Here is a 114479-nt window from a genome sequence, read left to right on the forward strand (position 1 = left end):
ACCTTGCCGACATGGTTCTGCAGCACGACCTCGCTGCCCCACACGTCCCAGCCCTTGGTCATGAAGATATCGTTGGGGCAGGACACGTCGGCATCGGCTGCGAAGCCCGACATGCCGCGGCGGGTGGAAAGCGTGACCTTGCAGGTCTTCTGCCCCTCGTCCCAGGCGAAATTCCAGGTGCCCGCGAGCTGGGTGCGCGCCGCGCCGGGCTCGGCATAGGCGACGCCGCCCGGGGCGGTCGCAGCCGGCGGGGCGAGTGCCACCGAGGCGTCGGTCGGGCGTGGGGTCACCGCGTCGCTGGCGGTTGCCGCTGCTGCGCCATAGGCCGGCGCGGCGGGCGGGGGAACCGGGGAGCTTTCGATCGCACCGGTGGGGGCGGGGGTGATCTGGCTGGTTTCGACCGTAGCGGCGGAAGGCTGGCCGAATCCGTCAAGCACCGTGCTACACCCGCCAAGGGCGAGGGCGGTCATGGCTGTGACGGAAATGGCAATGATACGCATGTCAACAAAGCTCCTCACGCGGATGTCCCCTTCCGCGCTTGCCCCTGCAGTCGCTATGCCACGCCGCGGCGCTGCGATGCACACGGCCTGTTTCGCCAAGGATCGTGGCGTGAGCGTGACCCGGAAGCCCCATTGCCGGCCACAGTCACGAGTTTGCGCAGCCTTGTGCCGATATGGTCAATGCCCGGTTAATGTGGCGGCAGAGACGTTCGTGCGTGCGGGAGGATTTCATCCGGGCGAAAAAGGCTCTATGTGCGTTGCAGCAAGAGGAGCTCGCTCATGTATCGGATGCTGGATCCCGCCACCCTCACCGTGCTCATCACCGGCGCCACGTCCGGCATCGGTGCCGCGACCGCCCGGCGCTTCGCGCTCGCCGGTGCGCGCGTCATCGCGACCGGCCGGCGCGCCGACCGGCTGATCGCGCTGCGCGACGAGCTTGGCCCGCGCCTGCACCCGCTGGAAGTGGATGTGCGCGACAACGCCGCGCTGACCGCCGCGCTGGCGGCACTGCCGGCGGAATTCGCCGCCATCAACATCGTGTTCGCCAATGCCGGCCTCGCTTTGGGCCTGGAGCCCGCCCACAAGGCGGAACTCTCGGACTGGGACGACATGATCGACACCAATATCAAGGGCCTGCTCTACACGGTGCGCGCCACGCTGCCCGGCATGGTCGAGCGCGGCGAGGGCCATGTGGTGTTCACGGGCTCGATCGCCGGTGACTATGCCTATCCCGGCGGCAATGCCTATGGCGCCACCAAGGCCTTCGTAAAGCAGTTCTCGCTGAACCTGATCGCCGATCTTGCCGGCACGGGGGTGCGCGTGACCAATATCGAGCCGGGCATGGTGGAGACCGAGTTCTCGCTGGTGCGTTTCCACGGCGATGCCTCGAAGTCGGAGCGGGTCTATGCCGGCACCGACTCTCTCACCAGTGAGGACATCGCCGAGCAGATCTTCTTCTGCTGCACCGCCCCGCGCCATGTGAACATCAACCGGCTTCAGGTGTTCCCGACCTGCCAGACCTTCGCGGGCTTCAAGGTCGAGCGGGACTGACCGGCATCGCTTACAGGAGCGCGGCGCCCGCGAGCGCCGCGCCGGCCACCACCGCCCAAGGCGGCACCCGCCATAGCACGAGCGCCAGATAGGCCATCAGAGCCAGCGCGAAGGCGCGCGGCGAGCCGATGGCCGAGGTCACGACCGGGTCCCAGAACGCCGCGCCCAGCAGTCCGACCACGGCGGCATTCATGCCGGCCAGCGCGTTGCGCACATCCGCCCGCGCCGCGATCAGGCCCCAGTAGCGCAGCGCGCCCAGCACCAGCAGCATCGAGGGCAGGAACATCGCGACAAGCGCGATGGCGGCACCCGCGAGCCCGTTGGGGGCGGTCGGCATCGCCGCCCCGACATAGGCGGCGAAGGTGAACAATGGTCCGGGCACCGCCTGCACCGCGCCATATCCGGCGAGGAAGGCCTCTCGCGTCAGCCCGCCCGGATGCACAACCTCGGCCTCGATCAGCGGCAGCACGACATGCCCGCCGCCGAACACCAGCGAGCCGGCGCGGTAGAACGTATCGAACAGCGCGATCCCGCCATCGCCGCTCGCCGCCGCCAGCGGCAGGCCGATCAGCAGCGCGGCAAACAATCCCAGGGACCCGAGCGCCAGACCGCGCCCCGGCCGATATTGCGCTGGCATCAGCCCCGGTGCGGAGGTGACCGGCAGGCGCAGCAGCAGATAGCCGATCAGCCCGCCGCCCGCGATGACCGCAATCTGCCCGAGCGCGCCCGGAAAACTCGCGACCAGCGCCGCGGCGACCAGCGCGAGGCTGCGCCGCGAGCGGTCCGGGGTCAGGCTGCGCGCCATGGTGAGCACGGCGTCGGCGACGATGGCGGCGGCGGCGATCTTGAGCCCGGCGAGCCAGCCTCCGGCCAGCCCCGCCTCATGGGCGCCGCTCATGCCATAGGCGAAGATCACCATGGCGATCGCGGAGGGCAGGGTGAAGCCGAGCCACGCCGCCAGCATGCCGGCCGGGCCGGCGCGCATCAGCCCGATGGCCATACCGACCTGGCTGGAACTCGGGCCGGGCAGGAACTGGCACAGCGCCACCACCCCGGCATAGGCATCGTCGGTCAGCCAGCGGCGACGCTCGACGATCTCGGCATGGAAATAGCCCAGATGCGCCACTGGCCCGCCGAAGGAGGTCAGCCCGAGCCGCAGGAACACCCGCAATACCTCCAGCGCGCCGGAGGCCGGGGCGGTGGATGCGGTGGCGGAACCGTGGGTATCGGGCGTCATGGCGCAGCTTTAGCGCGCGCTGGCGCAGGTTACATGTGAATTTTTGATGACGTCAGGCGGCTTCCACCGCCGCCGGCATGGCAAGCGCGGTGCGCAGCGTGTCGGCGAGGCGCCGGGCGGCGGCGGAGGCATTCGGCGCGATGAGCAGGCCAATCTCCAGCTCGGGGAGCGGGGGCAGGCCGTCGGCCGCGCCAAGGCGGCGCCATTCAGGCGGGGCGGCGCATTCCGCCATGGCGGTGATGCAAAGCCCGGTCTCCACCGCCGAATGGATGCCGCCCTGCGAGGAGGAGGTGCAGGCCACGCGCCAGTTGCGACCGGAGGCATCCAGCGCGGCGGCGATATGCGGGCGGGCGCGGCAGCCGGTGGGGAACAGGGCGAGAGGCAGGGGATCGTTGCGCTCCGGCCGGTGGCCGCGCGCGGCGAGCCAGAGCAGCTTCTCGCGCTTGAGCAGTTCCCCGGTCGGGCGCGACAGGTCGCGGGTCACCAGCGCGACGTCGATCTGCCCGCGCTCGACCTCCGGCTCCAGCGCCTTGGAGAGGTCGCAGCGAATGGAAATCTCAACGCGCGGATAGGCGGCGGCGAAGCGGGCGATGGTCGGGGTGAAATAGGCGTCGACATAATCATCCGGCATGCCGAGGCGCACGCTGCCTTCCGGCGTGCCGCCCTTGAGATCGGCCAGCGCCTCGCTCTCGAAGGCGAGCAGGCGCCGGGCATGGGCCACCAGCCGCTCGCCGGTCTCGGTCAGGGAGATGCCGCGCCGGGAACGCTCCAGCAGCCGCACGCCGAGACTTTCCTCGAGCTGGGCGATGCGGGCGGAGACCGCGGACTGGGTGCGCCCCACGCGCTCGGCGGCGGCGGTGAAGCCCCCGCAATCGACAATGGCGATCAGCATGCCCAGAGATTCGGTGTCGAGGTGGCGCATCGAGGCCCTCACGCTGCGTTCGTCATGGTCGCACCAGTACTATCACTTTTGCGAATGAAACGACAAAATAAATTCGCTTTGACGATTTACCGGGGCGGGTGTAGAGCACGATTCATCGTGTTCGTGACCTGCATCAAGGCCCGCTGAAGCTGCCGGTTCCGGCGCGGCGGCGCCAATAGCGGGACGTGCGCGGCCCCTTCATCGACCCGCCGACTGTACCACCTCATTCCATCGAGACCGGCAATGGCCCCGCCGCCCCCTTCTTCCGCTACGTTATCTCCGATGGGCGGCGACGTCGCCGGGGCGTTGTCCGCGCTCGGCGCGGCGGCGGAGGAGGCGCGGCTGCGCCGTCAGGCCTTCTTCGCGGTCGTTCTCGCGGCGTGTTGCATCGGTTTCTCGCCGATCTTTGTGCGGCTGGCCGATGCCGGGCCGGCGGCCATCGGCTTCTGGCGGCTGTTCTTCGCGCTCGGCCCCACTGCGCTCTGGGCCTATGCCGAGCAGCGCGCGGCCCGGCAGCGGGCGCGGGTGGCGGCGCTGGTCGCCACGGAGGCCGGCCGCCCGGTCGTGCCGTACCGGCTGGTGACGCCGCGCCAGCTCATGCTGTCCGGTCTGGCCGGCCTGTTCTTTGCCGCCGATCTCATCATGTACCATGCGGGCCTCGCCATCACGACGACGGCGAACGGCGTGCTGCTGGGCAATCTCGGCGTGGTGTTCACGCTGCTGCTGGGCTGGCTCATTCTCGGGGAGCGGCCCTCGCGCGGGCTGTTCGTCGCTCTCTTCCTCGCCCTGTCGGGCACGGTGATCATCATTTCCCGCAGCCTCGCGGAGGCCGGAGCGGCCGCCCCGATGGTGACCGGCAGCGCACTCGGCGACCTGCTCTGCGTGGCGGCGGCGGCGTGCTATGCCGGATTCATGCTGTTCGTGCGCGTGCTGCGCCGGGGCGATTCACGGGCGCCGTCCGGTCTCGGCACATCGGGTCTGGGCGGTGGCATGGTCGCGCTGCTGTCCAGCGCCTCCGGCATGGTGATCTGCCTGATCTGGGCGATCGCCGCCGGCGAGACCTTGCTGCCGCAGAGCGTTCAGGGACTGCTGGCGGTGGTGGGGCTGGGCATCGTGGCGCATGTCGGCGGGCAGGGGCTGACCACCTTCGCGCTCGGCCGGCTGCCGGCCGGGCTGATCTCGGTGGTGCAATTGCTGCAGATCGTGTTCGGCGTCGGCCTTGCCGCGCTGCTGTTCGGCGAAATCCCCACGCCGGCGATCCTGTTCGGCGGCGCCCTGCTGATCGCCGGCGTCCTGACGGTGCGCCCGCGCTCCTGAGCGTGCCGTCTTTCAACGCGTGTGTCCCACTTGCGGACGCGCCGTCGCGGGTCTACCTCCAGACGACATCGTTTTGAGGGGAACAGCCATGGCGCAGGAAGCCAATCCGTTCGGCGGCACCATCGAACATCTGTCGGTCGAGGAGGTGAAGGCCGGGCTTGAGGCCGGCACGATCCTGCTGGTCGATGTGCGCGAGCCCAACGAGACCGATGCCGAGAGCATTCCCGGCGCGGTGGCATTCCCGCTTTCCACCTTCGATGCCGCGGCGCTGCCCGATCCCGGCGACAAGACGCTGGTGTTTTCCTGCCGCTCCGGCCAGCGCTCGCAGAGGGCGTCGGCCGCCGCGCAGGCCGCCGGGCTCGACCTGCACCGCCACATGGCGGGCGGCATCCTGGCCTGGAAGGCCGCCGGCTTCCCGACCGAGACGCCGTAAGCGGCGTCAGTCCGCCAGCCGCGCCACGACCTCGGCCGTCGCCCCGATCAGCGTCTCGACCTGTTCGTCGCTGGTCGCGGGTGAAGCCAGCATCATGTCGTGGAACGGCGAGATGAGTACGCCGCGCACCAGCAGCGCCAGATGCACGACCGCCTCCAGCGCGGGGTGATGGGCCGCTCTGGCCGCCCGCCCGTCGCTCACGGGCTCGGGCGTGCGCACCACCTCCACCCGCGCGCCGCAGCGCGCGACATGCCACGGCAGCCGCGCCTGCGTTATGACCTGCGCGAGCCCGGCCTCCATGCGGTCGGCGAGGCGGTTCATGTGCGCATAGGCCTGCTCCGTCGCCACATGCTCCAGCGTGGCGCGCAGCGCCGCGAGCTGGAGCGGGCTGCCCGAAAGCGTGGTGCCCATGCCGGAATGGCCATCCGGCTTGTCGGCCAGCACGCGCTGGAACCGCGCGGCCACCTCCTCGCTCATGCCCCAGACCGACGCGGGAATGCCGCCGGCAATGGCCTTGCCGACCACGAACAGGTCCGGCTGCAGTCCATAGCGCTTCGTATAGCCGCCCGGGCCGCTGGAGAGGGTGTGAGTCTCGTCGATCAGCAGCAGCGTGCCGTGACGGCGGGTGATTTCGCGCAGGCCGGCATGGAAGCCGGGTGCGGGCAGCACCATGGCGCAGTTGGTCATCGCCGGCTCGGTGATGACGCAGGCCACCGTCTCGTCGGCCAGCGCCGCCTCCAGCGCGTCGAGGTCGTTGAAGGGAACGACGCGGGTGAGCACGGAAAGGTCGCGCGGTTCGCCGATCAGTCCCGGCCGGTTCGCCACGCGGCCATTCCCGGTGATCTCCACGAAGGTCTCGTCCACCGCGCCGTGATAGGCGCCGTCGAACACGAGGATGCGCGGGCGTCCCGTCACCGCACGCGCGGCGCGCAGGGCGAAGCGATTGGCGTCGGTCGCGGTGGTCGCGACCTGCCAGCGGGCAAGGCCGAAGCGCTGTGCGAGCAGGTCGCCGACAACGCCGGCATCCGGGCTCGGCAGCATGGTGGCGAGCCCGCGGCTCGCCTGCCGCATCAGCGCCTGCGCCACCGGCGCCGGGCCGTGTCCGAACAGCGAGGCGGTGTCGCCAAGGCAGAAATCATCATAACCGTGGCCGTCAATGTCGGTGAGCCGGGCACCCGTCGCCTGCGCCACCACCAGCGGCACCGGGGTCGACCAGTCGACCATCCAGTGCATCGGCACGCCCTCGAACAGATGCGCCGCCGCCCCGGCGGCCGCGCGGGTGCGCGGGCGCATGCCGAGATAGAGCGCCTCGGTCTCGGTGCGCAGGGCCGCGATGCGGGAATGGGACACGCCGGCGGCGCTGTCGTTCATTTTGACGTTCATCAGCGGCTGGCCCCTGCCGTGGCTCATTGGGCGGCGCGCAATCCTAGCGCGATAAACGGTGCCGGAGAAACGGGTGCACCGGCTCAGGGCCGGTAATTGTCCGGCCGCAGGATTTCCATGAAGCGCCAGGGATTGCCGATCTCCTCGAAGCCGAACTGCCGGTAGAGGCCATGGGCATCCGAGGTCAGCAGCAGCAACCGGCGCAGGCCCTGCAGGTCCTCATGATCGATCACGCGTTGCATCAACGCCTTGGAGAGGCCCTTGCCGCGATGCTCCTTGAGCACGAAGACGTCGGCGAGCAGGGCGAAGGACGCGGTGTCCGTCACCACCCGCGCCAGCCCGACCTGTGCGTCGCCATGATAGAGGCCGAAGCACAGCGAATGGGCGAGCGCCCGCGCCACGACGGAGCGGGGAATGCCGGGCGACCAGTAGGCTTCCTGCGACAGGAAGCCATGGATCACGTCGACATTCAGCCGCGCGGGATCGGTGGAAATCTCATAGCCCTCGGGCAGTGACGGCGCGTCCATCGATCCCTTCCCGGCGCTCGGCGCTCAGCTTACCCAGCCCCAGCGCTTGAGCTCCGCATAGGTCTCGTCCAGCGTCCTGCGGGCGCGGGCGATCAGTTCGTCCATCTCGCCATGGGAAATTGTCAGCGGCGGTGCGATGATCAGTCGGTCGCGCACCGCGCGCATGACCAGGCCGTTGCGGAACGAGAAGTCGCGGGCCAGCGTGCCGACCTTGCCGACATCGGGGAATTTGGTGCGCCCGAGCTTGTCCGGCGTCAGCTCCAGCGCGCCGACGAGGCCGACCATCGGCGCCTCGCCGACGAGGGGATGCTCGGCCAGCGCCCGCCAGCGCGCGGCGAGATACGGGCCGGCATCATTGGCGACGCGCTCGACCAGTTGCTCGCGCACGATGATGTCGAGATTGGCCAGCGCGGCGGCGCAGGCGGCCGGGTGGCCGGAATAGGTGTAGCCGTGGTTGAAGTCGCCGCCTTCCAGCAGCACCTCGACCACGCGGTCGGCCACCATCACCCCGCCGAGCGGCATGTAGCCGGAGGTGATGCCCTTCGCCATGACCAGCATGTCGGGATGGGTGCCGAAGGTCTGGCAGCCGAACCACTGGCCGGTACGCCCGAAGCCGCAGATCACCTCGTCGGAAATGAACAGGATGTCGCGCTCGCGGCAGATGCGGGCGATCTCCGGCCAATAGGTGGCCGGCGGCACGATCACGCCGCCCGCGCCCTGCACCGGCTCGGCGATGAAGGCGGCGATACGGTCCTCGCCCAATGCGTCGATGGTCGCTTCCAGCGCGCGGGCCGTGCGGATGCCGAATTCCTCCGGCGTCTCGCCCTGGCGCGCCTCGCCCCACCAATAGGGCTGGGCGATGTGCACGACATCGGCGATCGGCGCGCTCTGCTCATGCATCGGCGCCATGCCACCCAGACTGCCGGCGGCCACCGTCGAGCCGTGATAGGCGTTGCGGCGCGAGATGATGATGCGCTTCTCCGGCTTCTCCTTGATCTGGTAGTAGCGGCGGACCAGCTTGATCACGGTGTCGTTGGATTCCGACCCCGAGCCGGTGAAGAACACCCGGTTGAACTGCGGCGGCGTCAGTTCGGCGAGCTTGGTGGCGAGGTCGATCGCCGGCTGGTGGGTGGTCTTGAAGAAGGTGTTGTAATAGGGCAGCTCGCGCATCTGCGCGGCCACCGCGTCGACGATCTCGTCGCGGCCATAGCCGACATTCACGCACCACAGGCCGGACATGCCGTCGAGGATGCGGTTGCCGTCGGAATCGGTCAGCCACACGCCTTCCGCCTTCACGATGACGCGCGTGCCTTCCACGCCCAGCGCCTTGTTGTCGCTGAACGGGTGGAGGTGATGGGCGGCGTCGAGCGCCCGCAGTTCGGCGGTGGAGCGGGGAAGCGTCATGATGGACCTTGCAAGGCTGTCTCGTTAAGCGTCGCCAGAGAATGTGATCACATTTTGCGTGCGTCAAGCGGTCCGGCATGGCACAAGAGTAGGGTGCGTGTCTGGCGCGTGGCTTGACCAGAGCCCGGCCGGCATGCCCAAAATCGTGCCGAGGCATGTTCCGCAAAAGTTGAATGACTTTTGCGATCAGAACAGGCCCCAGACTATCGAAACCGGAACCTTTTCCATCGAGCAGGCGATTTCACCTGATGGATGGAAAGGGTTCCGGGTCTCTTTCCAGGTGGATCATGCCATTGCCCGATGCCGCGAATTTGACCGCGGCCGCTGCCAGCGAAACTGCCCCCGCCGACGAGTTCGGCTCCTATATCGCCGCGCATGGCGCGCCCGATATCGTCGAGGTGCTGCTGCCCGACACCCACGGCGTGCTGCGCGGCAAATGGATTCCCGGCACGGCGGGCGGCAAGATCTGGGGCGACGGCGTCGCCATTCCACTGTCCATCTTCGGGCTGGATATCTGGGGCCGCGAGGTTGAGGAAACCGGGATCCACATCGAGACCGGCGACCGCGACGGCATCTGCCGCCCGGTGCCCGGCACGCTGACCCCGGTGCCATGGTCGCCGCGCCCGGCCGCGCAGGTCATGCTGTCCATGTACGAGCCCGATGCGCGCGGCGGCGAAAGGCCGTGGGATCTCGACCCGCGCCACAAGCTCGCCCGCCAGGTGGCGCGCCTTGCCGCGCTCGGCCTGCACCCGTGCGTTGCCTTCGAGCTGGAATTCTACCTAATGAAGCCGGCGGCCGGGCACGATGGCGTGCCGCAGCCGGTTTTCGCCGCCTCCTCGACCGGGCCGGCGCGGCAGAACATGTATTCCATGTCCGACCTCGACGCCTATGCGCCGCTGCTGCACGACATTCGCGAGGCCGCGCGCATTCAGGGCCTGCCGGCGGACACCGTGATCTCGGAGGCCGCGCCCGGCCAGTACGAGGTCAATCTCTATCACCGCCGCGACGCCATGGCGGCGGCGGACGACGCGATCCTGCTGCGCCGGCTGATCGATGGCGTCGCCCGCAAGCACGGGCTGCGCGCCAGCTTCATGGCCAAGCCCTTCCTCGAATTCGCCGGCTCGGGCATGCATGTCCATGTCAGCCTCACCGACGCGGCCGGGGGCAATGCCTTCGGCGCGGGAGAGGCGGGCGAGACCCTGCTGAAGAACTGCGCCGCCGGGCTGCTGGAAACCATGGCCGACACCGCCGTGCTCTATGTGCCGAGCTACAACGGCTTCCGCCGGCTGGTGCCGGGCAGCTATGCCCCGACCGGCATTTCCTGGGGATATGACAATCGCTCGGTGGCGGTGCGCGTGCCCAACGGTCCGCCCAAGGCGCGCCGGCTGGAACACCGCATCGCCGGTGCCGACGCCCATCCTCACCTCGTGCTGGCGGCGATCCTCGCCGGCATGCTGGAGGGCATCGATAAGAAGATGGTGCCGCCGGCGCCGCTGGTCGGCAATGCCTATGAGGCGCAGGCCCCGCTGCTGACCTACGATATGGGCGAGGCGATCCGCGGCTTCGCCGGTTCCGATTTCGTCGCCCGTGCCTTCGGGCCGGAATATCGGCGGGTGTTCGCCATCATGAAGGAAGCAGAACTGGCTGCCTTCGAGCGGCGTATCAACCCTCTCGAGTATGAGACGTATTTGTGAGCGTGCATAAGGCTTGAGCAGGCTGGCGCGAGCCTCTAGTCTGCAATGACGTGTTTTCCTATCCAGAACACTGCAACCTTCCTTCAAGGAGAACAGGATGTCCCGCCTCCTCTCGACAATCGCGGCAGGCTTCCTCGGCGTGCTGGCGATCTCGCCGGCGTCCGCCCAGGATAAGGTCGTGAACGTCTACAACTGGTCCGACTATATCGATGAGTCGGTACTGGAGGAGTTCACCAAGGAAACCGGCATCAAGGTACGTTACGACGTCTTCGACAGTAACGAGGTGCTGGAGACCAAGCTGCTCGGGGGCAAGACCGGGTACGACGTCGTCGTGCCGACCGGCTCCTTCCTGCAGCGGCAGATTCAGGCGGGCGTGTTCGCCAAGCTCGACAAGTCCAAGTTGCCGAACCTCGAATATCAGTGGCCGCTGATTTCCGACCGCCTCGCGGTGTACGATCCCGGCAATGACTACGCCGTGAACTACATGTGGGGCACCACCGGCATCGGCATCAATGTCGACAAGGTGAAGGAGCGCCTCGGCGACATCCCGCTCAACAGCTGGGACATCGTGTTCAAGCCGGAAATCCTCGGCAAGCTGAAGGATTGCGGCGTCTACATGCTGGATGGCCCGGAAGAGATCATCCCGACCGCGCTGCGCTATCTCGGCCTCGATCCGAACTCCAAGGATCCCAAGGACATCGAGGCCGCCGGCAAGCTGCTGGCGCCGATCCGCAAATTCATCAAGAAGTTCGATTCGTCGGGCTACATCAACGCCCTGGCGGGCGGCGACATCTGCATCGCGACCGGCTGGTCGGGCGACGTGCTGCAGGCCAAGGCCCGCGCCGAAGAGGCGGCGGAGAAGACCGGCAAGCCGCCGGTCAACATCGAATACATCATCCCCAAGGAAGGCGCGCTGATGTGGTTCGACAACTTCGCGATCCCGAAGGATGCCCCGCATCCGGAAGAGGCGCTGGCTTTCATCAACTACATGATGAAGCCTGAAGTCGCGGCGAAGAACTCCGACTATATCGCCTATGCCAGCGGCAGCCTCGGCGCGCAGAAGTTCATCAGCAAGGACGTTCTGGAGAACCCGTCGATCTACCCGGACAAGGAGACGCAGGACAAGCTCTTCACCGTCACCACCTATCCGCAGAAGGTGCAGCGCGTCGTCACCCGCACCTGGGGCGACTTCAAGCGCGGCAAGTGACCCTTCGATTGGCGAGCGTGCAGCGTCCCCGCGGGACGTGACAGGATGAGGGCGCCCCAGCGGGCGCCCTTTTTCGTGAGAGAGGCCATCGGAGAGAGGCGCGATGTTTTCCCATATCCATGTCGGCGTCGGCGATTTCGGCCGGGCCATGGCCTTCTATGCGCCGCTGCTGCAAGCGCTGGGGCTGGAGCTGAAATTCGTCGAGCCGGAGCATCCGTGGGCGGGATGGAAGATGCCAGGCGTCGACCGCCCGCTCTTCATCATCGGCGCGCCCCATGACGGCGCGCCGCAACATCCCGGTAATGGCCAGATGACGGCGTTTCAGGTCGCGCGCCGCGCCGATGTCGACCGGTTGCATGCTCTGGCGCTGGAACTTGGCGGCGCGGACGAGGGCGCGCCGGGGCTGCGGCCGCAGTACCACGCCGATTATTACGGCGCCTATTTCCGTGACACGGAAGGCAACAAGCTCTGCCTGTGCTGTCACGCGGCCGAGCCGGCGCGCTAGTTCCGCCAGCGGCGATAGAACCAGGTCCATTGCTCGGGATGCTCGCGCACCCAGCCCTCGACCACCGAGGTGATGGCCTGCATCGACCCGTCGACGTCGATCTTGCCGTCCTTGTCGCGCGGCAGGTTGAGCGGAGGTGTGCAGGTGATGCGGAACCGCCCGCCGGGCAGACGGATCACGCGGACCCCGTGCACCGGGCATTCATAGAGCCGGGCGAGGCGCGCAATGGTCGGGTTCGATGAACAGGGCTGGCCGAAGAAATTCACCGTTGGCCCGCCGCGCCGGCTCTGGTCGACGAGGATGCCCAGATGCTTGCCCTGATCGAGCACCGCGGCCAGTTCGAACACCGCGACATGGGAGGCGGCGACGAGATTGCCCATCACGCTGGCGCGGGCGTTGAACAGCAGGTCGGCGAAGAACTGGTTGTCGGGCGCGCGGAACAGCACCGCGCTGTCCAGCCCCTGCGCGGCAGCGGCGATGGCGGGCAGTTCCCAGTTCGCCAGATGCGCGGTGAAGACGAGCGCGGGCTTGCCGTCGGTGCGCATGGCGACGAAGTTCGAGACACCCGTGGTCTCGATTCGGCTCTTCGACGGCTCCCACATATTGTATTGCCAGATGCGGTCGAGATGTACGAACTCACCGGCCATCCGGCCGAGATTGTCCCACATGCCGACAGCGATGGCGCGCCGCTCGGCTTCGGTCTTTTCCGGGTAGGCGAGGGCCAGGTTCTTCAGCGCCGTGCGGTTGATCGAGGTGAGCGGCCCGATCCTGCGCGCCCAGAAGCCGCCGACCCAGGAGGCGAATTGCGGCGGCTGCAGGCGCATCACGCGGATCAGCGTCCACACGGCCGCTGATAGCGCCTTGTCGCGCAGCCTCTTGTGCCAGGGCAGGGCCGTGGTCAATGCGCGAATTCTCCGGGCGTCAGAAGGTGATGACGACCTTGCCGAACACCCGGCGGGTCTCCAGGCGCTCCAGTCCTTTCTCGAACTCTTCGAGCGGGAACTGACTGTCGATCACCGGCTTCACCCCGCGCGCCATACGCACCAGCCCGTCCGAAATGGCGCGGATCGGCGCGCCGAACGAGCCGATGATGCGGTACTGGCGCTGGAACAGCTGCATCAGGTTCATGTTCACCGAGACGCCCGAGGTCGAGCCGCAGGTGACGAGGCGGGCGCCCGGCCGCATGGAGAGCAGCGAGCCATTCCAGGTCTCCGCCCCGACATGCTCGAACACGACGTCGACGCCCTTCTTCTTGGTGATCTTGCGGACCTCGTGCTCGAAGCGCTCGGTCTTGTAGTTGATGACGTGATCGGCGCCGAGCGCCAGCGCCTTGGCGCATTTCTCGTCGTCGCCGGCGGTGGTGATGACGGTGCAGCCAATCTCCTTGGCCATGCGGATCGCCACCGTGCCGATGCCGGAGCCCGCCGCGTGGACCAGAATGGTCTCGCCGGGCTCGAGCCTGGCGTTGTCGAACAGCATGTGCTCGACCGTGGAAAAGGTGACGGGCGCGGTCGCGGCATCCACCCAGTCGATGCCCTCGGGAATCGGCACGCAGAGCCGATCCTTGATGTTCAGCTGATCGCGGGCGAAGCCGTCGACATGGAAGCCCATGACGCCGGCGACCTCCTCGCACAGATTGTCACGGCCGGCCTTGCACATGCGGCACTGGCCGCAGGTGAGCGCGCCATACATGGCGACGCGCGAGCCCGGCTTGAAGCGGGTCACACCCTCGCCGACCGCCGTCACCTCGCCCACCGCCTCGGCACCGACCACGAGCGGCATCTTGCGCTTGGCGAAGGCCATGCCGCGCCAGCCCCAGACGTCGATATGGTTGAGTGCGAGCGCCTTGACGGCGACCTGAACCTCGCCGGGCGCCGGGGCGTCGGGGGCGGGGAGGTCGACCAGGGAAAGCTGGCGGTCGGAGACGAGTTGAAGCGCGCGCATGGCGTGGCTCACTCCTGAAACAGAGTACGAGAAAACATCAGCGCTGGATGGCTAGTGCAGCGGTAAGCCCGCCGTCAACCGGAAGTGTCGCTCCGGTCACATAAGCCGCGCCAGGTGAGAGCAGAAAATCCACCACGCCGGCCACATCCGCCGGCCGCGCGAAGCGCCCGGCCGGTATCTGCTTCTCGACATTGGCGCGATAGGCGGCGTAAGGCTCCAGCATCGCGGTATCCACGAAACCGGGCGCGACCACGTTGACGGTCACGCCGCGCCGCGCGCTCTCGATGGCGAGGGTGCGGCAATAGCCGGCCAGCGCGGCCTTGGAGCCGGCATAGATGGCGTTGCCCGCATTGGCGACATCGGCCGCGATCGAACCGATGGCGACGATACGCCCGGCGCGGGCGCGGGTCATCGGGCGCACCAGCGCGCCGGCAAGGCGCACGAAGGACCAGTAGTTCACCTGCATAAGCTCTTCCGCCTTCGTCTGGTCGACGAGCGCGGCGAGCGTGTCATAGCTGGTGCCGGCATTGTGGACGAAGCCGAAATAGGCGGGCTCCTCGGCGACCTCGGCCGCGAAGGCGCCGACCGCCGCTTTGTCGGCGAGGTCGAGGCTGCGGGGCGTGAGGATTGCGTCGGGCTTTTCGGCCTTGATCGCCTCGATCAGTGCCTGCGCTTCCGCGGTCGCGGTGCGCACGGTGAACACCACCTCGAAGCCGGCGAGTGCCAGCGCCCGCACGATCGCGGCGCCCACGCCGCGACCGCCGCCGGTAACCAGAACACGCGATGAGGTCACGCCGGCTCGCCCGTCATGATCAGGCAGACATTCTGGCCGCCGAAGCCGAAGGAGTTCGACATCACCCGCTTCACCTGCGCGTCGCGCGCGACATTCGGCACCACGTCGAGCGGGATCGCCGGGTCCGGCGTCTCGTAATTGATGGTCGGCGGAATGCGGCCGTTCAGAATGGTCAGCAGCGAGGCCACGGCCTCGATGGCGCCGGCGGCGGTCAGCGTGTGGCCGATCATCGACTTGTTGGACGACAGCGGGATCGAGCCGATGCGCTCGCCGAACACCGCCGACATGCCGGTGAACTCCATGCGGTCGTTCTCGGGCGTCGAGGTGCCGTGAGCGTTGATGTAGTCGATGTCTTCGGGCGCGACGCCGGCATCGGCCAGCGCGGCGCGCATGCAGCCGATCACGGGCTTCGCATCCGGGGAGGAGCGGGTGCGGTGGAAGCTGTCGGCCATCTCGCCCACGCCTTCCAGCACGCCGAGGATCTTTGCCCCGCGCGCCACGGCGTGTTCGAGGCTCTCCAGCACCAGCGCCCCGGCACCTTCCGCGATGATGAAGCCGTCACGGTTCTTGGCGAAGGGACGCGAGGCCGCTTCCGGGACGTCGTTATTGGTGGAGAGCGCGGACAGCAGCGAGAAGCGGATCAGCGCTTCGGCCGTCACCGAGCCGTCGGTGGCGATGGAAAGCGCCGCGTCGCAATCGCCGCGCCGGATCGCCTCGACCGCGAGCTGGATCGAGGTGTTGCCGGACGCGCAGGCGGTGGACAGCGAAATCGGCTGGCCGCGCGTGCCGAAGCGGTCGGCCAGATGGTCGGCGATCGAGCCGTAGAGGAAGCGCTCGTGCCAGGCGTCGTGCCCGCCGGTCTCGGCGGCGCGCAGCAGGTCGTCATAGGAGATCGGGCCGTTCGCGGCCGATTCCTGCGCGAGAATGCGGCGCTGCGGCCATTCCAGTTCGATCGGCGGCACGGCGCAGAACAGCGGACCGGGGAAGTTGCCCTTGGAGCCGATGCCGGATTCGGCGATCGCCTCTTCCGCCGCGAGCTGGGCCAGTTCCTCGGAGAGGTCCGGCGCGGTGCGCCCGCTCTCGGGCAGGAAATCGACCGTGCCGGCGATGGTGGTCTTCATCGTCTCGATCGGGAAGCGGGTGATGCGGTGAATGCCGGACTTGCCGGCGGTCAACTTCGCCCAATTATCCTGCTTGCCCTGGCCGAGCGAGGTCACCATGCCCATGCCGGTCACGACGACGATCGGCCGGCCGGCCTTGTCGGTATAGGACGCCATTATTTCATCCTCAGGAGCCAGTGGCTCCCTCATATAAGCGGTTCAGTCGACGCTCTCCACGAGCGCCACGCCTTCACCGCGCCAATGCCCCACTCCGGTGACGATGGCACGCTTCAGCGTTCCATCGAAAGGCTTTTCCAGCGGCTCGCCCTCCAGCGGGGGGAACAGGCCGCCCTTGGAGACCGCGAGCGCGGCGATGGCGAGCGCCACCGGCATCTGCGCTTCAAGTCCGTGGCCCACGCGATCGGTGACCGAGCGGACCGGCAGGCCGGAGCGCGCCAGAACCGCGGCTTCCGCCGCGGTCGGCTCGGGAGCGCCGCAGGCGGCGGACAGCACCGCGGTGGCCTCGTCGCTGCCGCCGCGCGCCACGGTCACCAGTTCCTCGATCATGGCTTCCACAGCGCCCGCCTCGGTGCGGCGCGCGCGCTCGGACCACACGCCGGAGAGCTTGGCGATCGGGGTCGCCCCGCGCGCCATGGCGTGCTCGGGCGATTCCAGAACCAGGAAGGCGCCGGCCGAGCCGGTGGGAATGCCCTTGGCTGCCGCCAGAACCGGCGACCAGGGAGCCATCATGGCGAGGCGCTTGAGCGCGAACAGCAGCAGCATGTCGCGCCGCTCGGCATTGTAGGCGCCGCCGACCAGGGCGATTTCGCTGGTGCCGGCCGCGATGCGCGACCAGCCGATGCGCACCGCATCGGTACCCGAACTCTCTTCGCCCATGAAGGTGCGCGAGGAGCCGGTGACACCGTGCACGATCGAGATGTTGCCCGCCAGCAGATTGGAGAGCTGGGCGAGGAACAGGGTCGGGCGCAGGTTGGACTGGAGCTGCTCGTTCAGGAAGACGTCGGGCTTGGCCTGCTTCTCGATGTCGGTGAGGATGGCGCCGTCGACCGACTGGTCGCGCTCGCCGCCGCCCGCCGCCACCACCATGTCGGTGCGGCCGAGAATCTCCTTGTCGCCCTTGATGCCGGCGGAATCGAGCGCGAGGCCGGCGGCATAGGTGCCGATCCGCTGCCACGGCTCCATCTGGCGCTGGTCACCCCTCTTGGGGATCTGCTTGTCGAACTCGACCTTGGCCAGCGGGTGCACCACGTAAGGCGCGAAGCCGGTCTCGTCGACCACCGGGCGCGTGCCGGCTTTGAGGGCATCCCAATGGGCTTCAAGTCCTTCACCGAGCGACGAGACAAGCCCGATGCCGGTGATCCAGACGTCGCGACGTTCAGACATGCGAGAGATTTCCTGCGCAGGAGCGCGCGTCGGGGGCCTGCGGCTCACCCATCGGCATGCCGATGCGCTCGGCCGTGGTGAGCAGATAGCCCCTCAGTTCCGGTGCCGGGAATGGCATCGTCTTGAGTGTGATGTCGGCGCTGCACACCGGCTTCCCGTCGACCAGGCCCTTGGCCTTGAGGCGGGCGAAGCCGGAGCCGTCATGCTCCATGCTCGCATGAACCTCGATCACCTGGCCCGGCGTCACGAAGGTGCGCAGCTTGCCCTTGTCGACCGAGGCGAGGAACGCCATGCGGTCGTAATTGTGCAGGCGCAGCAGGAGCATGCCGCAGCTCTGCGCCATGATCTCGAACAGCAGGACACCCGGCAGCAGCGGGTGCCCGGGGAAATGGCCCTCGAAGATCGGGCTCTGCTCGGGCACGATATTCGCTGTCTTCAAGGTTCGTGCTTCGAGATCGAGCTCGAGCACCTTGTCGACCATCTGGAAATATTCGAGCCGCATCGTCTGCCCTGCTGCCATGATCCTCCGGCCAAAACGGCCGGCGGCGTCACGCGGAATGCGTCACGCCCGAAGCTTCGAACCGGAAGCCTCGCGCCGAACGCTCACGCCGACTTGGCGGCAATGAGCTCGTCGATTCGCGCGCAAAGGTTCTTGAGCACGAAATACTGCTCGGTCGTCGCCTTGCCTTCGTTGACTTCCTGCGTCCACTGCTCGAGCGGCAGCTTGATGCCGAACGCCTTGTCGATGGCGAAAGCGATGTCGAGGAAGTCCAGGCTGTCGATGCCGAGATCGTCGATGGCGTGGCTTTCCGGCGTGATGTTCTCGCGCGGAATGTCGCACGTTTCGGCAATGATGTTGGCAACGGTCTCGAACGTGGACGACATGGAATGCCTCTGGTCTTTGGGCCGCGTCCGGCCCGATTGCGAGTGGAGCACTTCTAACCCGCGCTTGCGCGCAGGGAAGCCTCCTCATGGATGACGGCCCGTATACCTAAGCGCGAACGGCTATTCAATGGCACCGGTGTGCCAATCCTCGGCTGTGTGACATCTGCGCGTCTACCGGACCTCTCGCAGGGTGATGGCCGTTGTCACGATTCCGGCCTATCGTCGGCGCCGACGCCCGGTTTGGTCCGTCGTCGGGGTGAGTGTCATGGTCAGGTCCGCTTCGCTTTCCGCAGGTTCACTCCTGCGCAATGTTCTTGTCGCGCTTATGCTCGTGGCGCTGCCCGCGGCGGCACTGGCGCAGGTGCCGCAGCCCGCGCCGAGGCCCGCTCCGGCCAAACAGGCGCCCGCCAAGCCGCCGGTGCCGCCGATCGCGGCGGAAGCGGCGCTGCCCAAGACCTTTGCCCGCCCCGATCTTGTCGAATCCGCGCGCCGGCTCCAGGCGCTGCTGGACCGGGACCGTTCTCCGCTCGGCAAGCCGGCCGCGCAACTCTCGCGTGACGCCGCTGCCGCGTTGCAGGCCGGCGATGCCCGCAGCGCGGCCGACATCTATGGCCGTCTCGCGCGCGCAGCAGGCCGCGACACGGCGGGCGGGGACCCGGCGCTGTGGCTGCGGCTGTCGCGCGCGCTGGCCGCCATCAAGCCCAATGACGACGAATCCGGCGACACCTTCCTGGAACGCGCCAGCGCGGCCGCCTTCCTCTCCTATCGCGCGGCGAAGACCAAGGTGCAGGAGGCCGACGCGCTGTTTTGGCTCGGCCACCTCTATGCCGAGCGCCAGCTTTCCCGCGCGGCGCTCGACACGCTGAACCTCGCGCTCGGCTATCGCGACGTGCCCGAGCAGCGCGCCTTCTACGACAAGCTGCGCGAGGAGAAGGGCTTTCGCCTTCTCGACTACAGTGTCGATTCGGAAGCGGCCAATCCGCGGCTGTGCGTGCAGTTTTCCGAGAACCTCTCGTCCGGGCCGGTGGATTTCGCCGCCTTCGTAACGCTGGCAGGTCCGCAGGGGCCGATCGACAAGCCGGCGGTGAGCGTGGAGAACAGCCAGCTCTGCGTCGAGGGGCTGCGCCATGGCGACAGCTACGACCTCACCATCCGTCAGGGGCTGCCCTCGGTGGTTGCGGCCGAGCCGCTGGCAGCGAGCATCGATCTCACCGTCTATGTGCGCGACCGCAAGCCGGGCGTGCGCTTCACCGGCCGCAACTACGTGCTGCCGCGTACCGGGCCGCGCGGCATTCCGGTGGTCACGGTCAATACCAGCCTCGTCGGGCTCGAACTCTACCGCATCGGCGACCGCAGCCTGATACCGACCGCGATCGACGGCGATTTCCGCCGCGATCTCGGCGCGTTCGATCTGGAGCGGCTCAAGAACGGCCGCGCCGAGCAGGTGTTCTCCGGCACGCTGGAGACGGCGGCGCCGCTGAACGAAGACACGGTGACCTCTTTTCCGGTCGACGAGGCGATCGGTGCTCTGGAGCCGGGCGTTTATGTGCTCGCCGCCCGCCCGGCCGGCGGCGCGGCCGATCCGAACGACGATTACTCCACCCGTTCCACCCAGTGGTTCGTGGTGTCCGATCTCGGCCTCACTGCGCTCTCGGGCACGGACGGGCTGAGCGTGTTCGTGCGCGCGCTCGGTTCGGCCCAGCCGCTGGCCGGCGTCGAGTTGAGCCTGCTGGCGAAGTCCAACGAAGTGCTGGGCACCGCGACCACCGACATGTCGGGCGCCGCCGCCTTCGAGGCCGGGCTGATGCGCGGACGCGAGGGCTTCGCGCCGGCCGTGATCGTGGCGCGGTCGGGCGAGGGCGATTACGCCTTCCTCTCGCTTGACGATCAGGCCTTCGACCTCACCGATCGCGGCGTCGGTGGACGCGCCGCGCCCGAGCGCATGGACGCCTTCGTGACCACTGAGCGCGGGGTTTACCGTTCCGGCGAGAGCGTGCATGTCACCGCACTGCTGCGCGATCCGCAGGTGCGCGCCGTCTCCGGCGTGCCGCTGACGCTGATGCTGAAGCGGCCCGATGGCGTCGAGGAGACGCGAGTGCTTGCGGCGGATGAGGGGGCGGGCGGCCGGGCGGTGGCCTTCCCGCTTGGCGGCGGCGCGATGACCGGGACCTGGCGCGTCGAGGCCTATGTCGATCCGCGTGGCGCGCCGGTCGGGTCCACCACCTTCCTTCTGGAAGACTACGTGCCCGAGCGGCTCGCGCTGGAACTGAGCACCGATGCCAAGTCCATCGCGCCGTCCATGACGGTCGATGTCGCCGCGCAGGGGCGGTGGCTGTTCGGCCCGCCGGCGCGCTCGCTCGATGTCGAGGGCGAAGTCGAGGTTCGGGTCGCGCCGGAGCGGCCCGGTTTCCCCGGCTGGCGCTTCGGGCGGCCTGATGATGGCTTCACCCCGGTGCGCGCCCCGCTTGCCGAGGCGCCGGTGACGGATGCCGAGGGCAAGGCCATGCTGAAGGTCGCGCTGCCGGAATTCCCGGCGAGCGGGCGGCCGCTGGAGGCGGAAATCTTCGTCAGCCTGCAGGAAGGCGGCGGGCGCGCGGTGCGTCGCTCGCTGGTGCTGCCGGTGCGTCCCGCCGGGCCGGCTTTCGGCGTCAAGCCGCTGTTTGGCGGCGAGGGGCCGGGCGAGAACGCGCCGGCCGGCTTCGAGGTGCAGATGATCGGCGCAAACGGCGTGCCGATGGCCAAAACCGGCGTCGGCTGGGCGCTCTATCGCGTCGAGACCCGCTATCAATGGTACCGCGTCGGCTCGAACTGGGATTTCGAGCCGGTACAGTCGACCGCCAAGGTCGCGGACGGCAAGCTCGACTTGTCCGGGCAGGCGCCCGCGCGGGTCGAAGTGCCGGTGCAATGGGGCAATTATCGCTTCGAGGTCACCGATGCCGGCGTCTCGACGGCGGTCCCGTTCCAGGCCGGCTGGGGCGGCGGCGCCACGGCGGACGCGCCCGACCGGCTCGATGTGGCGCTCGACAAGGCGCAATACGCGGCGGGCGACACGCTGCGGGTGAACCTTGCCAGCCGCAGCGCCGGTTCCGCGACGGTGGTGATCGTGGGTGATGGTGTCCTGGCCTCGCAGACGCAGGAGGTGCCGGCTGGCGCGTCGTCCTTCGAATTCAAGGTCGATGCCGGCTGGGGGCCGGGCGCCTATGCGCTTGCCTTCCTGCACCGGCCGATGGAGGTCGCGGCCGGGCGCAATCCCGGTCGCGCCATCGGGCTCGCCTGGTTCGGCGTCGACCGAGCGGCGCGCGAACTCAAGGTGACGCTGGAGCCGCCGGCGCTGGTGCGCCCGGATACCACGCTGTCGGTGCCGGTCAGCGTCGCCGGGGCCGGGGCGGGCGAGGCCTATGTCACGCTGGCCCTGGTCGATGTCGGTATTCTCAACCTCACCGGCTTCAAAACGCCGGACCCGGAGGCGTTCTATCTCGGCCAGCGGGCGCTGGGCACGCAGGTCCGCGACTTCTACGGGCAGTTGATCGACGGCATGTCCGGCGCGCGCGGCCGGTTGCGTGCCGGCGGTGACGCCATGGACGGCGGCCTGCAGGCCGAGCCGCCGACGCAGCCGCCTCTCGCGCTGTTCTCCGGGCCGGTGAAGCTCGACGCCAATGGCAGGGGCGTTATCGATTTCGCCGTCCCGCCCTTCGATGGCACCGGCCGGCTGATGGCGGTGGCGTGGTCGGCGGCGGGGGTGGGGCACGCGGCAGCCGAGGTCACGATCCGCGATCCCGTGGTGATCACCGCGACGCTGCCGCGCTTCCTCGCCAATGGCGACCGCTCGACGCTCAATCTCGACATCGCCAATGTCGACGGCAAGCCGGGTGATTACGCGCTCGACCTCGTGGCCGACGGCCCGCTGGGCCTTAGCGCGGGACCGAAGACACTCACCCTTGCCGAGGGCGGGCGCCAAGGGTTCGCCGTGCCGGTGGAGGGCACAGGGCTGGGCGAGGCCAAGGTTTCGGTGCGGCTGTCGGGGCCGGAGGGGCTGAGCGTCGTGCGCGACTATCGCCTCAATGTCCGCCCGGCCTATCCCTCGATCTCCCGCCGCAGCGTGCAGGCACTGGCCCCCGGCAAGAGCCTGACGCTGAGCGCCGATCTCGTGGCCGACCTGGTGCCGGGGCGCGGCGATGTCGCGGTCAGCGCCGGGGGGGACCCGGTGCTCGACGTGCCGGCGCTGCTGATGGCGTTGGACCGCTATCCCTATGCCTGCTCGGAACAGCTCACCAGCCGCGCCCTGCCCATGCTCTATCTTAACGAACTGGCCGGCGCCTCAAAGCTGCGGCTCGGCACCGATCCGCAGGAGATGGTGAACAAGGCCATCGCCCGGCTGATCGCGCGGCAGGGGGCGGACGGCTCCTTCGGCCTGTGGGAGGCGGGGGGCAATGATCTGTGGCTCGATTCCTACGTCATGGACTTCCTCACCCGCGCCCGCGAACGCGGCTTCGAGGTGCCGCAGCAGCCCTTAACCATGGCGCTGGACCAGTTGCGCAATTCGGTCGCTTATGCCGGTGAGGACCCCGGTAATAGCGGGCTGGCCTATGCCGCCTATGTGTTGGCGCGCAACGGAAGGGCGCCGCTGGGGGATCTGCGCTATGTCGCCGATGCCCGTCTCGCCGACGTGGCCTCGCCTCTGGCGCGCGGCCAGATCGCTGCCGCGCTCGGCATGCTGGGCGACAAGGGCCGGGCCGAGCGGGTGTTCGCCAGCGCGCTTGAGCTGATTCCCGAGGTGCCGGAAAGCGAACGGGTGGGCCGTGCCGATTTCGGCTCCATGCTGCGCGACGCGGCCGCCGTGGCGACGCTTGCCGCCGAGGCGGGGTTCCCCGGCATGGCACGCGAGGCCCGCGGCCGACTGAACGCGGCCGCGGCCGATCTCGGCCCGACCTCGACGCAGGAAGATGCCTGGCTGCTGCTCGCCGCCCGCGCGGCGCGCGAGGGGCAGGGCGTGCGGCTCGATGTCGACGGCACGGCGCAGGACGGGCTCTATGAGCGGGTGCTGTCGCCCGAGGAACTGAAGGCGGCGCCGGTGGTGCTGACCAATCGCGGCACCGCACCGGTCGATGTCGTCGTCTCCATCGATGGCCCGCCGGCGCAGCCCGAGCCGGCGGCGGCCAACGGCTTCGCGCTGACCCGCCGCTATTTCGACCTCTCCGGCACTCCGGTCGATCCGGCCAGGGTGGCTCAGAACCAGAGGCTGGTGGTGGTGCTGGAAGCGGCGGAGGACCAGCCGGCGCCGAGCCGAGTGCTGATGGTCGATCACCTGCCCGCCGGCTTCGAGATCGACAATCCGAACCTTGCCGTGGGCGCGGAGGCCGGCGTGCTGTCCTGGCTCGGCGAAACCACGGATGTCGCCCATGCCGAATTCCGCGACGCGTATTTCCTCGCGGCTTTCGACCTGACGCAGGATGCCGAGGAGGCGGGCGTGCTGCGCGTCGCCTATATCGTGCGCGCGGTCTCGCCCGGCAGCTACGCCCACCCCCCTGCGACGGTCGAGGACATGTACCGTCCCGGCCGCTTCGCGCGGACGGGTGCAGGGCGGGTCGAGGTGACGGGCCCCGGCAGGTGAGGGGGGCGAGGTGAAGCGCCCGCTCTGGCAGCGCGTGCTGGCGCTCGGCGCGGTTGCCGGCGCGCTGGCCGTGGGCGGTGCTCACGCCTGGCTCGCCGGGGTGCGCGCCGGCGCGCCACCCGTCCCCGCCGTCGCGCTGTCGCCCGAGGTGCTGGACCGCGAAGGCCGGCTTCTGCGCGCCTTCGCGCTCACTGACGGACGCTGGCGGCTCGATCCCGGCCGGGTCGAGGTGGACCGGCGTTATGTCGAGATGCTGATCGCCTATGAGGACCGTCGCTTCTACCAGCATGGCGGTGTCGATCCGCTGGCGCTGGCCCGCGCCGGCTGGCAGATGCTCACCCATGGCCACATCGTCTCCGGCGGCTCGACGCTGACCATGCAGGTGGCGCGGCTGATGGAGCCGCGCGAGGGGCGGACCTTCGCCGCCAAGTTCAAGGAGATGCGCCGGGCGATCGAACTGGAGGCGCGGCTCTCCAAGGCGGAGATCCTCGACCTCTATCTCAAGCTGGCTCCGTTCGGCGGCAATCTGGAAGGCGTGCGCGCGGCGAGCCTCGCCTGGTTCGGCAAGGAGCCGCGCCGGCTCAGCCTCGCCGAGGCCGCGCTGCTGGTCGCCCTGCCGCAGGCGCCGGAGGCCCGCCGTCCGGATCGTCACCCGCAGGCCGCCGCGCGCGCCCGCGACACGGTGATCTCGCGCGTCGCGAGCCGGGGACTGTTCGGCGCCGCCGAGGAGGAGTTCGCCCGCCGTGCGAGCATCCCCACCCGGCGCACCGACATGCCGATGGTCGCCGCCCATGCCACGGGGACGGCCCGGCGCGAGCGGCCCGGCGCGCCCAGCCAGAGGCTGGCCATTGATCTATCGATGCAGGCGCCGCTGGAGGCGCTGGCGCGCGAGCGGGTGCGCGATCTCGGCAAGGGGGTCTCGCTCGCCTTCGTGATGGTGGACAATGCCAGCGGGCAGGTGCTGGCGCGCGTGAGCGGGGCCGATCCGCTCGATGCGACGCGGGCGGGGGCGGTGGACCTGACGCGCGCGCTGCGCTCGCCGGGCTCGACGCTCAAGCCCTTCATTTACGGCATGGCTTTCGAGGACGGCCTCGCCCACCCGGAAACGCTGATCGAGGACCGGCCGGTGCGCTTCGGCGCCTATCGCCCGCGCAATTTCGACCGTGACTATCAGGGCACGGTCTCGGTGCGGCAGGCGTTGCAATTGTCGCTGAACGTGCCGGCGGTGGTGCTGCTGCAGGCGGTCGGCCCGCAGCGGCTTGCCAGCCGGCTCGACGGGGGAGGCTTCGCGCTGCGCCTGCCGCCAGGCGAGGTGCCGGGGCTGGCGGTCGGGCTGGGCGGCGTGGGGGTGACGCTGGAAGGGTTGGCGGGAATTTATGCCGGCGTTGCCAATGGCGGTATGGCGCATCGGATCGAGACGCAGGCGGAGGGCGCGACCAGCACGGATGAGGGGCGCCGGCTGCTGAGCCCGGTGGCGGCGTGGTATCTCGCTCAGGCACTGGCGGGTACGCCGCCGCCGCACAATGCGCGGGGCGGGCGGATCGCCTTCAAGACCGGTACGTCCTATGGCTACCGCGATGCCTGGGCGGTGGGATTCGACGGCAAGCGCACGCTGGCTGTGTGGGTGGGGCGGCCGGATGGCCAGCCGGTGCCGGGCATGATCGGCCGCGAGGCGGCCGCGCCCTTGCTGTTCGAGGCGTTCGAACGGCTGGCTCTGCGCCCGGTGCCGCTCGGTCCCGCGCCACGCGGAGCACTCGCCGGACGCCAGGCAGACCTGCCTCCGCCGCTGCGCCGTTTCGGCGCGGGCGCGGGGCAGGGGATGGAACAGGCTGGACCAAGAATCGTCTTTCCGCCGGACGGGGCGGATCTGGAGCGCATCGCGGACGAGCCGCTGGCGCTGAAGGTCGATGGCGGGGTCGGCCCCTTCACCGTGCTGGTGGACGGTTTGCCGTCCAGCACCGGTTTCGGGGGCACCCAGCTATCCTGGCAACCGCGGGGCGCGGGTTTCACGCGCCTTACGGTCATGGACGCCGCCGGCTATAGCGACAGCGTCAACCTGCGTATCCGCTAGCGCGCATCCTCGACGAGGACGCCGCGCAACGGCTCAGCGGCCGTTGACGGCAGCGGCAGCGATGTCCTGACGGGTCAGGCCGCGGCTGGCGAGAGCAGCGTCGGACAGGCGGGACAGGGCTTCATAGCGCGCAGCGATGCGACGACCTTCACCGAGAGCGTCGAAGAACGCGACGATGGTGTCGAGGACACGCGAAGAGAAGTCCGGGGAAGTGCGGTTGGTGAGAGAAATGGTGCTCATCGGAGGCTCCTTGCATTCAGTATGCCAGCAATATAGCGAGCCTGACGCAGTGCAAAAGACGGAATGCTGCATGGCAGCAATGAATCTGACGCATGGTTATCCCGCCGCCGGCGACCTGTGCCGAGGTTTCTAGATACCATCAGCGGATTTCGATTAACATAAATGGCATAAAGATACCATTTTGGTAACCTATGGCTGCATTTCTGAGGGGAGGGCGTGCGATTTAGGCATGTCTCCAGCGCGTGCGCGTTTCGACGGCATGCCGGACATAAAGGCGGTCTCATCGACGGCCAGGGCCGGCCGGCTTGCGGCGCGGCATTCGCGGGTTTCCCACAGTTGGGGACGCGATCGTCGGGCCGTGAGCGGAAGGGGCTTGATCTCCCGCCCGTAGATCGCTAGAGGAACGCCCCACGAACACCTTTTGGTGTCGCGCCGGCCCTCGGAGCCTCTGCCTCCCGCCGCGTCGACCCGATTGGGGGATAGTTTAACGGTAGAACTGCGGACTCTGACTCCGTTAGTCCTGGTTCGAATCCAGGTCCCCCAGCCACTCTCTCCACTTTTTCCAGCGACATGTGCCCCGGGCGTCGGCGTCCGGGGTTGATGCTGGCCATGGCCATCCTCCACCCCCTGGGTTATCTCTGGCGTGTGTCGAGTAACGCCCTGCCGGGCCCTTGCCGGAGATGCCGCGCCATGCGCACCGCCCTTCTCGTTCTCCCGCTCGCCCTGATGGCGGCGCCCGCGATGGCGCAGTCGATGCCAAATTCGCTGAACATGACCTGCGCCAGCGCGCGCGAATTGGTGCGGCGGGAAGGGGCGGTGGTGATCGGCACCGGGCCGGTGATCTATGAGCGCTACGTGGCGAACCGGGGCTACTGCACGGTCGGCCAGCAGACCGAGCCGGCCTGGGTTCAGACCGCCGATCAGGAGCAGTGCTACATCGGCAGCCGCTGCCGCGAGCACACGATCAAGAAGAAGCGCTGAAACCGTTGCCGTTCAGAACAGTCGCTGCGCCATCAGCAGCAACTGCTGGGCCTGCTGAGAGCCGCCGGTCAGGCCGGCGCCGGGGGCTATGCCACCCTGAGCCTCGATGACGTTGTAATCATATTGCAGGATCAGCGAGAAGGCGGGCAGCGGCGACCACACGATATTGCCGCCGACATTGTAATTGATGCCGTGTGACGCGCTGTCGCCGAGCGGTGTCGCCGCGTCGTTCAGGTCGTAGCGCGCATAGCCGCCGAACAGCGTGCTCTGCCAGGTGTCGCTCCAGTTGTGCAGCAACTGGGCGGTGACGTTCCAGCCGCTCACCCGCGACAGCGCGCCGTCGGCACCGATATAGGCGTCAGGTGGCGCGAACGCGCCGCTGGGATCGATCAGGCCGAGATAGGATGTCGCGCCGTCCGTGTAGGCGGTCTGCAGATAGAGCGTGTCTCCGGCCCCGAGCGCGGGCAGGTTGAACATGATCCCGGCCTGAAGCGCATAGCCCCAGTCTTCCGAGGTGCCGGCGCGCACCGGCGAACCCTCCAATGCCGTGACCGACGCACGGATCTGGTGCAGCGCGCCGGAAAGCTGGAACTGGCCCCAGTCGCCTGACTGACTGATGGCGGCGACCAGCTCCGGCAGATCGCTGGATTGGGTCACGCCGGCGCCGAGGCGCGGATCACCCTCGCTCACGCCGGCCGCGCGCAGGGCGGCATCTTCCAGCGACAGCGTCGCCGCCCAGCCGTTCGCGAGGTTCCAGCGATAGGCGCCGATGGTGGTCTGCTGCTGGTCGCCAATGGTCGCGGGATCGGTGCCGAGTACGTTCTGGTTGGCGTAGAAATCGAAGATGGACTGCGTCTTGCCGAAGGTGAAGCCGGCGAATTCGACATGGGCATCCCAGATGTCGACCTCGGTGGCGGGCGGGCCGCTGCCCCATTCCTCCGCGCCGCGATATTGCAGGCGGATCTCCATGTAGGAGCGCAGCGTGCCGTAGTCGGTCGCGTCGCGGGCATCCAGCACCAGCCCGTAGGTCGCGATTGAATAGGTCTCGGCGTCGGCCGGCGGATAGTCGGTGTAGCTGTTGTAATAGCCTTCGGCCCAGACATAGCCGCCGAGCCGCAGGCAGGTATCGGTGCCGGGCACGACATAGAAGCCCGAGCCCGAGGTGGTGCATTTGCGGAGCGTGCCGGCCGGCCGCTCCTGTCCGGGAACATCGCCTGCGAGGGCTGCGCCGGGCAGGGCGGCGATTGCGAGCAGAAGGAGAGGGCTGCGAACCGGAACCACCAACCTCATCGACCTCTCAACCCCGCCATGCCGGCCCTTTCCCGATCCGCCAGCGCGCCCGCGCCGGCCCTGTTGCGAGCGCGCTGTGCCCGCCGCTCTTGTGCTTTAATGGACAACCGAACCCCGTGGTGGCCTTTTTGACAATGCACTATTCCGCCTATCTGCCCTGGATCCTCGCGCTCGGTCAGCTCGCGCTGCAGGCGATTTATGTCATGCGGGCGCTGTTGCGGCCACATCGCGAGCCGGCCTCCCGGCTCGCCTGGGTGGTGGTAATCCTGGTGGCGCCGTTCATCGGCGTGGTGGCCTATGTGCTGTTCGGCGAGACCAATGTCGGCCGGCGGCGTATCGCCCGGCTGCGCGCGGCGCTGAGGCGCCTGCCACCGCTGGGCAGCCTCACCGCCGGCATGGTGGAGGCGCAGGTACCCGAGCATTATGCCGGGGTGTTCCGCGTCGGTCATTCCATCAGCGGACATCCGCCGGTGGGGGGCAACACGGCGGCGCTGATGGCCGATTCGGCCGCGGGCATCGATTCGATCGTCGCCGATATCGATGGCGCGAAGGAAAGCGTGCACCTGCTGTTCTACATCTGGCTGGCCGACGGCAGCGGGGTCAAGGTCGCCGAGGCGGTGAAGCGCGCGGCCGCGCGGGGCGTCGCCTGCCGGATCATGGCGGACGATCTCGGCTCGCGGGCCTTCATCCGCTCGGTGCACTGGAAGGAGATGGAGCAGGCCGGGGCGAAGATGGCGCGCGCGCTGCCGATCGGCTTCCCGCTGTCGCGTCCGTTCAAGGGGCGCATCGATATGCGCAACCATCGCAAGATCGTGGTGATCGACAATCGCGTCACCTATTGCGGCAGCCAGAACTGCGCGGATGCCGCCTTCGCCATCAAGGCGAAGTTCGCGCCCTGGGTCGACATTCTGGTGCGGCTGGAAGGGCCGGTGGTGCGGCAGAACCAGCATCTGTTCGCCAGCGACTGGATGGCGCATGTGAACGAAGATCTGAGCGGCCTGCTGCGCCAGCCGCTCGACGTGCCGTCCGCCGGCTTCCCCGCGCAGGTGATCGGCACCGGGGCGGCGGTGCGCTATTCGGCCATGCCGGAAATCTTCGTCTCGCTGATGAACGCGGCGCGGCGCGAACTGGTGATCACGACCCCCTATTACGTGCCGGACGAACCGATCCAGGCCGCGCTCTGCTCGGCCGCGCGTCGCGGCGTCGCCACCACCGTCATTTTTCCCAAGCGCAATGATTCGTGGATCGTGGCGGCGGCGAGCCATTCCTATTATCGGGAACTGCTCGATGCCGGCGTGCGCATCCACGAATATGTTGGCGGGCTGCTGCACACGAAGTCGCTCACGGTGGATGGCGAGACCGCGCTGTTCGGCTCGGCCAACATGGACCGGCGTTCCTTCGAGCTGAACTCGGAGAACAATATCCTGTGCTACGACGAGGCCTTCACCTGCGTGCTTCGCGAGCGCCAGCAACGCTATCTCGACAGTTCCGAGGAAGTTCGGGCGGCGCATGTCGACGGCTGGAACCGCCGGCGGCGGCTGTGGAACAATACCATCGCGATGCTCGGGCCGGTGCTGTGAGAGGGCGGCCTGCCTGTGTCGCCGGGCGGGCCTGCGCCAAAGCCGATTGCGCCGACGCTGGCGAATGCTACATTTCATGTTGAGTGTTGAATAATTTGAACCCGGAATCGCCTCGGCGGCCGGGTGGACGGCTTCGGCCGGGGATTTCAGAAATGGTCGACGAGGCCGATACGCCGCCGGGACGTCCGGCGGCCGGGGAGCGGGTGGCTTCACCGCCGCCGCGCGACGAGCGCGCGCATGTACAGGGGCCGCCGGGCCATGGTCGCGGGCGTCCGTGGCGCGGACGGCGCGGCCAGCCCTATCCCGCCGGCGGCGGGCGGACGCATGTCGATGACGGCTGCTACGCGGCGCTCGATCTCGGCACCAATAATTGCCGCCTGCTGATTGCCCGGCCCACCGCCACCGGCTTTCGCGTGGTGGACGCGTTCTCGCGCATCGTGCGGCTCGGCGAGGGGCTGATCGGCTCCGGCCGGCTGGGCGACGCCGCGATGACGCGGGCCATCGACGCCCTGAATGTCTGCTCGGCCAAGATCGGTGCCCGGCGCATCGCCGACGGCCGGCTGATCGCCACGGAAGCCTGCCGTTCCGCGGCCAATGGCGACGCGTTCATCGCCCGCGTCGAGCGCGAGACCGGGCTGAAGCTGGAAATCGTGGACCGCGAGACCGAGGCGCGGCTGGCGGCTGCGGGCTGTACACCTCTGGTGGACCCGACCTCCGACGGCGCGGTGCTGTTCGATATCGGTGGCGGCTCGACCGAAGTGGTGTGGCTCGACCGGGTGGAAACCTGCGATGTCGGCCCGCCCGCCGCGGTGATCCGTGCCTGGGTCTCGGTGCCGCTGGGCGTCGTCACGGTGGCCGAGCGGCATGGCGGCGTGCAGGTGACGCGCGCCAATTTCGAGGCGATGGTCAATGAGTTCCGGCCGCATCTCGACAGTTTCGTCGCGGCGGTGGGGCCGCATAATTGCGGCAGGCTGCATCTTCTCGGCACCTCGGGAACGGTGACGACCATTGCCGGCGTGCATCTCGACCTGCCGCGCTATGATCGCTCGCAGGTCGACGGCACCTGGCTCGATGCCGAGCAGGTGCGCGTGGTGGTCGACCGGCTGCTGGCCATGCCGTTCTCCGAGCGCGCGGCCAATCCCTGCATCGGCGCCGAGCGCGCCGATCTGGTACTGGCGGGCTGCGCGATACTGGAAGCGGTGCGCCGCGCCTTTCCCTGCGACCGGCTGCGTGTGGCCGACCGGGGCTTGCGCGAGGGCATATTGGTGGAACTGATGCGCGCGGACGGCGTGTGGCGAGAGACGGCCGAGGCGGGATCGTGAACGAGAAGAAGACACCCGGCAAGCAGCAGGGCGCCGCCGCCACCACGGAGGCGCGCCCGCTGAAGGTGCGTCTCAAGAAGGCCCGCTCGCTGTCCAATTCCTCGCAGAAATGGCTGCAGCGCCAGCTCAACGACCCTTATGTCGCTCGGGCGAAGCGCGAGGGCTGGCGCTCGCGCGCGGCCTTCAAGCTGATCGAGATCGACGACAAGGTAAAGATCCTCAAGCCCGGTCTTCGGGTGGTGGATCTGGGTGCGGCGCCGGGCGGCTGGAGCCAGGTCGCGGCGCAGCGCGTGAAATCCGAGGACGGCAACGGCAAGGTGGTCGCCATCGATCTTCTCGAGGTCGAGCCGATTTCCGGCGTGCAGTTCGAGCAGCTCGACTTCCTCAAGGACGACGCGCCGGCGCGGTTGATGGAGATGCTCGGCGGGCCGGCCGATGTGGTGATGAGCGACATGGCGGCGAACACCACCGGCCACAAGGCGACCGACCATCTGCGCATCGTCGGGCTGGTGGAACTGGCGATCGACTTCGCGCGGCAGGTGCTGGCGCCGGGCGGCGCCTTCGTCGCCAAGGTGTTCCAGGGCGGCACCGAGGGCACGCTGCTGGCGGACATGAAGCGCGACTTCACCACGGTGAAACATGTGAAGCCGCAGGCCAGCCGTCAGGATTCCGCCGAACTCTATGTGGTGGCGACCGGGTTCAGGGGCCGCGCCGAATAGGCCACCCTCCTTACGCCGCCGAGCCCATTTCGCCGGGCGGTTCGGCCGGGGCGGCCGGCTTCTCGCGGCGGCGGGACAGGGCTGCGCCCGCATCTTCGGGCAGGCGCAGGAAGAAGAACACCGAGCACACCGCGATCAGCGCCACCACGATGAAGGCGACGTTGAAATCCGAGAGGTGGATGGTGCCGTCGCCACGCCAGCTCCGCAGACCGTCCAGCACCAGCGCCGCCACCGCAACGCCCGTGGAGATCGAGACCTGCTGCGCCACGCTGGCGAAGCTGGTGGCCCGGCTCATCGCCTCGTTGGAAATGTCCGCATAGGACAGCGCGTTGGTGGAGGTGAACTGCAACGAACGGAAAAAGCCGCCGAGCAGCAGGATGCCGACCATCACCAGATACGGCATGCCCGGCTGGAAGATGGCGCCGGCGGCGATGAAAGCGGAGGCGATGACGCAGTTCACCACCAGAACGCGGCGGAAGCCGAAGGTACGGATGATCGGCGCGGCGGTGAACTTCATGGTCATCGCGCCGGCGGCGGCGGCGAAGGTGATCATGCCTGAGGCAAACGGCGAGAGCCCGAAGCCGAGCTGGAGCATCAGCGGCAGCAGGAACGGCAGCGCGCCGATGCCGATGCGGAACAGCGAGGCGCCGACCACACCCGCGAAGAAGGTCGGTATCTTCAACAGCGCGAGGTCGAGAATCGGCCGGTCGGTGATGCGGGCATGGCCGATATAGAAATACATGGCGACCGCGCCCACCGCGATCACGGCGAAGGCGATCCAACTCGCCACCGCATGCTGGCCCAGCAACGCGAAGCCGAAGACGAGCCCCGCCAGCCCGACGCCGGACAGTGCCATTCCCTTGAAATCGAAAGGCGGGAGGTTCTCCTCCCGTATGTCCGGAATGAAGCGGGTGGCGAGGAGCACGCCGATCAGCCCGATCGGTATGTTGAGGAAGAAAATGTAGCGCCAGTCGAAATAGGTGGTGATGAAGCCGCCCAGCGGTGGCCCGATCACCGGGCCCATCAGCGCGGGTATGGTCAGCCAGGCCAGGGCCGAAACGAGGTCGGCCTTCGGCACGGTCCGCAGGATGACGAGGCGCCCGACCGGCACCATCATCGCCCCGCCCATGCCCTGCAGGATTCGGTAGAGCACGAAGTCCGGCAGGGAATGGGCGAGGCCGCACAGCAATGAGCCGGCGGTGAAGATGATGATCGCGGCACGGAACACGGTGCGCGAGCCGAAACGGTCGGCGAACCAGCCGCTGGCGGGGATGAAGACCGCAAGGCTCAGCAGATAGGAGGTCAGCGCCAGCTTGAGCGAGATCGGATCTTCGTGAAGATCGGCGGCAATCGCCGGTAACGAGGTGGCGATTACGGTTGAATCGAGCTGTTCCATGAACAGCGCGCAAGCGACGATGAGAGGGACAAGACGTTCTGTGCGCACGGCGTGATCCGTTCCGGCCGAATCCTTGGCGGCATACTGCCGGCGAGGTCGCGACGTCTATAACCCGTTCGGCAGGAAACCGGCGAGAGGGCAGAATCACAAGATTTCGTAATCGCCCCCTGCTTTCCCAACGTCGGCTACAAGCCGCGCGCGACGCACAGCGGCATTGCGTGCAACACAGCACGAGACGCCTAGGAAAGCGCGTGGGGCCATGGTATGAGCCCTCGCCAACTCGAAGAGAGCGGGCGACATCTTGGTCCCCTTCGCTTCGTCCATCCATCCATTGGGCTTTAGCGGGGCTGCCAGCTCCGCCGCCCTCAAATCGGGAGTTGGCGATGCCGGTGCTCGACGGCCTCGCGCGGGAAGCGCTCACCTTCGACGACGTTCTCCTCAAGCCTGGCCTTTCCGACACGATGCCGGGTCAGGCGGATATCCGCTCGCGCGTCACACGCTCGATCCTGCTCAACCTGCCGATCCTGTCGTCGGCGATGGACACGGTGACCGAGGCCCCCATGGCGATCGCCATGGCGCAGGCCGGCGGCCTCGGTGTCATCCACCGCAACCTCGAACCTGACGTCCAGGCCGAGCATGTGCGGCAGGTCAAGAAGTTCGAGAGCGGCATGGTGGTCAACCCGGTCACCATCCATCCCGACCAGACGCTGGCCGACGCGCTGGCGCTGATGAAGCTGCATTCCATCTCCGGCATTCCGGTGGTCGAGCGCGGCCCGAACGGCCGTGGCGGCAAGCTGGTGGGCATTCTCACCAACCGCGATGTGCGCTTCGCCACCAATCCGGGCCAGCCAGTCTCCGAGCTGATGACCAAGGACCGCCTCGTCACGGTGCAGGAGGGCGTCGCCCAGCCCGAGGCGAAGCGGCTGCTGCATCAATACCGCATCGAGAAACTGCTCGTTGTGGACGAGAATTACCGCTGTGTCGGCCTGATCACCGTCAAGGACATGGAAAAGGCCGTCACCCACCCCCACGCGACCAAGGATGAACAGGGCCGTCTGCGCGTCGCCGCCGCCACCACGGTCGGCGAGGACGGTTTCCGCCGCGCCGAGCTGCTGGTCGATGCCGGCGTCGACCTCGTGGTGGTCGACACCGCTCACGGCCATTCCCGCAAGGTGCTGGATCAGGTCAGCCGCATCAAGCAGCTGTCCAACAAGGTGCAGATCCTCGCGGGCAATGTCGCGACCGGCGAGGGCGCTCGTGCGCTGATCGATTCCGGCGCCGATGCGGTGAAGGTGGGTATCGGGCCGGGCTCGATCTGCACCACGCGCATCGTGGCGGGCGTGGGCGTTCCCCAGCTCACCGCGATTCTCGACGCGGTGGAGGAAGCGCAGAAGGCTGACACGCCGGTGATCGCCGACGGCGGCATCAAGTTCTCCGGCGACCTAGCCAAGGCGCTGGCGGCGGGCGCGGAATGCGCCATGATCGGCTCGCTGCTGGCCGGCACCGACGAGAGCCCGGGCGAGGTCTACCTGTATCAGGGCCGCTCCTATAAGTCGTATCGCGGCATGGGCTCGGTGGGCGCCATGGCGCGCGGTTCGGCCGACCGCTATTTCCAGGCCGAGGTCAAGGACACGCTGAAGCTGGTGCCCGAAGGCATTGAGGGGCAGGTGCCCTATAAGGGGCCGGCCTCGGGTGTGCTGCACCAGCTCGCCGGCGGCCTGCGCGCCGCCATGGGCTATGTAGGCGGCGCCACGCTGGAGGAGTTCCGCGACAAGGCGCAGTTCGTGCGCATTTCCGGCGCCGGCCTGCGCGAGAGCCATGTCCATGACGTGATCATCACCCGCGAGAGCCCGAACTATCCCTCGCGGACCTGAGCCGCTTCATCGTCCCGCCGGCGCCGGATTTCCCGGTGCCGGCGGGTTTCGCGTTCCGGGTTGATCGGGGAGACCGTGCCGTGAGCGTCGCTGCCATTCTGCTGCCGGTCTTCGTGCTGGTGTTTCTGGCCTTCGCGCTGCTCCTCCTGCTCGGCGGGCGGCGCAAGGCCGCGCTCGCGGCCGGCGAGGTGGACCTCGAACAGGCACCGCTGGACGACCGCGCATGGCCGGCCAGCGTGCGGCAGGCGAGCAACGCCTTCCGCAACCAGTTCGAGCTGCCGGTGCTGTTCTATGCGGTGGTGACGCTGGCGCTGGTGACCCGCAAGGCCGACATCGGTTTTGTGGTCCTGTCCTGGATTTTTGTTCTGTCGCGGTTCGGCCAGGCTTTCGTGCATGTCACCTCGAATGACGTGCGCTGGCGGTTCCTGTCTTTTGTCATCGGTTTCGGCGCGCTTGTGCTGATGTGGGTGCTGTTCGCGCTCGCCATCCTGCTCGCGCCGGTGATCCCGTGAAGGTGCTTGAATGACCCCCGCCGCCCGGCTGTCCGCCGCCATCGATGTGATCGCCACGCTTGTCACTGAGCGCCGCCCGGCTGCGGACGTGCTGAAGGACTGGGGACGCAGCCACCGCTTTGCCGGCTCGGGCGACCGTGCGGCCGTTTCCTCGCTGGTCTATGACGTGCTGCGCCGCCGCGCCTCCGCCGGCTGGCTGATGGGCTCGGAGGAGGCGCGCGCTCTGGCGCTGGGCACGCTCAAGCTGGCGCGCGGCATGGACGCCGACGCGATCGCCGCCCTGTGCGACGGTTCGCGCTTCGCGCCCGAACCGTTGAGCGAGCGCGAGGCCGAGCGTCTTGCCGCCGGTTCGCTGGAAGGCGCGCCCGCTTATGTCGAGGGCGATTACCCGGAATGGCTCGACGCCTCGCTGGCGGCGGTGTTCGGCGAGGAGCGCGCGCTGGAAGGCGTGGCGCTGGCCGAACGCGCGCCGCTCGATTTGCGCGTCAACACGCTGAAGGCCGACCGGGACAAGGCGGCGCAGGCGCTCGCCCATCTCGGTGTGACGCCGGGTGCGTGGTCGCCGCTCGCCCTGCGCATCGTGCTGGAGGCCGACGGCAAGGCCCCCGCGCTGACCGCCGAGCCGGCCTATGTGAAGGGCCAGGTGGAAATCCAGGACGAGGGCTCGCAGATCGCCGCCATCCTCGCCGCCCCGCCCCGCGGCGGGCAGGTGCTGGACCTGTGCGCCGGCGGTGGCGGCAAGACGCTGGAATTCGCCAGCCTGATGGACAATGCCGGCCAGCTCTACGCCTATGATGACGACATCCGCCGCCTCGCCCCGATCCATGAGCGGCTCCAGCGCGCCGGCGCCCGCAATGTGCAGGTGCGCAGCCCGCGCGGGCCGGCCGACGTGCTTGCCGACCTTGAGGCCCGCATGGACCTCGTTCTGGTCGATGCGCCCTGCACCGGCACCGGCACATGGCGCCGAAACCCGGACGCCAAGTGGCGCATGCGCCCCGGTGCGCTTGTCGAGCGCATCAAGGACCAGACTGAAATCCTCGACACCGCCGCCCGTTATGTGAAGCCCGGCGGGCGGCTGGCCTATGTCACCTGCTCGCTGCTCGACGAGGAGAATGGCGCGCAGATCCGCGATTTTCTCACCCGCCATTCTGAGTTCCGCATCATTCCGCCCGCGGAGACGGTGCTGGCGCTCGGCGAGCGCGGCATCCTGCTGCGGCAGGCGGCGCTGGCGCGCGAGGAGGGGCTGCTGCTCACCCCGCGCCGCACCGGAACGGACGGCTTCTTCATCGCCATGCTGGCGCGCTCATGAGCGGGCGGGCGACATTCGCGACAGCGATGGCCGCCGCGCCGGCCGGCATTACTGCGCATGAGCCGCACCTCTCCGCCATCCGTGGGCGCTATTCATCGCCTTCGAGCCTTGCGCGCGCTGCGTCGCTTTACCCGTCCGCCGCCTCTCACTAGAAGATCTCGCCATGACACATCCCGCCATGACTGACACCGCCGAGACCGTCGACGCCGCCGAGCACGACACCATCCTCATCATCGACTTCGGCAGCCAGGTGACGCAGCTCATCGCGCGCCGTGTGCGCGAGGAGGGGGTCTATTCGGAGATCGTGCCGTTCCAGAGTGCGGCGGAGGCGGTGCGGCGGCTCAAGCCTGTCGGCATCATCTTTTCCGGCGGTCCGGCCTCGGTGCTCGATGCCGGCAGCCCGCGCGCGCCGCAGGAGGCCTTCGATGCCGGCGTGCCGATCCTCGCCATCTGCTACGGCCAGCAGACCTGCGCGCTGCAGCTCGGCGGCGAGGTCGAGGGCGGCCATGCCGCGGAGTTCGGCCGCGCCGAGGTGACGATCCACAAGGCGAGCGCGCTCTATGACGGTGTGTGGGAAGTTGGCAGCCACTACCCGGTGTGGATGAGCCATGGCGACCGCGTGACCCGCCTGCCGGAAGGCTTCGAAGTCGTGGCGACGTCCGAGAACGCGCCCTTCGCCATTGCGGTGAATGAGGGCCGGCGCATCTACACCACCATGTTCCACCCGGAAGTGGTGCACACCCCGCATGGCGCGGCGCTGCTGCGCAACTTCGTGCGCAGGATTTCAGGTGCCAGCGGCGATTGGGGCATGAAGGCCTATCGCGACGAATCGATCCGCCGCATCCGCGAGCAGGTGGGCTCGGAGCGTGTGATCTGCGGGCTTTCCGGCGGCGTGGATTCCTCGGTGGCGGCGGTGCTGATCCATGAGGCGATAGGCGATCAGCTCACCTGCGTGTTCGTCGACCACGGCCTGCTGCGCCTCGGCGAGGCGGAACGCGTGGTGACGCTGTTCCGTGATGCCTACAACATTCCGCTCGTCCATGTGGATGCCTCCGAGATGTTCCTCGGCGCGCTGGAAGGCGTGACCGACCCGGAGGTGAAGCGCAAGACCATCGGCAAGCTGTTCATCGACGTGTTCGAGGACGAGGCCAGGAAGATCGGCGGCGCGAAGTTCCTCGCCCAGGGCACGCTCTACCCCGACGTGATCGAAAGCGTGAGCTTCACCGGCGGGCCTTCGGTGACGATCAAGAGCCACCACAATGTCGGTGGCCTGCCCGAGCGCATGAACATGAAGCTCGTCGAGCCGCTGCGCGAATTGTTCAAGGACGAGGTGCGCGCGCTCGGCCGCGAGCTGGGGTTGCCGGAAGTGTTCGTCGGTCGCCACCCGTTCCCTGGACCGGGCCTCGCCATCCGCTGCCCGGGCGAGATCACCCGCGAGAAGCTGGATATCCTGCGCCTCGCCGACGAGATCTACCTCGAGGAAATCCGCCGCGGTGGGCTCTATGACGAAATCTGGCAGGCTTTCGCGGTGATCCTTCCGGTGAAGACCGTCGGCGTGATGGGTGACTACCGCACCTATGACTATGTGGTGGGCCTGCGCGCGGTGACCTCGGTCGACGGCATGACGGCGGATTTCTACCCCTTCGACATGTCCTTCCTCGGCCGCGTGGCGACGCGGATCGTCAACGAGGTGAAGGGCGTGAACCGCGTGGTCTACGACGTGACCAGCAAGCCGCCGGGGACGATCGAGTGGGAGTGAACTAGGGTGGTTTCAGACCATCCCGCGTCGTGCCAGAAATCGCAGCAACCCTCTGTCTAGCAACGATTTTTCTTCCTACCCCGTATCACTGCATGTCACCCCAGCCGGACCACTTTGTTGGTACTGATGGTGGTATAGCGCAGGATGGTCGAGAAACGGGCTTCCGGTACCAACAGCGCCTGTTGATGGTATCCGTTCGCCCCTCGATCGGATGCGGATTTATGAGCGAACTCACTGATAAAGAACTGAAAAATCTCAAGCCGAGGGCCAAGCTCTACAAGGTGACGGACCGCGATGGGATGTACGCGGCCGTCACCCCGACCGGCGTGGTCTCGTTCCGGTATCAGTACCGGGTGAACGGGCGGCAGGAGGTCTTGACCATCGGCCGATATAGGGCCGAGGCGACGCGCAAGCTGACACGGGCTCCCGACGCCCTGGAATACGGAATGGAGGTGTCGCTTGCGGAGGCGAGGGCACTTCTGGCGCGCGCTCGGCGTCAAGTCGAGCGGGGCGAGTCGCCGTCGAAGGCCAAGGTCGAAAAGCGGACAGCGTCGGCGGAAGCGTTCACGTTCGGTGCGTGGGCAGAGGCCTATTTCAAGCACAAAGCCGATCCCAAGTCCGGGGCCGAGAAGCTGGCTGACAGCACCCTGGCAATGCGCCGATCCGTCTATGATCGCGCCATCGCGGGAGAGTTATCGAAGCTCAAATTGGGGGAGGTGACGCCGCAACGCCTTAAACATCTGTGCGACAAGGTTAAGGAGAAGCGCGGGCCGGCCGTCGCCGTGCATGTCCGCGAGGTCGTGTTGCTGGTGTTCCGCCATGCCCAGGGAAGCGGGCTGGACGTGAGTAACCCGGCCGAGTCGATCCGCACCAGCGCCATCGCCACTTTCGAGCCGCGCGAGCGCGCCCTTTCGCCCTCCGAGGTTCGCGCGGTCCTGGCGGCCTTGGATCATGTGTCGGCGGCGCCCACGCTGCGCTTGGCGGTGAAGTTCGTCCTGCTGACCGGCGTCCGCAAGTCGGAGTTCATCGACGCCACATGGAAGGAAATCGACTTCGCCGCCGCGCGCTGGACGATCCCGGCCGAGCGCATGAAGGCCGGCAAGTCGCATGTAGTTCCGCTGAGCGATCAGGCTCTCGACATTCTGACGGTGTTTCGCACCATGTTCGGAGCCAGCCGATACCTGCACCCCGGCCGATACGACAGCGATACGCCGATCAGCAATGCCACCCTCAACCGCGTGATCGACACGGTGGTGGAGCGAATCCGGGAAACTGATCCTGATTTTCAGAGCTTCGGCGTTCACGATCTCCGTCGCACATTCTCGACCGGCCTGAACCGCGCCAAGTTCGATGATCGCTGGATCGAGATGAGCTTGGCCCACGCGCCCCGGAACCGGATCGCGGCCGTCTACAATGTGAACCGCTACCTCGCCGAGCGGAAGATCATGCTCCAGTGCTGGGCTGACATGCTCGACGCTTGGGTAGACGGGCGATCCGCAAAGGAGCTGATCGCTGACGCGAAGCGACGATCCGCCGAGGTTCATGATGACGCATTGGATGATGATCTCTGAACGAGGTGCTTCCCCCGCCCATTTCGTCAGTTGTTGCCATTGGTGATCCGCCACCTCGGCGGATCAGCAACCCATTGGTTGATGTCGGATTCCCGCCATCCGGCGCCGTTGGTGCTGATCCTGAGCTGGGCGGGGAAGGTACCCTCGGCAATCTTGCGGTAGATGGTGGACCGTGACAGCCCGGTACGGGCAAGGACGGTCTTCAGGCGGATGATACGCTCTGGTGTCTGCATGGCGGTGCTGCCTCGTGCTGAATGCGCCTGATGGCGCCTGCTCCAGACAAGGCATGGGATCGCCGACCGGCAAGAGGATGAACGGCGCCGGTGTGGCGTGGCGAACCGGTGGCGGTAGATCGGACGGGTCTAGAGACCGAGGCCTCGGCTGCGGTCGAAGTCGATGCCGTGGCTGCGGGCAAGCTCACGGCCCAGACTGCGTCCGGTTTCAAAGCTGATGCCGAGTTCCTTCTTGCGAGCGGCAAGCAGGGATTCGAGCTGCGGATCGCGCTCTAGGCTCCGCGCCATGTCGCCCATCTGGATGCGGGTCGCCTTGTAGCCGGAGTAGTCGCCGTCGCTGTACTGGTGCTGACGCTGTCGGTCGAGCTTCTGCCAGCGCTCGACGAAGCGATCGGCACGGCGCTCCGGATCGGTGCGGATTTCGGTTTCAAGCTGGAGGGCGCGGATGGTGCGATTGAGCTTGCCGTCGGCCGCCTCGTGCACCAGCTCCGGGTTCTTCTCATAGGCGGCTTCCGCATCGCGCCAGCCATGGGGCCGCACCTCGTCGAAGGCCTTGCGGGCGTCGGCCAGCTCACGCAGCTGTTCGGGCGTGCCCTGTCCGGTTGCGTCGGCGGTGGTGAGGATCGCGTCCCACGCCCGGGCATGCCGGATGAGCGCGCGGGTTCTCGCCCGGCGCAGTACCGCCTCCGGATCCTCGGGAGCCTCCTGCGCGAGCGGCCGGGCTTTGTTTCCGAGCTCTTCGCGTAGGGCTGGCGCTTCCCGTCCCGCGGCCACCGACGGCCTGAGCGTGTCGACGAGGTCGCGCAGCTTCTCCGGAACCTTGTGCACGATCTCCACGACCCGCTGGCGGAAAGTGATGCCGCGGCGCTCGGCATAGGCCTGCGCCGGTTCGGACTGCGCGTAGTCCGAGGCCATGTCCTTGGCCCGGTCGCGCGATAGGGTGCGCACCAGCCGGTCCCCATCGGCGAAGTCGTCACGGCCATAGTGCAGTTCCATCCCGTCGCGATGACGCGACAGCGCGACGTAGCTGGAATGGGCATCCATGCCGGGCGTGGCCAGCAAATGGGCGCGGTCGACCGTCATGCCCTGCGCCTTGTGGATGGTGGCGGCATAGCCGTGATCGATGCGGTCATAATCCTTCAGCTCGAAGGAGATTGATCGGCCATCATCAATACGCACGGACATGGACTGCGCGCTGACCTCTTCGAGGGTGCCGAGCGTGCCGTTCTTCACCCCAAGCCCACGCTCGTTCTGTAGGAACATCACGCGGTCGCCGCTGGCGAAGGAACGTTCCCCGCGCTCCACGGTGACGCGCACCTCCTCACCGAGATCGCCCGCCTCCCGCATCCGCGCGCGGGCGGCCTGGTTGAGCGCGCGTACCTCGTCATTGGTGTGAGTGAGGATGATGCGGCTGCGGTCTGGCGCGGCCTGCCGGTCGCGGTCCCAGCGGTCGATCAACTCATCGCGCGCCTGCTCCCGCGTTTGCGCGGCATGCACCATGCCGCTCCTCTCATAGGCCTGGATGGCCTCGCCGATCCAGCCGGTCGCCAGATCGCGCGTGGCATCGCGCTGCCAGCTCTCGCGCTGGCGGCGGACCTCGCTGATCTCGGCGCCGCCATGACGCTCGACGAGCGAGCGGAAGGCGGCGCCCGCCTCGATGGATTGCAGCTGCTGCGGATCGCCGACCAGCACCACCTTGGCGCCGGCATCCGCGGCATGGGAGAGCACGCGCTCCAGCTGACGCGTGCCGACCATGCCGGCCTCGTCGATCACCAGAACATCACGCGACGTAAGCCTATCCCGGCCCTGGCCCCAGCCATGTTCAAGGCTGGCGATCGTTTGGGATGTGATGCCCGATCCGCTCTCCAGATTCTCCGCCGCGATGCCGGACAGCGCGACGCCGCGCACCTCCAGGCCGGCCGCTTCCCAGGCCTCGCGCGCCACACCCAGCATGGCGCTCTTCCCCGTCCCGGCATAACCGACGACGATGCCGAGATCGCGGGTGCCGGTGATGCGCGACAGCGCGTCAGACTGCTCACCGGAGAGAACAAGCCCGCGCTCTTCGGCACGCGCCAGAGCGGCATTCTTGTCGGTATCATTCACTGCGTGGCGTTCGCGCTCCACCATGAGTTCAGTAGCCCTATGCAGGCGCTGCTCAGCTTCGATCATCTGCCGCGTGGTGAAGCGATCTTCGCCCCGCCCATCCTTGCCGAGCTCGACGAGATCGGGCGCACGGCCAATGGCGCCCATCACCTCGTTGAACTGCTCGATGCCGTCACTGTGACGGTGCGCGAACCGCGCCATGTCGCGCCGAGTGAAAGTCGATTGCTGATGGGTGATCGCCTCCAGTGCCAGTGACGGATCAGTGATGATGCGCGCGCCATTGCCGCGCGCGATCTCGCGATGAACCTCCGCCCGATCGGCCGCCTCGATCCCTTCCGCTTCGATGCGTTGCGCGGGCGCGCCGATCTGGCTCTGCGGCTCCAGTGCGATGCCCTGGGCTTCCAGGCTGCGATGATCGATGCGCGCGTCGATGTCGAGCTCGGCCAGCCGCTCATTGATGAGCGCGGCCCAGCGTTCGCGCCAGCGCTCGACCATCTCGGTCGCGTTCCACTCCCGCACCTTCGGACCGAAGGTGTCCTCTTCCACCGAGCGCATGGTGAGCATGACATGGGCATGGGGTTTGGCCATGCCGTCCTCACCGACATCCCAATGCACATTGAGATCGGCAACCATTCCGAGATCGACAAACTCCGCCTCGACGAAGTCGCGGGCGAGCGCGATGCCCTGCGCCTCGCTCATCTCACGCGGCAGGGCGAACTCGACCTCGCGGGCGAGCTGCGCATCCTTGCGCAGCTCGAAGGCCTCGACATCGTTCCAGAGCCGCTCGCGGTCGCGCCACGCCTCGGGTGCCCCGTCCGGCATCAACACCTCGGAATGCACGACGCCGCGCTTGGAGGAGAAGTCCTGGACGCGATCGATCCGCGCATCGCGCAGCCGACTAGCAGATCGGTATGCCGCGGACGCCACCGCACTGGAGCCGGCCTTGCGGCCGATGACCTTGACGTGAAGATGATAGATCGCCATCGCGATCCGAACATCACCACGGCGAAGCGCACGTCGGAACGACGTATAAGCGCGCCCTCCCTCGAAAAAATCTCGGGAGCGACGAGCCCATCCCAGTCTGTCCTGGCAACATTACAGCCCTCCGCAACCCGCTCAACTATCATCACCTCATCGATTGCTGATGGAGATGATCATGCGCAAGCCACGGGATTTCGATACGGAGCTGAAGGCACTCGAAGACAAGGCACGACAGCTCAAGGCCCGCAAAGTACAGCAGCTCGGCGACCTGGTGATCGCCACCGGCGCCGACGCGCTCACGGCGGAGGAATTGGCCGGCGCCCTGCTCGTGCTGGCCGAGACCAAAGACCCCGGAAGGATGGAGGCGTGGGCGCGACGGGGCGCGGCGTTCTTTCACGGAAGGGCACGCCGATCTACAACATCAGCTGAGAACAACGATGTCAGCCCTCCGACGCAACCGGGCGGCACACAACCGCCATCAGGCAGCACGGGCGCGGCATGACATGCGCGACTGGCAGGTCGAACGCCGCAGGCGCACCCGGCATCTGATCGAGCTCGGCGGGCTCGTCGTCAAGTCGGGCGTCGTTGAACTGACCGGTGACGACCGCGCCGTGATCTATGGCGCGCTGCTCTGGATTGCGAACAAGCTCAGAGGTGACGATAGCGAACGGGCGCGCAGCCTTTGGACGGCTAAGGGAACGCATGCGTTCGATACGATACGCGACGGTGGCAATCTCGCTGCCAAGCCGGGCCAATCAAATGGGGAGTGAGCGATGGTGCGCGGCGCGGAGACCCCATGTATCGCAGCGCCGCTCGCCATCGCATGACGATGCTGCGGGTGCCAGCGCCTTGGCTATTGGTAGATAGGGCCACTTTTTCCTTGCCTCACATGGCGACATTAACCATTCATTGACTGGAAAAGTCCGATCAACGGGCAATCTTGGATCGGGGGAATGCGTCGTGCCACGAGCGAGAAAGCCGGGGAGCAAGAATAGTGCAACAAAGGCCGTAAAGCCCGACCCTTCAATAGCTGCAACACTTTTCGCGGCGGCTGATAAGCTGCGCGGAAATATGGATGCCGCTGAATATAAGCACGTCGCACTCGGCCTGATCTTCCTGAAGTATATCTCCGATCGCTTTGATGTCCGCATGGCTGAGGTCAAGGCTAATCCGGAAGAGGCGTCCCTGCTCGACGATCCTGACGCCGCCCGCGATCTTATCATCAGTGAAGGTATCTTCTTCGTGCCGGAGCGGGCTCGCTGGACCTTTCTCAAGGAAAGCGCCACCAGCACCAAGCCGACCATCGGCGAATTGGTCGATCAGGCCATGATCGCCATCGAAGCGGAAAACCCCACGCTCAAGGGCGTGCTTACTAAGAACTACGCTCGGCAGGAGCTGGATCAGACCAAGCTGGGCGAGGTGCTGAAACTATTCTCGGACATCAAGTTCGAGGATGCGCATCACGGGCAGGACGTGCTGGGTAGGGTCTACGAGTATTTCCTCGGCGAGTTCGCCAAGTTGGAGGGCAAGCGCGGGGGGCAGTATTACACGGCGGGTTGCGTAGTGAAGCTGCTGGTCGCCATGCTAGAGCCTTTCAAGGGCCGCGTTTACGATCCCTGCTGCGGGTCGGGCGGAATGTTCGTGCAGTCCGAGCGCTTCGTGGAGGAGCACGCCGGAAAGCACGCCGACCCAAAGAAGGCGCGCGACCAGATCGCCGTCTATGGGCAGGAGAGCAACGCCACCACGTGGCGGCTTGCCAAGATGAACCTCGCCATCCGCGGCATCGAGGCGAATCTTGGCTCCAAGTGGGCGGACACCTTCCACGAGGACCTGCACAAGGGCCTGATGGCGAAGTATGTCCTTGCCAATCCGCCCTTCAACGACAGCGACTGGGGCGGAGATAAGCTGAAGGGTGACACCCGCTGGCGCTATGGCGTGCCGCCGGCGGGCAACGCCAACTTCGCTTGGCTCCAGCACATTATCCACCACCTCGCGCCGGATGGATATGCAGGCGTGGTGCTGGCCAACGGCTCGCTCTCCAGCCAGCAATCTGGCGAGGGTGAGATACGCCGCGCGCTGATCGAAGGCATCACGGTTGGCGAGGGTGGTCGGCAAATCCACTACCCCGGCCTTGTGGACTGCATCGTGGCGCTGCCAGGCCAGCTCTTCTCCACCACGCAGATACCCGTCTGCCTGTGGTTCCTCAGCCGCGACAAGTCAAACGGCCTCTCGCGCGACAAGAAGCTGCGCGACCGGACGAACGAGATCCTGTTTATCGATGCGCGGGGCCTTGGCGCTATGGTCTCGCGCACATTAAAGGAGCTCACCAGCGAGGGCGAAGGCAACGACATCGACAAGATCGCCGACACCTATCATGCATGGCGCGAAGTCAGCGGGCACTATCAGGACATACCCGGGTTCGCCAAGTCCGCTACGATCGAGGAGGTGGCGGCGCAGGGCTTCGTGCTCACGCCGGGGCGCTATGTCGGCACCGAGGCGGCAGAGGAAGACGAAGAGGGCTTCGACGCCAAGATGGCCCGGCTGACCACAGCCCTTTGCGAGCAAATGGCCAAGGGGGTGAAGCTGGACGAGCGCATCCGCAATGCGCTGGCGGAGGTCGGCCATGGCTGGTGAATGGGAGATAGTGGAATTCGGGCAAGTCAATGACATCTTCGACGGACCGCATGCCACCCCCCAATTCAGTGACGAAGGGCCGATTTTTCTTGGCATTGATGCACTTGACGACGGCCGGCTAGACCTCTCGCAAACTCGGCACGTAACAGATCAAGTCTTCTTGGACTGGACAAGGCGTGTGGTGCCACAGTCTGGCGATCTGGTGTTCTCCTATGAGACCCGGATTGGTCAGGCGGCGCTTATACCAGAGGGCCTTAAGTGCTGTCTTGGTCGCCGTTTGGCGCTGGTTCGTCCGAAGTCCGATGCGGTCAACAGCCAGTACCTACTCTACTATTTTCTGGGCCCTGGCTTCCAAGAGCATCTTCGGGCCCATACGAAGCCTGGAAGCACTGTCGACCGCATCCACCTCAAGGACTTTCCGAGCTTCCCGCTCGTTTTGCCGCCCCGGCCGTACCAAGACGCTATCGCCAACCTACTCGGCTCCCTCGACGACAAGATCGAGTTGAACCGGCGCATGGCGGCGACGCTGGAGGAGATGGCGCAGGCGCTATTCAAGAGTTGGTTCGTGGACTTCGACCCTGTCCGCGCCAAGGCCGAGGGCCGGGCCCCCGGCCTTCCTGCCGCCGCCGCCGCCCTGTTCCCCGACAGGTTCGGAGACGACGGCCTACCGGAAGGGTGGAGCAAGGCATCGCTTCTTGACCATGCCCGTCTCATATCTGGCGGCACTCCGAAGACCGAAGAGCCGACATATTGGGGCGGTCCTATTCTGTGGGCCAGTGCGAAGGATGTCAGCCGGTGCGCTGACCGGTTTCTCACAGTCACCGAACGCACGATTACACGTCGCGGGTTAGAAGAAAGCGCCACTCGCATGGTGCCTGCCCTGTCAACAGTTGTTGTGGCGCGCGGTGCAACGACGGGACGGCATTGTCTGTTTGGGCGCGAAATGGCCATGAACCAAACCTGCTATGCGCTTCACTCGGAGGCGGAAAGACCGTTTTGGCTTGCCTGCACATTCTCGGCGCTGGTCGCAGAGTTGGTGCATGGCGCCCATGGCTCTGTGTTCGACACGATCACCACCACGACACTTCAAACAGCAAAGATCGTCCACGGTAGCGACGAGGTCATTTCTGCGTTCGAGCGTTTCGTTCAGCCCATCTACGAGCGGATTCTCAGCCTTGTGGAAGAAGCAGCGGCATTGCGCGCCCTCCGTGACACCCTGCTGCCCAAGCTCATTTCCGGCGAACTCCGCATCAAGGACGCCAGCAAAGCCGTGGAGGCGGCCTGAGGCATGCCCTACACGCTTCAGATGCTGCGCGCGCTCATAGACGCCCACCCTGACCGGGCCGAGCCCCTGCGCATCCATATCGAGGCGCTGGAGCGCAGCATAGAGAGCCAACCCGCCTTCTGCCTCCAGAGCGTGCGCACACTGTTCGAGGCCGCGCACGCCACCATCGGCCCGCATCTTGGCATCACCTTCGGCAAGGATGAACAGTTCCATCAGCGCACGCGTACGCTGCTGAACGCTATGGACTTCTCGGTCGCGGATCACCCCGAGGCTGTAAAGATCAACGAGACCATCACGCGTCTGCTGGGCAGCATCAATGGTGCGGCTCACGCCCTCGCTGAACTGAGCAACATCCCCAACATGCGCCATGGCGGATCGCTTGACTGGGGCACCCTCCAGCGCCAGCACGCACTTATGCTTGGCGGCCTTTCCGACAGCCTCGTGGCGTTTCTGTTCGATGTTGCCTGGAGCCGTGCCGCCCCGGACGGAGCACCCGGGGACAAGCCCGGCTATGACGATCACGACGCCTTCAACGCTCACATTGATGACGAGTACGACGCGATCGAGATTGCGGGTGCGACCTTCGTCCCGAGCTATGTGCTGTTCCACCTCGACGAGACCGCCTACGATGCGGCACGTCTCGACTGGGAGGCTGAACGAGACGAGGACAAACATGCGGGCGAGGAGGCCGCTGCATGACGCGTCGCCGTCAGACCGGAACTGTTGCGCTGGGCGCGTGAGCGCGCAGGTGTCTTGGCAGCTGACGAGTTGACGGGGCGCTTCCCCAAGCTCCCTGAGTGGGAAGCAGGTGATACAAGGCCAACGCTGAAGCAGTTGACCGGAGGGCACATGAGCGACATCAACCCTATGCCTTCCGACAGTCCATGCATCGATCTGGCCGAGGAAGCTGTCGAGTTGGCGGCGCTCTCGTGGTTCGAGTTGCTTGGTTGGCGGAGCGTGCCAGGTGACTATCTCGCACCGAATGGGCCAATGGGTGCGCGGGCGGACTACCGCGAAGCGATCCTGGAACCTGAGCTGCGCAGCGCCATTGCCTCTCTGAACCCCGAGGCAACCGCCGACATGGTCAACTCGGCAGTGCTCAAGATCAAGGCGTCGCAGAGCCAGGACCTTATCGAGAACAACCGCCTGTTCCACCCGTTACTCGTCAGCGGTGTGCCGGTCGAGGTGAACGAGAAGGGCACCACGCGCACCATCGGTATCAAGATCATCGATCAGGAGAGCCCGGGGGCCAACAGGCTGTTGGTTGCCAACCAGTTCATCGTAAAGGGCGAGAAGGGCACGGTGCGCGCGGACGTCACCGTTTTCATCAACGGCTTACCGGTAGCGGTTCTCGAGTTGAAGAGTCCATCGGACGCCTCCGCTACACTGGACAAGGCTCACAGCCAGTTGACGACCTACAAGACGAGGGCGCCGGAGCTCATGCGCACCAACCAGGTGCTTGTGATCAGCGACGGCAGCAACGCACGCATCGGGTCACTGACAGCTCAACTGGACCGCTTCGTCCCATGGAGGACGATCGACGGTGTGGGCATTGATGACGCGCGGCGTTCTGAGCTTGAAGTTCTGATCCGTGGCGTGTTTGCGCCCGAGAACTTTATCGAGCTAATTTGCGATTTCATCGCTTTCGAGATTAAGGACGGCACGGTCAAGTCCAAGAAGCTCGCCGCCTATCACCAATTCCATGCCGTGCGGAAGGCACTCGCTTCGACCCTAGCCGCGTCCCAGTCCGGCACCCTTAAGGGCGGCGTCGTCTGGCATACGCAGGGTTCCGGGAAATCGTTGACCATGCTGTTCTTCGTGCGGCAGCTCCAGCTTGCCAAGGCGCTGAGGAACCCCACCATTGTGCTGGTAACCGACCGCAACGACCTCGACGGTCAGCTCTTCGGCACGTTTGTCGATCATGGTGCAGCCCTTCGCATGACGCCCACGCAGGCAGAGACGTCGGAAGAGATGCGCCGCTTGCTTGCAGTTGATATCGGCGGTCTGGTCTTCACGACCATCCAGCGTTTCAGGGGCGAGGACGGCTCGCACCCCCTCCTTACCGACCGCAGCAACGTTATTGTCATCGCAGACGAGGCGCACCGCACACAGTACGGCTTCAAGAAGCGCTACGTGGAACGCGACGGCGGCATGAGGGAGGCCGTAGGGTTTGCCGACTACCTCAGACAAGCCCTCCCTAAAGCTACGGTCGTGGGCTTCACAGGCACGCCAATCGAAGAGCGAGATCGCGATACCTACGCCACATTCGGGGATGTCATCGATACCTACGACATGACCCGTGCCGTGCAGGACAATGCGACGGTCCCGATCCATTACACCGCTCGACTTGCCCGTCTACACTTAGCACTAGACGATGGCCAACGTGCGCAGCTTGATGCGCTGGCTGAGGAACTGGCCGAAGGTGATGACGCCGCCGTAGAGCGCATCAAAGGCAAGCTCGCACGTTTCGAGGAGGTAGTGGGCGCACCAGAGCGCGTTGCCCAGATCGCGGCCGATGTGGTGGACCACTTCGACAGGCGGCGCGATGCCATGGCAGGTGGCAAGGGGATGATCGTCACAGTCAGCCGCCGTGTCGCCGTGATGCTCTATGACGAGATCGCCAAGCTTCGTCCCGCTTGGGTTTCAGCCGACACCCGCGATGATAGATCGGGCCTCATGAAGGTGGTGATCACAGGCAACCGCGCGGACGATCCCCAACCGCTGCAACCCCACCTGCGCACGAAAGCCCGGCTGGAGGCGCTGGCGTCCCGGTTCAAAGAGCCCTCTTCCGGCTTCGATCTGGTGATCGTTCGTGACATGTGGCTGACCGGGTTCGATGCGCCTTCCCTACACACACTTTACATCGACAAGCCGATGCGTGGTCACGGCCTCATGCAGGCGATCGCACGGGTCAACAGGGTCTGGGGTGACAAGCCCGGTGGGTTAGTAGTCGACTATCTCGGGATCGGTGCCGAATTGAAGGAGGCCTTAGAGAAGTATACCCAGGGCGACCGCGACCAAGTGCGCATGGACCCCGATGAAGCTGCGCGTCAAACACTCACGTTGCTTGAAAGTGCCTTGGCGCTGCTGGATGGCGTTGACTGGCAGGTTTTTTTCTCTGCGCCGCCAACTACACGACTGACGATCCTTAAGCAATGCCTCGAGCACTTGCTGGCGACAGGCAGACGTGATGGCTTTATCGAGACTGGGTTCAAGCTGGAAGTGGCCTATGCGATCAGCGCTGGCGACGACCGGGTCAAGGAGCGCGCGCACGAGATTGCAATGGTCGTGGCGCTGCGGGCAAACTTGGCGAAGTACACAATGGGCGCGGGACGGAGCCGCGCTACGGTGGAGAGCGACATCCGACAGCTGCTGTCGAAGGCGGTGATGGCGGACGGTATCCTTGACGTGTTCAAATCCGCAGGGCTGGAGCAACCGGACCTCTCCATCTTCTCAGACGAGTTTCTTGCCGAGGTGCGCGGCACCAAGCAGAAAAACCTCGCTGTTGAGACGTTGCGCCGCCTCCTTGCCGATGAGATCAAGGCCAACGCTCGGACCAACATCATCCAGTCTCAGAAGTTGAGCGAGCGTTTGGACGAGACACTCCGCAAGTACCACAACCGTGCCGTTGACAGTGTGCAGGTCATCGAAGAATTGATCGCGCTCGCAAATGACATCAGAGCCCATGTAGTGCGGGCGACTGAATTAGGGTTGTCGCAGGAAGAAGTAGCTTTCTATGAGGCGCTGGCCGAAAATGGATCGGCGCGAGAATTGATGGCCCATGATACGTTGCGCACGCTGGCAAGGCTCTTGGTGGAGACTATCCGCGCATCGGCGACCATAGACTGGACCCGGAAAGAAGGTGTTCGCGCCAAGATGCGCATTGAGGTGCGGAAGCTGCTCGCTCGTTATGGCTATCCACCAGACCTCCAGAAAGCCGCGGTTGACTTGGTTGTCCGTCAAGCCGAGGCCATCGCTGTCGACTGGGGTTAAAGCTCTGCATCGCTGTATGAGCTGACTTCGCTCCCAAAAAACTTCTGTTGTGAGCATTACTTAAATTCCAGCTTGTTCATTGGAGCGCTCCAGCGAAAATATAGTGATCATGGCTATCCGTTGTGGCCCGCTGGAGAAGAGTCGAACTGCAGCACGTGGCTCGAACGCACCGCGTAAGTTTGATTTCTTAGCCCGGCTATCCGAAGCCGGCCGGTCCGCTCCCGGCCCCGATTGCGCAGTTGCATTGGTAAGGGAAGTCCGGTGCGGTGACTGGCAGGGAGGCGCGAACCGTCTGCAGCTAGCAAAGGGGCTACGGTAGCGCGCTACGATAGTGGGTGAAATGTTGGAGCGAGGTGCCGTGTCGACTTCCTTGAGACCTTCGCTTCGCCGCAGATTCGAAGACGTGGGTGCAAATTGGCATCTGCTATGACGAAGGTCAGGAGGTGCGAAATGGACATTAATTTTAGGCTCGCAAGCCAACTGGTCGACGACCTCGAGGTACTTCTTGAACGTCACGAAATAAGCATTCCTAAAGACCCCGTGACACAAATCGACATGCTGAGCACCTGGCGAGTTCTCAGAGCTCACGAAAACAAATCTATCTTGCGCCCAGTAGACGAACGTCCACTTCTGGCATCGGCAGCGATGCTGGCGGATCAGGCGGCTAAAATCCTAGCGGTTAAAGAACACCCAGACTTCCCCAAACTCCTCCCTCATCTCAACAAGCTGTCGGAGGGCGCAATCAATATCGGCCTACCGCCAACATTCCACCACGATGCCTCGAACAAATTCTCCGAACTGTACTGGGCATGTCTCTGTATGGCCAAGGGCGACCGAGTCGAGGTTGATGATCCGGACGCGTCAAGCGGCGGAACCAATCCCGACGTCATCGCAATCTCTGGCGGTCGAAAGATTGGTTATGCTCTCAAGACCGTTAGGTCGAAGGCGCCCATGACGCTTTTTGAAAATCTGGAAAAGGCTGTCGATCAAATAGAGCGCGCTGATGTAGACATCGGCTTTCCCGTGCTCAATCTCACCCCACAGTTCGAGCTAGACGAAGTTTGGCCGCTAGGATTTTCCTGGCCCAACTACATTGTCCCAGGACTTTTATTCGGCGAGAAGATAAAAGGGCTACTTGCCGACATGTGTCGATATGTGGGCGGCAGCTCGATGAACGAATTATTCGAAGGGAAGAAGTCTGTCCCCGCATGCGTCGCGTTCTGCTTCGCTCCAACGTCCGTCATTCACGATACCCTCATAACGCCCGTCTCAACATCGCTTAAGATTATGATGTTTATTATCTTGACTGATGCCGATGTGGAGACGGTGAATGCGAGCGAGATCAAAGCGCTAAATGACGTGATGCAATCGATAGTAGGGCAACACCCGCAGAGCGCCCTTGGGGACTCCTAGTTTTCGAATCTTGGATGATGCCATAGCCCGTGAAGGTCGGGTCCCAATTTTCGGCAGGATCGGCCCGGGTCCGAACATGGCTTTGTACTGATCGTGCAGCGCCATCTAATGTCCGTCTTCGTTCTCACACAGCTAAAGCACGTCCAGCTTAATCCGGCTCATTTCCTGCGCCTTTAGAGTAGTTTGCGCATTCGGCTGGCGTGAATGCGCCCAGAAGCGCACCGACGGCGTTATGAGGCGCTTACGGTTCGTTCGGCCCTGGCTCTCAGGAGTGCCTTAAGCTTGGACAAGGCATTCTCGATCGGGTTGAAGTCCGGGCTGGAGGGCGGCGGTGGGGCCGCGTCTACCGCGTTTCCTGCGCCGGCATCGGAAACACTGCTTAAAGGAGTGAGGCCAACTGCATCGTGACGCTGTAGCTGCATCAAGCGCGCAACATCACTGCGCATCCGCCGCAGCTCTGGCCAGGGAAAATGCCGACCCTCGGCGCCGTCGGCGCCGACGGCAATGAGGACGTCAAGCTTCGCCGTAAGACCAACCAAAGAGGTGGCCTCTGCAGCAAAGAGCCTCGCGATCAAGCGTTCTTCATCGGCGGAAGCTGCCGCCTCTTCCTGTTTGGTGGCGGTGTAGCCAATGGCGCGGTCCGCGTCGTCCCAGAGCCGTTGATGCGTGCGCAGCGCGGCAAGCACTTCGTCACGGCGCGCGCAAAGCGACGGCAGATCGGCCGCAAGCTCATCGAATTGCCGCAGGGAGGCGATCCGCATTGGTGACGGCAATTCGTCTGCAGCAAGAACCGCCTGCGGAAACCCAACCGTCCGCGCCAGTTCGGATTCCAATCTCTGCTGTTTCCGGCACAGAGCGAGCGTGCGCCGATGCGCGGCGCGCCACGCTTTCCACGCGAGCACCGTGGCATCCGTTTCGCTGTCATCCAGCGGCACGGCCGAAGACGAACTGTTGAAGGAGGTGCCGCCGATCGTCATCAGGGCGGCAGAGAGAACGTCCCTCCGGGATGGCCGGGACAGACTCGTGCTAATCTCAGAATCAGCCATGATCCGAGCTCCACACAGCTTGGGTTGCGGTTAGGCTGTGTGGGGTGTTCCACCACCCTGCGCAGCCGTCTTGGCGGCCGTCCTAAGGAAGGCGGCCGCGCCAGAGGCTATACCAAGAACGTCAAACGTCAACTCTTTTGGCATCATATGATGCCATTGGCCTAATTCATGATACTTACAAGTGACCAAATCCGTGCTGCGCGAGCCCTGCTGAAATGGGATCAGAAGGCGTTAGCTCAGGCCTCGAAAGTGTCTCTCGCGACCATCAAGCGATTAGAGCCTCTGTCCGGTCCGATCACAGCTAATGCCGTGACGATTGATGCGCTGCGCCGGGCGTTGGAAGCCGCTGGGATCGAGTTCATTCCCGAGAACGGTGGCGGCGCGGGTGTGCGCTTCCAGAAGCCGGCGGCATCTGATTGACGCCCGATCTATGGCACCTCCTTGAGGCGCACGGTTCTTTGGCGGATAAGCTGGAAGCACCCTCCCATTCGTGAGTACCTTCGGTCTTTCAGTCGGCGGCCAGGCAAGTCCGTCAAATCAAGTCGTCGACCGTCACCGATAGGGCGTCGGCGATCTTCTTGAGCGTTGCCACGGTGCCGTCGCGCTTCCCGGTTTCGATCTGCGATAGGAAGGCCTGCGCGATGCCGGCTTTCTCGGCGAGTGAGCTCGCGGACAGGCCACGGTGCTCCCGCCAAACGCGGATGGCATTTTCCCCGGCCACAAGTCGATCGACAATGGCAGCGGGCACGAGTTCCTCTTCACCGCTGGCGAGGCGTTCCTTGAAACGGCGCACGGTCGCGATGTCAGCGGCGTCCTCAGCGGCAGCGACGAGCGCTTCATAGTCGGCCTCCGGCAGGACAACCAGACGGTCGCCGGCGGGGGTGGTGATGATCTGGGTGTTCATGGCGGCCCTCCTTGGCCTCAATCGTAGACATTCCCGCGCGGGGCAACCCGGATGATCGAGATCACGCGCCCATCTTCAGCGAAGACGACACGCCAGTCGCCGATCCGCAGCCGATAGACGCCCGGCTCACCCTTCAGGGTCTTGACGTTGTTCGCTAGGCTCGCCGGATCGGCAGCATACTGCGCGATCTTGCCCATGATCGTCTCAGCGACGTTCCGAGGCATCCTCCGCAGGACGCGTAGGGCGTCTTTGCTGTAAGCGATCTCTTTCATAAGCACGATGTAGCATATTGCTATAAAAATTTCTATAGCAGAATGCTAACACACGAAAGCGTCCCCTTTCTGCGCGCACTGAGGAATCGCACTCTGACTTTCGCCTTGAGAGAGGGCAATCTCAACGGTAGCGTGGAGATGTAGCAGTCGAAGCTATCGGCGAAGATTGGTGACGAAGTGGAAGCGGCATTCCTTCCAGCTTCGCTTTTTTAGTTCGCATGCTGCGGACGTTCGTTTACGATGCGAATGCGCTCATGGTTGTAAGTCTAGCTATTTATAATCTAAGAATTTTGAGCCTGTATTCTGTTGGTATTGCTGTTGGTATCAATTTCAGGTGCGGGCGGAAAGCTGAATGAATACAATCGTCGCTCACCCCTATTGACCATCGAGTGGGAATGAATTAAGGCCGTTTCAGGCCGTCCCGCTCCGTGCCACATGTCGCACGATCTCGCCGGCGTCATTTCGTTCCGGTATCAGTACCGGGTGAACGGGCGGCAGGAGGTCTTGGCCATCGGCCGCTATAGCGCCGAGGCGGCGCGCTGACACTGCTCGCGCGCGTTCGGCGTCAGGTCGAGCGGGTCGAGACGCCGTCGAAAGCCAAGATGGAGAAGCGCCCTCGGCCCGCTCCGCCCTCTCGCAAACGCAGTGCAGCCGCGGGGCCGCGACGGCTTTCAGGACGGGTCGTCGCCGTTGCTTCATCGCCCGTTCTCGCGGCCCATCGCCCACCAGCCGGAGCAGAACCATGACAACCGATACCCGCCTTCTCGGAGGTGAGCAGCCGCGTGACTTCATCGGCTATGGCCCCGATGTGCCTGCCGTGACGTGGCCGGGTGGAGCGGTACTCGCTGTCAATCTTGTGCTCAACTATGAAGAGGGCGCCGAATATTGCTGGCGGGAAGACGGGCGCAACGACAATTGGGGCGAGTACAATATTCCCGAGAGACCGCCGGTGCGCGACCTGGGGACGGAGACGCATTTCGAGTATGGCAGCCGAGCCGGCATATGGCGTATCGCCCGGCTTTTGGACCGCACCGGGATTCCCATCACCGTGTCCGCCTGCGCCGTCGCGCTTGAGCGCAATCCGGCGGTCGCGCGCTGGATGAATGCGCGCGGTCACGACCTGCTCGGGCATGGGCTGCGCTGGACGGAGATCCCCACGCTCTCGCGCGAGGAGGAGGAGCGCCAGTTGCACGCCGCCATCGCGCTCTATCGGCAGGTGGCCGGCCGGCGGCCCTTGGGCTGGAATTGCCGCTCCTTCCCGAGCGTGCACACCCGTGATCTGCTCGTGAGGGAGAAAGGTTTCCTCTACACCTCCGATCCCTGCAACGACGACGTGCCCTATTTCGTCGACCATGCCGGCACGCGGCTGCTGGTCGTGCCCTATTCCAAGACGCTGAACGACAGCCGGTATCTGGTCGCCCCCGGCTACGCCAATCCCCATGATTTCGCCGAGGACTGCCGGCGCGCGGTCGATTATCTGGTCGACGAGGCCAGCGAGATCGGCGGACGCATGTTGACCATCGGCATCCACGCCCGCTGGACCGGCCAGCCTAACCGGGCCTCGGCGCTGCGCGACATCATCGAGCATGTGCAGCGCACGCCCGGCGCCGCCTTCATGCGCCGTGACGACATCGCCCGACACTGGATGTCCATCGATCAGGGAGCGGAGGAGGCGCGCGCCTGATGGCCCGCCGCCGCCGGTCTTGTTTCAACCGTTGACATCGACGCCGCCGACGTCGGCCCTGGCGAGGCCGTCATCTGCGCGGCGAACGCGTTTGATCGTCAATAGTGATGTTCAGCGAAGCCGATTCATCCGAGTAGAGGCAGCCGACGTTGCTCGGCCTGTTTCACTCGGTCCCGAGTGTCGTTGTCGGATGACGATGGTCCCGGCGATACATGTCGCGGATGATCGTCAAACAGCTCCCCCGAGATTGTCTCGCCCTGTCCCGATCGCGCCGCCCCATACGGTTTGTTACAATTTTTCCCAGCAGCGAAAAGGCGATGGCGGTATGTAAAAGGCGTGGAGCCCGCCTATGGATGCCGTACCTCACATCGCTATCGTCGACGACCATCGCGACATCCGCGACCTGGTCGGCAAATATCTGCACCGGCATGGCTATCGCACATCGCTGGCGGAAAGCGCCGCCGCCTTCCGTCGGCTGATGGAGCGCAACGCCTTCGATCTGGTGGTGCTCGATGTGATGATGCCGGGCGAGGACGGGCTGTCCCTTTGCCGGTATCTGCGTGAATCCACCAACCTCCCGGTGATCATGCTGACCGCGATGGCGGAAGAAACCGATCGGATCGTCGGCCTGGAACTCGGCGCCGACGACTATCTCTCCAAGCCGTTCAACCCACGCGAATTGCTGGCGCGCATCAAGGCGGTGCTCCGGCGGGTGCAGAGCCTGCCGCCGCAGCGCGGGCAACTCAAGGCCAAGGAGCTCGGGTTCGATCGCTGGGTGCTGAATGTCGGACGGCGCGAGTTGATCGATCCGGAGGGGCTCGCCGTCCCGCTGAGCACGGCGGAGTTCCGGCTTTTGAGCGTGTTCCTCGATCATGCCGGGCTGGTGCTGAGCCGCGACCAGTTGCTCGACCTCACAGTGGGTCGCAGCGCCGAGCCTTTTGACCGGGCGATCGACAACCAGGTCAGCCGGCTGCGCAAGAAGATCGAGGTCGACCCCCGGTCCCCGGTCATCATCAAGACGCATTGGGGCGGCGGCTACAGCTTCTCGGTCGAGGTCCACGGCCAATGAACGGGATCTGGAACCGCAGCCTGACGGCCCGCTTCGTCGCGGTGGTGCTGCTGGCGCTCGCCGTGTCGCAAGGCATCAGCTTCCTGCTGTTCACCGACGAGATCGGCGGCGCTCTCGTGCGGGCGGCCAAGACGGAATTTCTGAGCCGCACCGCCTCGGTGGCGCAGGTGCTGGAGACAACCCCGCCGGCCGTGCAGCAGGATATCCTTCAGGCGAGCGGCACCAGCTATACCCGCTTCTGGGTGTCGCCGACCTTCCCCGGCGATGTCGAGAGCTGGCGGCAGGAGGCGAAGGAGAAGCTCGCGGAGCCGCTGCCGACGCTGGCCAATCTCGCCGGCAGCGAGGCGGGTGGCGACAAGGCCGCGGCGGCGCCTGCGCCAAACCCGCCGCCCGCCTCGAACCCGGTTCCGCAACCAGCGATGGCGGCGGGCGCGTCGACGGGGGCGGTGAGCGGCGCTCCCTACAGCACCTGGCTCGATCTTCCGGCACATGCCTGGCCACTCTCGCGGGCGGCCAAGTTCATGTACTGGGGCGATTCCGGCGGCATGGGCCTTGCCGTGCAACTGAAGGACGGCTCCTGGCTCAACAGCGCCTTCGCCAAGAAGATGGCGAACAGCATGTGGACCGCCCGCTCGCTGATCTCGCTGGCGGTGACGGCGATCGTCCTTTCGCTGTGCGCCGCCTTCATCGCCCGCACCATGACCAAGCCGATGCGGCGCCTCGCGGTGGCCGCGGAAGCGCTCGGGCGGGGTGAGAGCGTTGAGCCGCTGGCCGAGAGGGGGCCGGACGACATCCGGCACACGGCGGTGGCGTTCAATCTCATGCAGTCGCGGCTGCAACGCTTTGTCGAGGACCGCACCCGCATGCTGGCGGCGATCGGGCACGATCTGCGCACGCCGATTACCTCGCTGCGGCTGCGCGCCGAATTTGTCTCCGATGACGAGACCCGCGAGAAGATGCTCGACACGCTCGACGAACTTCGCGCCATGACCGAGGCGACCCTGGCCTTCTCGCGCGAGCAGGCGACCGAGGAGGTCACGCGCAATGTGGATCTGACCGCGCTGGTCGGCAGCCTGTGCGACGATCTGGTCGAACTCGGCCATGACGTGACCTGCGCCGACGCTCCGCAGTTCAGCTATCGCTGCCGGCCGGACGCGCTGAAGCGGGCCATCCGCAATCTGGTCGAGAACGCGGTGCGTTACGGCGAGCGCGCGCGCGTCTCGCTGCGGACGACACCCCAGGCGATCGAGATCGTGGTCGAGGATGACGGTCCGGGGATTCCGGCCGATGCGGTCGAGAAGGTGTTCGAGCCGTTCTTCCGCATGGAGCACTCGCGCAATCGCGAAACCGGCGGGATAGGTCTCGGCCTGTCGATCTCGCGCAACATGGTGCGGCACCATGGCGGCGACATCATCCTTGCCAACACCGGCACGGGCCTGCGCGTCACGATCAGCCTGCCTCCCACGGCGGCGGCAGCTTCACCATCGGAGCCGAAGGGCTCGGCGCGCTCCCTGCGCCGGCCCGGTCTGGCCATCGGTGCACCCCGGCGCACTCCGGCGGAATGAGGCGTTCCGCCGGCCGGAAGCTGCTAGGGGCGGACGCCCGGCGTTTCCAGGGCCATGCCGGCGGCACGCTGCATCAGGTAGAGCTCCAGCGCGACGAGTTCGTCGGAGCCCGCGGCGAAGGGCTGGGCCCGCACCCCGACCATGCAGTTGCGCATGCGGCGCTGCAGGGAGCCGACGCCCTGCCATTCCAGGCGATAGATCGGATAGGCCGTCGGATGCGCCTGCGTCACCGCGCTGCCGGCCAGGCGTCCCTGCCAATGGTCGTCATGGCAGTTGGCGCAGGCGAGGTCGAGTTGGCCCATCCGCGTGGTGAAGATCTGCCGCCCGGTCTCCCGGAACGGATCGAGACCGGGCTCGGTCGGCGGCGCGATCGGCAGGCCGCGCGATTGGTGGGCGACAAAGGTGGCAAGGGCCAGCATCTCGTCGCTCTCCCGCGCCAGAGACGGCGCATCCTGCCGTTCGGCGCGGCACTGGTTGATGCGGCCCGCGAGGTCGATCGGCTTGCCGCTGGCCGGGTCGAGTGCGGGATAGCGGGCCGCGACGCCGCGCATGCTTGCCGCTTCGCCGTGGCAGCCGGCGCAGGATTGGTTCGATCGGCCGGCCTTCCGGTCCCAGAGTTCCGCCCCTTGCAGCACCCAGAGCATGCCGGGATTGCTGGCATCGTCCGCCTGCATGGCCTGGGTCTCCGGCGCCATGAAGTCGCGCCCGGAGCGGGGCTCGAAGGGCAGGGGGGCCTGCGCCGCCACGGGGGTGGCCAGCAGGGCGATGGCGATGAGGCTCGCAGTCGGCCGCAACATCAGCTCACCGCAATCTCGGCGCTGGCCGTCACCGTCTCCCCCTGATCGTCGGTCCAGGCAAAGCCGACCGGGCCGCTTTCCGCGGCGCGGAGGCTGAACGACACGAACGGGTTTGCCGAGACGGCCGGGGAAAAATCGGCCGCGAACACCTCCCCGCCGCCATAGGTGCAGACGAAGCGCGTGATGATGCGCCGGGGAATCGCCACCCCGTTTGCGCCCATGCGGTAGCCCGTCTCCATCGGGTGGGCGATCATCGCGCGGATATCGACAATGTCGCCGCGTTTCGCGGCCTTGGGCACGCTGACGAGCGCCTTGGTCATGTCAGGTCCTCGATGCAGGCGGCGAGCGTGACGATGACATTGGCGTCGCTCGACCAGTAGGTGCCGTCGCTGAGCTCGGCGACCGCGATGATGGTCTGGGAAGTGGCGAGGCGGATGCGGGTGGCGATGCGCGCGCGGCCGTTGCGCGGGCCGAGGTGGAAGATCGCGACATCGGCCTGCGGGTTCTTCTGGTTGAACAGGCCGATGCGGCGCACATGCGCCGCTGGCGTCATCGGGCTGTCGACCTCGACTGTGACGCCGACCGCATTGCCATTTTCCACCAGCGGCGGCACGGTCAGCGTCACCCGGCCCGCCTTGACGGGCGCGCCCCCGGAGAAGCCGGCGACCGCCTCCTCAAGCGAGGGGCGCGCGAGTGCCCTTAAGGGCATGGCCAGCACGAGGAGGCCGGCCGCACCGGCGAGTAGGGCGCGCCGATCCAGCTGTGTGCCTCCAGCAATGTCCGGCGTGGCGGTGTCGCCCATTGGGTCACTCCTTCAGCGTCACGAGATAGGCCACGAGATGTTCGATCTCGGCGGCCTCCAGCAGCGGCTTGCCCTGCCAGTCCGGGGCGACGCGCACCCCTTCGCGGACCACGTAATAGGACGGCATGAGGCTGTCCGGGTTGAGCCGCTTCATGTCGACGATGCGCAACCGTATCTGGGCCTCGCTGAGCCGGGAACCGATGCCGGCAAGGCTGGGTGCCAGCGTGCCCTGGAGCGGTACGGCGATGGAAGGCGCGCCATGGCACAGGATGCAGAGGCTGCGGTGCCGCTCCGCGATCAATGCCTGCCCGAGCGCCGGGTCGCCGCGCTGGCCTGCGAGTGGCCCGTCGATGGCGTCGTCCGAGACGATGTAGGATGCCAATTCCCGCGTAATCCTGTCCTCGGCGCGCACCAGGCCCTGTTGCCCGCAGACGAGGGCAAGGGCGGCACAGGCCCCCACCGCCGGGCGCCTCATCCGAAGGCCTCCAGTGTGATCGTCTCGAACCACGCTTCGCCATAGGCGGCCTCCTCGGTCCGCACGGCCATTGGCGCGTCGAGCGCAGAGGTGCCGCCGGCCCCCTCGACCTCGGCGAGAAGGCCGTCTTTCGGGCGGTAGACGCCGGCGATCGAAATGCCGTAATCGGGAGCGAGCAGGCTGTAGCAGGTGTTGATGAGCGTCGGCTCGCCGGGCGGTTCCCCGCGCAGCAGCGCGATGACGGCACTGGCGCAGACCTTGGCTTGCGCGTTGGCGGTGAAGGCGGATTTCGGCATCGCCCCGCCAATGGCGGCATCGCCGATCACGTGGACATTGGGCACGAGAAGCGATTCGAAGGTGACGGGATCGACCGGGCACCAGCCCGTGGCATCGGCGACGCCGGCCAGAGTGGCGATGGCACCCGCCCGCTGCGGAGGAATGATGTTCGCCACCGCCGCCCGATGCTCGCCGAACTCCGTGCGCAGCGTCCGCGTCGTGGCATCGACTTCGGTCACGCCGCCCCCGAAGGACTGCCCGATCCACTCGATCATGCCAGGATAAAGCGCCGCCCAGCCGGCCTCGAAGAGGCGCTGCTTGGAGAAGGCGTCCTTGCGGTCGAGAATGAGGATCTTCGAGCGCGGCTTGTGCGTCTTGAGATAGTGCGCGATCAGGCTCGCGCGTTCATAGGGGCCGGGGGGACAGCGAAAGGGATTGGCCGGCACGGCGATGACCACGAGCCCGCCATCGTCCATGGCTTCCAGCTGACGGCGCAGCAGCAGCGTCTGCTCGCCAGCCTTCCAGGCATGCGGCATCAGTTCGGCCGCGGCCGCGTCATAGCCGGGAATAGCGTCGAAGCGCAGGTCGATACCCGGCGCGACGACAAGGCGGTCATAGCTCAGCCGCACCTCGTCGGCGAGCACGACCCGGCGCTGCTCCGGCTCGATCCGCACCGCCCTCTGCGGCACATGGACGATGCCTTCCGCCTCAATCCTCGCGTAGCCGAAATGCTGAGCCTCCATAGAGCGCACGCCGGCAATCACGGCATTGCTCAGTGGACAGGCAGTGTAATGCGGGCTGGGCTCGACGAGCGCCATCGCGATGCGCGGATCCTCCGCCTTGATGGCACGCGCGGCGCTGGCGCCGGCGAAGCCGCCGCCGATCACCACGACGCGCGGCGCCGCCTGCGCGCGCACGGCCGGGCTGCCGAGCGCCGTGAAGGCGCCGGCCGCCAGCCCCCGCAGCAGGCTTCTACGGCTGAGCGGGAGCGCTGCCGCCGGCGGCGAAATAATCGGCGAGGGCGCGGGTTTCCTCATCGCTGAAACCTTTCGCAATGCGGGTCATCACGGTCGAGCGGCGCTCGCCCGAGCGGAAGGCCGCCATCTGCGCCACGATCTGCTCGGCCGGCTGACCGTTCAGGCTCGGCACCGGCCCGCTGGTGGCGGTGCGTGGATGGCAGCCCGAGCACGAGGCCGCCCCGCGCGGCGGCGCCGCCTCTGCCGGCGCGGCAAATATGAGCAGTCCCAGCGCCGGCAGCATGAGAGAAAACAGGCGCATCAGACAAGCTCGTGGTTCTTGAGCGGCAGTGTGCGGTAGCGCGTGCCGGTGGCGGCGAACAGCGCGTTGAGCACCGCCGGCGCCGCAACGGCGATGGTCGGCTCGCCCACCCCGCCCCAGAAGCCGCCGGACGGCAGCATGATGGTCTCCACCGCCGGCATCTGCGCCATGCGCAACACCTCATAGGTGTCGAAATTCTCCTGCTCCATCCGCCCGCCGGCCAATGTGCATTCGCCATAGAGGCAGGCGGAGAGGCCATAGACGAAGGAGCCCTCGACCTGCCGCTCGACCTGCGCCGGATTGACCACATGGCCGGGGTCGGTGGCGGCGACGATGCGGTGGATCTTCAGCTCGCCATCCTCCACCGACACTTCGGCGGCGGCGGCGACATAGGAGCCGAACCCCATGATCTGGCCGAGGCCGCGGAAGCGGCCGGCAGCCGGCGGGGTCTCCCAGCCGATGCCGTTGGCCGCCGCTTCCAGCACCGCCAGGTGCCTGGGATGGTTCGCCATCAGCTTGCGTCGGAAGGCGAGTGGCTCGGCACCGGCCGCGTGGGCCAGCTCGTCGATGAAGCATTCCACATAGATGGCATTTTGATTGAGGTTCACCCCACGCCAGAAGCCCGGCGGCACCGGCGGGTTGCGCATGGCGTGGTCGATCAGGAGGTTGGGGACGGTATAGGCGAGGTGGCCCTCCGGCAGGTTCGCCGTCAGCCCCTGGAACACGACCGGGTCCATGCCGCCCTGCATGCCCTCCGGCCGCACCGCGGCGAGGATCGACTGGCCGGAAATGCGCAGGTGAAGCGCGGCAAGGTTGCCGTCCGCGTCCAGCGCCCCCGTCAGCTTCGCCTGCGTGGTCGGGTGATAGGCGCCGTGCAGCATGTCCTCCTCGCGGGTCCACAGCAGCTTCACCGGGGTGCCCGGCATCTGCTTTGCGATGCTGACCGACTGGCGGACATAGTCCTGGAAATTACCGCGCCGGCCAAAGCCGCCGCCGAGATGGATCTTGTAGATTTCGCACTGGCCGACCGGAAGTCCGGCGGCCTCGGCGGCGGCGGCGAGGCTGGCTTCGCCGTTCTGCGTCGGCACCCACACCTCGCATTTGTCCGCCGTCCAGAGCGCGGTGGCGTTCATCGGCTCCATGGTGGCGTGGTTCTGGTAGGGAAAGGCATAGGTCGCGGTCACGACCTTGCCCCCGGCGGCCGCGACGCGGGCGAGTTCCGCCCTGGCATCGCCCTGGCTGTTGCCGATGAAGGCCTCGTCGGCTTCCAGCCCTTCCGCCAGCAGGGCGCGGATGTCGGCGCTGGTGAGGTCCTTGTTGGGGCCTTCGTCCCAGGTGATCGGCAGCGCATCGAGCGCCGTCTTGGCCCGCCACCAGGTATCGGCGACGACGGCGACCGAGCGCTCGTCGACCCGCACCACCTTCTTGACACCCGGCATCGTCTCGATCGCCGCCGCGTCGAAGCTCGCCAGCGTGCCGCCGAAGACAGGGCAGGCCTTGATGGCGGCGTTGAGCATGCCGGGGAGCTTGAGGTCGGCCCCGTAGACCTGCCGCCCCGTGAGCTTGTCGACCGTGTCGAGGCGCGGCAATGGCTTGCCGGCGATCTTCCAGTCCTTGGGGTCCTTGAGCGTGACCTCGGCCGGCGGCGTCAGGCGGCCCGCCGCTTCCGCCACCTCGCCATAGCGCAGCGTGCGCCCGCTCGGGCCGTGGGTGATGACGCTGTCGGCCGCGGTGCAGTCGCCGGCGGGCACGCCCCACTGCGTGGCTGCGGCGGTGATGAGCATGTGGCGCGCGGCGGCGCCGCCCTTGCGCACATAGTCATGGGAATCGCGGATGCCCCGGCTGCCGCCGGTGGAATAGCTGCCCCAGACGCGGTCGCGGCGCAGGTTCTCGCCCGGCGGCGGATATTCGGTGGTGACCTTCGACCAGTCGCATTCCAGCTCCTCGGCCACCAGCTGCGCGAGACCGGTCAGCGTTCCCTGGCCCATCTCGGAGCGGGCGATGCGGATGGCGACGGTATCGTCCGGCTTCACCACCACCCAGGCATTGACCTCGGGAGCCACGGCTGCGGCGTCCTGCGCCAGCGCCGTACCGGCAAACGGGATGTGGAAGCCGAGCGACAGGCCGCCCAGAGTGGCGGCGGAGCCGACGATGAAATTGCGGCGCGAGACCGATTGACGGATGCTCATGGCGCTCTCCTCAGCCGGCCTTGCCTTCGGCCGCCATATGGATGGCGGCGCGAACGCGGTTATAGGTGCCGCAACGGCAGATATTGGTGATCTCGGCATTGATGTCGTCGTCGCTCGGCGCCGGATTGGTCTCCAGCAGGCTGGCGACGGCCATGATCATGCCGGTCTGGCAATAGCCGCACTGGGGAACGTCGAGCGCGAGCCAGGCCTTCTGCACCGGGTGGGAGCCATCCGGCGACAGGCCCTCGATGGTGACGATCTTCTGGTCCGCCTCGATGGCGGAGACCGGCATCACGCAGGAGCGCGTCGCCACGCCGTCAATATGAACCGTGCAGGCGCCGCACTGGGCGATGCCGCAGCCGAACTTGGTGCCGGTCAGGCCGATCTGCTCGCGCAGTACCCAGAGAAGCGGCGTGTCGGGCTCGACCTCGACCGCGTGCGTCTGCCCGTTGACGGTGAGCTGGACCATGATGACCTCCCGGCTGGAGAAACGGTGTATGCCGCGTGCGGCGTTCGGCCTGCGCCCGGCATGTCGCGGGCGGGCGTTCTTCGACGTCGTCACGCTAGGCGGGCGGTGTCGCAGAAGCGTGCCGCCTGCCATGCCGATTGTCGCGAGGTGTCGCGTCCGCAGCGGCTGATAAGAATTGATACAAACTGCGGCCGCGTTCTCGCGGGGCGTGGGATGGCGGGGAGCGCCTTAGCCTGCCGCGGAGCGGCCGGCGGGCGTCTCGACCGCGAAATACCCCGCACCGCGGAGATCGTTCAGCAGTTCCGCACCCGTGGGGGCCCAGCCGAGACGATCCTGTGTCCATGCGCTGGAAACCGGCTGGTGCATCGACGCGAAGTCGAGGAACCAGCCGAAATGAGCGCGCGCATCGTCCCCCGTCAGTGAGACGCAGGGCAGGCCGAGGCCCGCCGCGATCGCCCGTGCGATCTCACGGAACGGGATGCCCGGTTCGGCCGCCGCGTGGAAGGTGGCGGCGCAGGGGCCCTGTTCGACCGCGAGGCGGAAGGCGCGCGCGGCGTCGCTCACATGCACGGCGGGCCACGCATTGTCGCCCTCGCCGGGATAGGCCGAGCGCGCATTGCGCCGCGCCATGGCGATCAGCATCGGCACGAAGCCGTGGTCGCCCTCGCCATGCACGCTTGGCGGCAGGCGCATGATGGCCGCGGGGATGCCCCGCGCGGAGAGGCGCCGCGCTGTACTGTCGGAGGCGCGGGGATAGGCTGCCGAAGGCGGGGGCGCGACGTCGCTCTCAACGGCCGGGCGGCCCCCGGCGCCGAGCCCCGCAAGGCCGGCGGTAACGACAAGCGGCTTCCGCGTGCCTTCGATCGCGGCGCCGAGGGCCTCGATCGCCGCGCCATCGATCGCGCAGGCTTCGGCAAACCGCGCGAAGTCATGCACGAAGCCGGTATGGATGACCGCATCACAGCTCTGCGCGCCCTCGCGAAGCGTGTCGGGAGCCGCGAGGTCGCCGCGCAGCACGTCGGCACCCGCCCGCCCGAGCGCCGCCGCGCCGCGATCCGAGCGCGCGAGCCCCAGAACCTGATGGCCCTGAGCCAGCAGCTCGGCCGTCACGGCCGAGCCGATAAAACCGGTCGCGCCGGTCACAAATACACGCATGGCTGTTCTCCTTCTTGCCGGGAAGGAGGTTATGCGGCAGAGTTTATCCAGTTAAATACGTGATCTTATACGGGTATAATGACTAACATATCGGTCGGCACCTGCGATGCGAACCGCCTTGGCGCCTTTCTGAAGGATCGCCGTCAAAGGCTCGATGCTGCCGCGCTCGGGCTGGGCGGACGCCGCCGGACGCCGGGTCTGCGGCGCGAGGAGGTCGCCCAGCGGGCCCATATCAGCACCACCTGGTACACCTGGCTCGAACAGGGGCGCGGCGGTGCTCCCTCGACCCGCGTGCTCGACAGTCTCGCCCATGCGCTCATGATGACGGAGGCGGAGCGCGAGCATCTGTTCCTGGTTGGCCTGGGCCACCCGCCCAAGACCCGTGCCGTTTCGCAGGAAGGCATCTCCGCGCGCCTGCAGCGCTTCCTCGATGCCATGCCGATGATCCCGGCGACCGTCGCCACCGCGACCTGGGACATCATCGGCTGGAACCACGCGGCGCGAATGGCTCTCTCGGATTACGAAGCGCTCGCGCCCGAGGCGCGCAATATCCTGCGACGGATGTTCCTCGATCCGGCGACACGCGCGGCCCAGGGCGATTGGGAGTCGGTCGCGCGCTTCCTTGTGGCGACCTTCCGCGCCGAGACCGCGCGCAGCGGCGAAAATCCCCGCGCGGCCGAGCTGGTTGCGGAACTCTCCGCCAGCAGCCCGGACTTCGTTCGCCTGTGGAGTGAGAACGGCGTCACGATCACCGGCGAAGGAGCCAAGACCATCCGTCACCGCGTCGTCGGCGAGATCAGCTTCGAGTTTTCGTCCTTCGCAATCGACGGGCGGCCGGATCTCAGGCTGCTGGTTTATGTCCCGTCCGGCGCCGCCGATACCGAGAAGATGCGACAGCTCTGCGGTGGGGAGTGAGGCGCGCACGTCTCGCTGCGCCCCTCGTCCACATCCTCGCGCCCAACAGGTGGAGCCGTCAGCCGGCCAGTGCCGCCTTCACCCGCTCCGGCAGGAATGGATAGTGCCGCAGCCGCACCCCGCCCGTCAGCCGCGCGACCGCATTGGCGATGGCCGGCCCGATCGGCGGCAGCCCGACCTCGCCGATGCCGGCCGGCTTGTTCTCCGGTGTCGGCGTCACCGTGACATGGATGCGCGGCATCTCCGACATGCGCAGGATGCGGTAGGTGTCGAAATTGCCTTCCTGCACCTCGCCGGCGACGATGTTGATCTGCTCGTAAAGTGCATGGCTGGCGCCGAAGACGATCGCGCCGGTGATCTGGGCCTCGATGTTGCGCGGCTGCACGGCGACGCCCGGATCGACCACGCACCACACCTCATGCAGGCGGATCTCGCCGCTCTCCCTGTCCAGCGACACCTCGACGACCTCGGCGCAATGCGCGCCGAAGGCGTCGGTATAGGCGAGCCCGAGAGCCCGTCCTTCGCGGGGCCGCCGCCAGTCGGCCAGCGCGGCGACCGCCTCGATCACCTTCTGCGCCCGCGGCTGGCCGCTCAGCAATTCCAGCCGGAGCGCCACCGGATCGTCGCCTCTGGCAGCCGCGATTTCGTCGAGGGTGCATTCGACACCGAAATTGTTCTGGCCATAGCCCACCCCGCGCCAGAAGCCGACATCGCGCCCGCTGTCCTGCCGGATGAACTCCACCAGATGGGCCGGAACGCGATAGTTGAAGAGCGTGCCGTCGGTGACGACGGTATCGAGCCCGCCCTCGCTCTGAAACAGCTGAGGCAGGGTGCGGGCAAAGATGGAGTCGGCAACCACGCGGTGGCGCCAGCCGACGATGTTGCCCGATCCGTCGAGCCCGACCTCGACGTGCTGGGCCGCGAGCGGGCGGTATTTGCCGTGCCGGACATCGTCCTCGCGGCTCCAGACCACCTTCACCGGGCGACCCTCGACCTCTTTGGCGAGCCGCACCGCGTCGGTGATGAAATCCTCCTCGGCCCGCCGGCCGAAACCGCCGCCAAGCAGCGTGGCATGGACCGTCACCTTGTCCGGCGTGGTTCCCGCTGCGGCCGCCGCGAAACGTTGCGTCGCTGTCGGCCCCTGCGTCGGCGCCCAGACCTCCACCGTGTCGCCGGACACGCGCGCCGTCGCATTCATCGGCTCCATGGTGGCGTGATGGACATGGTCGGTCAGATAGTCGGCGACGATCACGCGGGCCGCGCCGGCGATGGCGGCGGGCGCGTTGCCCTCCGCGCGCGCCGGCACGCCGGTGCGGGAGAGATCGCGGCCGACATCGCGGTAGGCGTCGGCGAGGGCCGCGCTCTCGTAGCGGCGCACCCGCGAAGCGGTGCTCCATGTAACGACCAGCGCGTCCTTGGCCCGGCGCACCGCATCGGTACTCTCGCCGAGAATGCCGACGCCATAGGGCAGGGGCACGATGCCGACGATGCCCTTCACGGCCCTGGCCGCTTCATCGTCGATCCGCTCCGGGCGCTCGCCCGGCACCGGCGGACGCAGCACGGCACCGTGGAGCATGCCGGGCAGATCGACATCGATTCCGAACCGGGCCGAACCGTCGACCTTGGAGGGCACGTCGACCCGGTCAACGTCATGGCGGCCGATATAGCGCCACTGGGCGGCGGGCTTGAGGTCGGCCTCGCTGGCCTGCGGCAGCGGATCGGGCAGCAGGCCGGTCGCGGCGATCTGGCCATAGGAAAGAGAGCGCCCGCTGCCGGCGTGAACGACACGGCCGGGCTCGGTCGCAAGTTCGCTCACCGGCAGGCCAAGCTGCGCGGCGGCGCCGGCCAGAAGCACCTTGCGGGTCTGCGCGCCGGCGAGGCGCAGCAGCGAATAATAGCCGCGAACCGTCTCGCTGCCCCCGGTCAGCTGGATGCCGTAAAAGCCGGGATTGCCATAGGTCTCGGCGTCGGAAGGCGCCTGGATGATGCGCACCTTCTCCCAGTCGGCGTCCATGTCCTCGGCAATCAGCAGGGGCAGGGCGGTCTTCACGCCCTGGCCCATCTCGACGGCGGGTGAGATGAGGTTGACCGTGCCGTCGGCTTCGATGGTCACCCAGGCATTGGGTGCGAGGCCGCCGGCCGTGGCGACCTCGGCGGCGGCGCGGGCGACCGAGGCGAGGCCGCCAAAGGCCACCGCGATGCCCGCGCCTCCCAGCGTGACGAGAAAGCTGCGCCGTGAGAGAGCCGCCGCGTGCGGCTGGAGACGTTCCGACATGGTTCAGCCCTCCTGCGCCGCGCGCTCGATGGCGCGCAAAATGCGGTCGTAGGTGCCGCAGCGGCACAGATTGCCGTCCATATGGGCGACGATTTCATCGCGGCTGGGGTGCGGATTGCGCGCCAGAAGCCCGGCGGCCTGCATGATCTGGCCCGACTGGCAGTAGCCGCATTGCGGTGCCTGTTCGGCAATCCAGGCTTTCTGAAGCGGGTGGCCGGCATCGGGCGCAAGCCCCTCGATGGTGGTCACCTGGCGCCCCGCCACATCCTGCAAATGGGTCTGGCAGGAGCGTGTGGGCTCGCCATCGACATGCACGGTGCAGGCCCCGCAAACGGCGATGCCGCAGCCGAATTTCGTCCCGGTGAGCTTGAGCTGATCGCGGATGATCCACAGGAGCGGCGTGTCCGGTTCGGCGGCAACGTCGACGGTCCGTCCGTTGATGGTAAAGGCTGTCATGGTGAGTGCCCGGTGTTCAGCTGGGAATGGTCGGACGGCGACGGCGGTGCGGCTGGGCACGGCCCCTCAATGAAACGAGTGGCGGTGCGCGCTGTCCTGGCGGCGCGCCTCCTGCACGAGGAACAGCGGGCGTGCCGATCCGGCGCAGGACGGCTGTGACGGATCGGCGATGCCGGGCCCGGCCGGTGCCGGTTCGTCATCGTCCCCGGCAGCGAAGACGGGTGTGCACACGCGATAGGTCGCCTGCAGGGCCGGCGGTGCGTGCGGTGGGGCTTTGTCCGCAAGCGCGGGGACGAACACGAGCAGGCTGACGGCAAGCGCGCACAGCGTCCCTTCCACCAGCAGCACATCGCCGAGCCGGGCTCGCCTCCCGAGACGCCGGAGGTAGTCCGGCTCCCGGTCTTCGTTTCGCTTGGTCATGATGGTCCCTCCTGTGGGCGGACGAACGGGGTTCTGCACCTCGTCGTCCCGGTCGTAAGGAAGGCTAGCGGGCACTTGTCGCGCAGTTTGCGCTGCCGGAGGGCGATTTTGTCGTGACCTGTCGCGAGCGCCGGGCGCGCTTACGAAGTGTTACAATTGGCCTTCGCTGCCGTGCCGCGCGCTCCGTCAGCTCCGCGGGCCAGCTGTTTTCCTGAGCCGGTAGACGGCAGCCGGCGGCAGGTTTGCCAGCGTTCCCCCCATGTATTCCGCCGTCAGGCCGAGATGGTCGAGCACGCGCGATGGCACGGGACAGCGCGGGCCATAGGTGAACTGGTAGAACGCGCCGTCCGGCCGCATCTTGTCGAAGGCGCCGATCAGGATGGCCATCACCTTGCGCGGGGCGATGGACAGGAGCGGCAGGCCGCTGACCACGGCACCGGCCGGCCGGCCCTCGAACAGTTCCACGGTCCGTAGCCGCGCGGCATCCATCCACAGCGTGCGCGCACCGGGGTAGCGGGCCTGGAGCACGACGGCGAATTCCGAGCCGGCTTCGATCAGGGCGAGATCCTCCTGCCGGATGCCGCGCGCCAGCAAGGCGCGGGTGAAGGCCCCGGTGCCCGGGCCAAGCTCGATGACCGGGCCGGTATCGCGCGAGATTTCGCGGGTGATGAGGCTCGCAAGGGCGCGGCCCGACGGCGCGATGGCCGCGACGCGACGGGGGCTGCGGAGCCAGGCCTGGAAGAAGCTGAGTGTTTCGGCGATGGGCTGGTTCATTGCGGGAAATGCCTCTTGCTGCGGGCACACCGTCGCGCTGCGCGGGTGCCGCCATGGGGACGCGAGGGATCGTCGGCGCCCGAGGCGCGAGACGGTCCGTGATGTCAGGAAGGAAAGGGGGGCGGGCGAGCGGGGGCGCCGGTCAGCGCCGGCCGAAGGCGGCCGCGATGCGCCGGTTGGCGATGAGCATGGCGAGGGCGGTGGCGATGCTCGCGACCGGAACCGCCAACATGCCGAGAGCCAGTCCATTGGGGATGTGCGCGGCCGTCGCCGCATCGCTGACGAGGCCGACGATGAGCGGTCCGAGTGCCGGGCCCATCAGCCCGGAGCCGACCATGACGATGCTGGTGGCCTGCGCCTCCTTGCCTTTTCCGGCAACGAGATGCGCGGCGCCGAACGCCCATGGCAGCATGAAGCTGAAGGACAGCATGCCCGGCACCAGCAGGGCGACGGCCACCCAGCCGAGGGGGGCGAACAACGCCGCCGATGTGGTCACGCTGGCGATCAGGAACAGGATGGCGGGCGGGCCCAGCACCCGGCCGCTGCCGGACTGCACCGCGCGGTCGAACATGCGTCCGCCGATGACCGTTCCGAAAATTCCCATCAGTCCCTGCAGCAGCCCGAAGGCGAGCCCCGCCTGCGACGCGGTGAATCCATGGACGCGCATCAGGAAGGGGGCCGCGAAGGCATAGAACGGGGCCGAGGCGAAGCCGACCGCGATCGCGGCGACGAAAAGCCAGCGAAAGGCCGGCGTCGCCAGCAGCCGCGCGCTGGAGCGCAGGAACGTGTCGCCATTGGCGGTGGACTGCCGCAGCGGCAGCATCGGGCCGATGACGAGGAAAGCCAGCAGGCCGATGGCACCGCCAATGGCCCCCGCGCCGATCAGCGCCACCCGCCAGCCCAGGGCGTCGGCCACCGCGCCCCCGGCGGCGAACCCCACCATCGCCCCGATCGGCATGCCCATGGCAAACAGCCCGATCGCGAGGCCGCGTCGTTCGGGCCGGATCTTCCGGGCGATGATGGCGTGACCCGCCGGGAAGGCGCCCGCCTCTCCCGAGGCGACGCCGAAGCGGGTCAGCGCCAGCATGAGGAAGCTCGCGGCCGCCCCGCCGAGCGCCGTCATCGCGCTCCAGACAAGGATGCAGCCGACAAGCACGACGCGCGGCGAGCCGCGATCCGCCGCACGGGCGAGCGGCAGTGAAAGCAGGGTGTAGCAGATGGCGAACGGGATGCCGGTCAGCAGACCGATCTGCGTGTCATTCAGGGAAAGGTCGAGCCGGATGGCCTCGGCCATGATGAAAGGCAGAATCCGATCGACTTGTGAAATGGTGCTTACGAGGAAAAGTGTCAAAAGTATTGCATATCCATGCGCGCCACTCACGTATTCGCTACCGGAAGCGGCGGGTGGATAGCGGATATCCTTTATGGCATCTATTGATCTCGCGGCAGTTTCAGTCATCCTGAGCAGGCTCCTAGCTGGGTCGCACCACTAAGCTAGAAGGAGTGGCCGATGGTCAGAATGCCCGAACCGTCAATAAATCTGCCTATTCCTCCAGCCGCCCCTCCGCTTCCCATCAGGGGGGAGCGGGCCGGCCGGGGGCAGAACGAACCGGAGGCGTATGTGTCGTCATCGCTGTTTGAGGCCGTCACCGACTACATCGACAGCAAGGGTGGCGGGCAGGGCCTGTTCACGACACCGATGTCGGGGGTCAACTTCATTCGCTCCTTCCAGGAAGTGATGCCCCACCGCAAGGTCTACCAGCCCTCGCTCTGCGTGGTGCTTCAGGGAGCGAAGCAGATCCTCTTCGGCGGCGATACGCTCGACTATGGCCGCATGGAATGCCTTGTCGTCAGCATAGAACTGCCGGCGGCCGGCCGCATCATTACCGCCAGCGCCGACGAGCCCTTCGTCGGCCTCACCATCGATCTCGATGTCGCGGTCATCCGGGACATGGTGCAGGGGATGGACGACCTGTCGGAGGAGGATGTCAGCAGCGGCCCCTGCGTGTTCGTGGCCGACGTGGATGAGCCGCTGGCGGAATGCATCCACCGTCTGGTGCGGATGTCGCACACGCCGAAAGCCGTCCCCATCCTCTATCCCTCGGTGATGCGCGATATCTGCTACTGGTTGCTCAGCGGCCCGCACGGCGCCGAGGTCCGCAAGCTGTCGCTGCCGGCGTCGGCGACCGAGCGGGTCGCCACGGCCATCCATCTCATCCGCGCGAACATCGCCCAGCCGATGCGGGTGGAGCAGCTCGCGGATGCGGCGCGCATGAGCCCGTCATCCTTCCATCAGCATTTCAAGGCACTGACCTCGATGACGCCGCTGCAATACCAGAAGCAGTTGCGGCTGCTGGAGGCGCGGCGCCTCATGGTCGCGAATGCCGCCAGCGTCGCCGATGCGTCGTACAAGGTCGGCTATGAAAGCGCCTCCCAGTTCAGCCGCGAATACTCCCGGATGTTTGGGATCGCCCCGAAGCGCGACGTGTTGAACCAGCATCGCCTGTATCGCTCGCTGACCGGCCGCGACCTGCCCACCGCCCCCATGCCCTGACACCACGCAACCCTCGCGCCTCGATCGCGCCCCGCCTGTCAGCCGATGCCGGCCTGACCGCGGGGCGTTTTCGTTCGCGCCGCGAGCCGGTCCCGCCCCCGGGCTTCACCCGCTGCGACCGTTGGCGGAGGCCGCGACGCGCGGGTGCTCGAATGGAGGATCAGGCAGATTTTTTGCGCGTTCCGGCATTCGTCCCCGTTCCGCCGGCGCGTAACCTTTCCGCTCGTTGACAGCTCAGGTCACGGCCGGCGGGTGTCGCCGGCGACGGATCAACTCGGGTGGCGCCACCGCAGGGTGGGCGCGGCGGCGCGGGCCGCTGGCCATCATCCTGCCCGGTGACCGGACACGGATCCCCGGCGGCCATCCCCTGGAACAGGAATTCCCCATGCTCAGCTTTGTGATGAGACACGTGCTGGCCGCCGGTCTCGCGGCCGCCACAGCCACGCTTCCCTCCGGCCACGCGACGGCCCAGGCCACCTCGGCGCACCAGATCATCGGGGTCTGGGAAGCCATGGACGGCGGTATCAAGCTCGAGATTTTCGACGCCGGCGGCAGCTATGCGGCGCGCATGCTCTATGGCCGGCTGCTGGTGGAGGCTGACGGCAAGACGTTCAAGAAAGACACGCTGAACCCCGATCCCGCGCTGCGCGGCCGGTCGCTGGAGCGGGCCGTGGTCATGACCGATCTCGCATGGGACGAGCGCGACCGCCGCTGGGAAGGCGGGAATTTCTACAGCGGCGCGACCGGCCGCACCGTATCCGCGCAGGCGGAACTGGTGGGCGACACGATGGAAGTCCGCGCCTATGTCGGTGCGCCCCTGCTCGGCCAGACCATCGTGTTCCGGCGCGTGCCCTGACCCCGGCGGTTTGTACGAATAGGCAGATTTTCGTGCTCGCCATGGCGCGGCCGTCAAGCCTCACGCCACGCCTCGCGCCACGCCTCACTCTCACGCCAGACCTCTCTGCCGGACGCGCCGTGTCGCCTGACGCGGCGCGTTTCCGGCTCCACTCAGAACCAGCATGGATCCATGATGACACATTGGACAACGCGGGACATTCCCCCGCAACACGGGCGCTCGGCCATTGTCACCGGCACGGGCGGGCTCGGCTATGAGACGGCTCTCGCTCTTGCGCGTGCCGGGGCGAGCGTGGTGATCGTCGGACGAAATCCGGCGAGAGGTGCGGCTGCCGTGGCCGCCATCGGCAAGCAGGTGCCGGACGCGCAGCTTCGCTTCGGCGAGGTTGACCTCGCCAGCCTCGCCTCGATCTCCGCATTCGCCGCCCGGCTTTCCGGAGAGCAGGACAGTCTCGATCTTCTCGTCAACAATGCCGGCGTCATGACCCCGCCGAAGCGCTGCGTGACGCATGACGGCTTCGAACTCCAGTTCGGCACCAATTATCTCAGCCACTTCGCGCTTACCGCGCATCTGCTGCCGTTGCTGAAGAGGGGGCACCAGCCGCGCGTCATAACCGTGGGCAGTGTCGCGGCCCGCCGCGGCGCCATCGATTTCGACGATCTGCAGGCCGAGCGCAGCTACCGGCCATTCCCCGTCTACGCCCAGTCGAAGCTCGCCTGCCTTATGTTCGCCTTCGAACTGAGCCGGCGCAGCCGGGCGAGGGGATGGGGCGTTGACAGCCTGGCGGCGCATCCCGGCCTGTCGCGCACCAATCTCCTCTACAACGCGCCCGGCCGGCAGCCGCTGGGCACCTACATGATGCGCCGCACCTTGCGCTTCCTGCTCCAGTCCGCGGCGCAGGGCGCGCTGCCGACGCTGTTTGCCGCCACCGATCCGGGCGCGCGCGACGGCGCTCACTATGGCCCCGACCGGCTGTGGGGCACACGCGGCCACCCGGCAGAGGAGACGCCGCCCGCGCAGGCACGCGACGCCGCCGTGGCTGCGCGGCTCTGGCAGATATCCGAGGAGTTGGCCGGGGTCCGTTACGAGTAGCGGCGACGGGGCGGCGGCCACGGCGCGCGGAACGTTTTGCTGTTGAGCGAGACAAAAGCGCTTGATCTTTCGCTGTGCATGATCATAGATGATATAGGATATTGCATTTAAGGAGCCGTTCGGAGCCTTGAGTGGAGGGCCGCCGCATGACCGCCGCTCCGTCGGTCTGGAATCGGGGGCTACCGGCGCGAGATCCCCTCCCTGCGTCGCATCGCGTGCGAGCGAAGGGAGGCAACGAGAACAAGAAGTGCGCCGTCCAAGGCGCACGTCGCCACATCGCAATTGCGCGCTGAACATCGCAGACGGCGAGAGGCCGTCGCGCGGGGCAGCGGCGCAGGGAGGAAAATGACGTGAAAAATCAAGTGTTCCGTGCCGGCCTGCTCACGGCGACCGCGCTGGCCTTCGGCCTTACCGCTTCGGGTGCCGCTCTCGCGGAATGGAAGCCCGACCGTCCGGTCGAGCTGGTCGTGTCTGCCGGTCCGGGCGGTGGTTCGGACATCTTCACGCGCGTCGTGCAGGCCGCGCTGACCAAGAACTCGCTGGTGTCGACACCGCTTCTCGTCGTGAACAAGCCGGGCGGCTCCGGTTCCGAGGCGTTCGCCTATGCCGAGGACAATCCCGACAGCCCGTACAAGCTCTATTTCGGCACCCAGGACGCTTATGTGCTGCCGCTCACCACCAAGGTGACCTACAGCATGAAGGACCTGAAGCCGCTGATGACCATGGCGTCGGACGTGTTCATCCTGTGGACCAACCCGAAGGCTTCCGGCATCAATACCGCGCAGGAATTCGTCGAGAAGGCCAAGGCCGCCCCCGGCAAGGTGCGCATCTCCGGTGCCAAGGCAAAGGACGCCGACGAGACGCTGGTGACGTTGATCGAGCGCGCGGCCGGCATCGATCTCGCCTACATCCCCTACAAGAGCGGCAGCGAGGCGGCCATTCAGGTCGCGGGCGGCCATGTCGAGGCCAACACCAACAATCCGAGCGAGAGCCTGGAGCAGTGGAAGGCCGGCAACCAGAAGCCGCTCTGCGTCTTCACCAGCGAGCGCCTGGCGGACAAGACCGTCGTGGCTGATGGCGTGAGCTGGGCGGATATCCCGACCTGCGTCGAGGCCGGCATCAATGTGAAGGACTTCCTCCAGCCGCGCACGGTGTGGATGGGCGCGAACGCGCCGGCCGAGGCGGCGGCCTATTACACCGACCTTCTGAAGAAGGTGGCCGATACGCCGGAGTTCAAGGATTACTCCACGCGCAACGTCCAGATCAACAAGGTGCTCGTCGGCGATGAATTCAACGCCTATGTCGCCGAACAGGTGAAGAACTACGAGAAGATCTACAAGGATAACGGCTGGCTGCTGTCCTCCGGGCAGTAATCCCCGCTCGTCAGCCGCTACGGCGGTGTCCGTCCTCGTGGAGTTAAGTTCGGATGGAAATATCCCGCAACACCATGGAAGTGGCTGCGGCCGCGACGACCGCCCTTGTCGGGGCGGTCGTCTGCTACGGCTCGCTTGAGAACGGTATTGCCTGGGGCGAGTCCGGGCCGCAGCCCGGCTACTTCCCCTTCTGCATCGGCAGCCTGATCGTCGCCGGCAGCCTTGCCAACATCGTCTACACGCTGTGGAAGGGCGCGGCGCGAGCATCCGCCGTCGGTCCGGCGGGCGAGGCTGCCGGCGTCGTCGCGGCCGAGCCGTTCATCGACGGCACGCGCCTGCGCCAGCTGGCGGCGTTCTTCCTGCCGATCCTGGCCATGGTCGTCATCTCGGCCGGGCTCGGTCTCTATATCGGCATGGCGCTGTACATCTTCTATGCCATGCGGGTGTCGGTAGGTTACCGCACCATCACCAGCCTGCTGATCTCCGCCGCAGTGGTGCTCATCAACTTCTTCATCTTCGAGACCGTCTTCCTGGTTCCGCTGCTCAAGGGACCGATCCTCGAATATTTCGGCATCTACTGAAATAAAATCAAGAAGAGCTGAGGAAACGACCCATGGGCAATTTCGGCCAATTGATGGATGGCTTCGCCATCGCCCTTACGACACACCACATCATGGTGATGGTGATCGGTGTGCTGCTCGGCCTGGTGGTCGGCGTGCTGCCGGGCCTTGGCGCCCCGAATGGCGTGTCGCTGCTGCTGCCGCTGACCTTCACCATGGACCCGATCTCGGCGATCATCCTGCTGACCTCGATGTATTGGGGCGCGCTGTTCGGCGGCTCGACCACCTCCATCCTGTTCAACATTCCCGGCGAGCCGTCCTCGGTGGCCACCACCTTCGACGGCTACCCCATGGCCAAGCGCGGCGAGGCGGTCCGGGCGCTGACGCTGGCGTTCTCCTCCGCGGGCTTCGGTGCGCTGGTCGGCGTCCTCGTCATCACCCTGCTGTCCGGCTGGGTGGCGAATTTCGCGCTGCGCTTTGGCTCCCCGGAATATTTCGGCGTCTACTTCCTCGCCTTCGCCAGCTTCATCGGCATGTCCGGCGGCTCGCCGTTCAAGACGCTGGTGTGCATCATGCTGGGCCTTGCGGCCGGCACGGTCGGCATGGACACGATTTCCGGCGAGGGGCGGCTCACCTTCGGCATCGCCGATCTGACGCGCGGCATCTCGTTCCTGATCGTGGTCATCGGCCTGTTCGGGCTCGGCGAACTGCTGGTGACGGTCGATGAGGGCTACAAGTTCGACGGCGTTAAAGCCAAGCTCAGCCTGTCGGTCATCTTCCGCACGCTGCTGGAACTGCCGCGCTACTGGGTCACGCTGCTGCGCAGCGCGCTGGTGGGCTGCTGGATGGGCATCACCCCCGGCGGCCCGACCGCCGCCTCCTTCATGAGCTACGCGCTGGGCCGCCGTTTCTCGCGGCGCGGCAGGTTCTTCGGCAAGGGCGAGCCGGAAGGCATCGTCGCGCCGGAGACCGCGGACCACTCCGCCGGTTCCTGCGCCCTGCTGCCGATGCTGGCGCTCGGCGTTCCCGGCTCGGCCACGGCGGCCGTCATGATGGGCGGCCTGATGATCTGGGGCCTGTCGCCCGGCCCGATGCTGTTCACGACCCGTCCGGATTTCGTCTGGGGCCTCATCGCCTCGATGTATGCCGGCAACCTCATCGCCGTCGTGCTGGTGCTCACCACCGTCCCGCTGTTCGCCTTCATCCTGCGCGCGCCGTTCTCGGTGGTCGGGCCGCTGATCGCGATCATCTGCGTCATCGGCGCCTATACCGTGTCGAACCACATGTTCGACGTGTGGCTGGCGCTGATCTTCGGCATCGTCGGCTACGTCTTCAAGAAGCTCGACTATCCGCTCGCGCCCTTCGTTCTCGCCGTGGTGCTGGGGGACAAGGCGGAGGATGCCTTCCGCCAGTCCATGCTGTCCTCCGGCGGCTCGCTCACTGTCTTCTTCGAGACGCCGCTGGTGGGAACGATGATGGGCCTGGGCATCCTGCTGCTGCTGCTTCCCCTGCTGTCGCTGCTGTTCGGCGCGATCTTCGGGCGCGGCGGCGGGGCGGATGCCGGGGAGGCGGCCGACCACCAGACGTCCCGACCCTAGACCCTCGCATCCAGCCGCGGCGCGATCTGGCGCTGTTTGCGGGATCAAGGTATCATAAAACCTCTATCAGTGAGTTGCGCCATGTTCGGAGCCCTGCGTCTACCCCACACCATCCTCTTCGGCGGCGGCCAGCGTCACGTCATCGGTTCGGCGGCCGCGCGCTTGGGAACGCGCACGCTGGTGTGCACCGATGCCCGCATGGCGCAACTCGCCGTCTTCGCCGACCTCCTCAAGGACCTTGAGGCGCACGGCGTCGAGGCACGGGTCTACGACCAGACCATCGCCGACCTGCCGATCGAATCGATCAAGGAGTGCGTGGCCGGCGTCGGCGACTTCAAGCCGGACAGCATCATCGGCATTGGCGGCGGCAGCTGCATCGACATGGCGAAGGTGGTCTCGGTGCTGCTCACCCATGGCGGCGAGCCCAGCGCCTATTACGGTGAATTCGCCGTTCCCGGTCCCGTCGTGCCGCTGATCGCGGTGCCCACCACCTCCGGCACCGGCTCCGAGGTCACCCCGGTCGCGGTCATCCTCGACAGCGCCCGCGGCACCAAGATCGGCATCGCCAGCCCGTACATCATCCCACACATGGCGGTGTGCGACCCCGAGTTGACCATGACCTGCCCGGTCGGCCTCACCGCCTGCTCGGGCGCGGATGCGCTGGCCCATGCCGTCGAGGCGTTCACCAGCAAGACCCGTCCGGCCGACGCGATGCTGACCGAACAGCACGTCTTCATCGGCAAGAACATGCTCTCGGACCACTTCGCCCGGCTCGCGGTCTCGAACGTGTTCCGCTATCTCGCCCGCGCCTGCAAGGACGGCAGCGATGTCGAGGCCCGCGAGGGCATGATGCTGGCCTCGCTGGCGGCCGGCTGCGCCTTCGGCACGGCGGGCACGGCGGCGGCCCATGCGCTGCAATATCCGGTCGGCAACCTCACCCACACCTCGCATGGCGATGGCGTCGGCGCGCTGCTGCCCTTCGTCATGCAGTTCAACCGCTCCGCCAGCCCGGACGCCTTTGCGGAACTGGCCGGCGTGGTGGGTCTCGGCGATGCGTCGATGAGCGCAGACCAGCGTTCGCAACTCTTCATCGACGAGGTGGCGCAGCTATTCGCCGACATCGGCATTCCCCGCTCGCTCCAGGCGCTCGGCCTTGCGTCGGGTCATGAGAACGACGTCGCCGCCGGCGCGCTGAAGGCCGAGAGGCTGGTGAAGAACAATCCGCGCCCGCTGGACCTCGCCGCGATGCTCCACATCACGCAGGCCGCCTTTGCCGGCGAGCGTGCCGCGCTGCGCAATCTCTGACCATCATCGGGATACAGATCATGTCGACCAACACCGCGCACCAGATGCCCGCCGATACCGGCGCCACCTATGTCGTTCCCGGCTTCGGGGCGAAGGAGTCCTTCCCGATTCCGACCGACCTGCTCATCGGCGACAACTGGGTCGCGGGGAGCGGGGAGGGCCGTATCGAGGTTCTCAACCCCGCCACCGGCGCGGTGCTGACCTCGATCGCCGATGCGACCGTCGCTGACGGCATGGCCGCGGTCGACGCCGCGCAGGCCGCCGCCGCCTCCTGGGCCGCGACCCCGCCGCGCGCCCGCGCCGTCATCCTGCAGCGCTGCTTCCACGCCATGGTCGAGCATGCCGACTGGCTGGCACAGCTCATCTCTCTGGAGAACGGCAAGGCGCTGCCGGATGCGCGCTCCGAAGTCATGTACGCCGCCGAGTTCTTCCGCTGGTACGCGGAAGAGGCGGTGCGGATCAATGGCGACATCGGCATCGCCCCGGCCGGCGGCAACCGCATCATGGTGCAGTACCAGCCGATCGGCATCTCCCTGCTGATCACGCCGTGGAACTTCCCGGCGGCGATGGCGACCCGCAAGATCGCCCCGGCGCTGGCCGCCGGCTGCACCTGCATCCTCAAGCCGGCGGAAGAGACTCCGCTGACCGCGCTGGCGGTGGGCGAAATCCTGCGCCGCGCCGGGGTGCCGGCCGGCACGGTGAACATCATCAACACCTCCGACCCCGCGAGCGTGTGCAGCGCCATCCTGCGTGACCGCCGCGTGCGCAAGCTGTCCTTCACCGGCTCCACCGAAGTCGGCCGCATCCTGCTGCGCGAGGCTTCCTACAACATCATCAACTCGTCGATGGAACTGGGCGGCAACGCGCCGTTCCTGGTGCTGGACGATGCCGATCTCGACGCCGCCATCGACGGCGCGATGATCGCCAAGATGCGCAATGCCGGCGAGGCCTGCACGGCGGCCAACCGCTTCTATGTGCAGGAGGGCATCTATCCCGCTTTCGTCGACCGGCTGGTGGAGAAGATGGGCGCGCTGAAGCTTGGCGCGGGAACCGATGCTGCCACCCAGTGCGGCGCGATGATCAACGGCGCGGCGATCGACAAGATCGAGATGCTGGTGAGCGACGCGGTTGGCAAGGGCGCGCGCGTGCGGCTCGGCGGCAAGACGCCGGCGGGCGAGGGCTTCTTCTACCCGCCGTCGGTGCTCGACGAGGTGCCGCTGAACGCCGACCTGCTGCGCGAGGAGATTTTCGGGCCGGTCGCGGCGGTGGTGCCGTTCAAGGACATCGAAGATGCCGTGCGCATGGCCAACGACACCGAATACGGCCTCGCCGCCTATGTCTACACCGAGAACATGAAGCTCGGGCTTCAGCTTGCCGAGCGGCTGGAATACGGCATGGTCGCGCTCAATCGCGGTCTGGTCTCCGATCCCGCCGCACCGTTCGGCGGCGTCAAGCAGAGCGGGCTCGGGCGCGAGGGTGCCCATCACGGGCTGCTCGAATTCACCGAGGCCAAGTATATCGCGGTCAACTGGTGACGATGGCCGGGTGGGCGGCGCGCGTCGCCCGCCCGCGCCATGACGGCCCCCGGCGGCGCGGCGTCGCTTGGTTGGAACGATGAGAACCTATATCTTATATCATCTTTGTTTTAGGTTTGATTCACATGGCCACCAGCACTCAGGATCCCCTGTCGTTTTCGCGGCTGGTGGCGCTCGACGACAAGCGTCCCACCTATCCGCAATCGCTGGTGGAACTGGCTTATGAGCAGCTCCTGTCCATGCTGGTGACGATGAAGATCGCGCCGGGCGGGCATATCAGCATCGAGGCGCTGGCGCGGCAGCTCGAAATCTCGCAGACCCCGATCCGCGAGGCGCTGACGCTGCTGGAGGCGCAGAAGCTCGCCTACAAGATCCCCAATGTCGGCTTCCGGGCGGCGGAACTGCTGACCCGCCAGGAAGTGCACGACCTGTTCGAGCTGCGCCTGCTGATCGAGCCGGCGGCGGCGGCCTTCGCGGCGGAAAAGGCCAATGACGAGGCGCTGCGCGCGCTGGAAACGCTTGCCGAGGAAATGTCGCGCCAGCAGACCGGCAATGAGCTGGCCTACGCCCAGTTCGCGGAAGGCGACGCGCGCCTGCACCAGCTGGTGACGGCGGCGAGCGGCAACCGCTTCATCGCGGAGACGGTCGAGGGCCTGCACGTCCATCTCCACATCTTCCGCTTCCTGTTCAGGACCAACGCCACCGCCAAGGCCGTGCAGGAGCATGAGGCGATCGTCAGTGCGCTTCTCGCGCGCGACCCGGCGGGCGCGGAACAGGCGATGCGCAACCATCTGCTGGCCTCGCGCGGGCGCATGACGCTGGCGCTGGACGAGCAGGAGCGTCTGGCCGGCGCCAACCTCTCGCCGGAGGGCGGCGGGCGCCCGCGTCGGGGCCGCGCGCGCAAGCGCTGAAGGCGGCAGAAGCACGCGGCGAACCGCGATCACCGTTTGACAGGGGTCCGCGTCGTAACTAAAATCATATAGGATATATGATGCATCGCCCTCCCGATGAGGGCCGGAGCGTATAGTCGTGCATCCCCGCGCCGATGCGGTGCGCCGGGATGGAACAGGTCTCTTATCCCGGCGCGATGCGCGTTCCGCCGCGTTGCCGGGCAATGACATAATGGGAGGAATTGGTGATGGCTCTGCCTCTACAGGGCATCCGGGTGCTCGACATCTCGCAGGTGATGGCCGGGCCGTTCTGCTGCATGCTCTTGGCCGACATGGGCGCCGACGTCATCAAGATCGAGCCGCCGGGCACGGGCGATTCCACCCGCCATTCCATGGGCTTTCGGCTCAAGGGCTCCGACAGCCCCGGCTTTCTGGCGCTCAATCGCAACAAGCGCAGCATCACGCTCGACCTCAAGTCGCCGGAAGACCGCGAGGTGCTCTACGCGCTGGTGAAGACCGCCGACGTGCTTGTCGAGAATGCCCGCCCCGGCGTCGCCTCGCGCCTCGGCATGGACTACGCCACGCTGAAGGCGATCAACCCGCGCCTCGTCTATGCCAGCATTTCCGGTTTCGGCCAGACCGGCCCGTGGTCGCAGCGGCCGGGCTTCGACCTGATCGCGCAGGCGGTGTCCGGCGTGCTCAGCTCCAACGGCTTCCCCGGCATGGAGCCGGCCAAGAACTCCATTGCGGTGGCCGATCTCGGCGCCGGCCTGTTCAGCGCCTACGCCATTCTGAGCGCGGTCATCGGCCGCCAGACCTCCGGCGAGGGCCAGCACATCGACGCGTCGCTGTTCGAGGCGGCGCTGGCGCTCTCGATCTGGGAGACCACGGAACTGTGGGGCACCGGCAAGTCGCCCGCGCCCATCGGCTCGGCCAACCGCATGTCCGCGCCCTATCAGGCGGTGGAAGCCGCCGATGGCTGGTTCGTCATTGGCGCCGCCAATCAGGGCCTGTGGCTGACCTTCCTGAAGGTGCTCGGCCGCGAGGAACTGCAGCAGGATGAGCGCTTCTCCACCAATGCCGCGCGTGTGCAGAACCGCATCGCGCTGATGGAGGAGCTGGCGCCGACCTTCCTCACCCGCACCCGCCAGGAATGGATCGACGCGCTGATGGCGGCCGGCGTGCCGACGGCGCCGATCCTCGATTATGGCGAGGCGGTCGCCAGCGAGCAGGCCGAAGCGCGCCAGATGGTGCAGATGGTGCCGCACCCCGTCGAGGGCGAGTTCCGCGCGCTCGGCTTCCCGGTAAAGCTCAGCGCCACCCCGCAGGAAGTCCGCCTCCCGCCGCCGCTGCTCGATGAGCATGGCGACGATATTCGCCGGGAACTGGTCCAAATGGGGCTGCTGTCGCAGTCGAAGACGAAGAGCGTGGCGTGATGAGCACTCCCGGTATCGATTTCGAGAAGGCTGGCGACGTCGCCTTCGTCCGCTTCAACAACCCGTCGGCGCACAACGCCCTCACCAGCCAGATGTGGCACGACCTGCGCGACGCCGCGCTGGCGATCGCGGAGGATCCCGCGATCCGCGTCGCGGTGTTCCGCGGCGTGGGCGGCAAGGCGTTCGTCTCCGGTACCGACATTTCCGGCTTCACCAAGTTCGCCAGCGGCGCCGACGGCGTGGCCTATGAGCGTGGCATCGATGAGTGCATGAGCGCGGTCGACGCCATCCCGGTCACGACCATCGCCGTGGTCGATGGCTGGGCGGTCGGCGGCGGGCTCAACATCGCCTCCGCCTGCGATTTCCGCCTCGCCACACCGGGCGCGCGCTTCGGCTCGCCCATCGGCCGCACGCTCGGTAATTGCCTGTCGGCGCTCAGCATGGCGCGCATCGGCGGCGCCATCGGCGTGCCGCTGGCCAAGCGCATGGTGCTGCTCGGCGAAATCATCACGGCCGAGGAAATGCTCGCCAAGGGCTTCCTGCTGAAGATCCTCGATGCGGGGGCGATGGAGGCGGAGGTCGAGGCGCTGTGCCGCCGCGCGGCCGAGAACGCGCCGCTGACCACCCGCGCCACCAAGGCCACGATCCGCAAGCTCTCCCTCGACCAACTGCCGGACATCGAGGCGATCGTCTCCGAGGTCTATGGCAGCGAGGATTTCCGCCGCGGCGTCGAGGCGTTCCTCGCCCGCACCAAGTCCGTTCCGACGTGGACCGGCAAATAGACGGCGGGATGTGAAGGACGCCGCCGGATCGCTCAGCGGTCCGGCTGCACCTCGTGCTCCAGCACCCGGCGGGTGACACGCCAGCCATTGAAATGGTGGGCGCGCAGCAATTCGCGCAGCAGCGGCCCCTGTCGCTGCTTGAGCGCCGCCACAATCTGCTCGTGCTCCATCACCGCGCGGGCCCAGCGCTCACTTACCCGGTTGCCGGCGAAGCGGTACAGCCGCACGCGCGCGCTTTCCACCCGGTAGACCCGCGACAGCGCCGGATTATGCGCGCAGTCGACAATGGTCTGGTGGATCTCCTGATTGATGCGGAAATAACCCATCAGGTCGCCCGCCCGCTGGCACGCCACCATGTCCTCGTGCCGGGCTTCCACCCGCGCGAATTCTTCCGCCGTGCCCCGCTCGCAGGCCGGCTCCGCCGCCACGCTTTCGAGGCCGGCGAGCAGTTCCATGGCGAGGTCGACCTCTTCCGGGGACAGCTTGGTCACCTGCGCGCCGCGATTGGGCACGATCTGCACCAGGCCTTCGGTTTCCAGAATCTTGAACGCCTCGCGCAGCGGCGTGCGGGTCACGCCGAGCCCCTCGGTCAGCATGCGCTCGGAGATGCGCCCGCCCGGCGGCAACTCGCCGGCCAGGATCATGTCGCGGATGCGCTCGACGACATGGGTCGCGCTGCGCCCGCGCAGCGTGCGCGCCAGATCGGGAGCCAAATCAGCCATGTCGGTCGCCGGCTCGGGCGACTGATCGGGAGTGGCAGGCTCGGTGAGTGATTGCATGCAAACAGGCTGTCACATCGCAGATTAAATGTCCATTTCGATCGATCATTCCTGTGATTACATTCAATGGCGACGCGTTCGCATCGTCGACGCGTGCCGCTGATGCAATGTTGCTGTAAACGCCGCGCGACTGTCGGCACGTTATCGCGACTTGGCAGCCGGATGGGCGTTCGAGGTCTTCGAGCAACTGCGTCGCTTATGTCACTGCCGGCGGGCGCCCGGTCGAGATCTGCGGCGTCTTGGGCGCCGCCTCCGATCCCGCGCCCGGCCAGCGATAGGAATTCACCGGGTATGCCGCGCCTCACGGACTGGTGATTAGATGATGGCCATCAGCATAGCCTAGCTTCCGCCCCGGAGCGCATTCGACTGCCGTCCACCCGCCGGGAAGCGGAGGGCGGCTTTTCCTGTTGCGCCCCTCATCCCGTGATGAAGAGGGCTCATCCATGAAATTCACACTCAACGGAGCCGAGCACAGCATCGAGGCGGACGGCGACATGCCTCTGCTCTGGGCGCTGCGCGACGTCGTCGGCCTCACCGGCACCAAATTCGGCTGCGGCGTCGCGCTGTGCGGCGCCTGCACGGTCCATGTCGACGGAGCGCCGGTCCGCTCGTGCCAGACCACCGTGGCGGATGTCGAGGGCAAGAGCGTCACCACCATCGAGGGCGTCGCCGGCAGCGGCGAGGTCGGTCAGGCGGTGGTGGCGGCCTGGCGCAAGCTCGACGTGGTGCAGTGCGGCTACTGCCAGTCCGGGCAGATCATGTCCGCCGTCGGGCTGCTCAGCGAAAATCGCAAGCCGACCGATGACGATATCGACGCGGCCATGGACGGCAATGTCTGCCGCTGCGCCACCTATCAACGCATCCGCGCGGCGATCCACGACGCCGCCGCCAACCTCGCGTGATCGCCATGCACCTCATCAAACCGGACCATTACCGCAAGATGCTGGCGGGCCAGCTGGCGGGCCAGTCGGCGGGCTCGGGCGAGCCGGTGGCGCCCTCGCGCCGCGGCTTCCTGCAGGGCGTCGCCGCCATCGGCGGCGCGCTGGTCATCGGCCTTCATCTGGAAACGGGCAAGGCGTTCGCCGCCGCCGCGAAAGACGGCCCGATGCCCAACGCCTTCGTGCGCATCGCCCCCGACAGCACCGTCACCGTGCTGATCAAGCACCTCGACATGGGGCAGGGCGTGACCACCGGCCTCGCCACCATCGTCGCCGAGGAACTCGACGCCGACTGGAGCCAGATGCGCGCCGCCTTCGCGCCGGCCGATGCGCTGCTCTACAACAATCTGGCGTTCGGCCCGGTGCAGGGCACGGGCGGCTCGACCTCCGTCGCCAATAGCTGGGAGCAACTGCGCAAGGCCGGCGCCGCCGCCCGCCACATGCTGGTCGCCGCCGCCGCCGAGAAATGGGGCGTGCCCGCTTCCAGCATCACCATCGACAAGGGCCGGCTGGCGAGCGGCAGCCATTCCGGCAGCTTCGGCGAGTTTGCCGAGGCCGCCGCCAAACTGCCGGTGCCCACCGAGGTCACGCTCAAGGACCCGAAGGACTTCAGGCTGATCGGCACGCGCCTGCCGCGCCTCGATTCGGCCGACAAGACCGACGGCAAGGCGATCTACGCGCTCGACATCCGCCGTCCGGGCATGCTCACCGCGGTACTGCGCCGTCCGGACCGCTTCGGCGCCACGCTCAAGAGCTTCGACGCCACGGCGGCGAAGAAGGTGCCGGGCGTGGTCGAGGTGGTGGCGGTGCCCAACGGCATCGCGGTGCTCGCCACTAACACCTGGGCGGCGATCCAGGGCCGCGAGGCGCTGGCCGACATCGTCTGGGACGAGGCCAATGCCGAGATGCGCTCCACGCCCGAGCTGATGACGGCCTACAAGCAGCTCGCCACCACGCCCGGCACGAGCGCCGCGAAGCGCGGCGATGCGGCCAAGGGCCTTTCGGGCGCCGCCAAGGTGATCGAGGCGGAGTTCGAGTTCCCCTATCTCGCCCACGCGCCGATGGAGCCGCTCAACTGCGTGATTGAGAAGACCGGCGACGGTGTGACCATCTGGACCGGCTCGCAGTTCCAGACCATCGAGCAGGCGGTGACCGCCGGCATCATGGGAATCAAGCTCGAGCAGGTGAAGATCGAGACGCTGTGGGCCGGTGGCTCCTTCGGGCGCCGGGCCAATCCGCCGGCCGACTATGTGGCGGAGGCGGCGACGATCCTCAAGGCCATTGACGGGCGCGCCCCGGTTCATCTGGTCTGGACCCGCGAGGACGACATCAAGGGCGGCTATTACCGCCCCATGTTCTACCACAAGGTCCGCGCCGGGGTGACGGCGGACGGCAAGATCGCCGGCTGGGAACAGCAGATCGTCGGCCAGTCCTTCATCGTGGGCACGCCGTTCGAGGCGTTCATCGTCAAGAATGGCGTCGACGGCACCTCGGTCGAGGGCGCCTCCGACACCAATTACGACATCGGCAATTTCGCGGTGGACCTGCACACGGTTCCCTCGAAGGTGCCGACGCTGTGGTGGCGCTCGGTCGGCCACACCCACACCGCGCAGGCGGTGGAGGTGATGATCGACGAACTCGCCCACGCCGCCGGCCGCGATCCGGTGGAGTTCCGCATGGAGCTGCTCAAGGACAAGCCGCGCCACGCCGCCGTGCTCAAGCTTCTGGCGGAAAAAGCGAATTGGGGTCCCAAGGCCGGGCAGGGCAAGGGCCGTGGCCTCGCGCTGCATGAGAGCTTCGACACGGTGGTCGGCAGCGTGATCGACGTCTCGGTGGTGGACGGCCAGATCAAGGTCGACAAGGTGATCTGCGCCGTAGATTGCGGCATCGCCATCAACCCGGACGTCATTGCCGCGCAGATCGAGGGCGGCGTCGGCTTCGGTCTCGGCGCCGCGCTGCATGACGAGATCACGCTCGACAAGGGGCTGGTGGAGCAGTCGAATTTCGACGGCTTCATTCCGCTGCGCATGTCCGAGATGCCGAAGGTGGAGGTGCACATCCTGCCCTCCGCCAACGCACCCACGGGCATTGGCGAGCCGGGCGTGCCGGGCGTCGCGCCGGCGCTGTCCAACGCGATCTTTGACGCCACCGGCCAGCGGCTGCGCTCGCTGCCGTTCAAGCTTGAGGACTTCAAGGCGTAGTTCACGCCGCCCTCTCACTGGGAAAAGGCCGGCGCGAGCCGGCCTTTTCTGTGTGCGCGTCTCAGGCATTCACCCAGCGGCAATTTCCTGCACGTCTTCCGGCGCCCGCGGCGCTGGCCCTCGTCGCGATCAGGCTGTTCTCGCTCGGCATGACGCTGCTAGGCAGGTGCTCGCCGAGGGGTGGCGGCGGAAGCCGCGCCTCCGCCATCGGCCTGAGCGACGCGCCATCGATGACAGCCGCTTCCGGGGCGCCGGGCCTCTCCCTTCGCGCCCGGTGCTTTTCCGGCCGCGCCTTCCCGTGGATGCCGGGCCGCGCGACGCGCGCCGGCGGGGACATCGCGCAACATCCTGGGTTATGAAGTGGACATGTACCGCTTCATCCATTCCGGCGACCTTCATCTTGGCAAGCGCTACGGCAACATGCCGGAGGAGTTGCGTGGGCGGCTGAAGGAGGCGCGCCACACCGTGCTGCGCCGTCTGGCGGACCAAGCCCGTGCGCAGGGCGCCTCCGCGATCCTGCTGGCCGGCGACAGTTTCGACACCGAGACCCCGAGCCCGGAGACGCGGCGCCAGGCGCTGGCGGAAATGGCCCACCACGCCCCGCTCACCTGGGTGCTGCTGCCGGGCAACCACGATTCGCTGCAGGCGGCGCAGCTCTGGAGCGCGCTCGCCACTGGCCGGCCGGCCAATGTCACGCTGGCGACCGAGGCGGCGATCCATGAGCTGGCGCCGGGCGTCGCGCTGTTGCCCGCCCCGTGCACCACCCGTCGCCCGGGCCGCGACCTCACCCAGTGGATGGACGGCGCAGCGACGCCCGAAGGCACGATCCGCCTTGGCCTCGCGCATGCCGCGATCCTCGATTTCGCGGAAGAGGGCGGCGCCTCCGGCATCATCACGCCGGACCGCGCCGCGCGGGCCGGGCTCGATTATCTCGCGCTCGGCGACTGGCACGGCGCGATGGCGATCGACGCGCGCACCCATTACAGCGGCACGCCCGAGCCGGACCGTTTCAAGCACGACCGGCCGGGGCAGGCGCTGCTGGTGACATTGCCGGCGGTCGGCGCGCCGCCCGAGGTCACCCCGCTGGTCACCGGCAGCTTCGAGTGGCGCACCATACCCCTGCATCTGCTGGCGCAGGACGATGGCCCGGCCCGCCTTGCCGCGTTGCTGCCGCCGGGGCCGGAGCGCCGGCAATCGCTGCTGCGCATCGCCGCCACCGGCCGCGCCAGCCTCAATGCGCGCACCGCGCTGGCGGCGGCGATCGAGCATGCCGCCCCGGAATTCGCCCTGCTGGAGCTTGATGACGACAGGCTGGAGACCGATTGCGAGGCTGGCGACCTCGACCTGATCGACCGCGCCGGCGCGCTGCGCGAGGCGGCCGAGCGGCTGCACGCCGCCAGCCTCGACACGGCCGCCTCCGCCGCCGAGCGCGAAGTGGCGCGGGCCGCACTCATCCGCCTGTTCTCCCTTTGCCAGAAGATCGCCTCATGAAGATCGCGGCGCTGCGGTTCTACAATGTGAAGCGCTTCGCCCGTCAGGGCGTCGCCATCGAGAACATCGCCGATGGCGTCAATGTGCTGTGCGCGGCCAATGAGTACGGCAAGTCGACCAGCTTCGAGGCGCTGCACGCGCTGTTCTTCCAGCCGCACACCGGCGCGCCGAAGGAGGTGAAGCGGCTCCAGCCCTATAGCGGCGGCAATCCGCTGGTGGAGGCCGACATCGTGGTGCCGGAGGGGCGCTTCCGGCTCAGCAAGCAGTTTCTCGGCGGCCGGCGCGCCACGGTCGAGAGCCTCGACGACGGTCGTCTGATCGCGCAGGCCGACGAGGCCGAACGCTTCATCGCCGGGCTGGTCCGCGGCGGCACCGCCGGACCCGCCGGCCTGCTTTGGGTGCGTCAGGGCATTACCGGCATCGGCGATCGCGCGCGCAAGGAGGAGGACGAGGAGCGGCAGGTGCGCGAGAGCCTCCTCTCCTCGGTTCAGGGCGAGGTCGAGGCGGTGACCGGTGGGCGGCGCATGTCGCAGATCATGGCGGCCTGTCAGGACGAACTCGCCGTGCTGGTCACGCCGACCGGCCGACCAAAGGCAGATGGCCCGTACAGCAAGGCACTCGATCTGCGCAACACACTGGCCGAGACCGAGAAGCGGCTTGCCGGCGAGGTCGCGATCCTGCGGGAGGCGCTCGACCGGCGCGCGCGGCTTCAGCGCGAACTGGCCGAATTGAGCGATCCCGACGAGCAGGCCGCGCGGCGCGAGGCGGTCGTGAAGGCCCGCGCCGCGCTCGATCACGCCAAGAGCCATGCCGAACGGCTGACGGCGGCACAGGCGCAGGCCGGGCTGGCGCGCAATCAGGCCGAAGCGGCCGAGCGCGCTCTGGTCGCCTTCCGCGAAGCGCTGCATCGGAGCGCGACGGTTCGGGTGGCGCTCGACGCCGCGGCCGCGCAGCGCGGGCAGGCCCTGACCCGGCGTGCCGAGGCGGCGCGGGCGATCGACGAGGCGCTGGCGGAGGTCCGCGCGGCGGAAGCCGGGGAAGCCGCCGCGCGCGCACTGATGGCGCGGCTGGACGCGGCGCTGGCGGCACGCCGGGCGGCGGCGGAGATCGAAGCGTTGCGAGCCCGTCTCGCGGCTGCCGATGCCAAGCGCGGCGAGGTGGAGGCGGCCGAGGCGGCTCTCGCCCTGATCGCGCTGCCCGCCGGGGCGGTCGATGCGCTGCAGAAGCTTGAGACCGAGATCGCGACATTGCGCGCCGCGCGCGAGGCCGGCCTGCCTTCGGTGCTGCTCGACTATGAGCCCGGCATCGCCACCCCGGTGCTGATCGACGGCGAGCCGCTTCCGGCGGGTGAGCCGCGCCCGGTCGCCGACCGCGCGCGACTGACCATAGCCGGGCTCGGCACGCTCACGCTGCGCTCCAACCGACCCGAGGCGGACGATGGCCGGCTGGAGACGGCGCAGACCCGCCGACTTAGGGCGCTTTCGGCGGTCGGCGCCGCCGATCTGGCCGATGCGCGGCGCCGCGAGGCGCAGGCGCGCGAGGCGTCCGCCGCGTTGGACCTGCTGCGTCTCGAACTGCGCCACCTCGCCCCGGAAGGGCTGGCGACGCTGCGCGAAGAGGTGGCGCGCCGCGCCGCGCTGGCCCCCGAGCCGACCGAACTTTCCGACGACCCGGAAGAGGCCCGGCGGGCGCGGGAGGCGGCCGACCGCCGGGTCCAGGCTGCGCGCAATGCCGCGCGCGAGGTCGAACCGCTGCATCGCCATGCCGGCGAGGCGGTGACCGCCGCCGAGACTGCCTATCTCACGCTGAAGGCCGAATTTGAGCGGCTGGAGGCCGGGCTGGGCCCGGAAAACGAACGGCCGGCGCAGGAAGCGCGGCTGGCTTCCGCCCATGAGAATCTTGCGGCGACGCTGCGCGAGCGTGACGCCGCCGCCGCGCAACTCCTTGACGGCGCACCGGATCTTCAATCCGCCGAGGCGGTGCTGCGCCGCGCGACGTCCGCCGAGGATGCCGCGCGCCAGCAGCAGGAACGGCTTCAGCTCGACCTTGCCGGCCTGAACGCCGAGATCCGCACCCGTTCGGACGACGCGGTGGAGGAGGCGTGGCGCGAGGCTAGCGAGGCGCTGGAGGCGGCGTCAAAGCGGGTCGCGGCCTTCGAGGCCGAAGTGGGCCTGCTGAACCGGCTGGCCGGCACACTGGCCGACGCCCGCGCTGCGGCGCGAGACCTTTATCTCCAGCCGGTTATCGGCGAACTGCGCCCGCTACTGGGCATGCTGTTCGACGACGTGTCCATCGTGTTCGACGAGAAGACCCTGCTGCCGCAAACCATCCGCCGCAATGGCCAGGACGAGGAGATCGACCGGCTGAGCGGGGGCATGCGCGAGCAGCTTTCCGTGCTCACCCGCCTCGCCTTCGCGCGGCTGCTGGCGCAGGGCGGGCGGCCGGCCCCGGTGATCCTCGACGACGCGCTGGTCTATTCCGACGACGACCGTATCGAGCGCATGTTCGAGGCGCTGCATCGTCAGGCCATGGACCAGCAGATCATCGTGTTCTCCTGCCGCCAGCGCGCCTTCGCGCGGCTCGGCGGGCAGGTGCTGCGCATGGAGCCGTGGCAGCCGGCTACCTGAGGAATGCCCCGCTAGACCAGCGCGCCCTTGCGCGAGATGACGTGGACCGCCAGCGCATGCGCGCGCTCGACGCTCGCCTCGGGCGACAGTCCTTGCAGCCGGGCGGCGAGCCAGCCGGCATTGAAAGCATCGCCCGCGCCCGTGGTGTCGACCGGCTCGACCGGGGCGAGCGCATGGGGGATCATCCTGCCCTCAACCGCCAGCAACACGTCGCGGCCGCCATTCTTCACCACCACCTCGCGTCCCGTCTGCGCGCCGTAGCGCACCGCGCAGGCTTCAAGGCTCGCATCGCCGAAATGCTGCGCCTCGTCCTCGAAGCTCGGCAGAACGATGTCCGCGACGCCGGCCGCGCGCATGATCACGGCACGCATCGTGTCGGCGTCCTCCCAGAGGCGGGGCCGGATGTTGGGGTCGAACGCCACCTTCACGCCCCGCGCACGGGCCGATTGCAGCGCTGCGATCAGCCGTTCGCGCGCCTCGGGCGCGAGGATGGCGAGCGTGATGCCGCTGACATAGGCGATGTCGGCCCAGCCGAGCGCGGCGTCGAGCGCCGCCCCGTCATCCGCCAGCAGCCTCGCGGCGGAGCGATCGCGCCAATAGGTGAAGCTGCGCTCGCCATGGCGCAGCGAGATGGCGTAGAGCCCGGGACCGCGCGTGGGCTCATGGCGGATGAACCGCGTGACCAGCCCGGCCTGCGCGATGAAATCCTCGATCCGCGCCGAAAAAGGATCGGTTCCCAGCGCGGTGAAATAGGCGATGTCAGCGGCGTCGCCAGCGAGGCGCTTCAGGTGCCAGGCCGTGTTCAGCGTGTCTCCGGCGACATTCATCGCCCAGAGCGGGGCCTGCTCGGACAGCTCCAGCATGGCCTCGCCAATCGACAGGAAATGCATCGCCTCACACCCCGCCGGATGCGGCTTCGCGCGCGATCACGGCCGGCATGCCCTCGCGCAGCATGGCATCGGTCAGTTCCGACAGCGTGCGACCGAAATCGCCCGCCATCAGGCGCTCGGGCAGGATGTCAGGGCAGGCGGCGGCGAGGGCGGGGAGTAATGCCGCGGCGTTGCGCGCGCCGCTGGCAGCGGCCAGCAGGGCCTGCGCGCGCGGATCATCGGTCAGAATCGGCGCGCCGTCGGCGCTTCGGCGGGCGACATAGGTCACCCAGCTCGCCAGCGCGAAGGCGAAGGCGCGCGTCGGCGTGCCGGCCTCCAGCGCATCCAGTGCGGTGGCGGTGATGCGCGGCGGCAGCTTCTGCGTGCCGTCCATGGCGATCTGTGCGGTGGCATGAGCAATTGCCGGATTGGAGAAGCGCTCCGCCAGCGCGTCCGCATATGCGCCGAGATCCAGAGCAAGCCCGCGCACGGTCGCGGCCGCTGCCGCGAGATGGCGGCGCACCAGCGCGGCATGGGCCGGGTCCGCCATCACGTCGCGGACATAGGTCTTGCCCGAGAGCTGGCCGCTATAGGCCAGCATCGAATGCGCTCCGTTGAGCATGCGCAGCTTCATCTGCTCATAGGGGCCGACATCGCTCACGAACACGGCGCCGGCCAGCTCCCATTCCGGGCGTCCGGCCCCGAAGTCGTCCTCGATGACCCATTGGCGGAACGGCTCGGTCTCGACGGCCGCAAGGTCCTCATGGCCGGTCAACTCCTTCGCGGTGGCGAAGGTTTCTGCCGTCGATGCCGGGGTGATGCGGTCGACCATGGTGGAGGGAAAGCGCACCTGTGCCTCGATCCAGCCGGCAAAGTCGGCGTCATGGATCTGCGTCGCGAAGTCCAGCACCGCGCGGCGCAGCTTGGCGCCGTTATGGGAGAGGTTGTCGCAGCTCAGCACGGTGAAGGGCGCGATGCCCGCCGCCCGACGCTGGCGCAGTGCCTCGACGATCAGCCCGATCACGCCGAGCGGGGCGTCGGGCTGGGAAAGATCCGCGGCAATGGCGGGATGCGCGCGGTCGAGATGGCCATCGCTGGTGATGCCATAGCCCTTCTCGGTCACGGTGATCGAGACGATCCGGCAGGCCGGGCGGGTCATGGCGGACAGCGCGCAACTCGCGGTGCGCGCGCCGGCGACGACATATTTCAGCGCGCCGATGATGCGAGCGCTGGTCTCAGCGCCGCGCGTGATCAGCGTGTAGCGCCCATCCTGCGGGTTCAGTGCCTCGGCGACGGCGGTGCCGCGCAGCGAGACGCCGATCACCCGCCAGTCGCCGCCCTTCGCCGACAGCACCTCGTCGGTATAGGCCAGCAGATGCGCCTTGGCGAAGTTGCCGAGGCCGAGATGCACGATCCCGGCCCGGTGCTCTTCCGGCCGGTAGCGCGGCCACTCGGCCTCACCGGCGGCGAAGGACGTCGCGGCCAGTCGGTTCATTGCGCGGTGCCGGCGCGCGGATGGGCGAGGGCGGTCATGATTCCGCGCAGCTCGGCCAGCCCCTTGAGCCGTCCGATGGCCGGATAGCCCGGCTGGCCGCCACGATTGAGGTCGTCGAGGATGTTCTGGCCGTGGTCGGGGCGGAACGGGATGTTCCAGTCCGGCCGGCCGGCGGCCTTGCGGCGCGCCTCCTCGGCGAGGATCGAGGCGATCATGGCCACCATGTCGGTATTGCCCTGAAGATGGGCCGCCTCGTGGAACGAGCCGCCGAGATGGCGCTCCTCCAGCGCGACATTGCGCAGATGCAGGAAATGCACCCGCCCGCCGAGCCGGTCCATCATGCCCGGAAGGTCGTTGTCGGCGCGCGCGCCCAGCGAGCCGGTGCACAGCGTTATGCCGTTGGCCGGGATGTCGACGGCCTCGATCACCGCGCGGTAATCGGCCTCGGTCGACATGATGCGCGGCAGGCCGAGCAGCGGGAACGGTGGGTCGTCGGGATGGCAGCACAGCCGCATGCCGATTTCTTCCGCCAGCGGGCTGACCTCGGCGAGGAAATCGACGAGGTGCTGGCGCAACCGCTCGGGCGAAATCTTGTCGTAATGGGCGAGGTGGGTCTTCACATCGTCCATCGACATGGCTTCGGCCGCGCCGGGCAGGCCGAACACGACATTACCGGACAACTCGGCCTTGCGGGCATCCGACATGCCGGCGAAGCGCTCGCGCGCTTTCTCCATGATGTCAGGCGCGTAGCTCTCCTTCGCGCCGGCCCGCTCCAGCAGGAACAGGTCGAAGGCGGCGAAGTCGATGGCGTCGAAACGCATGCAGGTCGCGCCGTTCGGCAGGCGATAGGAAAGGTCGGTGCGCGTCCAGTCGAGGATCGGCATGAAATTGTAGCAGATCACCTCGATACCCGCGGCGCGCAGGTGGCGCATCGAGGTCTTCCAGTTGGCGATGTGCTCGCGCCACGGGCCGGACTGGCGCTTGATGTCCTCGGAGACCGGGAGGCTCTCCACCACGTCCCATTTCAGGCCGGAGGGCGCGCCGTCCGTCATGGTGCCGATCACGGCCTGACGGCGTGCGATGTCCTCGGGCGACCAGACCGCGCCGGTCGGGACGTGGTGGAGCGCGGAGACCACGCCCTCCACATCCGCCTGCAGCATGTCGTCGATCGATACCAGATCCTTAGGGCCGAACCAGCGCCAGGTTTGTTTCATGAAACGGTCTTTCCGAATTCGTCAGGTCGTTGCACCGCTCAGCTCGCCGCGAAGGAGAGCTGTACCTTGACGGAGCTGGAGCGGTCCGAAGCGGCGCGGAAGGCGGCGAGCGCTTCGGTGATGGGATAGGTGCCGGTGATCATCGGGCGCGGGTCGATTGCGCCGGTGCCGATCAACCGGGCGGCCTCGGCGAATTCGACGTCGAAGCGCTGGGAGCCGACGAACACGATCTCCTTGCCCACCATGACGTTCAACGGCATCGGGGTCGGTCCGGCGACGCCGACCTGCACCAGCGTGCCGAGCGGGCGCAGCACGCTCACCGCATCGCGGATGGCGGCGGCGGCGGCGGAGCATTCGAACACGAGGTCGACCTTGCCCTTGCCTTCCTGCCAGCGCGCGAGTCCCTCGGGCGTGCGGGCGGTGTTGACGGCATGATCGGCGCCCATGCGCAGGGCGACATCGAGCGTCGCATCCTGGATGTCGGTGACGATGATCTCGGCCGCGCCGCGCTGGCGCGCGACCGCGATGCACAGCGCACCGATGGGACCGGCGCCGGTGACCAGCACGGTCTTGCCCTTCAGGCTGCCGGAGACCGCCTCGCCGCGATTGGCGGCGTGCAGGCACACCGCCAGCGGCTCGCTGCAGGCCGCGGCGCCCGGGGAGATTTCCTCGGGCATCGGGAAGCACTGGCCGGCGCCGATCACAAGCTGATCGCGGAACATGCCCTGTTCATGGGGCAGGTACATGGCCGAGCCCTTGAACCGCATATGGGTGCAATGGCGCGGCAGGCCGTTGCGGCAGAATTCGCATTCCCCGCACGGATGGGACGGGTTGACCGCGACGAGCTGGCCGACTTTCAGCCCCTCCACCGAGGGGCCGATCGCCGCGATACGCCCGGCGGCCTCATGGCCCAGAATGATGGGCTCGCGCACGCGGATGGTGCCGATCCCGCCTTCCAGCCAGTAATGCAGGTCCGAGCCGCAGATGCCGCCGGCGAGAATGGCGACGCGAACCTCGCCGGCGCCCGGCTCGGCGAGGGCGCGGGTTTCGATCTTCAGATCGTCCTGTCCGTTGAGCAGGACGACGCGAATGTCTTGAGTCTCGCTCATGGATCGTTCCTCAGGGCAGCATCAGGTTCGGCAGCCAGGTCGCCAGCGGGGCGAAATAGCTGACCATCAGCAGCACGATGATGTTGGTGATGATGTAGGGCACGATGGCGCGGATGACCGGGGAGAGCGGCATCCTCGCAATGTTCGAGGCGACGAACAGGCACACGCCCACCGGCGGGGTGGTCAGCCCGATCATCAGGTTCAGCACCGCGAAGCACGCGAAATGCAGCGGTTCGATGCCGACCGCGCCCGCCAGTGTCATCAGCGGCACGAACAGGATGATGAGGGCCGCGATGGTCTCCATGAACATGCCCACGAACAGCAGCAGGATGTTGATGAGCAGGATGACCATGTACTTGTTGTCGGTGATCGACAGCACCGTGTCGGCCAGCATCTGCGGGATGCGCTCGGCGACCAGGATCCAGCCGAACACGTTCGCCGTGCCGACCAGCACCAAAATACCAGCGGAGCTGATGGCGCTGTCGATGATGATCTTGGGAATCTTCGAGACCGGCAACTCGCGATAGACGAACAGGCCGACGATGGCGGCGTAGAGGCAGGCGACCACCGCGGTCTCGGTCGGCGTGGTGACGCCGATCAGCAGGCCGCCGACGATGAGCGCGGTCATCGCGATCGCCCAGATCGCGCCGGCGAAGGAGAAGAACAGCTCGCGCAGGCCCTTCCACGGCTCGCGGGGGAAGTCGTGCTTCTTGGCGAGGAAATAGGTGGTCACCATCATGGCGAAGCCCATCAGGACTCCCGGGACCGCGCCGGCGAGGAACAGCTTGCCGACCGACAGCCCCGAGAGCGAGCCGACGATGATCATGGGCACGCTCGGCGGGATCATGGGGCCGACCGTGGACGAAGCCGCCGTCACCGCCGCCGAGAACGCGGCGGGGTAGCCGACCTTCTTCATGCCGGGGATCATCATGCCGCCGACCGAGGCGACATCGGCCACCGCCGTGCCGGAAATGCCGCCGAACAGCATCGAGGCGGCGATGTTGGCCTGGGCGAGGCCGCCGCGCATCCAGCCGACCAGCGCATTGGCGAAGCGGATGATGCGCTCGGTGATGCCGCCGGAATTCATCAGATTGCCGGCAAGGATGAAGCCGGGAATGCAGAGCAGCACGAAGCTGTCCATGCCGGCGTACATCTTCTGCGGGATCACCACGAGCGGGATATCGGCGAACAGCAGATAGACCATCGAGGACAGGCCGAGCGTGACCGCCACCGGCAGGCCGATCGCCAGCCCGACGACAAATGTGCAAAGAAGCAGCGTGAGGCCCATCACTCGTCCCCTGACGTCGGAATCGGGTGGCCGCTATGGCGGCCGGTGATCATTTCGAAGGCGCGCAGCAGCGCCCACAGCGCGAGGGTGACGAACAGCACCAGCATCGAGGCGTGGAGGAAATCCATGCGCCAGCCCAGCGAGGGGGCGGTCTGGCGAACGCCGATGGCGGTGAAATCCCAGCTGGCGGCGAGCAGCGTGATCGCGAAACCGGCCGTGATCAGCGCGCACAGCAGGCGCAGCAGCCAGGGCAGGCGACCGGGCAGGCTTTCGCACAGCAGGTCGACATTCACCAGATCGCCGCTGCGCAGCGCCATGCCGGCGCCGAGCGCGCCGATATAGATGAGGCAGAAGCGGGTCAGTTCTTCGGTCCAGACCGGCGCCGAGGGTAGGAAGGTGCGCGCGAAGACCTGAAGCAGAACCGAGCTGGCCAGCAGCAGGAAGACGGCCAGTATCAGGAGGCGGCAAAGCCCCTCGATGCCCTTGAATAGCTGTGACATGGGTACCTCCGCGCGAGGAACCTGCCGGCCGCGTCACGCAGGCCGGCAGATTCGATGCGGGTCAGTTGGAGCTGAAGATCTGTTCGGCCAGCGGGCGGATATCGGCGGGCACCGACTTGAGAACCGCATCCTTGGCCTTGGCGGCGAAGGCGGCCTGATCGACATCGACGAACTTGACGCCCTTCGATTCGAGGTCTGCGACCAGCGCGGCCTCGTCGGCCAGGAAGAGCTGGCGCTCATAGGCCTGGGTGCGCTTGGCGGCTTCGGTCACGGCGGCCTTGTCGGCGTCGGACAGCTTGTTCCAGGTGCGCTCGGAAATCACGAGGTAGATCCAGGACCGGACATGCTCGGTCTTGTTGATGACCTTCTGCACCTCGTAGAAGCCGCCGGACTTGAACAGCGCCAGCGGGTTTTCCTGACCGTTGATGGTGCCGTTCTGCAGCGAGGTGAATACCTCGGAGAACGCCATCGGGGTCGGGTTGGCACCCATGGCCTGCCAGGCGGCGACGAAGACCGGCACGTTCGGCACGCGCAGCTTGAAGCCGCTCAGCTCGGCCGGGGTCTTGATCTCCTTGTTGGCGGAGAGGTTGCGCGGGCCGCGCGCGAAATAGGTCAGCGGGCGCACGCTGGCCTTCTCGATGATCTCGGCCTCGATCTGCTTGCCGATCTCGCCGGAGGCGACCTGGTCCATGTGCTCCAGCGAGCGGTAGCCGTAGGGCAGCGCCAGCAGGGCGGCCTTGGGCGCCCAGTTCTGCAGGCTCTCACCGGTGATGGTCATGTCGGCGGTGCCGAGCTGCATGCCGTTGATGAGGTCGATTTCCTTGCCGAGCGACTCGTTGGGATAGACTTGGACTTTGACGCGGCCGTCGGAGAGCGCGGCGACTTCCTCGCCGAACTTCAGCGCGGCCTTGTGCCAGATGTTGTCCTCATTCGCGAGGTGGCCGAGCTTCAGGGTCACGTCGGCCATGGCGGGGCCGGCGAGAAGCGCGATGGCGGCGCAGGTGGCCGCAAGGCGTGTCAGCTTGTTCACAATCATTGTCTCCTCCTCGTTGTTCTGACGTTTCCGGGGCTACCGGAGGGCTAGCGAAAAAACTCGGGGTGTTCCTGCTCGATGACCGGGAGGTCCTGCAGGATGCCCTTGAGATGCGCGCGGATGGTCTGCTCGGCGCGCCCGGCATCGCCGGCGGCAATGGCCTCGACGAGTTCGGTGTGCTGGTCGACAAGGCGCGCGACCGAGAAGTGCATGCTGGACAGGAAGCGCACGCGGTCCATCTGCGCCTTCATCTCGACGATGACGCGCCAGGCATTGGCCTTGCCGGCGCCAGCGGCGAGGGTGTGATGGAACGCCTCGTCCGCTTCCATGAAGTCGCGGGCCGAGCCGCCGATGATCCCGCGCTGGCGCGTGAGCTGGCCGCGCAGATCCGCGATGAGCGCGGGCGCAGCGTCCTGCGCCAGCAGCTTCACGATGTCGGCCTCGACCGCCTCGCGCACGAAGCGGGCATCCATGACGGCGGAAAGGGAAATCTTGGCGACGAAGGTGCCGCGCTGCGGGCGCACTTCGAGCAGGCCCTCATTAGCGAGCTTGATGAAGGCCTCGCGGACCGGCTGGCGGCTCACGCCGTAATGCTGGGCGATCTCGGCTTCGGAAATCCGCGAGCCGGGGCTCAGATCATTGTCGATGATCGCCGCGCGCAAGGCGGAATAAAGCTGATCGACCACGCTGACGCGCATCGTCTGCAGTGTGGCGGCATCCAGCCTGGCGAGCTGCATGATGTTGTTTCCTTCCCGGCGCGCACCATCTTGCATACTACCATACAAGTCAAGAGGGCGCGGGAGGGCGCTTTTTGGGCGTCGCCGATGGCCGGGCCGGCGCCTCGTTCGGAGCGGCGGCCCGGTGTCCGTGTCTCAGCCGCCGTCGCGCATGTAGGCGGCGAAGGCGTCGGCGTAGTCGGGATGCCAGCGCGACAGTGCCGGGCGGTTCTCGATGATGTCGGACGCGGCCCAGCGCATGCGCTTGAGGTCCGTGGCGCGATCCACCTCGTTGTCGGGGCACAGGATGTAGAAGGTGCCGCGCGCCATCTCCTCGTCGAGCCGTTCGGCGACCTGATCGGGGGTCCAGGCGCCGGCCGGCTTCTCCTCCACCCCCTTGGCGCGGGTGAAGCCGGTATAGGTGAAGCCGGGAATCAGCAGATGCGCGGTGACGCGGGTGCCGGTCGCTTTCACCAGATCATGCGCCACCGATTCTGTGAGCGCCTTCAGCGCCGCCTTGGAGACGTTGTAGGCGGTGTCGCCGGGCGGCAGGGTGATGCCCTGCTTGGAGCCGGTGACCACCACGGCGCCGGGGAGGCCCGAGGCGAGCAGGTCCGGCAGGAATAGTTGCAGGCCATGCAGCACGCCCCAGAGATTGGTCTCCAGCGTGGCGCGCCAGACCTCTTCGCCGGCGAGCAGGCCGCCGCCGCCCTCGCGGCCGGCATTGAGCATGAGCACGGTCACGGGGCCGAGCCGGTCCGCCTGCGCCTTCACGGCGGCGAGCTGGGCGCGGTCGCGGACATCGGCCGGCGCGGGCGCGGCCGCGATGCCTTCCGCCACTAGACCCGCGACCGCCTCATCGAGCGCGGCGCCGGGGCGGTCGACCACCAGCACCTTCATGCCGGCGGCACCGAAGCGGCGGGCCGCGGCAAGGCCGATGCCGCTGGCACCGCCGGTGACGAGAGCGACATGGTTCCGGGCGATGGCGGGATGGGGCATCGGGAGTCCTCACTCTTCATCGGCGATCGATGGTTCGATGTGATGTCGTGCCGATGCGAAAGCCAGTGTCGTCGGATTAAAGCCCGGACGTGACGACGGGCGCAACGATGCCATGCCGGCACGGATCCGTTCAACGCGACCTGCCCCACGTCACCAACGGCGCGTGGTATTGCATTACGAAAACGTTTAACATGGCGTGTTAATTGAGTTTCGGCCGGCGGGGATCAGGCAGCCGAAGCTCCCTGATTCCCGGTGCCGGACACGTGTTGCGGCCGCAGAAGCGATGAGAGACGAGGTAGTAACGTGACGGAGACGATCGGATTTGTCGGCGTGGGGCTGATGGGGCACGGCATCGCCGCCAACCTTCTGAAGGCGGGCTATCCGATGACCGTCGTCGGGCGGCGCAACCGCGCGCCGGTGGAGGATCTGGTGAGCCAAGGCGCGCGTGAGGCAGGCTCGGCGGCGGCGCTCGCGGCGGCCTCGTCCGTCGTGTTCCTGTGCCTCACCGATGCGGCCGCCGTCGAGGCGGTGATCGGCGAGATGGAGGCCGCTCTCCGGCCGGGGACGGTGATCGTCGACTGCTCGACTTCCGATCCGGTGGTGACCGTGCAACTTGCGGAACGGCTCGCGGCGCGCGGCGTCGATTATTGCGATTCCCCGCTCGGCGGCACGCCGGCGCAGGCCGAGGCCGGCGAGCTTCACGCCATGGTGGGGGCGAGCGACGCGGTGTTCGCGCGGCTGAGGCCGATCTTCGAGCCGTGGACGGCGCGGATCGTCCATGTCGGCGGGGTGGGAGACGGCCACCGCATCAAGCTTATCAACAACTTCCTCGCGCTCGGCTATGGCGCGCTCTATTCCGAGGCGCTGGCGATCGCGCGCAAGTCGGGCCTCACGGTGGCGCAGGTCGACGAGGTGATCCGCGGCGGGCGGATGGATTGCGGCTTCTACCAGACCTTCATGGGCTATGTGCTGCAAGGTAACCGCAACTCGCACAAGTTCACGCTCTCCAACGCCTATAAGGACCTGCGATACGTCGAGGCCATGGCCAATGCGGCGCGGTGCGCCACCCCGATCGCCAGCATGGTGAAGAACGCCTATGCCCAGGCGGTGGCGACCGGCGGCGACGGGAACGAGGACTATGTCTGCCTGCTGCCGGACTTCGTGGCGCGGGCGAACGGCGTCGGGTGAGGCGCCCGCCCGGCCGGCGTTACGCCGGGTCGGCGGCCGGGCTGGCCTGAACCCCGAGCTGTGCCTTGGCTGGCTTGGGCGGGATGAGCGGCGCATTGCCGTGGATCAGCTTGCGCGCCGAGACGTCGTAGAGGCCGCCGGTCAGCTCCAGCGCGAAGCGCTCCGCGTCGCGGCGTCGGATGTCGGCGATCACCTCCGCGCGCTCCTCCTCGCCGACATCCATGAGTTCCAGCGCCTTCTCACCCATCTTGAGGGCGGATTCGAAGGTTTCGCGGATCTGGAAGTCCGCACCGGCGTGCACGATGTCGAGCGCGTGCTCGCGGTCGAAGGCGCGCACCAGCACCGGCACCAACGGGAACTCGGACTTCACCAGCTCGGTGATCTTGAGCGCCGCGTGCTTGTCGTCGACGGCGACGACGATCATGCGCGCCTCATGGGCGCCGGCAGCGTGCAGGATATCGAGCCGGGTGCCATCGCCATAATGCACCTTGAATCCGAAATCGCGGGAATCGCGGATGAGATCCGGGTTGGTCTCGATCAGCGAGATCGAGCAGCCCTGCGCGATCAGTGGCTGGCTGACGATCTGGCCGAAGCGGCCGGAGCCGATGACCAGCACGCTGGCCGACAGGCCTTCGGCGGCTTCCACGCCGTCCAGCGAGGGCGCCGCCTGCGGCATCAGCCGGTCGTGGGCGATGATCATCAGCGGGGTCAGCGCCATGGAGACGATGATGGTCGCGGTCAGCGTCGCGTTGGTCTCCGCGTCGATGATCCCCACGGTGGCGGCGGCAGCGTAGAGCACGAAGGCGAACTCGCCGCCCTGCGCCATCAGCACCGCCCGCTCGATCGCCTCGCGGTGCCCGGCGTGGAAAAGCCGGGCGATGGAGTAGATGCCGATGAACTTCAGCACCATGTAGGCGGCAACGGACAGCAAGATCAGCGGCCAGTTGCCGGCGATGACGACGAGGTCCAGCGCCATGCCGACGCCGAGGAAGAACAGGCCGAGCAGGATGCCGCGGAACGGTTCGATATCGGCTTCGAGCTGATGCCGGAACGAGCTTTCCGACAGCAGCACGCCGGCCAGGAACGCGCCCATCGCCATGGAGAGTCCGCCAAGCTGCATGGCGAGCGCTGCGCCCAGCACCACGAACAGCGCTGCCGCCGTCATCACCTCGCGCGCCTTGGCCTTGCCGAGGATGCGGAACATCGGGTCGAGCAGGTAGCGACCGGCGAGGATCAGCGCGGCGATCGAGGCGAGTCCGATGGCGACCGAGGTCAGGCGTTCGCCGAGCGTCACCTCACCGCCGCCCGGGGCGAGGAACACCACCAGCGCCAGCAGGGGCACGATGGCGAGGTCTTCCAGCAGCAGGATGGCGACGATGCGCCGTCCCGGCGGGGTGGCGAGAGTACGGCGCTCCTCCAGCATCTGCATGACGATGGCCGTGGAGGTCAGCACGAAGCCGGTGCCGGCGACGAAGCTGACGGGGGCGGGAAAGCCCAGGGTGAGGCCGACGCAGGTCAGCAGGCCGATGCACAGCGCCACCTGCACCAGGCCGAGCCCGAAGATCTCCCCGCGCATCGACCACAGCCGCGAGGGCTGCATTTCCAGCCCGATAACGAACAGAAACATCACCACGCCGAGCTCGGCGACATGCAGGATCGTCTGCGGATCGGAGAAAAGGCCCAGCCCATACGGCCCGATGGCGAGGCCGGCGGCCAGATAGCCGAGCACCGAGCCGAGGCCGAGGCGCTTGAACAGCGGCACGGCGATGATCGCCGCTCCGAGCAGGGCGACGATCGGGAAGATGTCGAACCCGCCATGTGCGGCAGCCTCGGCGGCATGGGCCGCGGCGTCGGTAGCGGCGTCAACGGCCATGCAGGTCTTCTCCGGTGGCGCGTCCAGGCTCGCGGGGAGGGAGTCCCCGGATTGTGTCGCGCGCGAGTGAGTGGCCGGCAGGCTGCGGGCAAATCGCGGCGCGGTCAATCGGACGATCGTCCCCGTCGCGCGGGCTGAGCGTCCCGGGGCCGTCCCGGAGCCGCGGGAAGGCCCGGCAAAGGCGCGTCACGCCGCCTTGCGCAGCGTCTCCATGTCGATGACGAAGCGGTACTTCACATCACTCTTCAACATGCGCGCGAAGGCGACCTCGATGTCCTGCATCGCGATCATCTCGACATCGGCGGTGATGCCGTGCTCGGCGCAGAAATCGAGCATTTCCTGTGTTTCCGCGATGCCGCCGATGAGCGAACCGGCAATGGCGCGCCGGCCGAACACCAGCGGGAACACCGAGGGCGAGGGGTGCGGATGCTCGGGCACGCCGACCAGCGTGAGCGTGCCGTCGCGCTTGAGCAGCGTGGTGAAGGCATCGAGATTATGCGAGGCCGCCACCGTGTTCAGGATGAAGTCGAAGCTGCCGGCATGGGCGGCCATCTCGTCGGGGTTGGTCGAGGTGACCGCGAGGTCGGCGCCGAGCCGCAGTGCTTCGGCGTGCTTGGAGGGCGAGGTGGTGAAGGCCACGACCTGCGCCCCGAGCGCATGGGCGAGCTTCACGCCCATATGGCCGAGACCGCCAATGCCGACGATGCCGACCTTCTTTCCCGGCCCCGCCTTCCAGTGACGCAGTGGCGACCAGGTGGTGATGCCCGCGCAGAGCAGCGGCGCCACGGCGGCGAGATCCTTCTCGCCATGGCGGATCTTCAGCACGAAATGCTCGTCGACCGTAATGGCCTCGGAATAGCCGCCAAACGTATTCGGCAGGCCGCCGCGCACCGCGCCGCCATAGGTCTGGGTGAAGCCGTGGGGCCCTTCGCAATATTGCTCCAGCCCATCATCGCAGGCGATGCAGTGGCGGCAGCTTCCAACCATGCAGCCGACCCCGACAATATCGCCGGCCGCGAAGCGCGAGACCTCGCCGCCCACTGCGCGCACACGCCCGACGATCTCGTGGCCCGGCACCAGCGGATAGGTCATGCCCGGCCATTCGCTGCGCGCGGCGTGGAGGTCGGAATGACAGACGCCGCAATAGAGAATGTCTATGGCGACATCTTTCGGCCCGGGGGCGGCGCGGTCGATGGAATAGGGGCTGAGCGGCGTTGTGGCGGACGCGGCGGCGAAGGCCTTGGCAAGCATGCGGTCTTCCTCGAAACAGCGCCCGCCGAGCCTCGGACGGAAGGGGAGCCCGGAAATGGGAATTTTTCCAACCCATTGTGGTGGCCGCGAGAATCGCCGGCAGGTGCAACAGGCATTGCAGCTTAGCACCAAAAATCGACATTGCCCGGTCTGGGTGTTCGCGGCGATGTGATGGTGATTTTGCGGATTTCGCAGCAAATCAAAAGGGCATTATCGCCTTTCCTGTTTTAATGATGAGCAGCCCACTCGCGGCTCCAGGGTTTCCGATGGCACACGATCCGCTAGACGGTCTGGTGACGTTTCTCGCGGTAGCAGAACACCAGAGTTTTTCCTCGGCGGCGGTACGGCTCGGCGTGTCGCCATCGGCGGTAAGTCAGTCGATCCGCAATCTTGAGGCGCGGCTCGGCGTGGCGCTGTTCAACCGCACCACGCGCAGCGTCAGCCTGACCGAAGTCGGTACTTTGTATTTCGACCGGGTGGCGCCCTCGCTGCGCGAACTGCTCGACGCTGCGCAGGAGATCGGCGAGGCCGATAGCGCTCCCGCCGGGCTGCTGCGGCTGAACGTGCCGCGCGCCGCTTTCATGATCGCGCTGGAGCCCGTGCTGCGCGATTTCCTCGAGGCCTATCCGGGCATTGATCTGGAGATCACGATCGACAACCGGCTGGTCGATATCGTCGGCGCCGGCTTCGACGCGGGCATCCGCTTCGGCGATCTGGTGGAAAAGGACATGGTGGCGGTCAAGATCGGCCCGCCCATCGCTGCCCATGTGGTTGCCGCGCCCGATTACATCGCGCGCTACGGCGTGCCGCAGCACCCGAGCGACCTGCTCGGGCACTCCTGCATTGGCTTCCGCCACCTGACGACCGGGCAGGTCGAGCGCTGGGCCTTCGTGCGGGGCGATGAAAGCCTTGAGCTGGCGGTGCGCGGCCGGCTGATCGTCAATGACACGGTGGCGCTGACGCAGGCGGCTCTGGACGGCATCGGCATCGCCTACATGATCAGCGGTTACATCGAGCGTTTCGTCGAGGATGGACGGCTGGTGCGCCTGCTGGAGGAGTGGAGCCCGCCGCTCAGCGGGTTCACCCTGTATTATCCCGACCGCCGCCGCGTGCCGCTCAAGCTGCGGGCGTTGATCGACTTCCTGCGTTCCCACCGGCCGGCCGTGCCCGCGACACGGGTCGACGGCGTGACCCGCTAGCGCGTCGGGGCTCAGGCCGCGGCGTTGTCCGCCGGGTCGAAGTCGGTCGAGACCGACACAGCCCGCCACTGCGCGAACTCGGCCTCCAGCGCCGCGAGCTTCTCGCCGACCAGCTTCACCGCATCGCTGCCGAGCAGCAGATGGGCCGGCGGGTTCTCGGCCGCCACGAGTTCGAGCAGCACCTGCGCGGCCTTGGCCGGGTTGCCCGGCTGCTTGCCGCTATAGCCCTGCCGGCGCTCGCGCCACGGCTCGAACACCGAATCGTAATCGGCGATCGCGCGCTCGACGCGGACCATGGAACGGCCGGCCCAGTCGGTGCGGAACGACCCCGGCTCCACTGCCGTGACATGGATGCCCAGATCCTTGACCTCCTTGCCGAGCGACTCGGAGATGCCTTCCAGGGCGAACTTGCTGCCATGATAGATGCCGAGGCCCGGCAAGGTCATGAGGCCGCCCATCGACGTGATGTTGATGATGTGACCGGAGCGCCGGGCGCGCATGAAAGGCAGCACCGCCTGAATCAGGGCCACCGGGCCATAGACATTCACCTCGAACTGCCGGCGCACTTCCTCGATGCCGGTTTCCTCGATCACACCCTCGTGGCCATAGCCGGCATTGTTGACCAACACGTCGATCGGCCCGATCTCGGCCTCGATGCGCGCGACCGCCGGCGCGATGGCGGGCGTGTCGGTGACGTCGAGGATGATGCCGGTGGCGCGGCCGGGCGCGAGCGCCTCGAACGGCGCGACGTCCGCCGGCTTGCGCAGCGTGCCGACCACGCGATAGCCGGCGTCCAGCGCGCCCTGCGCGAAGGCGCGGCCGAAGCCGGTGCTGACGCCGGTGATGAAGAACAGTTTCGGATTGGACATATCGACTTCTCCTGAGGGGCGTTAGAGGCCACATCTAGAGACAGGTCACCGTTCCGATTAGCCTCTGCCCGCTGAATGCCGTTGTAAGCGGTGCTTCAGACTGCCGGCACGCCAAAACGGTTTAAAATCCTGCGGGCGGCGTTGTCCCGGATCCGCAAGCCGCCTCGCGCCGTCGCTGAGGTGACGATCAAGGATCCGAAGAGGCAGGCCATCGACGGCCTGCGTGCGGAAAGAGAAGAAGGGCGGGCCGCGCCGTGCTACCGCTGACGACGCGTGCCCTTTATCCTGATGCCCGTCGAGGAGACATTTCATGTCCGCGCCTGCCGCGTCCCGCCCGCCGCTGCCGCCCTTCACCGAAGAGACCGCCCGGCAGAAGGTCCGTCTTGCCGAAGACGGCTGGAACAGCCGCGATCCCGGCAAGGTCTCGCTGGCCTACACGCCCGACAGCGTGTGGCGCAATCGCGCGGAATTCGTCACTGGTCGCGAGGCGATCGTCGCCTTCCTCACCCGCAAATGGTCGCGCGAGCTGGATTATCGGCTGATCAAGGAATTATGGGCCTTCACCGGCAACCGCATCGCGGTGCGCTTCGCCTATGAGTACCATGATGACAGCGGCAACTGGTTCCGGGCCTATGGCAACGAGAACTGGGAGTTCGACGAGGACGGCCTGATGCGCTGGCGCCTTGCCTCGATCAACGAGCATCCGATCACCGAGAGCGAGCGCAGGTTCCATTGGCCGCTCGGCCGGCGCCCGGACGATCATCCCGGCCTCAGCGATTTCGGTTTCTGACAGCGCATTCTATCGATGGTTCCGCGCGCCCTCGGGCGCGACGGATGCCGGAGCGCCGGCGCCGCGATCGGGCGCCGGCCGGGGCTCAGAAGCCTGCCGCGGCGCCGTCGCTGCGCGGATCGTTCGCGCCTTCCAGCCGGCCGTCGGCATGGCGCACGATGGCGCCGGCGTGGCCCATGGTGCTGGTGAAGGCCGGAAGCATCTCGACGTCGTGGCCGGCGGCGCGCAGCGCGGCGACCAGCGCGGGCGGGAAGCGGTCCTCCAGCTTGAGCGTCACCGTCTCCGCGCCCCAGGTGCGCCCGAGCAGCCAGCGCGGCGCGGTGATGGCGGCCTGAAGCTCCTGCCCGAACAGTGCGTAGCGCGAGAACAGCGCGGCCTGCGTCTGCGGCTGGCCCTCGCCGCCCATGGTGCCGTAGACCATATGGCGGCCGTCCTCGAACGAGGCCATGGCGGGATTGAGCGTGTGGAACGGCTTGCGGCCGGGCGCCAACACACGCGGTCCGCTGCCGCGAAGCTGGAAGCTGGCGCCCCGATTCTGCCAGACAATGCCGGTCTGCGGCAGCACCACGCCCGAGCCGAACTCGAAATAGATGCTCTGGATGAAGCTCGCCGCCAGGCCGTTGCCGTCGATGGCGCCGAGCCACACCGTGTCGCCGGCCGAGGGCGGCGCCGGCCAGGGCAGGGCGGTCTGCCGGTCGATGCGCGCGGCGAGCGTGTCCAGCGCCGCGTCGGTGAGCCAGTCGGCCGGGTTCTCGCTCATGGCGTCGGGGTCGCCGACGATGCGGTCGCGGACCAGGAAGGCCTGCTTGGTGGCCTCGATCAGCCCGTGCAGATGGGCGAAGCCTTCCGCCTCGCTCACGCCCAGCCGGCTGAACAGGGCGAGGATCATCAGCGATGAGAGGCCCTGCGTCGGCGGGGGGAAATTGAACAGGCGCACGCCCGGCAGCGCCACGGAGAGCGGGGCCACGCGGCGGGCGGCGCAGGCTTCGAGGTCGGCGAGCGCCACCGGCGAGCCGGCGAGCGCGAGGTCGTGGGCGATCTCCCGCGCCAGCGCGCCGCGATAGAAATCCCGGGTGCCCGCGACACCGAGCCGGCGCAGTGTGCGCCCGAGCGCCGGCAGCTTCATGACCGAGCCCACGGCCGGCGCGGCGCCGTGCACGAGGAAGCTGTCGGCGAAGCCCGGAGCGTCGACGAGTTCGGGCCGCTTCTCGGCGGTGAGTTCGTTCTGGCTGACCGTGACCGGGAAGCCGTTCTCGGCATGCCAGGCGGCATCCTCGATCAGGCGCGAGAGCGGGAGCGTGCCGCCATGCTCGGCGCTGAGCCGCAGCGCCTCACCCCAGCCGGCGACGGTGGCCGCCACCGTGTTCGCCGCGAGCGGGCCGCGCTGGGGAATGGCGTCGAGCCCCGCGCGGGCATAGAGCCCGGGCGTCGCGGCCGCCGCCGCCCGGCCGCAGGCCTCGACGCCGACCGGCGCCTCGCCCGGCCGGCCGATGAGCCAGAAACCGTCGCCGCCGATGGCGGTCATGTGCGGATAGACCACGGCGAGGGCCGCGGCCATCGCCACCGTCGCCTCGACCGCATTGCCGCCCTCGCGCAGCACCCGAAGGCCGGCTTCGGTAGCCAGATGATGCGGCGAAGTCGCCATGCCCCGCAGGGCACGTACCGTGTTCAGCATGATGAAGACCCGTGTCTACCAGCCGATCGCGCGGGGCAGCCAGGTCGCCACCGAGGGGAACGCGAATACCAGGGCCACCGCCGCGATCTGCAGCGCGATGAAGGGGACGACGCCGCGATAGATCTCGGCCGTCGTCACCTCCGGCGGCGCGACGCCGCGCAGATAGAACAGGGCCCAGCCGAAAGGCGGTGTCAGGAACGAGGTCTGCAGCACGGTGGCGATCAAGGCCGCCGCCCACACCAGATCGACGCCGGCATTCTGCATCAGCGGCAGGAACATCGGCACCACGATGTAGCTGATCTCGATCCACTCGATGAAGAAGCCGAGCACGAAGATGATCAGCAGCATGAAGATCAGGATGCCGTCGGTGCCGCCGGGCACCAGCGCGAAGGCGTCGTGCACCAGCCGTTCGCCGCCGAGGCCGCGGAAGGCGAGCGCGAAGACCTGCGAACAGATCAGCACGAAGAACATCATCGCCGTGATGCGGGCGGTGGATTGCACCGTGTCGACCAACGTCTTCAAGGTGAAGCGGCCGGCAATGGTGGCGACGAGGATGGAGCCGAGCGCGCCCATGCTGGCGGCTTCGGTCGGGGCGGCGACGCCGGCGATGATCGAGCCGAGCACGGCGAGCACCAGCCCGATCGGTGGCAGGCCGACCTTGAGGGCCTTCAGCCACAGCTCGCCGCGCGGCATGGCCTGCCGCTCTTCCAGCGGAATGGCGGGCACCTTTTCCGGCCAGATGATGCCGACCACGATCATGTAGACGCAGAAAATCCCGGTGAGCAGCAGGCCGGGCATCAGCGCGGCCGCGAACAGCGTGCCGACGGATTCGCCGAGAATGTCGGCGAGCAGGATCAACACCGTGCTTGGCGGAATGAGCTGGCCGAGCGTGCCCGAGGCGCAGATGGCGCCGCAGGACAGGCTTCGGTCATAGCCGCGCCGCAGCAGGGTCGGCAGGGTCAGCAGGCCGAGCGTGACGATGGTGGCGCCGACGATGCCGGTGGTGGCGCCCATCAGCATGCCGACCAGGACAATGCCGAGGCCCATGCCCCCGCGCAGCCCGCCGGACAGATGGCCGATGACCTCCATCAACTCGTCCGCGAGGCGGGACTTCTCCAGCATCACGCCCATGAACACGAAGAGCGGAATTGCGATCAGCGTGTAATTGGCGGTGACGCCGTAGATGCGCGCCGGAAGCAGGCTGAACAGCGAGGTGCCAAAGCCGAGCCAGCCGAAGAAGAAGCCGCTGATCGCCAGGGTGAGCGCCACCGGCACGCCGATGAGCAGCATGACGAAGAACGAGGCGATGCAGGCGATCGCCAGGATTTCATTAAGGGGCATCGGCAGTCACTCGCGCGGCGGGTGTGTTCGCGCCACCCAGAAAGGCCTCCAGCGCGCGCAGCGTCGCGGCGAGGCTCTGGAGCAGAAGCAGGATGAAGCCGGCCGGGATCATCGCCTTGAGGATGAAACGGTAGGGCAGGCCGCCGGGATCGGGCGAGCCCTCGCCGATGCGGTAGGACTGCATCACGTAATTCCAGGACAGCAGGATGATGAGGATCGACAGCGCGACCACGGCAGCGGCGGAGAACAGGTCGATGACACGGCGCGCGCCGGCGGGGAAACGGGCATAGAGGATGTCCACCCGCACATGGCCCTCATGCTTGATCGTGTAGGCGATGCAGAGCAGCGTGAGCGGGCTCATCAGGTGCCATTCCAGCTCCTGCATCGCCACCGAGCCGGTGTTGAACACGTAGCGCATGAGCACGTTGCCGGCCATGACGAGGACGAGCGCGAAGCCCGTCCACGCCGCGACCCAGCCGCAGGCCTCGACAATCGCGTCGAGGCCCCGGGCGACTTTTTCCAGCGCGGAGGTCATGCGCCCCTGCGGATCTGGGTCTGGTAGACCGCTTCCGACAGGCCGGCCCACTGGCTGTGCTCGGCCGCGAACTTGGTGAAGGACTCGTAGACCTTCTTGATCTTCGGGTCGCTGTCGGCGAGCTGCTGGAGGGTGGTCGTGGTGACCTCGCGCAGCTTGTCGACGACCGGGACCGGGTAGGGGCCGGCGATGACGCCCTGGTTCTTCACGAGGTCGGTCATCGCCTCGCCATTGGTCGCCTCGCACCAGGTGTGGCTGATGACGTTGCAGGCGGCCGCGGCGGCGCGGACGATTTCCTGAAGGTCGGCCGGCAGCGAATCCCAGGCGCCCTTGTTGACGATCAGCTCGGTGACATTGTTCGGCTCGTGCCAGCCGGTGGTGTAATAGTACTTGGCGGCCTTCTGCAGGCCGAGACGGCGGTCCTGATAGGGGCCGACGAACTCGGCGGCATCGATCACGCCGCGCTCCAGCGCCGGGAAGATTTCGCCGCCGGGCAGCAGCTTCACATCGACGCC

The 114479-nt window shown here is 67.3% G+C and carries 98 protein-coding genes, 1 tRNA gene and 1 pseudogene (2 of these 100 cut by a window edge); 48 read left to right on the forward strand and 52 right to left on the reverse strand.

Features of this window, described 5'->3' with window-relative positions; all coding sequences use genetic code 11:
* A protein-coding gene (locus tag MKI84_RS04310; RefSeq protein ID WP_241616777.1) for a protease inhibitor Inh/omp19 family protein crosses the window boundary here: on the reverse strand, positions 1 to 500 show its 5' portion. It extends 88 nt beyond the left edge of the window; 500 of the gene's 588 nt are visible here — the first part of the coding sequence; it begins with the start codon at positions 498 to 500; its stop codon lies beyond the left edge, outside the window.
* Positions 501 to 779: 279 nt separating this feature from the next.
* Here MKI84_RS04310 and MKI84_RS04315 point away from each other — a divergent pair, with 279 nt between their 5' ends.
* Positions 780 to 1550: an SDR family NAD(P)-dependent oxidoreductase gene (locus MKI84_RS04315; RefSeq protein ID WP_241616779.1), complete on the forward strand. Its 771-nt coding sequence runs from the start codon at positions 780 to 782 to the stop codon at positions 1548 to 1550.
* 10 nt (positions 1551 to 1560) lie between these two features.
* Here MKI84_RS04315 and chrA read toward each other — a convergent pair whose 3' ends face one another.
* Both chrA and MKI84_RS04325 read right to left on the reverse strand, forming a co-directional pair.
* Positions 1561 to 2787 (reverse strand): chromate efflux transporter, encoded by a 1227-nt coding sequence (gene chrA, locus MKI84_RS04320; protein WP_241616781.1) that lies wholly within the window; start codon positions 2785 to 2787, stop codon positions 1561 to 1563.
* Positions 2788 to 2839: 52 nt separating this feature from the next.
* Entirely contained in the window at positions 2840 to 3709 is an 870-nt protein-coding gene (locus MKI84_RS04325) for a LysR family transcriptional regulator (RefSeq protein WP_241616783.1), read from the reverse strand.
* 282 nt (positions 3710 to 3991) lie between these two features.
* Here MKI84_RS04325 and MKI84_RS04330 point away from each other — a divergent pair, with 282 nt between their 5' ends.
* Both MKI84_RS04330 and MKI84_RS04335 read left to right on the forward strand, forming a co-directional pair.
* Positions 3992 to 5026: a DMT family transporter gene (locus MKI84_RS04330; protein ID WP_241616785.1), complete on the forward strand. Its 1035-nt coding sequence runs from the start codon at positions 3992 to 3994 to the stop codon at positions 5024 to 5026.
* Between the two features lie 88 nt (positions 5027 to 5114).
* Positions 5115 to 5459, forward strand: a complete 345-nt coding sequence (locus MKI84_RS04335) for a rhodanese-like domain-containing protein (protein WP_241616787.1) — start codon at positions 5115 to 5117, stop codon at positions 5457 to 5459.
* 6 nt (positions 5460 to 5465) lie between these two features.
* Here MKI84_RS04335 and MKI84_RS04340 read toward each other — a convergent pair whose 3' ends face one another.
* From MKI84_RS04340 to MKI84_RS04350, 3 genes are all read right to left on the reverse strand, one after another.
* Positions 5466 to 6830: an aspartate aminotransferase family protein gene (locus MKI84_RS04340; RefSeq protein ID WP_241616789.1), complete on the reverse strand. Its 1365-nt coding sequence runs from the start codon at positions 6828 to 6830 to the stop codon at positions 5466 to 5468.
* Between the two features lie 95 nt (positions 6831 to 6925).
* A complete protein-coding gene (locus tag MKI84_RS04345; protein ID WP_241616790.1) occupies positions 6926 to 7369 on the reverse strand; it encodes a GNAT family N-acetyltransferase in 444 nt (147 codons plus the stop codon).
* A 24-nt stretch (positions 7370 to 7393) separates the two neighbouring features.
* Positions 7394 to 8773, reverse strand: coding sequence for an aspartate aminotransferase family protein (locus MKI84_RS04350; RefSeq protein WP_241616792.1), 1380 nt, complete (start codon positions 8771 to 8773; stop codon positions 7394 to 7396).
* Positions 8774 to 9060: 287 nt separating this feature from the next.
* Between MKI84_RS04350 and MKI84_RS04355 the strand changes: the two genes are divergently transcribed.
* The 3 genes from MKI84_RS04355 to MKI84_RS04365 all read left to right on the forward strand — a co-directional run bounded on the left by MKI84_RS04355 (position 9061) and on the right by MKI84_RS04365 (position 12179).
* Positions 9061 to 10467, forward strand: a complete 1407-nt coding sequence (locus tag MKI84_RS04355) for a glutamine synthetase family protein (protein WP_241616794.1) — start codon at positions 9061 to 9063, stop codon at positions 10465 to 10467.
* Between the two features lie 97 nt (positions 10468 to 10564).
* Entirely contained in the window at positions 10565 to 11674 is a 1110-nt protein-coding gene (locus MKI84_RS04360; protein WP_241616795.1) for a polyamine ABC transporter substrate-binding protein, read from the forward strand.
* A gap of 103 nt (positions 11675 to 11777) precedes the next feature.
* Positions 11778 to 12179 (forward strand): VOC family protein, encoded by a 402-nt coding sequence (locus tag MKI84_RS04365; RefSeq protein WP_241616797.1) that lies wholly within the window; start codon positions 11778 to 11780, stop codon positions 12177 to 12179.
* Here MKI84_RS04365 and MKI84_RS04370 read toward each other — a convergent pair.
* The 7 genes from MKI84_RS04370 to MKI84_RS04400 form a co-directional block, all read right to left on the reverse strand.
* Positions 12176 to 13081 carry a lipid A biosynthesis lauroyl acyltransferase gene (locus MKI84_RS04370; RefSeq protein ID WP_241616799.1) on the reverse strand — a complete coding sequence of 302 codons (906 nt, stop codon included), beginning with the start codon at positions 13079 to 13081 and terminating at the stop codon, positions 12176 to 12178. The genes MKI84_RS04365 and MKI84_RS04370 overlap by 4 nt on opposite strands.
* A 19-nt stretch (positions 13082 to 13100) precedes the next feature.
* Positions 13101 to 14123 carry a zinc-binding dehydrogenase gene (locus tag MKI84_RS04375; RefSeq protein WP_241616801.1) on the reverse strand — a complete coding sequence of 341 codons (1023 nt, stop codon included), beginning with the start codon at positions 14121 to 14123 and terminating at the stop codon, positions 13101 to 13103.
* 37 nt (positions 14124 to 14160) lie between these two features.
* Complete coding sequence (locus MKI84_RS04380; RefSeq protein ID WP_241617553.1) at positions 14161 to 14943, reverse strand: SDR family NAD(P)-dependent oxidoreductase; 783 nt, start codon at positions 14941 to 14943, stop codon at positions 14161 to 14163.
* Positions 14913 to 16193, reverse strand: coding sequence for a beta-ketoacyl-ACP synthase (locus MKI84_RS04385; RefSeq protein WP_241616803.1), 1281 nt, complete (start codon positions 16191 to 16193; stop codon positions 14913 to 14915). Before MKI84_RS04385 ends, MKI84_RS04380 begins: the two co-directional genes overlap by 31 nt.
* A 42-nt stretch (positions 16194 to 16235) precedes the next feature.
* Positions 16236 to 17420 (reverse strand): beta-ketoacyl-ACP synthase, encoded by a 1185-nt coding sequence (locus MKI84_RS04390; RefSeq protein ID WP_241616805.1) that lies wholly within the window; start codon positions 17418 to 17420, stop codon positions 16236 to 16238.
* On the reverse strand, positions 17413 to 17922 hold the full coding sequence (locus MKI84_RS04395) for a 3-hydroxyacyl-ACP dehydratase FabZ family protein (protein WP_241617555.1): 510 nt from the start codon (positions 17920 to 17922) through the stop codon (positions 17413 to 17415). The genes MKI84_RS04390 and MKI84_RS04395 overlap by 8 nt, the downstream gene beginning before the upstream one ends.
* Before the next feature lie 101 nt (positions 17923 to 18023).
* On the reverse strand, positions 18024 to 18305 hold the full coding sequence (locus MKI84_RS04400) for an acyl carrier protein (RefSeq protein WP_241616807.1): 282 nt from the start codon (positions 18303 to 18305) through the stop codon (positions 18024 to 18026).
* 265 nt (positions 18306 to 18570) lie between these two features.
* On the opposite strand from MKI84_RS04400, the gene MKI84_RS04405 reads away from it, so the two are divergent.
* Together MKI84_RS04405 and pbpC are read left to right on the forward strand one after the other, a co-directional pair.
* Positions 18571 to 23916, forward strand: a complete 5346-nt coding sequence (locus tag MKI84_RS04405) for an alpha-2-macroglobulin family protein (protein ID WP_241616809.1) — start codon at positions 18571 to 18573, stop codon at positions 23914 to 23916.
* Positions 23917 to 23926: 10 nt separating this feature from the next.
* Positions 23927 to 25987, forward strand: coding sequence for a penicillin-binding protein 1C (pbpC, locus tag MKI84_RS04410; protein ID WP_241616811.1), 2061 nt, complete (start codon positions 23927 to 23929; stop codon positions 25985 to 25987).
* Positions 25988 to 26020: 33 nt separating this feature from the next.
* On the opposite strand, the gene MKI84_RS04415 is transcribed toward pbpC, so the two are convergent.
* Positions 26021 to 26227, reverse strand: coding sequence for a DUF1127 domain-containing protein (locus MKI84_RS04415; protein WP_241616814.1), 207 nt, complete (start codon positions 26225 to 26227; stop codon positions 26021 to 26023).
* Positions 26228 to 26700: 473 nt separating this feature from the next.
* On the opposite strand from MKI84_RS04415, the gene MKI84_RS04420 reads away from it, so the two are divergent.
* Positions 26701 to 26774 (forward strand) — tRNA-Gln (locus tag MKI84_RS04420).
* A gap of 143 nt (positions 26775 to 26917) precedes the next feature.
* The gene (locus tag MKI84_RS04425) at positions 26918 to 27208 is read left to right on the forward strand and encodes a hypothetical protein (protein WP_241616817.1); all 291 of its coding nucleotides are present in this window, start codon (positions 26918 to 26920) and stop codon (positions 27206 to 27208) included.
* A gap of 12 nt (positions 27209 to 27220) precedes the next feature.
* On the opposite strand, the gene MKI84_RS04430 is transcribed toward MKI84_RS04425, so the two are convergent.
* The gene (locus MKI84_RS04430) at positions 27221 to 28498 is read right to left on the reverse strand and encodes a porin (RefSeq protein ID WP_241616819.1); all 1278 of its coding nucleotides are present in this window, start codon (positions 28496 to 28498) and stop codon (positions 27221 to 27223) included.
* 119 nt (positions 28499 to 28617) lie between these two features.
* Here MKI84_RS04430 and cls point away from each other — a divergent pair, with 119 nt between their 5' ends.
* The 3 genes from cls to MKI84_RS04445 all read left to right on the forward strand — a co-directional run bounded on the left by cls (position 28618) and on the right by MKI84_RS04445 (position 32119).
* The gene (gene cls, locus MKI84_RS04435) at positions 28618 to 30078 is read left to right on the forward strand and encodes a cardiolipin synthase (RefSeq protein ID WP_241616823.1); all 1461 of its coding nucleotides are present in this window, start codon (positions 28618 to 28620) and stop codon (positions 30076 to 30078) included.
* A gap of 152 nt (positions 30079 to 30230) precedes the next feature.
* Positions 30231 to 31400 carry a Ppx/GppA phosphatase family protein gene (locus tag MKI84_RS04440; protein WP_241616827.1) on the forward strand — a complete coding sequence of 390 codons (1170 nt, stop codon included), beginning with the start codon at positions 30231 to 30233 and terminating at the stop codon, positions 31398 to 31400.
* A complete protein-coding gene (locus MKI84_RS04445; RefSeq protein WP_241616829.1) occupies positions 31397 to 32119 on the forward strand; it encodes an RlmE family RNA methyltransferase in 723 nt (240 codons plus the stop codon). The genes MKI84_RS04440 and MKI84_RS04445 overlap by 4 nt, the downstream gene beginning before the upstream one ends.
* Positions 32120 to 32129: 10 nt before the next feature.
* Here the strand turns inward: MKI84_RS04445 and MKI84_RS04450 are convergent, their stop codons facing one another.
* Positions 32130 to 33563, reverse strand: a complete 1434-nt coding sequence (locus tag MKI84_RS04450) for an MFS transporter (protein WP_241616831.1) — start codon at positions 33561 to 33563, stop codon at positions 32130 to 32132.
* A gap of 335 nt (positions 33564 to 33898) precedes the next feature.
* Here MKI84_RS04450 and guaB point away from each other — a divergent pair, with 335 nt between their 5' ends.
* The 5 genes from guaB to MKI84_RS04475 all read left to right on the forward strand — a co-directional run bounded on the left by guaB (position 33899) and on the right by MKI84_RS04475 (position 40540).
* Entirely contained in the window at positions 33899 to 35389 is a 1491-nt protein-coding gene (guaB, locus tag MKI84_RS04455; RefSeq protein WP_241616832.1) for an IMP dehydrogenase, read from the forward strand.
* An 80-nt stretch (positions 35390 to 35469) separates the two neighbouring features.
* The gene (locus MKI84_RS04460) at positions 35470 to 35901 is read left to right on the forward strand and encodes an MAPEG family protein (protein WP_241616834.1); all 432 of its coding nucleotides are present in this window, start codon (positions 35470 to 35472) and stop codon (positions 35899 to 35901) included.
* Positions 35902 to 35911: 10 nt separating this feature from the next.
* On the forward strand, positions 35912 to 37210 hold the full coding sequence (locus MKI84_RS04465; RefSeq protein ID WP_241616836.1) for an RsmB/NOP family class I SAM-dependent RNA methyltransferase: 1299 nt from the start codon (positions 35912 to 35914) through the stop codon (positions 37208 to 37210).
* 163 nt (positions 37211 to 37373) lie between these two features.
* Positions 37374 to 38969 carry a glutamine-hydrolyzing GMP synthase gene (gene guaA / locus MKI84_RS04470; protein WP_241616838.1) on the forward strand — a complete coding sequence of 532 codons (1596 nt, stop codon included), beginning with the start codon at positions 37374 to 37376 and terminating at the stop codon, positions 38967 to 38969.
* 221 nt (positions 38970 to 39190) lie between these two features.
* The gene (locus tag MKI84_RS04475; protein WP_241616839.1) at positions 39191 to 40540 is read left to right on the forward strand and encodes a tyrosine-type recombinase/integrase; all 1350 of its coding nucleotides are present in this window, start codon (positions 39191 to 39193) and stop codon (positions 40538 to 40540) included.
* 26 nt (positions 40541 to 40566) lie between these two features.
* Here MKI84_RS04475 and MKI84_RS04480 read toward each other — a convergent pair whose 3' ends face one another.
* Positions 40567 to 40773, reverse strand: coding sequence for a helix-turn-helix transcriptional regulator (locus tag MKI84_RS04480; RefSeq protein ID WP_241616840.1), 207 nt, complete (start codon positions 40771 to 40773; stop codon positions 40567 to 40569).
* A 129-nt stretch (positions 40774 to 40902) separates the two neighbouring features.
* A complete protein-coding gene (traA, locus tag MKI84_RS04485) occupies positions 40903 to 43860 on the reverse strand; it encodes a Ti-type conjugative transfer relaxase TraA (RefSeq protein ID WP_241616843.1) in 2958 nt (985 codons plus the stop codon).
* Positions 43861 to 44032: 172 nt separating this feature from the next.
* Here traA and MKI84_RS04490 point away from each other — a divergent pair, with 172 nt between their 5' ends.
* The 7 genes from MKI84_RS04490 to MKI84_RS04520 all read left to right on the forward strand — a co-directional run bounded on the left by MKI84_RS04490 (position 44033) and on the right by MKI84_RS04520 (position 53182).
* Positions 44033 to 44359, forward strand: a complete 327-nt coding sequence (locus MKI84_RS04490) for a conjugal transfer protein TraD (RefSeq protein ID WP_241617557.1) — start codon at positions 44033 to 44035, stop codon at positions 44357 to 44359.
* Between the two features lies 1 nt (position 44360).
* Entirely contained in the window at positions 44361 to 44627 is a 267-nt protein-coding gene (locus MKI84_RS04495; protein WP_241616845.1) for a conjugal transfer protein TraD, read from the forward strand.
* Between the two features lie 190 nt (positions 44628 to 44817).
* Positions 44818 to 46491 carry a type I restriction-modification system subunit M gene (locus MKI84_RS04500; RefSeq protein ID WP_342593612.1) on the forward strand — a complete coding sequence of 558 codons (1674 nt, stop codon included), beginning with the start codon at positions 44818 to 44820 and terminating at the stop codon, positions 46489 to 46491.
* Positions 46481 to 47776, forward strand: coding sequence for a restriction endonuclease subunit S (locus MKI84_RS04505; protein WP_241616849.1), 1296 nt, complete (start codon positions 46481 to 46483; stop codon positions 47774 to 47776). Before MKI84_RS04500 ends, MKI84_RS04505 begins: the two co-directional genes overlap by 11 nt.
* 3 nt (positions 47777 to 47779) lie before the next feature.
* Entirely contained in the window at positions 47780 to 48475 is a 696-nt protein-coding gene (locus MKI84_RS04510) for an abortive infection family protein (protein ID WP_241616851.1), read from the forward strand.
* Positions 48476 to 48625: 150 nt separating this feature from the next.
* Positions 48626 to 51769: a type I restriction endonuclease subunit R gene (locus MKI84_RS04515; protein WP_241616852.1), complete on the forward strand. Its 3144-nt coding sequence runs from the start codon at positions 48626 to 48628 to the stop codon at positions 51767 to 51769.
* A gap of 450 nt (positions 51770 to 52219) precedes the next feature.
* Entirely contained in the window at positions 52220 to 53182 is a 963-nt protein-coding gene (locus MKI84_RS04520; RefSeq protein ID WP_241616853.1) for a hypothetical protein, read from the forward strand.
* 148 nt (positions 53183 to 53330) lie between these two features.
* Here MKI84_RS04520 and MKI84_RS04525 read toward each other — a convergent pair.
* Positions 53331 to 53511, reverse strand: a pseudogene (locus tag MKI84_RS04525) (IS630 family transposase); the annotation flags it as partial.
* A 966-nt stretch (positions 53512 to 54477) separates the two neighbouring features.
* On the opposite strand from MKI84_RS04525, the gene MKI84_RS04530 reads away from it, so the two are divergent.
* A complete protein-coding gene (locus tag MKI84_RS04530; protein WP_342593613.1) occupies positions 54478 to 54648 on the forward strand; it encodes a transcriptional regulator in 171 nt (56 codons plus the stop codon).
* 112 nt (positions 54649 to 54760) lie between these two features.
* On the opposite strand, the gene MKI84_RS04535 is transcribed toward MKI84_RS04530, so the two are convergent.
* Both MKI84_RS04535 and MKI84_RS04540 read right to left on the reverse strand, forming a co-directional pair.
* Entirely contained in the window at positions 54761 to 55132 is a 372-nt protein-coding gene (locus MKI84_RS04535; RefSeq protein WP_241616857.1) for a helix-turn-helix domain-containing protein, read from the reverse strand.
* A gap of 17 nt (positions 55133 to 55149) precedes the next feature.
* Positions 55150 to 55404 (reverse strand): type II toxin-antitoxin system RelE family toxin, encoded by a 255-nt coding sequence (locus MKI84_RS04540; protein ID WP_241616860.1) that lies wholly within the window; start codon positions 55402 to 55404, stop codon positions 55150 to 55152.
* Positions 55405 to 56146: 742 nt separating this feature from the next.
* Between MKI84_RS04540 and MKI84_RS04545 the strand changes: the two genes are divergently transcribed.
* The 3 genes from MKI84_RS04545 to MKI84_RS04555 all read left to right on the forward strand — a co-directional run bounded on the left by MKI84_RS04545 (position 56147) and on the right by MKI84_RS04555 (position 59722).
* Positions 56147 to 57088, forward strand: coding sequence for a polysaccharide deacetylase family protein (locus MKI84_RS04545; protein ID WP_241616862.1), 942 nt, complete (start codon positions 56147 to 56149; stop codon positions 57086 to 57088).
* Positions 57089 to 57437: 349 nt separating this feature from the next.
* Positions 57438 to 58157, forward strand: a complete 720-nt coding sequence (locus MKI84_RS04550; RefSeq protein ID WP_241616864.1) for a response regulator — start codon at positions 57438 to 57440, stop codon at positions 58155 to 58157.
* Positions 58154 to 59722, forward strand: a complete 1569-nt coding sequence (locus MKI84_RS04555) for a sensor histidine kinase (protein ID WP_241616866.1) — start codon at positions 58154 to 58156, stop codon at positions 59720 to 59722. The genes MKI84_RS04550 and MKI84_RS04555 overlap by 4 nt, the downstream gene beginning before the upstream one ends.
* Before the next feature lie 23 nt (positions 59723 to 59745).
* Here MKI84_RS04555 and soxA read toward each other — a convergent pair whose 3' ends face one another.
* The 9 genes from soxA to MKI84_RS04600 form a co-directional block, all read right to left on the reverse strand.
* On the reverse strand, positions 59746 to 60519 hold the full coding sequence (gene soxA, locus MKI84_RS04560; protein ID WP_241616868.1) for a sulfur oxidation c-type cytochrome SoxA: 774 nt from the start codon (positions 60517 to 60519) through the stop codon (positions 59746 to 59748).
* Positions 60519 to 60839, reverse strand: coding sequence for a thiosulfate oxidation carrier complex protein SoxZ (gene soxZ, locus MKI84_RS04565; RefSeq protein WP_241616870.1), 321 nt, complete (start codon positions 60837 to 60839; stop codon positions 60519 to 60521). Before soxZ ends, soxA begins: the two co-directional genes overlap by 1 nt.
* A complete protein-coding gene (locus tag MKI84_RS04570) occupies positions 60836 to 61321 on the reverse strand; it encodes a SoxY-related AACIE arm protein (RefSeq protein ID WP_241616872.1) in 486 nt (161 codons plus the stop codon). Before MKI84_RS04570 ends, soxZ begins: the two co-directional genes overlap by 4 nt.
* 4 nt (positions 61322 to 61325) lie before the next feature.
* A complete protein-coding gene (soxX, locus tag MKI84_RS04575) occupies positions 61326 to 61796 on the reverse strand; it encodes a sulfur oxidation c-type cytochrome SoxX (RefSeq protein ID WP_241616874.1) in 471 nt (156 codons plus the stop codon).
* A complete protein-coding gene (locus tag MKI84_RS04580) occupies positions 61793 to 63040 on the reverse strand; it encodes an FCSD flavin-binding domain-containing protein (protein ID WP_425353802.1) in 1248 nt (415 codons plus the stop codon). The genes soxX and MKI84_RS04580 overlap by 4 nt, the downstream gene beginning before the upstream one ends.
* 4 nt (positions 63041 to 63044) lie before the next feature.
* Positions 63045 to 63350: a c-type cytochrome gene (locus MKI84_RS04585; RefSeq protein ID WP_241616878.1), complete on the reverse strand. Its 306-nt coding sequence runs from the start codon at positions 63348 to 63350 to the stop codon at positions 63045 to 63047.
* Positions 63350 to 65539, reverse strand: coding sequence for a xanthine dehydrogenase family protein molybdopterin-binding subunit (locus tag MKI84_RS04590; protein ID WP_241616880.1), 2190 nt, complete (start codon positions 65537 to 65539; stop codon positions 63350 to 63352). Before MKI84_RS04590 ends, MKI84_RS04585 begins: the two co-directional genes overlap by 1 nt.
* A 10-nt stretch (positions 65540 to 65549) precedes the next feature.
* On the reverse strand, positions 65550 to 66008 hold the full coding sequence (locus MKI84_RS04595; protein ID WP_241616882.1) for a (2Fe-2S)-binding protein: 459 nt from the start codon (positions 66006 to 66008) through the stop codon (positions 65550 to 65552).
* A 228-nt stretch (positions 66009 to 66236) separates the two neighbouring features.
* Positions 66237 to 67163: an SDR family oxidoreductase gene (locus MKI84_RS04600; RefSeq protein WP_241616884.1), complete on the reverse strand. Its 927-nt coding sequence runs from the start codon at positions 67161 to 67163 to the stop codon at positions 66237 to 66239.
* A 78-nt stretch (positions 67164 to 67241) separates the two neighbouring features.
* Between MKI84_RS04600 and MKI84_RS04605 the strand changes: the two genes are divergently transcribed.
* Positions 67242 to 68078: a helix-turn-helix transcriptional regulator gene (locus tag MKI84_RS04605; protein WP_241616886.1), complete on the forward strand. Its 837-nt coding sequence runs from the start codon at positions 67242 to 67244 to the stop codon at positions 68076 to 68078.
* Between the two features lie 58 nt (positions 68079 to 68136).
* Here the strand turns inward: MKI84_RS04605 and MKI84_RS04610 are convergent, their stop codons facing one another.
* The 5 genes from MKI84_RS04610 to MKI84_RS04630 all read right to left on the reverse strand — a co-directional run bounded on the left by MKI84_RS04610 (position 68137) and on the right by MKI84_RS04630 (position 73462).
* The gene (locus MKI84_RS04610) at positions 68137 to 70353 is read right to left on the reverse strand and encodes a xanthine dehydrogenase family protein molybdopterin-binding subunit (RefSeq protein WP_241616887.1); all 2217 of its coding nucleotides are present in this window, start codon (positions 70351 to 70353) and stop codon (positions 68137 to 68139) included.
* Between the two features lie 3 nt (positions 70354 to 70356).
* Positions 70357 to 70809 (reverse strand): (2Fe-2S)-binding protein, encoded by a 453-nt coding sequence (locus MKI84_RS04615; RefSeq protein ID WP_241616891.1) that lies wholly within the window; start codon positions 70807 to 70809, stop codon positions 70357 to 70359.
* 66 nt (positions 70810 to 70875) lie between these two features.
* Positions 70876 to 71229: a hypothetical protein gene (locus MKI84_RS04620; protein WP_241616893.1), complete on the reverse strand. Its 354-nt coding sequence runs from the start codon at positions 71227 to 71229 to the stop codon at positions 70876 to 70878.
* A 186-nt stretch (positions 71230 to 71415) separates the two neighbouring features.
* Positions 71416 to 72003 carry a class I SAM-dependent methyltransferase gene (locus tag MKI84_RS04625; RefSeq protein ID WP_241616894.1) on the reverse strand — a complete coding sequence of 196 codons (588 nt, stop codon included), beginning with the start codon at positions 72001 to 72003 and terminating at the stop codon, positions 71416 to 71418.
* 142 nt (positions 72004 to 72145) lie between these two features.
* On the reverse strand, positions 72146 to 73462 hold the full coding sequence (locus MKI84_RS04630; RefSeq protein WP_281063193.1) for an MFS transporter: 1317 nt from the start codon (positions 73460 to 73462) through the stop codon (positions 72146 to 72148).
* A 162-nt stretch (positions 73463 to 73624) separates the two neighbouring features.
* Here MKI84_RS04630 and MKI84_RS04635 point away from each other — a divergent pair, with 162 nt between their 5' ends.
* The 11 genes from MKI84_RS04635 (at position 73625) to MKI84_RS04685 (ending at position 85984) form a co-directional block, all read left to right on the forward strand.
* Positions 73625 to 74557 (forward strand): AraC family transcriptional regulator, encoded by a 933-nt coding sequence (locus MKI84_RS04635; protein ID WP_241616898.1) that lies wholly within the window; start codon positions 73625 to 73627, stop codon positions 74555 to 74557.
* Positions 74558 to 74942: 385 nt separating this feature from the next.
* A complete protein-coding gene (locus tag MKI84_RS04640; protein WP_241616900.1) occupies positions 74943 to 75413 on the forward strand; it encodes a DUF2147 domain-containing protein in 471 nt (156 codons plus the stop codon).
* Between the two features lie 174 nt (positions 75414 to 75587).
* A complete protein-coding gene (locus tag MKI84_RS04645) occupies positions 75588 to 76505 on the forward strand; it encodes an SDR family oxidoreductase (RefSeq protein WP_241616902.1) in 918 nt (305 codons plus the stop codon).
* Positions 76506 to 76855: 350 nt separating this feature from the next.
* Positions 76856 to 77878 carry a Bug family tripartite tricarboxylate transporter substrate binding protein gene (locus MKI84_RS04650; protein WP_241616904.1) on the forward strand — a complete coding sequence of 341 codons (1023 nt, stop codon included), beginning with the start codon at positions 76856 to 76858 and terminating at the stop codon, positions 77876 to 77878.
* Positions 77879 to 77931: 53 nt separating this feature from the next.
* Positions 77932 to 78459 (forward strand): tripartite tricarboxylate transporter TctB family protein, encoded by a 528-nt coding sequence (locus MKI84_RS04655; protein ID WP_241616906.1) that lies wholly within the window; start codon positions 77932 to 77934, stop codon positions 78457 to 78459.
* Positions 78460 to 78491: 32 nt separating this feature from the next.
* A complete protein-coding gene (locus MKI84_RS04660; protein ID WP_241616910.1) occupies positions 78492 to 80036 on the forward strand; it encodes a tripartite tricarboxylate transporter permease in 1545 nt (514 codons plus the stop codon).
* A gap of 81 nt (positions 80037 to 80117) precedes the next feature.
* A complete protein-coding gene (locus MKI84_RS04665) occupies positions 80118 to 81341 on the forward strand; it encodes an iron-containing alcohol dehydrogenase (protein ID WP_241616913.1) in 1224 nt (407 codons plus the stop codon).
* Positions 81342 to 81361: 20 nt separating this feature from the next.
* A complete protein-coding gene (locus MKI84_RS04670; RefSeq protein ID WP_241616915.1) occupies positions 81362 to 82876 on the forward strand; it encodes an NAD-dependent succinate-semialdehyde dehydrogenase in 1515 nt (504 codons plus the stop codon).
* 125 nt (positions 82877 to 83001) lie between these two features.
* Positions 83002 to 83787: a GntR family transcriptional regulator gene (locus MKI84_RS04675; RefSeq protein ID WP_241616917.1), complete on the forward strand. Its 786-nt coding sequence runs from the start codon at positions 83002 to 83004 to the stop codon at positions 83785 to 83787.
* 227 nt (positions 83788 to 84014) lie between these two features.
* Complete coding sequence (locus MKI84_RS04680) at positions 84015 to 85202, forward strand: CaiB/BaiF CoA transferase family protein (RefSeq protein WP_241616918.1); 1188 nt, start codon at positions 84015 to 84017, stop codon at positions 85200 to 85202.
* Complete coding sequence (locus MKI84_RS04685; protein WP_241616920.1) at positions 85202 to 85984, forward strand: enoyl-CoA hydratase; 783 nt, start codon at positions 85202 to 85204, stop codon at positions 85982 to 85984. The genes MKI84_RS04680 and MKI84_RS04685 overlap by 1 nt, the downstream gene beginning before the upstream one ends.
* Positions 85985 to 86016: 32 nt before the next feature.
* On the opposite strand, the gene MKI84_RS04690 is transcribed toward MKI84_RS04685, so the two are convergent.
* On the reverse strand, positions 86017 to 86706 hold the full coding sequence (locus tag MKI84_RS04690; protein ID WP_241616922.1) for a GntR family transcriptional regulator: 690 nt from the start codon (positions 86704 to 86706) through the stop codon (positions 86017 to 86019).
* 500 nt (positions 86707 to 87206) lie between these two features.
* Here MKI84_RS04690 and MKI84_RS04695 point away from each other — a divergent pair, with 500 nt between their 5' ends.
* The 4 genes from MKI84_RS04695 (at position 87207) to MKI84_RS04710 (ending at position 94020) form a co-directional block, all read left to right on the forward strand.
* The gene (locus MKI84_RS04695) at positions 87207 to 87665 is read left to right on the forward strand and encodes a (2Fe-2S)-binding protein (protein ID WP_241616924.1); all 459 of its coding nucleotides are present in this window, start codon (positions 87207 to 87209) and stop codon (positions 87663 to 87665) included.
* A 5-nt stretch (positions 87666 to 87670) separates the two neighbouring features.
* On the forward strand, positions 87671 to 89902 hold the full coding sequence (locus MKI84_RS04700) for a xanthine dehydrogenase family protein molybdopterin-binding subunit (RefSeq protein WP_241616925.1): 2232 nt from the start codon (positions 87671 to 87673) through the stop codon (positions 89900 to 89902).
* Between the two features lie 366 nt (positions 89903 to 90268).
* Positions 90269 to 91393 carry a metallophosphoesterase family protein gene (locus tag MKI84_RS04705; RefSeq protein WP_241616927.1) on the forward strand — a complete coding sequence of 375 codons (1125 nt, stop codon included), beginning with the start codon at positions 90269 to 90271 and terminating at the stop codon, positions 91391 to 91393.
* A complete protein-coding gene (locus MKI84_RS04710) occupies positions 91390 to 94020 on the forward strand; it encodes an AAA family ATPase (protein ID WP_241616929.1) in 2631 nt (876 codons plus the stop codon). Before MKI84_RS04705 ends, MKI84_RS04710 begins: the two co-directional genes overlap by 4 nt.
* 11 nt (positions 94021 to 94031) lie before the next feature.
* Here the strand turns inward: MKI84_RS04710 and MKI84_RS04715 are convergent, their stop codons facing one another.
* The 9 genes from MKI84_RS04715 to MKI84_RS04755 all read right to left on the reverse strand — a co-directional run bounded on the left by MKI84_RS04715 (position 94032) and on the right by MKI84_RS04755 (position 103243).
* A complete protein-coding gene (locus tag MKI84_RS04715) occupies positions 94032 to 94910 on the reverse strand; it encodes a sugar kinase (RefSeq protein ID WP_241616931.1) in 879 nt (292 codons plus the stop codon).
* A 4-nt stretch (positions 94911 to 94914) separates the two neighbouring features.
* Positions 94915 to 96384, reverse strand: a complete 1470-nt coding sequence (locus MKI84_RS04720; protein ID WP_241616932.1) for a mannitol dehydrogenase family protein — start codon at positions 96382 to 96384, stop codon at positions 94915 to 94917.
* The gene (gene uxuA / locus MKI84_RS04725) at positions 96381 to 97598 is read right to left on the reverse strand and encodes a mannonate dehydratase (RefSeq protein ID WP_241616934.1); all 1218 of its coding nucleotides are present in this window, start codon (positions 97596 to 97598) and stop codon (positions 96381 to 96383) included. Before uxuA ends, MKI84_RS04720 begins: the two co-directional genes overlap by 4 nt.
* A 38-nt stretch (positions 97599 to 97636) precedes the next feature.
* Positions 97637 to 98707 carry an L-idonate 5-dehydrogenase gene (locus MKI84_RS04730; protein WP_241616936.1) on the reverse strand — a complete coding sequence of 357 codons (1071 nt, stop codon included), beginning with the start codon at positions 98705 to 98707 and terminating at the stop codon, positions 97637 to 97639.
* Positions 98708 to 98717: 10 nt separating this feature from the next.
* On the reverse strand, positions 98718 to 99995 hold the full coding sequence (locus MKI84_RS04735; RefSeq protein WP_241616938.1) for a TRAP transporter large permease: 1278 nt from the start codon (positions 99993 to 99995) through the stop codon (positions 98718 to 98720).
* Complete coding sequence (locus MKI84_RS04740; RefSeq protein ID WP_241616940.1) at positions 99995 to 100495, reverse strand: TRAP transporter small permease; 501 nt, start codon at positions 100493 to 100495, stop codon at positions 99995 to 99997. Before MKI84_RS04740 ends, MKI84_RS04735 begins: the two co-directional genes overlap by 1 nt.
* Positions 100496 to 100556: 61 nt before the next feature.
* Complete coding sequence (locus tag MKI84_RS04745) at positions 100557 to 101531, reverse strand: TRAP transporter substrate-binding protein (RefSeq protein ID WP_241616942.1); 975 nt, start codon at positions 101529 to 101531, stop codon at positions 100557 to 100559.
* Positions 101532 to 101575: 44 nt separating this feature from the next.
* A complete protein-coding gene (locus tag MKI84_RS04750) occupies positions 101576 to 102265 on the reverse strand; it encodes a GntR family transcriptional regulator (protein WP_241616944.1) in 690 nt (229 codons plus the stop codon).
* Positions 102266 to 102400: 135 nt separating this feature from the next.
* Positions 102401 to 103243, reverse strand: a complete 843-nt coding sequence (locus tag MKI84_RS04755; RefSeq protein ID WP_241616946.1) for an SDR family NAD(P)-dependent oxidoreductase — start codon at positions 103241 to 103243, stop codon at positions 102401 to 102403.
* A 303-nt stretch (positions 103244 to 103546) separates the two neighbouring features.
* Here MKI84_RS04755 and MKI84_RS04760 point away from each other — a divergent pair, with 303 nt between their 5' ends.
* On the forward strand, positions 103547 to 104431 hold the full coding sequence (locus MKI84_RS04760; RefSeq protein ID WP_342593614.1) for an NAD(P)-dependent oxidoreductase: 885 nt from the start codon (positions 103547 to 103549) through the stop codon (positions 104429 to 104431).
* A gap of 19 nt (positions 104432 to 104450) precedes the next feature.
* Here MKI84_RS04760 and MKI84_RS04765 read toward each other — a convergent pair whose 3' ends face one another.
* Entirely contained in the window at positions 104451 to 106304 is a 1854-nt protein-coding gene (locus MKI84_RS04765; protein WP_241616948.1) for a monovalent cation:proton antiporter-2 (CPA2) family protein, read from the reverse strand.
* Between the two features lie 186 nt (positions 106305 to 106490).
* Positions 106491 to 107555, reverse strand: a complete 1065-nt coding sequence (locus MKI84_RS04770) for an NAD(P)-dependent alcohol dehydrogenase (RefSeq protein WP_241616950.1) — start codon at positions 107553 to 107555, stop codon at positions 106491 to 106493.
* Positions 107556 to 107821: 266 nt separating this feature from the next.
* On the opposite strand from MKI84_RS04770, the gene MKI84_RS04775 reads away from it, so the two are divergent.
* A complete protein-coding gene (locus MKI84_RS04775) occupies positions 107822 to 108754 on the forward strand; it encodes a LysR family transcriptional regulator (RefSeq protein WP_241616952.1) in 933 nt (310 codons plus the stop codon).
* 11 nt (positions 108755 to 108765) lie between these two features.
* Here MKI84_RS04775 and MKI84_RS04780 read toward each other — a convergent pair whose 3' ends face one another.
* Entirely contained in the window at positions 108766 to 109623 is an 858-nt protein-coding gene (locus tag MKI84_RS04780) for an oxidoreductase (protein ID WP_241616953.1), read from the reverse strand.
* A gap of 310 nt (positions 109624 to 109933) precedes the next feature.
* On the opposite strand from MKI84_RS04780, the gene MKI84_RS04785 reads away from it, so the two are divergent.
* Positions 109934 to 110413, forward strand: coding sequence for a nuclear transport factor 2 family protein (locus MKI84_RS04785; protein WP_241616955.1), 480 nt, complete (start codon positions 109934 to 109936; stop codon positions 110411 to 110413).
* Positions 110414 to 110498: 85 nt separating this feature from the next.
* Here the strand turns inward: MKI84_RS04785 and MKI84_RS04790 are convergent, their stop codons facing one another.
* The 4 genes in view from MKI84_RS04790 to MKI84_RS04805 are tightly spaced (at most 15 nt apart) and all read right to left on the reverse strand, a layout consistent with a single transcriptional unit that may run on beyond the window.
* Positions 110499 to 112088, reverse strand: coding sequence for a gamma-glutamyltransferase family protein (locus MKI84_RS04790; protein WP_241616957.1), 1590 nt, complete (start codon positions 112086 to 112088; stop codon positions 110499 to 110501).
* Between the two features lie 15 nt (positions 112089 to 112103).
* Positions 112104 to 113429: a TRAP transporter large permease gene (locus tag MKI84_RS04795; protein ID WP_241616959.1), complete on the reverse strand. Its 1326-nt coding sequence runs from the start codon at positions 113427 to 113429 to the stop codon at positions 112104 to 112106.
* Positions 113419 to 113964 (reverse strand): TRAP transporter small permease subunit, encoded by a 546-nt coding sequence (locus MKI84_RS04800; RefSeq protein WP_241616961.1) that lies wholly within the window; start codon positions 113962 to 113964, stop codon positions 113419 to 113421. Before MKI84_RS04800 ends, MKI84_RS04795 begins: the two co-directional genes overlap by 11 nt.
* Positions 113961 to 114479, reverse strand: partial view of a TRAP transporter substrate-binding protein gene (locus MKI84_RS04805; RefSeq protein WP_241616963.1) — the final stretch only. The gene runs 576 nt beyond the window's last position; the window shows 519 of its 1095 coding nt (coding positions 577–1095); the start codon falls outside the window, past its right edge; it ends in the stop codon at positions 113961 to 113963. The genes MKI84_RS04800 and MKI84_RS04805 overlap by 4 nt, the downstream gene beginning before the upstream one ends.

It is taken from the genome of Ancylobacter gelatini (genome assembly GCF_022601675.1).
GTDB classification, from domain to species: domain Bacteria; phylum Pseudomonadota; class Alphaproteobacteria; order Rhizobiales; family Xanthobacteraceae; genus Ancylobacter; species Ancylobacter gelatini.

What these genes read in the sequence shown, in the direction of transcription:
- MKI84_RS04315 (WP_241616779.1), top strand. Translation starts at nt 780, where the DNA reads ATGTATCGGATGCTGGATCCCGCCACCCTCACCGTGCTCATCACCGGC.
- chrA (WP_241616781.1), bottom strand. Translation starts at nt 2,787, where the DNA reads ATGACGCCCGATACCCACGGTTCCGCCACCGCATCCACCGCCCCGGCC.
- MKI84_RS04325 (WP_241616783.1), bottom strand. Translation starts at nt 3,709, where the DNA reads ATGCGCCACCTCGACACCGAATCTCTGGGCATGCTGATCGCCATTGTC.
- MKI84_RS04330 (WP_241616785.1), top strand. Translation starts at nt 3,992, where the DNA reads ATGGGCGGCGACGTCGCCGGGGCGTTGTCCGCGCTCGGCGCGGCGGCG.
- MKI84_RS04335 (WP_241616787.1), top strand. Translation starts at nt 5,115, where the DNA reads ATGGCGCAGGAAGCCAATCCGTTCGGCGGCACCATCGAACATCTGTCG.
- MKI84_RS04340 (WP_241616789.1), bottom strand. Translation starts at nt 6,830, where the DNA reads ATGAACGACAGCGCCGCCGGCGTGTCCCATTCCCGCATCGCGGCCCTG.
- MKI84_RS04345 (WP_241616790.1), bottom strand. Translation starts at nt 7,369, where the DNA reads ATGGACGCGCCGTCACTGCCCGAGGGCTATGAGATTTCCACCGATCCC.
- MKI84_RS04350 (WP_241616792.1), bottom strand. Translation starts at nt 8,773, where the DNA reads ATGACGCTTCCCCGCTCCACCGCCGAACTGCGGGCGCTCGACGCCGCC.
- MKI84_RS04355 (WP_241616794.1), top strand. Translation starts at nt 9,061, where the DNA reads ATGCCATTGCCCGATGCCGCGAATTTGACCGCGGCCGCTGCCAGCGAA.
- MKI84_RS04360 (WP_241616795.1), top strand. Translation starts at nt 10,565, where the DNA reads ATGTCCCGCCTCCTCTCGACAATCGCGGCAGGCTTCCTCGGCGTGCTG.
- MKI84_RS04365 (WP_241616797.1), top strand. Translation starts at nt 11,778, where the DNA reads ATGTTTTCCCATATCCATGTCGGCGTCGGCGATTTCGGCCGGGCCATG.
- MKI84_RS04375 (WP_241616801.1), bottom strand. Translation starts at nt 14,123, where the DNA reads ATGCGCGCGCTTCAACTCGTCTCCGACCGCCAGCTTTCCCTGGTCGAC.
- MKI84_RS04385 (WP_241616803.1), bottom strand. Translation starts at nt 16,193, where the DNA reads ATGGCGTCCTATACCGACAAGGCCGGCCGGCCGATCGTCGTCGTGACC.
- MKI84_RS04390 (WP_241616805.1), bottom strand. Translation starts at nt 17,420, where the DNA reads ATGTCTGAACGTCGCGACGTCTGGATCACCGGCATCGGGCTTGTCTCG.
- MKI84_RS04395 (WP_241617555.1), bottom strand. Translation starts at nt 17,922, where the DNA reads ATGCGGCTCGAATATTTCCAGATGGTCGACAAGGTGCTCGAGCTCGAT.
- MKI84_RS04400 (WP_241616807.1), bottom strand. Translation starts at nt 18,305, where the DNA reads ATGTCGTCCACGTTCGAGACCGTTGCCAACATCATTGCCGAAACGTGC.
- MKI84_RS04405 (WP_241616809.1), top strand. Translation starts at nt 18,571, where the DNA reads ATGGTCAGGTCCGCTTCGCTTTCCGCAGGTTCACTCCTGCGCAATGTT.
- MKI84_RS04415 (WP_241616814.1), bottom strand. Translation starts at nt 26,227, where the DNA reads ATGAGCACCATTTCTCTCACCAACCGCACTTCCCCGGACTTCTCTTCG.
- MKI84_RS04425 (WP_241616817.1), top strand. Translation starts at nt 26,918, where the DNA reads ATGCGCACCGCCCTTCTCGTTCTCCCGCTCGCCCTGATGGCGGCGCCC.
- MKI84_RS04430 (WP_241616819.1), bottom strand. Translation starts at nt 28,498, where the DNA reads ATGAGGTTGGTGGTTCCGGTTCGCAGCCCTCTCCTTCTGCTCGCAATC.
- MKI84_RS04440 (WP_241616827.1), top strand. Translation starts at nt 30,231, where the DNA reads ATGGTCGACGAGGCCGATACGCCGCCGGGACGTCCGGCGGCCGGGGAG.
- guaB (WP_241616832.1), top strand. Translation starts at nt 33,899, where the DNA reads ATGCCGGTGCTCGACGGCCTCGCGCGGGAAGCGCTCACCTTCGACGAC.
- MKI84_RS04465 (WP_241616836.1), top strand. Translation starts at nt 35,912, where the DNA reads ATGACCCCCGCCGCCCGGCTGTCCGCCGCCATCGATGTGATCGCCACG.
- guaA (WP_241616838.1), top strand. Translation starts at nt 37,374, where the DNA reads ATGACACATCCCGCCATGACTGACACCGCCGAGACCGTCGACGCCGCC.
- MKI84_RS04475 (WP_241616839.1), top strand. Translation starts at nt 39,191, where the DNA reads ATGAGCGAACTCACTGATAAAGAACTGAAAAATCTCAAGCCGAGGGCC.
- MKI84_RS04480 (WP_241616840.1), bottom strand. Translation starts at nt 40,773, where the DNA reads ATGCAGACACCAGAGCGTATCATCCGCCTGAAGACCGTCCTTGCCCGT.
- traA (WP_241616843.1), bottom strand. Translation starts at nt 43,860, where the DNA reads ATGGCGATCTATCATCTTCACGTCAAGGTCATCGGCCGCAAGGCCGGC.
- MKI84_RS04490 (WP_241617557.1), top strand. Translation starts at nt 44,033, where the DNA reads ATGCGCAAGCCACGGGATTTCGATACGGAGCTGAAGGCACTCGAAGAC.
- MKI84_RS04495 (WP_241616845.1), top strand. Translation starts at nt 44,361, where the DNA reads ATGCGCGACTGGCAGGTCGAACGCCGCAGGCGCACCCGGCATCTGATC.
- MKI84_RS04505 (WP_241616849.1), top strand. Translation starts at nt 46,481, where the DNA reads ATGGCTGGTGAATGGGAGATAGTGGAATTCGGGCAAGTCAATGACATC.
- MKI84_RS04510 (WP_241616851.1), top strand. Translation starts at nt 47,780, where the DNA reads ATGCCCTACACGCTTCAGATGCTGCGCGCGCTCATAGACGCCCACCCT.
- MKI84_RS04515 (WP_241616852.1), top strand. Translation starts at nt 48,626, where the DNA reads ATGAGCGACATCAACCCTATGCCTTCCGACAGTCCATGCATCGATCTG.
- MKI84_RS04520 (WP_241616853.1), top strand. Translation starts at nt 52,220, where the DNA reads ATGGACATTAATTTTAGGCTCGCAAGCCAACTGGTCGACGACCTCGAG.
- MKI84_RS04535 (WP_241616857.1), bottom strand. Translation starts at nt 55,132, where the DNA reads ATGAACACCCAGATCATCACCACCCCCGCCGGCGACCGTCTGGTTGTC.
- MKI84_RS04540 (WP_241616860.1), bottom strand. Translation starts at nt 55,404, where the DNA reads ATGAAAGAGATCGCTTACAGCAAAGACGCCCTACGCGTCCTGCGGAGG.
- MKI84_RS04545 (WP_241616862.1), top strand. Translation starts at nt 56,147, where the DNA reads ATGACAACCGATACCCGCCTTCTCGGAGGTGAGCAGCCGCGTGACTTC.
- MKI84_RS04550 (WP_241616864.1), top strand. Translation starts at nt 57,438, where the DNA reads ATGGATGCCGTACCTCACATCGCTATCGTCGACGACCATCGCGACATC.
- MKI84_RS04555 (WP_241616866.1), top strand. Translation starts at nt 58,154, where the DNA reads ATGAACGGGATCTGGAACCGCAGCCTGACGGCCCGCTTCGTCGCGGTG.
- soxA (WP_241616868.1), bottom strand. Translation starts at nt 60,519, where the DNA reads ATGTTGCGGCCGACTGCGAGCCTCATCGCCATCGCCCTGCTGGCCACC.
- soxZ (WP_241616870.1), bottom strand. Translation starts at nt 60,839, where the DNA reads ATGACCAAGGCGCTCGTCAGCGTGCCCAAGGCCGCGAAACGCGGCGAC.
- MKI84_RS04570 (WP_241616872.1), bottom strand. Translation starts at nt 61,321, where the DNA reads ATGGGCGACACCGCCACGCCGGACATTGCTGGAGGCACACAGCTGGAT.
- soxX (WP_241616874.1), bottom strand. Translation starts at nt 61,796, where the DNA reads ATGAGGCGCCCGGCGGTGGGGGCCTGTGCCGCCCTTGCCCTCGTCTGC.
- MKI84_RS04585 (WP_241616878.1), bottom strand. Translation starts at nt 63,350, where the DNA reads ATGCGCCTGTTTTCTCTCATGCTGCCGGCGCTGGGACTGCTCATATTT.
- MKI84_RS04590 (WP_241616880.1), bottom strand. Translation starts at nt 65,539, where the DNA reads ATGAGCATCCGTCAATCGGTCTCGCGCCGCAATTTCATCGTCGGCTCC.
- MKI84_RS04595 (WP_241616882.1), bottom strand. Translation starts at nt 66,008, where the DNA reads ATGGTCCAGCTCACCGTCAACGGGCAGACGCACGCGGTCGAGGTCGAG.
- MKI84_RS04600 (WP_241616884.1), bottom strand. Translation starts at nt 67,163, where the DNA reads ATGCGTGTATTTGTGACCGGCGCGACCGGTTTTATCGGCTCGGCCGTG.
- MKI84_RS04605 (WP_241616886.1), top strand. Translation starts at nt 67,242, where the DNA reads ATGACTAACATATCGGTCGGCACCTGCGATGCGAACCGCCTTGGCGCC.
- MKI84_RS04610 (WP_241616887.1), bottom strand. Translation starts at nt 70,353, where the DNA reads ATGTCGGAACGTCTCCAGCCGCACGCGGCGGCTCTCTCACGGCGCAGC.
- MKI84_RS04615 (WP_241616891.1), bottom strand. Translation starts at nt 70,809, where the DNA reads ATGACAGCCTTTACCATCAACGGACGGACCGTCGACGTTGCCGCCGAA.
- MKI84_RS04620 (WP_241616893.1), bottom strand. Translation starts at nt 71,229, where the DNA reads ATGACCAAGCGAAACGAAGACCGGGAGCCGGACTACCTCCGGCGTCTC.
- MKI84_RS04625 (WP_241616894.1), bottom strand. Translation starts at nt 72,003, where the DNA reads ATGAACCAGCCCATCGCCGAAACACTCAGCTTCTTCCAGGCCTGGCTC.
- MKI84_RS04630 (WP_281063193.1), bottom strand. Translation starts at nt 73,462, where the DNA reads ATGACTGAAACTGCCGCGAGATCAATAGATGCCATAAAGGATATCCGC.
- MKI84_RS04640 (WP_241616900.1), top strand. Translation starts at nt 74,943, where the DNA reads ATGCTCAGCTTTGTGATGAGACACGTGCTGGCCGCCGGTCTCGCGGCC.
- MKI84_RS04645 (WP_241616902.1), top strand. Translation starts at nt 75,588, where the DNA reads ATGACACATTGGACAACGCGGGACATTCCCCCGCAACACGGGCGCTCG.
- MKI84_RS04655 (WP_241616906.1), top strand. Translation starts at nt 77,932, where the DNA reads ATGGAAATATCCCGCAACACCATGGAAGTGGCTGCGGCCGCGACGACC.
- MKI84_RS04660 (WP_241616910.1), top strand. Translation starts at nt 78,492, where the DNA reads ATGGGCAATTTCGGCCAATTGATGGATGGCTTCGCCATCGCCCTTACG.
- MKI84_RS04665 (WP_241616913.1), top strand. Translation starts at nt 80,118, where the DNA reads ATGTTCGGAGCCCTGCGTCTACCCCACACCATCCTCTTCGGCGGCGGC.
- MKI84_RS04670 (WP_241616915.1), top strand. Translation starts at nt 81,362, where the DNA reads ATGTCGACCAACACCGCGCACCAGATGCCCGCCGATACCGGCGCCACC.
- MKI84_RS04675 (WP_241616917.1), top strand. Translation starts at nt 83,002, where the DNA reads ATGGCCACCAGCACTCAGGATCCCCTGTCGTTTTCGCGGCTGGTGGCG.
- MKI84_RS04680 (WP_241616918.1), top strand. Translation starts at nt 84,015, where the DNA reads ATGGCTCTGCCTCTACAGGGCATCCGGGTGCTCGACATCTCGCAGGTG.
- MKI84_RS04685 (WP_241616920.1), top strand. Translation starts at nt 85,202, where the DNA reads ATGAGCACTCCCGGTATCGATTTCGAGAAGGCTGGCGACGTCGCCTTC.
- MKI84_RS04690 (WP_241616922.1), bottom strand. Translation starts at nt 86,706, where the DNA reads ATGGCTGATTTGGCTCCCGATCTGGCGCGCACGCTGCGCGGGCGCAGC.
- MKI84_RS04695 (WP_241616924.1), top strand. Translation starts at nt 87,207, where the DNA reads ATGAAATTCACACTCAACGGAGCCGAGCACAGCATCGAGGCGGACGGC.
- MKI84_RS04700 (WP_241616925.1), top strand. Translation starts at nt 87,671, where the DNA reads ATGCACCTCATCAAACCGGACCATTACCGCAAGATGCTGGCGGGCCAG.
- MKI84_RS04705 (WP_241616927.1), top strand. Translation starts at nt 90,269, where the DNA reads ATGTACCGCTTCATCCATTCCGGCGACCTTCATCTTGGCAAGCGCTAC.
- MKI84_RS04710 (WP_241616929.1), top strand. Translation starts at nt 91,390, where the DNA reads ATGAAGATCGCGGCGCTGCGGTTCTACAATGTGAAGCGCTTCGCCCGT.
- MKI84_RS04715 (WP_241616931.1), bottom strand. Translation starts at nt 94,910, where the DNA reads ATGCATTTCCTGTCGATTGGCGAGGCCATGCTGGAGCTGTCCGAGCAG.
- MKI84_RS04720 (WP_241616932.1), bottom strand. Translation starts at nt 96,384, where the DNA reads ATGAACCGACTGGCCGCGACGTCCTTCGCCGCCGGTGAGGCCGAGTGG.
- uxuA (WP_241616934.1), bottom strand. Translation starts at nt 97,598, where the DNA reads ATGAAACAAACCTGGCGCTGGTTCGGCCCTAAGGATCTGGTATCGATC.
- MKI84_RS04730 (WP_241616936.1), bottom strand. Translation starts at nt 98,707, where the DNA reads ATGAGCGAGACTCAAGACATTCGCGTCGTCCTGCTCAACGGACAGGAC.
- MKI84_RS04735 (WP_241616938.1), bottom strand. Translation starts at nt 99,995, where the DNA reads ATGGGCCTCACGCTGCTTCTTTGCACATTTGTCGTCGGGCTGGCGATC.
- MKI84_RS04740 (WP_241616940.1), bottom strand. Translation starts at nt 100,495, where the DNA reads ATGTCACAGCTATTCAAGGGCATCGAGGGGCTTTGCCGCCTCCTGATA.
- MKI84_RS04745 (WP_241616942.1), bottom strand. Translation starts at nt 101,531, where the DNA reads ATGATTGTGAACAAGCTGACACGCCTTGCGGCCACCTGCGCCGCCATC.
- MKI84_RS04750 (WP_241616944.1), bottom strand. Translation starts at nt 102,265, where the DNA reads ATGCAGCTCGCCAGGCTGGATGCCGCCACACTGCAGACGATGCGCGTC.
- MKI84_RS04755 (WP_241616946.1), bottom strand. Translation starts at nt 103,243, where the DNA reads ATGCCCCATCCCGCCATCGCCCGGAACCATGTCGCTCTCGTCACCGGC.
- MKI84_RS04765 (WP_241616948.1), bottom strand. Translation starts at nt 106,304, where the DNA reads ATGGCCGTTGACGCCGCTACCGACGCCGCGGCCCATGCCGCCGAGGCT.
- MKI84_RS04770 (WP_241616950.1), bottom strand. Translation starts at nt 107,555, where the DNA reads ATGCTTGCCAAGGCCTTCGCCGCCGCGTCCGCCACAACGCCGCTCAGC.
- MKI84_RS04775 (WP_241616952.1), top strand. Translation starts at nt 107,822, where the DNA reads ATGGCACACGATCCGCTAGACGGTCTGGTGACGTTTCTCGCGGTAGCA.
- MKI84_RS04780 (WP_241616953.1), bottom strand. Translation starts at nt 109,623, where the DNA reads ATGTCCAATCCGAAACTGTTCTTCATCACCGGCGTCAGCACCGGCTTC.
- MKI84_RS04785 (WP_241616955.1), top strand. Translation starts at nt 109,934, where the DNA reads ATGTCCGCGCCTGCCGCGTCCCGCCCGCCGCTGCCGCCCTTCACCGAA.
- MKI84_RS04790 (WP_241616957.1), bottom strand. Translation starts at nt 112,088, where the DNA reads ATGCTGAACACGGTACGTGCCCTGCGGGGCATGGCGACTTCGCCGCAT.
- MKI84_RS04795 (WP_241616959.1), bottom strand. Translation starts at nt 113,429, where the DNA reads ATGCCCCTTAATGAAATCCTGGCGATCGCCTGCATCGCCTCGTTCTTC.
- MKI84_RS04800 (WP_241616961.1), bottom strand. Translation starts at nt 113,964, where the DNA reads ATGACCTCCGCGCTGGAAAAAGTCGCCCGGGGCCTCGACGCGATTGTC.